The 115,343-nt window shown below is 43.2% G+C and carries 95 protein-coding genes, 4 tRNA genes, 1 pseudogene and 4 riboswitches (2 of these 104 cut by a window edge); of the genes and pseudogenes, 51 read left to right on the forward strand and 49 right to left on the reverse strand.

Annotated elements, in window-relative coordinates; genetic code table 11:
- Both AB5062_RS02825 and AB5062_RS02830 read right to left on the reverse strand, forming a co-directional pair.
- Positions 1 to 20 carry the beginning of a hypothetical protein gene (locus tag AB5062_RS02825; protein ID WP_005847734.1) on the reverse strand. Its footprint begins 1,204 nt before the window's first position, so 20 of the gene's 1,224 nt are visible here — the first part of the coding sequence; its start codon is at positions 18 to 20; its stop codon lies off the left edge, out of view.
- Positions 21 to 320: 300 nt separating this feature from the next.
- Entirely contained in the window at positions 321 to 1,496 is a 1,176-nt protein-coding gene (locus tag AB5062_RS02830; RefSeq protein WP_057279371.1) for an iron-containing alcohol dehydrogenase, read from the reverse strand.
- An 88-nt stretch (positions 1,497 to 1,584) separates the two neighbouring features.
- Between AB5062_RS02830 and AB5062_RS02835 the strand changes: the two genes are divergently transcribed.
- Entirely contained in the window at positions 1,585 to 3,252 is a 1,668-nt protein-coding gene (locus AB5062_RS02835) for a formate--tetrahydrofolate ligase (RefSeq protein WP_008667197.1), read from the forward strand.
- Between the two features lie 31 nt (positions 3,253 to 3,283).
- Here the strand turns inward: AB5062_RS02835 and AB5062_RS02840 are convergent, their stop codons facing one another.
- Positions 3,284 to 3,511, reverse strand: a complete 228-nt coding sequence (locus AB5062_RS02840; protein ID WP_005847732.1) for a hypothetical protein — start codon at positions 3,509 to 3,511, stop codon at positions 3,284 to 3,286.
- A gap of 123 nt (positions 3,512 to 3,634) precedes the next feature.
- Here AB5062_RS02840 and AB5062_RS02845 point away from each other — a divergent pair, with 123 nt between their 5' ends.
- Entirely contained in the window at positions 3,635 to 3,871 is a 237-nt protein-coding gene (locus AB5062_RS02845) for a hypothetical protein (RefSeq protein WP_005847731.1), read from the forward strand.
- Positions 3,872 to 3,903: 32 nt separating this feature from the next.
- Entirely contained in the window at positions 3,904 to 6,618 is a 2,715-nt protein-coding gene (locus AB5062_RS02850; protein ID WP_005847730.1) for a S9 family peptidase, read from the forward strand.
- 280 nt (positions 6,619 to 6,898) lie between these two features.
- Here AB5062_RS02850 and gcvP read toward each other — a convergent pair whose 3' ends face one another.
- From gcvP to AB5062_RS02870, 4 genes are read right to left on the reverse strand one after another with little or no spacing between them, the layout of a single operon-like run.
- On the reverse strand, positions 6,899 to 9,748 hold the full coding sequence (gene gcvP / locus AB5062_RS02855) for an aminomethyl-transferring glycine dehydrogenase (RefSeq protein ID WP_032952865.1): 2,850 nt from the start codon (positions 9,746 to 9,748) through the stop codon (positions 6,899 to 6,901).
- 35 nt (positions 9,749 to 9,783) lie between these two features.
- On the reverse strand, positions 9,784 to 10,422 hold the full coding sequence (locus tag AB5062_RS02860) for an MBL fold metallo-hydrolase (protein WP_005846881.1): 639 nt from the start codon (positions 10,420 to 10,422) through the stop codon (positions 9,784 to 9,786).
- A gap of 17 nt (positions 10,423 to 10,439) precedes the next feature.
- The gene (gene rsmG / locus AB5062_RS02865; protein ID WP_005846883.1) at positions 10,440 to 11,069 is read right to left on the reverse strand and encodes a 16S rRNA (guanine(527)-N(7))-methyltransferase RsmG; all 630 of its coding nucleotides are present in this window, start codon (positions 11,067 to 11,069) and stop codon (positions 10,440 to 10,442) included.
- A 20-nt stretch (positions 11,070 to 11,089) separates the two neighbouring features.
- The gene (locus AB5062_RS02870; RefSeq protein WP_032952864.1) at positions 11,090 to 11,938 is read right to left on the reverse strand and encodes a DUF3298 and DUF4163 domain-containing protein; all 849 of its coding nucleotides are present in this window, start codon (positions 11,936 to 11,938) and stop codon (positions 11,090 to 11,092) included.
- 178 nt (positions 11,939 to 12,116) lie between these two features.
- On the opposite strand from AB5062_RS02870, the gene AB5062_RS02875 reads away from it, so the two are divergent.
- On the forward strand, positions 12,117 to 14,330 hold the full coding sequence (locus AB5062_RS02875; protein WP_368326831.1) for a heavy metal translocating P-type ATPase: 2,214 nt from the start codon (positions 12,117 to 12,119) through the stop codon (positions 14,328 to 14,330).
- Positions 14,331 to 14,417: 87 nt separating this feature from the next.
- Here AB5062_RS02875 and AB5062_RS02880 read toward each other — a convergent pair whose 3' ends face one another.
- A complete protein-coding gene (locus AB5062_RS02880; protein ID WP_005847724.1) occupies positions 14,418 to 14,966 on the reverse strand; it encodes a hypothetical protein in 549 nt (182 codons plus the stop codon).
- Positions 14,963 to 15,664: a phosphohydrolase gene (locus tag AB5062_RS02885; RefSeq protein WP_005846890.1), complete on the reverse strand. Its 702-nt coding sequence runs from the start codon at positions 15,662 to 15,664 to the stop codon at positions 14,963 to 14,965. Before AB5062_RS02885 ends, AB5062_RS02880 begins: the two co-directional genes overlap by 4 nt.
- Positions 15,665 to 15,876: 212 nt before the next feature.
- Between AB5062_RS02885 and AB5062_RS02890 the strand changes: the two are divergent.
- Positions 15,877 to 16,101: pseudogene (locus tag AB5062_RS02890) on the forward strand (GNAT family N-acetyltransferase); the annotation flags it as partial.
- Between the two features lie 66 nt (positions 16,102 to 16,167).
- On the forward strand, positions 16,168 to 16,818 hold the full coding sequence (lipB, locus tag AB5062_RS02895) for a lipoyl(octanoyl) transferase LipB (RefSeq protein WP_032934762.1): 651 nt from the start codon (positions 16,168 to 16,170) through the stop codon (positions 16,816 to 16,818).
- 209 nt (positions 16,819 to 17,027) lie between these two features.
- Here lipB and AB5062_RS02900 read toward each other — a convergent pair whose 3' ends face one another.
- A complete protein-coding gene (locus AB5062_RS02900) occupies positions 17,028 to 18,692 on the reverse strand; it encodes a long-chain fatty acid--CoA ligase (protein WP_005846895.1) in 1,665 nt (554 codons plus the stop codon).
- A gap of 211 nt (positions 18,693 to 18,903) precedes the next feature.
- Positions 18,904 to 19,386 carry a PepSY-like domain-containing protein gene (locus AB5062_RS02905; protein ID WP_005846896.1) on the reverse strand — a complete coding sequence of 161 codons (483 nt, stop codon included), beginning with the start codon at positions 19,384 to 19,386 and terminating at the stop codon, positions 18,904 to 18,906.
- Between the two features lie 246 nt (positions 19,387 to 19,632).
- On the opposite strand from AB5062_RS02905, the gene AB5062_RS02910 reads away from it, so the two are divergent.
- The 7 genes from AB5062_RS02910 to uxuA all read left to right on the forward strand — a co-directional run bounded on the left by AB5062_RS02910 (position 19,633) and on the right by uxuA (position 25,220).
- The gene (locus AB5062_RS02910; RefSeq protein WP_005846898.1) at positions 19,633 to 19,947 is read left to right on the forward strand and encodes a hypothetical protein; all 315 of its coding nucleotides are present in this window, start codon (positions 19,633 to 19,635) and stop codon (positions 19,945 to 19,947) included.
- A 168-nt stretch (positions 19,948 to 20,115) separates the two neighbouring features.
- Entirely contained in the window at positions 20,116 to 20,325 is a 210-nt protein-coding gene (locus AB5062_RS02915) for a hypothetical protein (protein WP_005846900.1), read from the forward strand.
- A 652-nt stretch (positions 20,326 to 20,977) separates the two neighbouring features.
- Positions 20,978 to 21,051: transfer RNA gene (locus AB5062_RS02920), tRNA-Ala, on the forward strand.
- A 62-nt stretch (positions 21,052 to 21,113) separates the two neighbouring features.
- On the forward strand, positions 21,114 to 21,419 hold the full coding sequence (locus AB5062_RS02925; RefSeq protein WP_005846656.1) for a DUF4286 family protein: 306 nt from the start codon (positions 21,114 to 21,116) through the stop codon (positions 21,417 to 21,419).
- Positions 21,416 to 21,985 (forward strand): crossover junction endodeoxyribonuclease RuvC, encoded by a 570-nt coding sequence (ruvC, locus tag AB5062_RS02930; RefSeq protein WP_005846654.1) that lies wholly within the window; start codon positions 21,416 to 21,418, stop codon positions 21,983 to 21,985. The genes AB5062_RS02925 and ruvC overlap by 4 nt, the downstream gene beginning before the upstream one ends.
- 4 nt (positions 21,986 to 21,989) lie before the next feature.
- On the forward strand, positions 21,990 to 23,984 hold the full coding sequence (gene pulA / locus AB5062_RS02935) for a type I pullulanase (RefSeq protein ID WP_005846652.1): 1,995 nt from the start codon (positions 21,990 to 21,992) through the stop codon (positions 23,982 to 23,984).
- A gap of 57 nt (positions 23,985 to 24,041) precedes the next feature.
- Positions 24,042 to 25,220: a mannonate dehydratase gene (uxuA, locus tag AB5062_RS02940; RefSeq protein ID WP_117616069.1), complete on the forward strand. Its 1,179-nt coding sequence runs from the start codon at positions 24,042 to 24,044 to the stop codon at positions 25,218 to 25,220.
- On the opposite strand, the gene AB5062_RS02945 is transcribed toward uxuA, so the two are convergent.
- The gene (locus AB5062_RS02945; RefSeq protein ID WP_012055519.1) at positions 25,203 to 27,422 is read right to left on the reverse strand and encodes a patatin-like phospholipase family protein; all 2,220 of its coding nucleotides are present in this window, start codon (positions 27,420 to 27,422) and stop codon (positions 25,203 to 25,205) included. The two genes, uxuA and AB5062_RS02945, sit on opposite strands and share 18 nt — an antisense overlap.
- 198 nt (positions 27,423 to 27,620) lie before the next feature.
- On the opposite strand from AB5062_RS02945, the gene AB5062_RS02950 reads away from it, so the two are divergent.
- The 3 genes from AB5062_RS02950 to AB5062_RS02960 all read left to right on the forward strand — a co-directional run bounded on the left by AB5062_RS02950 (position 27,621) and on the right by AB5062_RS02960 (position 29,949).
- Positions 27,621 to 28,109 (forward strand): 3'-5' exonuclease, encoded by a 489-nt coding sequence (locus tag AB5062_RS02950; RefSeq protein ID WP_368326832.1) that lies wholly within the window; start codon positions 27,621 to 27,623, stop codon positions 28,107 to 28,109.
- A 33-nt stretch (positions 28,110 to 28,142) separates the two neighbouring features.
- Positions 28,143 to 28,745 carry a YigZ family protein gene (locus tag AB5062_RS02955; protein WP_005846644.1) on the forward strand — a complete coding sequence of 201 codons (603 nt, stop codon included), beginning with the start codon at positions 28,143 to 28,145 and terminating at the stop codon, positions 28,743 to 28,745.
- 190 nt (positions 28,746 to 28,935) lie between these two features.
- A complete protein-coding gene (locus AB5062_RS02960) occupies positions 28,936 to 29,949 on the forward strand; it encodes a porin (protein WP_117616068.1) in 1,014 nt (337 codons plus the stop codon).
- Between the two features lie 166 nt (positions 29,950 to 30,115).
- On the opposite strand, the gene uvrB is transcribed toward AB5062_RS02960, so the two are convergent.
- Entirely contained in the window at positions 30,116 to 32,149 is a 2,034-nt protein-coding gene (gene uvrB / locus AB5062_RS02965) for an excinuclease ABC subunit UvrB (protein ID WP_022509062.1), read from the reverse strand.
- A gap of 165 nt (positions 32,150 to 32,314) precedes the next feature.
- Here uvrB and AB5062_RS02970 point away from each other — a divergent pair, with 165 nt between their 5' ends.
- The 3 genes from AB5062_RS02970 (at position 32,315) to AB5062_RS02980 (ending at position 34,205) form a co-directional block, all read left to right on the forward strand.
- The gene (locus tag AB5062_RS02970) at positions 32,315 to 33,151 is read left to right on the forward strand and encodes an outer membrane protein assembly factor BamD (protein ID WP_005853238.1); all 837 of its coding nucleotides are present in this window, start codon (positions 32,315 to 32,317) and stop codon (positions 33,149 to 33,151) included.
- 16 nt (positions 33,152 to 33,167) lie between these two features.
- Positions 33,168 to 33,503, forward strand: a complete 336-nt coding sequence (locus AB5062_RS02975) for a DNA-directed RNA polymerase subunit omega (protein ID WP_005846636.1) — start codon at positions 33,168 to 33,170, stop codon at positions 33,501 to 33,503.
- A 249-nt stretch (positions 33,504 to 33,752) separates the two neighbouring features.
- Positions 33,753 to 34,205, forward strand: coding sequence for a DUF4293 domain-containing protein (locus AB5062_RS02980; RefSeq protein ID WP_005846634.1), 453 nt, complete (start codon positions 33,753 to 33,755; stop codon positions 34,203 to 34,205).
- A gap of 83 nt (positions 34,206 to 34,288) precedes the next feature.
- Here AB5062_RS02980 and AB5062_RS02985 read toward each other — a convergent pair whose 3' ends face one another.
- Together AB5062_RS02985 and AB5062_RS02990 are read right to left on the reverse strand one after the other, a co-directional pair.
- The gene (locus tag AB5062_RS02985; protein WP_005846633.1) at positions 34,289 to 34,972 is read right to left on the reverse strand and encodes a porin family protein; all 684 of its coding nucleotides are present in this window, start codon (positions 34,970 to 34,972) and stop codon (positions 34,289 to 34,291) included.
- Positions 34,972 to 36,780 (reverse strand): LysM peptidoglycan-binding domain-containing protein, encoded by a 1,809-nt coding sequence (locus tag AB5062_RS02990; protein ID WP_005846631.1) that lies wholly within the window; start codon positions 36,778 to 36,780, stop codon positions 34,972 to 34,974. The genes AB5062_RS02985 and AB5062_RS02990 overlap by 1 nt, the downstream gene beginning before the upstream one ends.
- A 154-nt stretch (positions 36,781 to 36,934) precedes the next feature.
- On the opposite strand from AB5062_RS02990, the gene uvrA reads away from it, so the two are divergent.
- The 3 genes from uvrA (at position 36,935) to AB5062_RS03005 (ending at position 42,031) form a co-directional block, all read left to right on the forward strand.
- The gene (gene uvrA, locus AB5062_RS02995; RefSeq protein ID WP_349201470.1) at positions 36,935 to 39,763 is read left to right on the forward strand and encodes an excinuclease ABC subunit UvrA; all 2,829 of its coding nucleotides are present in this window, start codon (positions 36,935 to 36,937) and stop codon (positions 39,761 to 39,763) included.
- 14 nt (positions 39,764 to 39,777) lie between these two features.
- Complete coding sequence (gene ybaK, locus AB5062_RS03000; RefSeq protein ID WP_005846627.1) at positions 39,778 to 40,263, forward strand: Cys-tRNA(Pro) deacylase; 486 nt, start codon at positions 39,778 to 39,780, stop codon at positions 40,261 to 40,263.
- Between the two features lie 106 nt (positions 40,264 to 40,369).
- On the forward strand, positions 40,370 to 42,031 hold the full coding sequence (locus AB5062_RS03005; RefSeq protein ID WP_012055523.1) for a peptide MFS transporter: 1,662 nt from the start codon (positions 40,370 to 40,372) through the stop codon (positions 42,029 to 42,031).
- A 62-nt stretch (positions 42,032 to 42,093) separates the two neighbouring features.
- Here AB5062_RS03005 and AB5062_RS03010 read toward each other — a convergent pair whose 3' ends face one another.
- Positions 42,094 to 42,714, reverse strand: a complete 621-nt coding sequence (locus AB5062_RS03010; RefSeq protein WP_005846620.1) for a lysine exporter LysO family protein — start codon at positions 42,712 to 42,714, stop codon at positions 42,094 to 42,096.
- A complete protein-coding gene (locus tag AB5062_RS03015) occupies positions 42,711 to 42,989 on the reverse strand; it encodes a LysO family transporter (RefSeq protein WP_005846617.1) in 279 nt (92 codons plus the stop codon). The genes AB5062_RS03010 and AB5062_RS03015 overlap by 4 nt, the downstream gene beginning before the upstream one ends.
- Positions 42,990 to 43,607: 618 nt before the next feature.
- Here AB5062_RS03015 and AB5062_RS03020 point away from each other — a divergent pair.
- Positions 43,608 to 44,444, forward strand: coding sequence for a DUF4373 domain-containing protein (locus AB5062_RS03020; protein ID WP_032952862.1), 837 nt, complete (start codon positions 43,608 to 43,610; stop codon positions 44,442 to 44,444).
- 177 nt (positions 44,445 to 44,621) lie between these two features.
- Here the strand turns inward: AB5062_RS03020 and AB5062_RS03025 are convergent, their stop codons facing one another.
- From AB5062_RS03025 to AB5062_RS03035, 3 genes are all read right to left on the reverse strand, one after another.
- Positions 44,622 to 45,926: a Na+/H+ antiporter NhaC family protein gene (locus AB5062_RS03025; RefSeq protein WP_005846612.1), complete on the reverse strand. Its 1,305-nt coding sequence runs from the start codon at positions 45,924 to 45,926 to the stop codon at positions 44,622 to 44,624.
- 145 nt (positions 45,927 to 46,071) lie between these two features.
- Positions 46,072 to 47,562 carry a UxaA family hydrolase gene (locus AB5062_RS03030; protein WP_012055525.1) on the reverse strand — a complete coding sequence of 497 codons (1,491 nt, stop codon included), beginning with the start codon at positions 47,560 to 47,562 and terminating at the stop codon, positions 46,072 to 46,074.
- A gap of 21 nt (positions 47,563 to 47,583) precedes the next feature.
- Positions 47,584 to 48,657 (reverse strand): LacI family DNA-binding transcriptional regulator, encoded by a 1,074-nt coding sequence (locus AB5062_RS03035; RefSeq protein WP_016270476.1) that lies wholly within the window; start codon positions 48,655 to 48,657, stop codon positions 47,584 to 47,586.
- A gap of 243 nt (positions 48,658 to 48,900) precedes the next feature.
- Here AB5062_RS03035 and AB5062_RS03040 point away from each other — a divergent pair, with 243 nt between their 5' ends.
- From AB5062_RS03040 to AB5062_RS03080, 9 genes are all read left to right on the forward strand, one after another.
- Entirely contained in the window at positions 48,901 to 49,923 is a 1,023-nt protein-coding gene (locus AB5062_RS03040; RefSeq protein WP_005846604.1) for a sugar kinase, read from the forward strand.
- A 109-nt stretch (positions 49,924 to 50,032) separates the two neighbouring features.
- Positions 50,033 to 50,707 carry a bifunctional 4-hydroxy-2-oxoglutarate aldolase/2-dehydro-3-deoxy-phosphogluconate aldolase gene (locus AB5062_RS03045; RefSeq protein ID WP_117597217.1) on the forward strand — a complete coding sequence of 225 codons (675 nt, stop codon included), beginning with the start codon at positions 50,033 to 50,035 and terminating at the stop codon, positions 50,705 to 50,707.
- Positions 50,708 to 50,960: 253 nt separating this feature from the next.
- Positions 50,961 to 51,779 carry a M48 family metallopeptidase gene (locus AB5062_RS03050; RefSeq protein WP_117616067.1) on the forward strand — a complete coding sequence of 273 codons (819 nt, stop codon included), beginning with the start codon at positions 50,961 to 50,963 and terminating at the stop codon, positions 51,777 to 51,779.
- A gap of 499 nt (positions 51,780 to 52,278) precedes the next feature.
- Positions 52,279 to 53,112, forward strand: a complete 834-nt coding sequence (locus tag AB5062_RS03055; protein WP_005846596.1) for a helix-turn-helix domain-containing protein — start codon at positions 52,279 to 52,281, stop codon at positions 53,110 to 53,112.
- A 208-nt stretch (positions 53,113 to 53,320) separates the two neighbouring features.
- Entirely contained in the window at positions 53,321 to 56,809 is a 3,489-nt protein-coding gene (ileS, locus tag AB5062_RS03060) for an isoleucine--tRNA ligase (RefSeq protein ID WP_032952861.1), read from the forward strand.
- Positions 56,810 to 56,832: 23 nt separating this feature from the next.
- A complete protein-coding gene (locus AB5062_RS03065) occupies positions 56,833 to 57,213 on the forward strand; it encodes a TraR/DksA C4-type zinc finger protein (RefSeq protein WP_005846592.1) in 381 nt (126 codons plus the stop codon).
- 109 nt (positions 57,214 to 57,322) lie between these two features.
- Positions 57,323 to 57,961, forward strand: a complete 639-nt coding sequence (locus tag AB5062_RS03070) for a lipoprotein signal peptidase (RefSeq protein WP_005853257.1) — start codon at positions 57,323 to 57,325, stop codon at positions 57,959 to 57,961.
- A gap of 3 nt (positions 57,962 to 57,964) precedes the next feature.
- Positions 57,965 to 58,939, forward strand: a complete 975-nt coding sequence (locus AB5062_RS03075; RefSeq protein ID WP_016270477.1) for a DUF4296 domain-containing protein — start codon at positions 57,965 to 57,967, stop codon at positions 58,937 to 58,939.
- 15 nt (positions 58,940 to 58,954) lie between these two features.
- Positions 58,955 to 59,278, forward strand: coding sequence for a hypothetical protein (locus AB5062_RS03080; protein WP_005846585.1), 324 nt, complete (start codon positions 58,955 to 58,957; stop codon positions 59,276 to 59,278).
- 71 nt (positions 59,279 to 59,349) lie between these two features.
- Here AB5062_RS03080 and AB5062_RS03085 read toward each other — a convergent pair whose 3' ends face one another.
- Complete coding sequence (locus AB5062_RS03085) at positions 59,350 to 60,105, reverse strand: RNA methyltransferase (protein WP_012055530.1); 756 nt, start codon at positions 60,103 to 60,105, stop codon at positions 59,350 to 59,352.
- A 101-nt stretch (positions 60,106 to 60,206) separates the two neighbouring features.
- On the opposite strand from AB5062_RS03085, the gene AB5062_RS03090 reads away from it, so the two are divergent.
- The 4 genes from AB5062_RS03090 (at position 60,207) to AB5062_RS03105 (ending at position 64,113) form a co-directional block, all read left to right on the forward strand.
- On the forward strand, positions 60,207 to 62,531 hold the full coding sequence (locus AB5062_RS03090; RefSeq protein WP_117616104.1) for a BamA/TamA family outer membrane protein: 2,325 nt from the start codon (positions 60,207 to 60,209) through the stop codon (positions 62,529 to 62,531).
- A 16-nt stretch (positions 62,532 to 62,547) separates the two neighbouring features.
- On the forward strand, positions 62,548 to 62,796 hold the full coding sequence (locus AB5062_RS03095; RefSeq protein ID WP_005846577.1) for a hypothetical protein: 249 nt from the start codon (positions 62,548 to 62,550) through the stop codon (positions 62,794 to 62,796).
- 52 nt (positions 62,797 to 62,848) lie between these two features.
- Complete coding sequence (locus tag AB5062_RS03100) at positions 62,849 to 63,433, forward strand: hypothetical protein (RefSeq protein WP_005846575.1); 585 nt, start codon at positions 62,849 to 62,851, stop codon at positions 63,431 to 63,433.
- A gap of 461 nt (positions 63,434 to 63,894) precedes the next feature.
- The gene (locus AB5062_RS03105; RefSeq protein WP_005846573.1) at positions 63,895 to 64,113 is read left to right on the forward strand and encodes a hypothetical protein; all 219 of its coding nucleotides are present in this window, start codon (positions 63,895 to 63,897) and stop codon (positions 64,111 to 64,113) included.
- Between the two features lie 133 nt (positions 64,114 to 64,246).
- On the opposite strand, the gene AB5062_RS03110 is transcribed toward AB5062_RS03105, so the two are convergent.
- The 5 genes from AB5062_RS03110 to AB5062_RS03130 form a co-directional block, all read right to left on the reverse strand.
- Positions 64,247 to 64,319: transfer RNA gene (locus AB5062_RS03110), tRNA-Lys, on the reverse strand.
- Between the two features lie 20 nt (positions 64,320 to 64,339).
- A tRNA-Lys gene (locus AB5062_RS03115) sits at positions 64,340 to 64,412 on the reverse strand.
- 24 nt (positions 64,413 to 64,436) lie between these two features.
- Positions 64,437 to 64,509, reverse strand: a tRNA-Lys gene (locus AB5062_RS03120).
- A gap of 88 nt (positions 64,510 to 64,597) precedes the next feature.
- Positions 64,598 to 65,401: an MBL fold metallo-hydrolase gene (locus AB5062_RS03125; RefSeq protein ID WP_008668668.1), complete on the reverse strand. Its 804-nt coding sequence runs from the start codon at positions 65,399 to 65,401 to the stop codon at positions 64,598 to 64,600.
- A 153-nt stretch (positions 65,402 to 65,554) separates the two neighbouring features.
- On the reverse strand, positions 65,555 to 66,517 hold the full coding sequence (locus tag AB5062_RS03130) for a winged helix-turn-helix domain-containing protein (RefSeq protein WP_005846569.1): 963 nt from the start codon (positions 66,515 to 66,517) through the stop codon (positions 65,555 to 65,557).
- Positions 66,518 to 66,698: 181 nt separating this feature from the next.
- Here AB5062_RS03130 and AB5062_RS03135 point away from each other — a divergent pair, with 181 nt between their 5' ends.
- Positions 66,699 to 67,898: a peroxiredoxin gene (locus tag AB5062_RS03135; RefSeq protein ID WP_012055532.1), complete on the forward strand. Its 1,200-nt coding sequence runs from the start codon at positions 66,699 to 66,701 to the stop codon at positions 67,896 to 67,898.
- An 88-nt stretch (positions 67,899 to 67,986) separates the two neighbouring features.
- Here AB5062_RS03135 and uxaC read toward each other — a convergent pair whose 3' ends face one another.
- A complete protein-coding gene (gene uxaC, locus AB5062_RS03140; protein ID WP_005846562.1) occupies positions 67,987 to 69,393 on the reverse strand; it encodes a glucuronate isomerase in 1,407 nt (468 codons plus the stop codon).
- 325 nt (positions 69,394 to 69,718) lie between these two features.
- On the opposite strand from uxaC, the gene AB5062_RS03145 reads away from it, so the two are divergent.
- Both AB5062_RS03145 and AB5062_RS03150 read left to right on the forward strand, forming a co-directional pair.
- Positions 69,719 to 71,158 (forward strand): tagaturonate reductase, encoded by a 1,440-nt coding sequence (locus AB5062_RS03145; RefSeq protein ID WP_005846561.1) that lies wholly within the window; start codon positions 69,719 to 69,721, stop codon positions 71,156 to 71,158.
- A 101-nt stretch (positions 71,159 to 71,259) separates the two neighbouring features.
- Positions 71,260 to 71,673 (forward strand): hypothetical protein, encoded by a 414-nt coding sequence (locus AB5062_RS03150; RefSeq protein ID WP_041174566.1) that lies wholly within the window; start codon positions 71,260 to 71,262, stop codon positions 71,671 to 71,673.
- On the opposite strand, the gene AB5062_RS03155 is transcribed toward AB5062_RS03150, so the two are convergent.
- Positions 71,636 to 72,364 (reverse strand): precorrin-2 C(20)-methyltransferase, encoded by a 729-nt coding sequence (locus tag AB5062_RS03155; protein WP_012055533.1) that lies wholly within the window; start codon positions 72,362 to 72,364, stop codon positions 71,636 to 71,638. The two genes, AB5062_RS03150 and AB5062_RS03155, sit on opposite strands and share 38 nt — an antisense overlap.
- A 103-nt stretch (positions 72,365 to 72,467) precedes the next feature.
- Here AB5062_RS03155 and AB5062_RS03160 point away from each other — a divergent pair, with 103 nt between their 5' ends.
- From AB5062_RS03160 to AB5062_RS03170, 3 genes are read left to right on the forward strand one after another with little or no spacing between them, the layout of a single operon-like run.
- Positions 72,468 to 73,619: an ABC transporter substrate-binding protein gene (locus AB5062_RS03160; protein WP_012055534.1), complete on the forward strand. Its 1,152-nt coding sequence runs from the start codon at positions 72,468 to 72,470 to the stop codon at positions 73,617 to 73,619.
- An 11-nt stretch (positions 73,620 to 73,630) separates the two neighbouring features.
- The gene (locus tag AB5062_RS03165; RefSeq protein ID WP_008668681.1) at positions 73,631 to 74,668 is read left to right on the forward strand and encodes an iron ABC transporter permease; all 1,038 of its coding nucleotides are present in this window, start codon (positions 73,631 to 73,633) and stop codon (positions 74,666 to 74,668) included.
- Positions 74,669 to 74,670: 2 nt separating this feature from the next.
- A complete protein-coding gene (locus AB5062_RS03170) occupies positions 74,671 to 75,690 on the forward strand; it encodes an ABC transporter ATP-binding protein (protein ID WP_012055535.1) in 1,020 nt (339 codons plus the stop codon).
- A 21-nt stretch (positions 75,691 to 75,711) separates the two neighbouring features.
- Here AB5062_RS03170 and cbiD read toward each other — a convergent pair whose 3' ends face one another.
- From cbiD to AB5062_RS03200, 6 genes are all read right to left on the reverse strand, one after another.
- Positions 75,712 to 77,508, reverse strand: coding sequence for a cobalt-precorrin-5B (C(1))-methyltransferase CbiD (gene cbiD / locus AB5062_RS03175; protein WP_012055536.1), 1,797 nt, complete (start codon positions 77,506 to 77,508; stop codon positions 75,712 to 75,714).
- A 25-nt stretch (positions 77,509 to 77,533) separates the two neighbouring features.
- Complete coding sequence (gene cobM / locus AB5062_RS03180; RefSeq protein ID WP_005853285.1) at positions 77,534 to 79,345, reverse strand: precorrin-4 C(11)-methyltransferase; 1,812 nt, start codon at positions 79,343 to 79,345, stop codon at positions 77,534 to 77,536.
- Positions 79,346 to 79,366: 21 nt separating this feature from the next.
- A complete protein-coding gene (locus tag AB5062_RS03185) occupies positions 79,367 to 80,548 on the reverse strand; it encodes a bifunctional cobalt-precorrin-7 (C(5))-methyltransferase/cobalt-precorrin-6B (C(15))-methyltransferase (protein WP_032939128.1) in 1,182 nt (393 codons plus the stop codon).
- A 4-nt stretch (positions 80,549 to 80,552) separates the two neighbouring features.
- On the reverse strand, positions 80,553 to 81,959 hold the full coding sequence (gene cobJ, locus AB5062_RS03190; RefSeq protein WP_012055538.1) for a precorrin-3B C(17)-methyltransferase: 1,407 nt from the start codon (positions 81,957 to 81,959) through the stop codon (positions 80,553 to 80,555).
- Between the two features lie 679 nt (positions 81,960 to 82,638).
- On the reverse strand, positions 82,639 to 83,199 hold the full coding sequence (locus AB5062_RS03195; RefSeq protein WP_005853288.1) for a flavin reductase family protein: 561 nt from the start codon (positions 83,197 to 83,199) through the stop codon (positions 82,639 to 82,641).
- A 5-nt stretch (positions 83,200 to 83,204) separates the two neighbouring features.
- Complete coding sequence (locus tag AB5062_RS03200; protein ID WP_005853289.1) at positions 83,205 to 83,741, reverse strand: flavodoxin; 537 nt, start codon at positions 83,739 to 83,741, stop codon at positions 83,205 to 83,207.
- A 136-nt stretch (positions 83,742 to 83,877) separates the two neighbouring features.
- On the opposite strand from AB5062_RS03200, the gene AB5062_RS03205 reads away from it, so the two are divergent.
- Positions 83,878 to 84,051: a hypothetical protein gene (locus tag AB5062_RS03205; RefSeq protein WP_016270485.1), complete on the forward strand. Its 174-nt coding sequence runs from the start codon at positions 83,878 to 83,880 to the stop codon at positions 84,049 to 84,051.
- Here the strand turns inward: AB5062_RS03205 and AB5062_RS03210 are convergent.
- Positions 84,043 to 85,146 (reverse strand): YhcG family protein, encoded by a 1,104-nt coding sequence (locus AB5062_RS03210; protein ID WP_008668694.1) that lies wholly within the window; start codon positions 85,144 to 85,146, stop codon positions 84,043 to 84,045. The genes AB5062_RS03205 and AB5062_RS03210 overlap by 9 nt on opposite strands.
- Before the next feature lie 146 nt (positions 85,147 to 85,292).
- Entirely contained in the window at positions 85,293 to 86,093 is an 801-nt protein-coding gene (locus AB5062_RS03215) for a GNAT family N-acetyltransferase (RefSeq protein WP_008668696.1), read from the reverse strand.
- A 670-nt stretch (positions 86,094 to 86,763) separates the two neighbouring features.
- On the opposite strand from AB5062_RS03215, the gene AB5062_RS03220 reads away from it, so the two are divergent.
- The 3 genes from AB5062_RS03220 to AB5062_RS03230 all read left to right on the forward strand — a co-directional run bounded on the left by AB5062_RS03220 (position 86,764) and on the right by AB5062_RS03230 (position 90,538).
- Positions 86,764 to 87,672 carry an AraC family transcriptional regulator gene (locus AB5062_RS03220; protein ID WP_005853290.1) on the forward strand — a complete coding sequence of 303 codons (909 nt, stop codon included), beginning with the start codon at positions 86,764 to 86,766 and terminating at the stop codon, positions 87,670 to 87,672.
- Between the two features lie 31 nt (positions 87,673 to 87,703).
- On the forward strand, positions 87,704 to 88,591 hold the full coding sequence (locus tag AB5062_RS03225) for an AraC family transcriptional regulator (protein ID WP_005853293.1): 888 nt from the start codon (positions 87,704 to 87,706) through the stop codon (positions 88,589 to 88,591).
- A 186-nt stretch (positions 88,592 to 88,777) separates the two neighbouring features.
- Entirely contained in the window at positions 88,778 to 90,538 is a 1,761-nt protein-coding gene (locus tag AB5062_RS03230; protein ID WP_032944258.1) for a 1-deoxy-D-xylulose-5-phosphate synthase, read from the forward strand.
- Between the two features lie 107 nt (positions 90,539 to 90,645).
- On the opposite strand, the gene AB5062_RS03235 is transcribed toward AB5062_RS03230, so the two are convergent.
- Both AB5062_RS03235 and AB5062_RS03240 read right to left on the reverse strand, forming a co-directional pair.
- Positions 90,646 to 91,803 (reverse strand): ABC transporter substrate-binding protein, encoded by a 1,158-nt coding sequence (locus AB5062_RS03235; protein WP_115648731.1) that lies wholly within the window; start codon positions 91,801 to 91,803, stop codon positions 90,646 to 90,648.
- Between the two features lie 13 nt (positions 91,804 to 91,816).
- Positions 91,817 to 93,994: a TonB-dependent receptor gene (locus tag AB5062_RS03240; protein ID WP_012055542.1), complete on the reverse strand. Its 2,178-nt coding sequence runs from the start codon at positions 93,992 to 93,994 to the stop codon at positions 91,817 to 91,819.
- Between the two features lie 53 nt (positions 93,995 to 94,047).
- Positions 94,048 to 94,251: riboswitch (cobalamin riboswitch) on the reverse strand.
- Positions 94,252 to 94,432: 181 nt separating this feature from the next.
- Here AB5062_RS03240 and AB5062_RS03245 point away from each other — a divergent pair.
- The 3 genes from AB5062_RS03245 to metF all read left to right on the forward strand — a co-directional run bounded on the left by AB5062_RS03245 (position 94,433) and on the right by metF (position 98,475).
- The gene (locus tag AB5062_RS03245) at positions 94,433 to 94,813 is read left to right on the forward strand and encodes a hypothetical protein (protein WP_005853300.1); all 381 of its coding nucleotides are present in this window, start codon (positions 94,433 to 94,435) and stop codon (positions 94,811 to 94,813) included.
- Positions 94,814 to 94,921: 108 nt separating this feature from the next.
- Positions 94,922 to 97,225 carry a TonB-dependent receptor gene (locus tag AB5062_RS03250; protein ID WP_005846516.1) on the forward strand — a complete coding sequence of 768 codons (2,304 nt, stop codon included), beginning with the start codon at positions 94,922 to 94,924 and terminating at the stop codon, positions 97,223 to 97,225.
- Positions 97,226 to 97,521: 296 nt separating this feature from the next.
- Positions 97,522 to 98,475, forward strand: coding sequence for a methylenetetrahydrofolate reductase [NAD(P)H] (gene metF / locus AB5062_RS03255; RefSeq protein ID WP_005846514.1), 954 nt, complete (start codon positions 97,522 to 97,524; stop codon positions 98,473 to 98,475).
- 90 nt (positions 98,476 to 98,565) lie between these two features.
- On the opposite strand, the gene AB5062_RS03260 is transcribed toward metF, so the two are convergent.
- From AB5062_RS03260 to AB5062_RS03300, 9 genes are all read right to left on the reverse strand, one after another.
- Positions 98,566 to 99,615 carry a ribonucleotide-diphosphate reductase subunit beta gene (locus tag AB5062_RS03260; RefSeq protein WP_016271293.1) on the reverse strand — a complete coding sequence of 350 codons (1,050 nt, stop codon included), beginning with the start codon at positions 99,613 to 99,615 and terminating at the stop codon, positions 98,566 to 98,568.
- A 162-nt stretch (positions 99,616 to 99,777) separates the two neighbouring features.
- Positions 99,778 to 102,297: a ribonucleoside-diphosphate reductase subunit alpha gene (locus tag AB5062_RS03265; RefSeq protein ID WP_117616101.1), complete on the reverse strand. Its 2,520-nt coding sequence runs from the start codon at positions 102,295 to 102,297 to the stop codon at positions 99,778 to 99,780.
- A gap of 61 nt (positions 102,298 to 102,358) precedes the next feature.
- A riboswitch (cobalamin riboswitch) is annotated at positions 102,359 to 102,572 on the reverse strand.
- A gap of 127 nt (positions 102,573 to 102,699) precedes the next feature.
- Entirely contained in the window at positions 102,700 to 102,909 is a 210-nt protein-coding gene (locus AB5062_RS03270) for a hypothetical protein (RefSeq protein ID WP_005846507.1), read from the reverse strand.
- 26 nt (positions 102,910 to 102,935) lie between these two features.
- Positions 102,936 to 103,493: a hypothetical protein gene (locus AB5062_RS03275; RefSeq protein WP_005846505.1), complete on the reverse strand. Its 558-nt coding sequence runs from the start codon at positions 103,491 to 103,493 to the stop codon at positions 102,936 to 102,938.
- Between the two features lie 19 nt (positions 103,494 to 103,512).
- Positions 103,513 to 105,201, reverse strand: coding sequence for a putative transporter (locus tag AB5062_RS03280; RefSeq protein WP_005846503.1), 1,689 nt, complete (start codon positions 105,199 to 105,201; stop codon positions 103,513 to 103,515).
- A gap of 125 nt (positions 105,202 to 105,326) precedes the next feature.
- Complete coding sequence (locus AB5062_RS03285; RefSeq protein WP_005846500.1) at positions 105,327 to 106,859, reverse strand: acyl-CoA carboxylase subunit beta; 1,533 nt, start codon at positions 106,857 to 106,859, stop codon at positions 105,327 to 105,329.
- 2 nt (positions 106,860 to 106,861) lie between these two features.
- Complete coding sequence (locus AB5062_RS03290; protein WP_005846497.1) at positions 106,862 to 107,377, reverse strand: acetyl-CoA carboxylase biotin carboxyl carrier protein subunit; 516 nt, start codon at positions 107,375 to 107,377, stop codon at positions 106,862 to 106,864.
- Positions 107,378 to 107,401: 24 nt separating this feature from the next.
- A complete protein-coding gene (gene accC, locus AB5062_RS03295) occupies positions 107,402 to 108,913 on the reverse strand; it encodes an acetyl-CoA carboxylase biotin carboxylase subunit (protein ID WP_005846494.1) in 1,512 nt (503 codons plus the stop codon).
- Positions 108,879 to 109,130 (reverse strand): cysteine-rich CWC family protein, encoded by a 252-nt coding sequence (locus AB5062_RS03300; protein ID WP_005846492.1) that lies wholly within the window; start codon positions 109,128 to 109,130, stop codon positions 108,879 to 108,881. The genes accC and AB5062_RS03300 overlap by 35 nt, the downstream gene beginning before the upstream one ends.
- A gap of 63 nt (positions 109,131 to 109,193) precedes the next feature.
- Positions 109,194 to 109,400: riboswitch (cobalamin riboswitch) on the reverse strand.
- Between the two features lie 92 nt (positions 109,401 to 109,492).
- Positions 109,493 to 109,712: riboswitch (cobalamin riboswitch) on the forward strand.
- A 129-nt stretch (positions 109,713 to 109,841) separates the two neighbouring features.
- Between AB5062_RS03300 and nrdD the strand changes: the two genes are divergently transcribed.
- Both nrdD and nrdG read left to right on the forward strand, forming a co-directional pair.
- Positions 109,842 to 111,935, forward strand: a complete 2,094-nt coding sequence (gene nrdD, locus AB5062_RS03305) for an anaerobic ribonucleoside-triphosphate reductase (protein ID WP_005846490.1) — start codon at positions 109,842 to 109,844, stop codon at positions 111,933 to 111,935.
- Positions 111,919 to 112,386: an anaerobic ribonucleoside-triphosphate reductase activating protein gene (gene nrdG / locus AB5062_RS03310; protein WP_005846488.1), complete on the forward strand. Its 468-nt coding sequence runs from the start codon at positions 111,919 to 111,921 to the stop codon at positions 112,384 to 112,386. The genes nrdD and nrdG overlap by 17 nt, the downstream gene beginning before the upstream one ends.
- Positions 112,387 to 112,435: 49 nt before the next feature.
- Here the strand turns inward: nrdG and AB5062_RS03315 are convergent, their stop codons facing one another.
- Together AB5062_RS03315 and AB5062_RS03320 are read right to left on the reverse strand one after the other, a co-directional pair.
- On the reverse strand, positions 112,436 to 113,632 hold the full coding sequence (locus AB5062_RS03315; RefSeq protein ID WP_005846486.1) for a sirohydrochlorin cobaltochelatase: 1,197 nt from the start codon (positions 113,630 to 113,632) through the stop codon (positions 112,436 to 112,438).
- A 33-nt stretch (positions 113,633 to 113,665) separates the two neighbouring features.
- Positions 113,666 to 115,343 carry the 3' portion of a TonB-dependent siderophore receptor gene (locus tag AB5062_RS03320; RefSeq protein WP_005846484.1) on the reverse strand. It continues 383 nt past the right edge of the window, so 1,678 of the gene's 2,061 nt are visible here — the last part of the coding sequence; its start codon lies off the right edge, out of view — the gene reads right to left on this strand; the stop codon is at positions 113,666 to 113,668.

Consider the following 115,343-nt stretch of genomic DNA (forward strand, 5'->3'; position numbering starts at 1 on the left):
ATTGATCGGAATATATACATTGTTTTTTCTCCAAAAAAGTCCGGCGAAGTTACTTTAAATGGTTGGAAAAACCTAGCGTTTTATGCTAAAAAGCATATAAATAGTGAAGTAAAAGGTGGAAAATGTTGGAGTATAAATGGGCAAGAGGGAAGTCGTTGCATGAAGTGTCTGTCGCTTAATGGTGCTATATTTCTCAGATGCGGCTGGCACGAATAACGTAGTTCGTGCCGGCGCGTCTGGAAAATAGAATACTTTAGGAACTTTACGGTAAAGACTGATAAACCGGGTGCCTATGTTTTAGAACTGTTTAGTTGTGTGGGTTATTTGCAGGCTAGTTCGAATATCTCTTTACTATATTCTTTGTTCAGCTTCACATAATTGCCTACCCATTCTCCCTTGTTTTCATGCAGTTTTTTCACTAGCAGTTCAATATCAGGATGTTCTATACCCAATTCTTTGAAATTGACCGGCAGGCCCATGTATCTGAAAAAATGCTTCAATCGTGATATGCCGGCAAGTGCCATTTCTTCCAAATCCTCATTCTCGGGAACTCCGAAAACGCGGTTTGCAAACCGGGCAATCTTTTTCGGGTTGTGTTCTGCCATGAATGTCATCCATGCAGGTACGATTACTGCTAGTCCTGCTCCATGTGTCACATTATATGCAGCACTGATTTCATGTTCCAGAAAATGTGATGCCCAGTCTTCCTCACAACCTACTCCGCAAGTACCGTTATGGGCAATTGTCCCACACCACATGATATTGGCGCGTGCTTCGTAATCGTTCGGGTTCTGCTTCACTTTATATGCTTCTTTGATGATAGCCATCAAAGTCCCTTCACACAGCCGGTCACTGATTTCTACATCGGGAGTGTTGGTAAAATAACGTTCCATAATGTGTACCATCATATCGGCAATGCCACAAGCTGTCTGGTAGGGGGGGAGAGTATAGGTCAGTTCCGGATTCATCACAGCAAAAACAGGCCGTAGTAATTCCGGTACACGCAAACTTAGTTTTTGCAGACCTTCCAGTTTGGTAATCACCGTATTGCCCGAACCTTCGCTGCCGGCAGCGGGAATAGTAAGTACCACACCCACTTTTAAGGCCTTCTTCACTTTGGCTTTTCCTATATAGAAATCCCAAAAATCACCTTCGTAGGGCACTCCTGCCGCAATGGCTTTTGCAGTGTCAATGACAGAGCCTCCCCCTACGGGAAGCATAAAGTCCACGCCTTCTTTGCGCGCCAGTTCAATGCCTTCGTAAACTTTCGGGTCAGTAGGATTAGGTTGTACGCCTCCTAATTTTACATAATCCACTCCTGCCTGTTGCAGAGAATCTTCTATGCGTTGCAGTAATCCGCTGCGAATAATAGAGCCTCCACCGTAAACAATCATTGCCTTCCGGGCGTTATACTTTTTAGCAAGAGTACCGGTTTGGATATCTGTATCCTTGCCAAATACAAACTCGGTAGGGCTGTAAAATACAAAATTGTTCATTTGCTTACTCCTTATATTATTTTGTTGTTTGAAACCAAAACAAAGTTAAGGAAATATATTACCTTTGCCGCCTAAATTTAGTAAAAAGATGAAAACGGACATTGAAATAGCACGCAGCATTGAGCTGGTCAAGATTAAACAAGTGGCTAGGGAAACCGGTATTCCTGTAGAGCACATCAGTAATTACGGGCGCTATATTGCCAAAGTGGATGAAAGTCAGATAAACGAAGAAAAGGTGCAGCAGAGTAACCTTATTCTAGTTACTGCCATCACTCCTACCAAAGCCGGTATTGGTAAGACCACTGTTTCCATCGGATTGGCTTTGGGACTGAATAAAATAGGAAAGAAAACAATTGTTGCCTTGCGCGAGCCGTCGCTAGGTCCTTGTTTCGGAATGAAAGGGGGAGCTGCCGGAGGAGGATATGCCCAAGTTTTGCCGATGGATAAGATTAATCTTCATTTTACAGGTGATTTTCATGCCATCACTTCCGCTCACAATATGATTTCGGCCTTGTTGGACAATTACCTTTATCAGAATCGTGATAATGGTTTCGGATTGAAGGAAGTGCTGTGGCGTCGTGTGTTGGATGTGAATGACCGTTCCCTCCGTTATATTGTTACAGGACTAGGACCGAAGACCAACGGAATTACCCAGGAGTCAGGTTTTGATATTACTCCTGCATCTGAAATTATGGCTATTCTGTGTCTGGCCAAGGATGAAAAGGACCTGCGTCGTCGCATTGAAAATATTTTATTAGGTTTTACGTATGACAACAAGCCTTTTACTGTAAAAGATTTAGGAGTTGCCGGAGCCATTACAGTTCTTTTGAAAGATGCTCTTTCTCCTAATCTGGTACAAACTACGGAACATACTGCTGCCTTTGTTCATGGGGGGCCGTTTGCCAATATCGCTCACGGTTGCAACTCTATTCTGGCAACCAAGATGGCAATGACTTTTAGTGATTATACTATTACCGAAGCCGGATTCGGGGCTGACCTGGGAGCGGAGAAGTTCTATGATATCAAGTGCCGTAAAGCAGGTATCACACCTAAACTGACCGTCTTGGTGGTTACTGCCCGTGCATTGAAAATGCATGGCGGCGTATCACAGGATAAGATAAAGGAACCCAATCTGGAAGCTTTGAAGCAGGGTGTGGCCAATATGGATAAGCATTTGCGTAATTTGAGATATTTCGGTCAGACAGTTGTCGTTGCGTTTAACCGTTATGGGGATGATTCGGAGGAAGAAGTGGATTATATCCGTACCCATTGCGAGAAGAAAGGTGTGGGCTTTGCAGTGAACAACGCCTTTACTGATGGTGGCGAAGGGGCAGTAGAATTGGCGGAACTGGTTGTGAAAACCATTGAGGAACAACCTTCCGAGCCTTTGCAATATGCCTATGATGATGAGGATAGTGTAGAAACTAAAATATCGAAGGTGGCTTGTAATTTATACGGTGCCAGCATTATTACGTATAGTGCCGCTGCCCGTAAGAAACTGAAGCATATTGTAGAATTGGGATATGGAAATTTCCCTATCTGCATTGCCAAGACGCAGTATTCATTCTCTACCGACCCCAAAATTTACGGTGCGGTAGACAATTTTGAATTCCATGTACAAGATATTGTGATGAATGCCGGAGCTGAGATGCTGGTAGTCATTGCCGGAGAAATAATGCGTATGCCGGGATTGCCGAAGGAACCGCAGGCATTGCATATTGATATCGTGAATGGTGAAATAGAGGGGTTGTCGTAACCCCTCTTTTTTTTACTGAACTTATGCTGTTTTACATTGACGAGATTAAACACCAGGTGTAAATGGAAAGTCCGATACCTGTTACCAATCCTACAGATGACCATCTGATAAACAACTTGTCTTTATATTTGCAGCCATAGCATAAGCCTGTAATGGCGCACATGGAAATTCCGATTGGAAATACAAAGAATCCTATTGAGATAATCCCGATAAGTATAATGATACCCATGATGGTTAGAACTTTGTTTCTTGCTGTCATGGCTTTTATTGTTTGGTGTTGAATGTATATGGATTATATGCGACAGTAAAAGTACAAAATTATTGTTTAGAATCAGACTTTTATCCGTTTTTTATATATTTGCATTATTTAAAAAGTGGATGGATGGCGGGTGTCTTGACTCCCGGACAGCATCGTAAATGCATGTCTCGGATTCGTAGTAGGAATACAAAACCTTCTGTCAGAAATGAGCACTTGAATGGGGCATTGTTTACGCTGAACCATTTGTTCTTGGAAAATTTTGCAGTACGTCATGCGGTTTCGTATGGAGAGAGCGGCAGGGAATTAAATCTGGTTGCGGCCGAAGATAAAACGGAATATGAGAAAGATAAGCTTTTATAAAAATCGAACTAATCAGTAACGATAAAATGGATATGAAACATGTAAAGTATCTGGCTCTTGTCCTATGCATAGGGAATCTGTCGCCTGTGATGGCGCAGACAGCCTCGAAAAGTCTCACAGTAGACAATTTAGTTGCCTGGCAGCGTATCAGCGGGCAAGCTATTTCTGATAATGGAAAGTGGGTGGCATGCAAGATGGAACCTTGGGAAGGAGATGCTGTGGTGAATTTGTATGATGCACAAGGGAAGGAACTTGCCACTTTTCCGCGGGCGGACCGTTTTCTTTTCTCGGCTTCTTCCGACTATTTGGTTGTGTCGCAGAAACCCGGCAAGATGATAGTGGATTCTCTGAAAATAAAGAAAACGAAGAAAGAAAAGATGCCGATGGATGCATTGGTCATTTATTCGCTTTCGGGCGGCAGGGAAGTGATTGATTCACTGAAAACATTCAGGCTGGCAGAGAAGGCGGACTGGGTTGCTTTTCAGAAGGGAAGGAAAGACTCGACTTTGTATGTCCAACCGTTGAATGCAAACCTCAGTACCCGGTATGAGGCTCCTGCTGTGAAAGCTTTCAACTTTGCGGAGAAAAGCGGAATGCTTTATTATATTACCGCAGGTGATAAAGCAGAGGAAAAGCCGGGATTGTATCTTCTGAATACGGAAACAGGTGTGAAGACGCTGATAAAAGAAGGTGACGGGGTGTTTAAACAGGTAACTTTTGATGAAGATGGAGCAAACTTGGCTTTCTTATATTGTGCACAGAAAGATTCTTGTTATAAAGCCATGAGCTTGTGGCTGTCACAGCAGGGAGCACCGGCAACAGAAGTTGCGGCACGTGGCAATCGGGCTTTTCCGAAAGGATGGGTAATCAGCGAGCATGGGAAATTACAATTTTCGAAGAGTGCTTCCCGGTTGTTTTTTGGCACATCGCCTGAGCCTAGACAAAAGGATACGTTGCAATTGGCGGAGAACCGTCCCAATGTGCAGGTGTGGAGTTGGGACGAGCCGGTGCAATATACTGTACAGGATTATAATAAGGAGAAAGAGCTGAAAAGAAGCTATCAAGCGGTTTATCATATAAATGGTGGTCGTATTTGTCAGCTGGCAGATGAGGAGCTGTCTCAGATTTTGCTGGGAGATGAAGGAGATGCCCCGTTGGCATTGCTTTCCACTTCGCGTCCTTATTCATTGTCCTCCATGTGGGAAGGGCGGACACGCAGTGATTATTACACAGTGTCTTTGGAAGATGGCAGCCGTAAATTACTGGCATCGGCGGATTATGGCAGATACCGTCTTTCACCACAAGGCAAGTATGCGTATTGGTATGCTGAAACAGACAGTTGTTGGTATACTCTTTCTATGGCAGACGGGAAAAAAAATCAGTTGACTACCCCCGCTTCTTTCCTCGCATGGGATGAAGAGAATGATGTACCTGACTATCCGAACGCACATGGAACTGCCGGATGGACGGAACGGGATGAGTCCCTTTTAATTTATGACCGTTATGATATTTGGAAATTCGATCCGGATGCCATGAAGGAACCTGTCAATCTGACGATGAATGGACGTAAGAACCGGATTTCATATCGTTTGGTAAAACTGGATAAGGAGGAGCGTGTGATTGACCTGAACAAGCCACAGTTGTTGAAAGGCTTTAACGAAGTGACCAAAGGGAACGGGTATTACAAGGCTCGTCTTTCCACCGCTGCTTCTCCCAAAGAATTGATGGCGGGTAACTATATGTTACGCAGTATTTCTAAGGCGAAAAATACAGACCATGTAATCTATACGATGGAAAGTTTTGAGCAATATCCTGACCTTCATTATGCTACACTCGATTTCAAGAAATCTATTCGGCTGACTCATGGCATTGACCAACAGAAAGACTATTTGTGGGGAACTGCCGAACTGGTTTCGTGGATATCTTTAGATGGCCGTAAGTTGGAAGGGGTGGTGTACAAGCCTGCCGATTTTGATCCGGCCAAGAAATACCCGATGATTGTGAGTTTCTATGAGCGAAATTCGGAAACTCTGTTTAATTACCGGATGCCGGAACCCCATCGGTCTACCATTGATTATCATCTTTATAACAGTAACGGGTATATTGTGTTCAATCCGGACATACGTTATGTAGACGGTTATCCGGGTGAGAGTTGCTATAACTGTCTGATGCCGGGGGTTGCCATGTTGATAGGCAAAGGTTATATTGACGAGAAAGCCATAGGGGCGCAGGGACATAGTTGGGGCGGTTATCAAGTGGCTTATCTGGCTACACGTACTGATTTGTTTGCGGCTATTGAGTCAGGTGCTCCGGTGGTCAATATGTTCAGTGCCTACGGAGGTATCCGTTGGGGATCGGGGCTGGCACGCTCGTTCCAGTATGAACATACTCAGAGTCGTCTGGGCGGTACGCCTTGGAGTACTCCGTTGCGTTACTTGGAAAACTCTGCTCTGTTCACGATGGACAAGGTACAAACACCTGTTTTAATCATGCATAATGACGCTGACGGACATGTGCCCTGGTATCAGGGAATAGAATATTTTGTGGCAATGAAACGTCTTGGAAAGCCTTGCTGGATGCTGAACTATACAGGCGAACCGCATTGGCCGACAAAGATTGCCAACAAAATAGATTTTCAAAAACGTATGTTCCAGTTCTTTAATCATTATCTGAAAAAAGAAGCAATGCCTGGATGGATGTCCGATGGGGTTCCGGCTGTAGAACAGCCTTATGAATTAGGATACTGATATTATGTGTTCGGACTGCTATGGAACTCAAGTTGCTCCTACTGTGGATAAAGTAAAAGGATAGTTCCTGAAAAGAGGGAGGAGGTGTGTTAAAACTAAAATGACAGTTCCGAAAAGTTACAGATAGTAATTATAAACTTAAAAGGGTCGTATCAAGCTCTGTCTTGAGTAATGATACGACCCTTTCTTTAGTTTTTTAGGATGTTCAAATTTCAAATTATAAATTCATATTTTCAAAAACTGAATTTTGATCCTCTCTTCTTCTTAGTACAATGCTTTTTTATTCAAACTTACCATAACGGGTAGGCAACAGTTTGCGGTCACCTAATGTATTATCTACCCGGGCTACATTGATCCAGAATTTGTTATCACGTACCGATTCGATAGGATAAGCGGCTTTCTCTCGGCTGTAGCTGTGATTCCATTCATTGGCCACCACTTCATATTCAGGATGCGGGGCGTTGACCAATACATTATCTTCTTTATCGGCACTGCCATTCTTCACTTCTTGAATTTCCTGCCAGATGGTTTGCATCACAGTGACGAAATTATCCAGTTCCCATAAACTTTCACTTTCAGTCGGTTCAATCATCAATGTTCCATGAACCGGGAAGGAAAGGGTGGGCGCATGATAGCCATAATCCATCAGACGCTTGGCGATGTCATTTTCGCTGATACCGGTTTCGTCATGCAGATAGCGGCAATCTAAAATCATTTCATGGCCCACAAAGCCCGTAGCGCCGGTATATACAATGCCGTAGGTATCCTTGAAGCAGGCTGCCAGATAATTGGCGCTCAGAATAGCAGTCTTGGTGGCATTGGTCAGACCTTCGGCGCCCATCATGCAAATATAACCGTAAGTAATAGGCAGGATTCCTGCGCTACCGTATGGAGCTGAAGAAACCTGATTGGCACTGTTACCCCAAACTTGATGTCCCGGAAGGAACGGAACCAGATGTTCGGCTACACAAACGGGACCTACACCGGGACCGCCACCACCGTGAGGGCTGGCAAAAGTCTTATGCAGATTCAAATGGCATACATCAGCCCCGATGGTACCCGGATTGGTCAGACCTACCTGTGCATTCATATTTGCACCATCCATGTAAACCTGTGCTCCGCATTTATGAATAATTTTACAAATTTCTGCAATTTCCGGTTCAAAGATACCATGAGTGGACGGATAGGTAATCATTAATGCAGCCAGATCATCCTTGTTGGCTTCTGCTTTTGCACGTAAATCTTCTACGTCTACATTACCTTTATCGTCACAGGCGCAAGTCACCGTGGTATATCCGCATTGAATGGCTGAAGCCGGATTCGTACCGTGGGCTGATGCCGGAATTAATATCTTGTTGCGGTGTCCCTGTCCGATACTTTCCAGATAAGCGCGGATGATACGCAGTCCTGTATACTCTCCTGCTGCACCTGAATTAGGTTGCAAAGTGACTCCTGCAAATCCGGTAATAACCTTCAACTGCTCGCTTAAGTTATTAATTAATGTCTGATAGCCTTTTGTTTGATCCTCAGGTGCTAACGGGTGTATAGCCATCCAGCCTAAGTTGCTGAGTGGGAGCATTTCCGAAGCGGCATTCAGTTTCATGGTACAAGAACCCAATGAAATCATGGAATGTGCCAATGAGATATCTTTACGTTCCAAACGTTTGATATAACGCATCATTTCGGTTTCAGTATGATACTTGTTGAATACCTCATGGGTGAGGAAGGAAGTACGGCGGCGTAGTTCACGATTCAGTGAGGATGCTTCGGGAATGTCTGTCACTTCTTGAACGGTTTCTTCGGCAGCAATGGAGAAGATGGAAAGTAACAGGTTTACATCTTTCAGGTCGGTGGTTTCATCAATGCTGAAACCTACATCGCCATTATCATAGTAACGGAGGTTTACTTCTTTACTCAATGCGATGGTACGCAGCTTCTGAGCCGAAACATGGTCGGGCAGACTGAAACGCAGGGTGTCAAAGAATAATTCATTATGCTGTACATATCCCAAGCGGGTTAGGGCTTTGTTCAACCAGGTGGTAATGCTATGAATGCGTTTTGCTATATTTTTGATACCTTCCTGCCCATGATAAACGGCATAGAAGCCGGCCATTGTAGCCAGTAATGCCTGTGCGGTGCAGATGTTGGAAGTTGCTTTTTCGCGTTTAATATGTTGCTCACGGGTCTGTAAAGCCATACGGTAGGCCAGTTTGCCATATTTGTCTTTAGACCAGCCGATGATACGTCCCGGCATATTGCGTTTATATTCGTCACGTGTAGCGAAGTAGGCTGCGGACGGACCTCCGTAGAACAAGGGGATACCCAGGCGCTGGGTACTTCCGAATACGATGTCTGCTCCCCATTCGCCGGGAGGAACTAACAATGCCAAACTCATGATGTCAGCATCCACGGCTACTTTACAATGGGCGGCATGTGCCTTTTCCACAAACTCACGATAGTCTTCCACGCTACCGCTGGCATTGGGGTATTGAAGGATGCAGGCAAAGATTTCCGGAGTAAATGCCAATTCCTTGTAATTTCCTACTTGGATCTTCATGCCTTGAGGAAGGGCGCGGGTCTGGATGACTGACAGGTTCTGTGGGAAAATCTCTTCATCCACAAACAATACGTTGGCTCCGCTTTTTTGTTGGTCGCGGGTGCGAAGTCCATACATCATGGTGGCGGCTTCGGCAGCGGCGGTAGATTCATCCAGCAATGAGCAGTTTGCCAATGGCATGGCTGTGAGGTCGGATATGACAGTCTGGAAGTTCATCAGTGCTTCCAAACGTCCTTGTGAAACTTCGGTTTGATAAGGAGTGTACGAGGTGTACCACACAGGATTCTCGAATACATTGCGTTGAATGACCGCCGGAGTAATACTGTCATACCAACCCATACCTATATAAGAGGTATAAATCTTGTTTTGTGAAGCTAGTTCGGTAATATGCTCTGCAAACTCCCGTTCCGTCATGGGAGCAGCCAGTGGCAGAGGTTCTTTCAAACGGATTTTGGACGGAATTGTTTTGTTAATCAGTTCATCAAGGCTCTTTACGCCAATCTTTTCCAACATAACGGGAAGGTCTTCTTCCTGTATACCGATATGTCGGTCTGCTAATAAATCTGTTTTCATGGTAGTAGTATATAAGTTGAATTTTAAGTTTTATCTTATCGGAAAAAAGGGTTGTTCGCTTTTTCTGCTCCCACAGTGGTCGGGTCTCCATGACCGGGATAGACTACCGTGTCGGGGGGGAGTACAAACAAACGACTGCATATATGCTCGCGAAGTTCGTCGAAGTTACCTCCTGTAAGGTCTGCACGTCCTATACTTCCTTGGAACAATACATCACCGCTGAAGATACAGTGGGCTTCTTTGCAGTAAAAAACAATGCTTCCCGGCGAATGACCCGGTACATGGATAGCTTCCAGTTGGGTATTGCCGAAAGTAATGATATCTCCATCAAAGATATATTTTCCTAATGGCACGGGTGCTTCGGGCAATTGGAAACCAAACATACGTGATTGTGCCGGTGCTTGTTCCAGCCAAAATTCATCCGCTTGATTTGCTTCGGCTTTTAGCCCGTATTCTTGCAACAGGAATGGGTTGCCGAAAATATGGTCCAGATGGAGGTGCGTATTCAACAAATGTTTCACTGTCAGGCTATTGCTGTCAATATATCTTTTTAAGGCTTGCTTTTCTTCTTCATAAAAGCAACCGGCATCAATAATGACGGCTTCCTTTGTTTCGTCCGATAGCACGTAGCAGTTTACCGGAAACATATTGAATTCAAATTTCTTTATTTTCATGTTTTTTTTATCTATAATTATAAACCGCTGATGGTTACATAAACCACTTTCTTGGTTTTAAAAAAATCTTCCGTGAATTCATTTTTCAGATCATAAAGCATTGTTTTGTGCTTCACGGGCATTGTTTCTTGTTCCAACTCTCCGCCTTTCAGACAAATCAGCCCGTTGGGCAGGGCGTTATGCTGTTCTTGTCTGATGTTTTTACGGATAATTTTTATTAGATCGCCCAAAGGCATGACAGCACGACTTACCACGAAGTCGAATTTCCTTTTTTCTTCTTCGGCGCGGCAATGACGGAAAGTGACATTCTTCAGTCCGATAGCATTGGCTATTTCTGTAGCTACTTTCACTTTCTTTCCGATACTGTCCACCAGATGGAATTGGACTTCAGGGAATAAGATGGCCAAAGGGATACCCGGGAAACCGCCCCCTGTGCCCAAGTCCATAATTTGGGTATCAGGGGTGAAGTTTATCACTTTGGCTATGCCTAGCGAGTGCAATACATGATGTTCGTACAGATTAGTGATATCCTTGCGTGAGATTACATTGATTTTGCTATTCCAATCCGTATATAAATCATACAATGCGGCAAACTGTGTTTTCTGCTGTTCGCTGAGGTTAGGGAAATATTTCAGTATTAATTCCATTCTATACTTAAAATCGTTATTTAATGTATCATATATTTTTCTACCGATGTGTAGGGCAAAGAAAGGGTGATGACTCCTACAGCATAGGGAGCGATATCGTATTTGTTATACAGGAAAGATACTTTTTCCTTTTCTAACAAGAAATTGTCGGGTACGTACATATTGGTAGAATTCAAGATGCCTGCATTCTGAAGTCCTTCCAGTGAGGTGATGGAGCTGTCTTCCAGACGGGTAGCCATCTCTGTTATCAGTTCTTCCAGCAACATGTCGCTCATCGGTTTTTCCGATCCTGCCATAAATACATCTTTCAAAGCAAGCAGTTTGCCGGTATTCTTTTCGAAGTTCATCCATTTGTTCCATGAGTTGGGATGTGCCCCGCCTGTATATTCAAAAGTTTCTGCAATGAAATTCAGAATGCCTTCTTTGCCTTCGCTGAAATGGGTGGTCAGTCCGTATTCATAATTGTACCATGTGGGAAGTTCGTCTTTGGGAGTTCCATTTTTTATATCTTCCTGATAGAACTCGTTCACATCTTTGCGGTAGTTGTCAATGTAGGTATTTTTAAAAGAATCTACAGCAACTTCCGGATTCATCCGGATATATTCTTTTCCCAAAACGTGGGCTTGTATGGTACGGTTGATGCGTTGTGCTATGCTATCCGCAGCATCAGATTCTGCTAAATAACTATAATCAATAGTAATCTTACAGGCGGGAGAGACTGTGTCATCTTGTAAATGGGCTTGTTCTTCCACTTTTACAGTCTTTACAGTTTCACTATCAATTTGTTTTTGTCCGTTACATCCCGATAATAAAAAGCAGGATACAAGGCAAGTTGTCATAACAGACAATACGAGATTTCTTTTTTTCATAACTTTTTGTTTATTTGCATGGATTACTTATCCTAACTTTCTCCACAAATATAGAATAACTTCGTGAAATGTCCATCTAAAAAGCGAAAATATATTTATCTGTTTGCAACAAGATTGCATGAACTTTTTGCTAAATTTGTCCGTTGATAAGCTATAATAAATAAGTAAAGAAATGAATATGAGCGATATGACAAAAAAACTATATCCCGTTACGGGAATGCATTGTGCGGCATGTGCCGGCAACGTGGAGAAGATTGTAAGGAAGCAAGAAGGCGTGGAAAATGCATCGGTCAATTTGGCGGCGGCTACTTTGGCGGTGACTTATAATCCGGATATTGTGTCTCCGCAACAACTGAAAGAGGCTGTGATGAAAATAGGTTTTGATTTGATAATAGATGAGGATAACTCTGTGCAGGAGCAGGAGGAAGCAGAGCAATCTTATTACGGACAGTTGAAGCGGAAGACTATCGTTGCTTGGATTTTTGCTTTACCGGTAGCTGTTTTGGGGATGTTTCTGATGAATGTTCCGGGGGTAAACTGGTGGATGCTGTTGCTTTCACTTCCTGTTATTTTATATTCGGGGCGTTCTTTCTATATGAATGCCTGGAAACAGACGCTTCAGCGTACCAGTAATATGGATACGTTGGTGGCACTTAGTACCTCCATCGCATTTTTGTTCAGTTTGTTTAATACGTTCTATCCCGAATTTTGGTACAGCCGCGGATTGGAACCTCATGTATATTATGAAGCTGCCACTGTTATAATAGCTTTCGTATTGGTTGGCAAGCTGATGGAAGAGAAAGCAAAAGGAAAAACTTCCACAGCTATTCGTAAACTGATGGGATTACAGCCTCGGACGGCCCGTGTGGTGAAAGACGGCAGGGAAGAGGATATCTTGATAGCCGAACTTCAGGTTGGCGATAAGGTGAGCGTCCGTCCCGGTGAGCAAATTCCGGTGGATGGAGTCATTGTCGGAGGAAACACCTTTATAGATGAGAGCATGATAAGCGGTGAACCTATTCCTGTAGAGAAAAAACAGGGTGATAAGGTGCTGGCCGGCACTATCAATCAGAACGGTGCATTTACTATGACTGCTCAAAAGGTGGGGAAAAATACGGTGTTGGCACAGATTATCCGCATGGTGCAGGAAGCACAGGGGGCTAAAGCTCCGGTCCAGCGTATTGTGGATAAAGTGACGGCGGTTTTTGTTCCTGTTGTCCTTGCTGTGGCTGTTTTTACTTTCCTTGTTTGGATAGTGGCAGGTGGAGCGGATGACTTTTCTTATGCTATGCTTTCAGCAGTGTCTGTTTTGGTTATTGCCTGTCCGTGTGCTTTGGGACTTGCTACTCCCACTGCATTGATGGTAGGAATTGGTAGAGGGGCCGAATCACATATTTTGATAAAGGATGCGGTAGCCTTGGAGCAGATGCGGAAAGTGGATACAGTGGTACTTGATAAAACGGGTACTGTAACTGAGGGGCGCCCTGTGGTGACCGGATGGTTGCATGATGCCGGATGGCAGAACGAGCATAAGGGAATTCTGTATGCTGCTGAATTGAAATCGGAACATCCGTTGGCTTTGGCTATTGTCGAGGCTTTGAAAAAGGAAGGTGAGAAGCCGGCACTCATTGATTCTTTTGAGAGTCGGACAGGACGGGGGATTGTGGTGACCCGTGGAAATAAAACTTTTTGGGCAGGAAGCCATCGGTTACTGAAAGATTTTGGAGCGGGAATTTCCGACTTGTTGAAAGGGATGGTGGAGGATTATGAGAAGAGTGGCAAGAGTCTGGTTTATTTTGGCGAGGGAAATACATTGCTGGCGGTTATAGCCATTAGTGACAAAATAAAAGATACTTCCAGACAAGCGGTCAAACAATTGAAGGAGAGTGGAAAGTACATTGTATTGTTGACTGGTGACGGTCATCTTACTGCACAGAATGTGGCCGGAGAAATTGATGCGAATCGTTTTATTTCGGATGCTTTGCCGGTCGATAAGGAGAATGTTATTAAAGAATTACAAGCTGAAGGAAGAGTCGTAGCTATGGTAGGTGACGGCATTAATGACTCACAGGCGTTGGCACGTGCCGATGTAAGTATTGCAATGGGTAAAGGTACGGATATTGCCATGGATGTAGCGATGGTTACGTTAATGACTTCGGATTTGTTGTTGTTACCCAAAGCTTTTAAACTTTCCCATAAAACTGTACGTTTGATCCATCAGAATCTTTTCTGGGCGTTTATCTATAATTTGATAGGCATTCCGGTGGCGGCAGGTATTCTGTTCCCATTGTATGGTATCTTGCTTAACCCGATGATTGCCAGTGCTGCCATGGCATGTAGTTCTGTCAGTGTAGTGTTGAACAGCTTGAGCCTGAATTGGAGAAAGTTGTGATTGAATTAAAAATAAATAAAAAAGCAGCCGTGCATAGATTTTGTTTTGCATGGCTGCTTTTCATTTTTCTATCTTTTAGTTTATAATTCAAAAAGGATTGTTTCTTCCTCTTTGTACTTCTATTCGTATTCCGAAGTTCCCATTCTCCGATTTCATTTCGAAAGCTCCGTTGAAATTATTTCTTTCCCAAGGCAATGCGCTTGGATTCCGTACTTTGTTCCCGTCGGCATCATATTCACCGTATGTGGTGATGTGTAATCCGTTTTTCAATTTAAAGGTTGCACTTTGTAAGGTGGGAGGCATTGACATTGTTCCGAATCCATAGATTCCCATTCCCGGATACATGGGGGTAAATACATGGTTGTAAGACCCTCTGTCATAAATGATATTCATATTGGGACGGAATATTTCATTGTAATTCGCAATTGCATTATTGTTGTAAGGCTGATAATAAAGTTGCGGGGCTATCAGAGGGGGAGGGGCCATAATCATGGAACCCATATCCAGCATAAATCCGTTAAAATTCTTGTAACCATCCAATGAAATGGGCGGAATACTATCTGTTACCACTTCGGACTGCGCAAAGGTAGTAGCGGCAATCAGAAACATAGAAATGGATAGAACCAGCTTTTTCATATACTGTTATTTTTTTTGTTCCGGACAAATATAGGGATATTTTCTAAATTCTGTATCGTTTCTGTTTCCTGTGAATAGATCTTTTCAAATACTTTATGAAGTTCTTCCTCATCGGCTATCAGTTGCCTCAACTCCTGCAGATGTGCAGCATTGGCTGATTGAGGTATCCATAATCTTAAATAACCACCTTCAGCATATTTTTCTTTCAAATGTGTCAGAAAACGTATGTATTGTTTTTCTTTGTCCAGTTCGGGATAGTTGGAAAGACCATATTGTACCGTCCGTCTCAAGGTGATGTCCGGATCAATAATGCGGTCGGCCTCCGCTACAATTTTGCCATAAATGCTACGGGGAACATGCTTGTTGGATGCACGGTGATCTTCTACAGCCTCTTTCATAATCAAAATATGCTCTTCAGGGAACCATTGCCTTAACTTCTGGTCTGCCCATAGTATTTTTCCTGAAATGAGATGGTGGAACTCCCGTCCCTCACAGAGTCCCAGGTCATGGTAAGAGGCAATAACATACACCATCATGCGGCTCACATCATAATATTGAGACAAATTGAGGCTTTCTGCTATAACTTTCAATACATGATCTACACGATGTGCTTTGTCAAAACCAGCGTATCGTGGGATAATTTCACTTGCGATATAGTCGCGGAATTCTATTGGAAAATCATTGATGTACGGCAACATATTCTTTCTTTTGATTGGGGTTGCAAATATACAATAATTATCCCACCTTTGCAGAAAAAAGTAATATGTATCAAATAATTCAACCTACGCCCGATGACTTTGATGAATTGACCTGTTTATGGGAAGCTTCGGTGCGTGCTACTTATCATTTCATACCTGAAGCATATATTCAGAAGTTAAAGCCACTGGTATGGAGTGTTTATCTTCATAGTATGCCGCTTTACATGATTCGTGACAATGCTGGTATAGAAGGATTCATGGGTATTAATGGGACTATGCTTGAAATGCTTTTTGTTCATCCGCGTGCCATAGGTACGGGAATAGGGAAACAATTGATGCGTTATGCTTTGGAGCATTGCCATGTACGTTATGTCGATGTAAACGAACAAAATAAGAAAGCGTCCGGCTTTTATGGCCATTTTGGATTTCGGGTTATTGGCAGGGATGCAAAAGACGCATCGGGCGAACCCTATCCTATTTTACATTTAAAACTGGGAGGTATCATGAAAATTGAAAATTGGGGATTAGTTCCCTATTCTGAGGCTTGGAAACGGCAGACGGAGTTGTTTAATGCCGTGGTGGAAGCTAAACAAGTGGGAAAAACGTATGAGAATAGAATTATTTTTGTAGAACATCCGCATGTCTATACATTAGGCAAGAGTGGAAAGGAAACGAATATGCTGCTGGGGGAGGCACAATTGAAGATGATTGGTGCCACCCTTTATCATATTGATCGAGGAGGGGATATTACTTATCATGGTCCCGGACAATTGGTTTGTTATCCTATCTTGAATTTGGAGGATTATCATTTGGGGTTGAAGGAATATATTCATGTGTTGGAAGAAGCGGTGATCAGGGTCTGCGCATCTTATGGCATTGAGGCCGGGCGAGTGAAGGGAGCGACCGGAGTATGGCTGGCCGCGGGAACTCCGCAGGAACGGAAAATTTGTGCAATAGGAGTGAGAAGCAGTCATTTTGTGACAATGCATGGATTGGCGCTGAATGTAAATACGGATTTGCGCTATTTCAGTTATATCCATCCTTGCGGATTCATGGATAAAGGGGTTACTTCATTACAGAAAGAATTGGGGTGCGAAGTGCCTATGGAAGAAGTGGCAGGACGTTTGCAGAACGAATTATCTGAACTTTTGTAGTTATACCGTATGTGTGGATTTATACATACGGGGCGGAGGGATTAAAAGTCCGATTGTGTTATCATGTTGTCAACTGTAGGGGCAGGGTTTGCCTGCCCAAATGCATAAGCAAATCATTTTTGGGCGAGCGAACCTTGCCCCTACTGGCAAAATGATACGCCATTTTACTTTTGATACATCTTCATATTATGAAGAGAGCTTTTTTTGATTTATTCTTTTATATCTTGGTACAAGAAGCGCTTGATACTTTTCTTGGCTGTTTTTTCAAATTCCTCAGGATATAGCTTGAAGCGGGCTATTTGGGAAAATGCCGGTAATTGTTTGTTCAGTTCAAGGCGGTTTTCTTCCATTACCCGTACAAGGTCTGATTGGCTCAAGCCGTGAGCAAAAGCATCATCGGAATCCGGATAGATTAGGCCCACCAGTTTGTCTTGTTGCAGAATAATCAGTGACTCTGACACGTATGGCATATTGTTTAGCTTGGACTCTATTTCTTCCGGATAAATGTTTTGTCCGGAAGAAGTGAGTAACAGGTTTTTGCAACGTCCTTTGATAAAAACATTTCCGTCTTCGTCTATTGTCGCCATATCGCCTGTATGCAACCATCCTTCAGTATCAATGACTTGCCGTGTCGCTTCCTCGTTCTTATAATAGCCCAACATCAGGTTGGCTCCACGGCATACCAGTTCACCCGCAATGGCTGATGGGTTAGGAGACAGTACTTTGGCTTCCATACGTGCGGCAACTTTTCCGCAAGATGCCAGTTTCAGTTCTGTCCAATGACTATGGCAGATGATGGGACCACATTCAGTCATTCCGTATGCAATGGTGTATGGGAAATCTATCATTTTTAGAAAGGCTTCCACTTCGGCATTGAAAGGAGCCCCTCCGATGATGATTTCGATGAAATTTCCGCCGAAAACTTCCATCGCCTTCTGCTTGATAAGTTCTTTTATCTTATCGCTGATGATGGGAACATGTAATAGCAGTTTACCTAATTTGTTGTCTACCTTGGGAAGAATATTTTTCTTGAATATTTTTTCCACAATCAGTGGCACGCAGGCTATGACGCGCGGGCGGATTTCCGCAAATGATTCGGCTATGATTTTGGGCGATGGCATGCGGGTAAGAAACCATAGATGGGCGCCTGCTGTGAAACCGTAAAGAAAATCGAAAGTCATGCCGAATACGTGTCCCAAAGGTAACATGGATACGACGCTGTCACCTGCTTTCAGACCTATTTTTTCTTTACAGTAGAGCACGTTGGAGAGTATGCTACGATAAGGCAGCATTACGCCTTTGGAATATCCGGTAGTACCTGAAGTGTAATTAATGATGGCCAGGTCTTCTGATTTTTCTTTTTCATAAGAAATATCATCGGGACGAAATCTGCAAGGGAATTTGTGCCCGAATATCTCATTCAGATGGTCGCGGGCATAAGCCAGTTTTTCCGAACGGGATACGGGTACACCGAAATCTTTCAATTCTATGATACCTTCCAAATGAGGCATGGCTGCTTCATTCAAGTTCTCCCATATCTGATCGCCTACGAACAACAGGCGGGCTTCAGAGTGGTTTACAATATTGTGTACCTGATCGGCTTTGAATTCATGTAGGATAGGTACTACTACGGCACCATAGGTGATGACGGCAAGGTAAGTTACTGTCCAATGAGCGCTATTACGCCCGCAGATGGCTATTTTATCTCCCTTCTCAATGCCGGCATTTTCCAGCAAGATATGTATTTTCTCTATTTTACGGGCCACATCTCTGTATTGTAATGTGATGCCTTTATAGTCTGTAAGAGCGTTTAAATACCAATTTGTTTTTATACTTTGCTCGATAAGAGCAATAAAACTCTGTTCTAGTTCCATGATAACTTTTGCACATTTATAGGCTGAGTGTGCGCAAAAGTAGTAAAATGAGGTAAGGGGGATGGGAAATGAAACAGTTTTTTACATTAATTTAACGCCCTGAAAATGTAGATTCTTTTATTATTTTACTTTAAAATGCTAGTTTATAATCGTTTGCCAATTGTTGATGTGTCCCTTTTCCGGAAATGTTATTTGTTCAGTCATAATAGTATTAGAATTCAAAGATTCCGGGGGATAATGTAGGATTGATATAACTGACGTCACGTGTTTGCAATAGCCTGCCATTCAGTGTGTAGAATAATTGTTTGGTGGCCGACGAATTGTTTAGGTTAACAGTAATTACGTACAGAGTGGTTCGTTTAGGAAATTCTATGAGATTTACATTGGTGGCAGTCCACATGGCGTATGGACTCAATGTAAAATCATTATATACGTTAGGTGTCAGTTGATCTGTAGTTTGTAAATCGGTATTAGTCATTACCCATTGGGCATTACCGTTCATCCATACTTCTTTTTCAAAACCATTTTGGGTAAAAGAGGCCACATAATAATTCCCTTGTTGGCTCCAGCTTACGTTCGTGGCATGTGGATATATCTTTTTCAGTGCTATATGAAATGTAGTGGGAGAGGTAGCAGACAAGGTGGTGATCAGTACCCATAATATTACACATATAGAATAACATCTCTTCTTCATGGTATTTAAATGTTTTGATGAGGTTGATAAAACAGCTTGGCTATACTTTTTGTTCGCCGGTATAAAACCTGATTTTGTGGATTTTTTCCACACTTTTGTGGCGTTGTCAACAGGAATCTACACTCCTGAAATGAAAAAGCGTATATGTATGTGGTTGATTTTTAGTTAGATATTAAAATGAGCAGATTTGTGGCACGCTTCTTGTTTTATTGTTGTCGGTAAAAATGAATAAAAAATAAAGTAATTATGAAAAAGGTATTAGTAACATTGGTATTAGTGATGACTTTAGGCGTGTCTGTTTCTTTTGCTCAAGCGGCTCCGGTAGAGGTTCCGGTAGTGGAAAAGCCTCAACAATCTAAGAAGTTGGTTTTCTCGGAAATCTATATGAATGATGTGCCGGAAGCCGTGATGGACAGGCTTGCACTGGAAGGTGCTATGATAAAGCAGGCTTTTATGGCCTATGGCATTGATGGAAGCCGTATTTATAAAATTAATGTGTTGACAAGTGATGCTCATGAACAGACATTGTTCTTAGGTGAAGATGGTAAAATTTTGCAATAGTTAGTATATTTATAATAGTGCTTTTACATGAATTCCCGGCTTGTGATAAGTCGGGAATTTTTTTAGTTAAATTGTTTCTTGACGATATTCGAAAAATAATTAAGAAATCTCTTGTGCATAATAATTGTAGGTTTTATCTTTGCCACTCAAATTTAAAAAGGTGATACAATGGAAACTTATGATATATATTTTAAAGAAGGTAATGATTTTGCTAATAAAGGATTTTCATTGAAAGATAAGGCTAAGGCCATTAGAATGGCGGAAGATATGTTGGCTGAACGCAAAGGATATGTGAAGGATTTTGTTGGAGGAACTATTTCCGTAATGTGTAAAGAAACGAAAGAGGAAGTTTGGTCCAAGCCGATAGAGGAGGTTTAATGCAATTTTTACATCTTTTTTTGCCTTGCCAATCATAGAGTTGTGAAATACAGTGCTGTAATTGAAATGGTACGTAGCCGTTAATAGCAGCAACCCTTGGTTGTATTTGTGGTGGATTTGTTATTGGCGGACATGAATATTTCTTTCTCTTCTAGGATATTCGGTATATTTCTCCTTTCATGCTTTTGCCGGACTGATATAGATAATGCCGGGTAGCACTTGATAGGACGATGATTGTTCTTTTACTAAGATGCTTCAGTATGACTTTTTTCCGATCCTATCCATTCTTGACATATAGTTGTTATTCATAGCTAAATACACCGTATTCCCAATGAAGCTTTCTGTGGGGATCCCTTTGGTGTTCGTGTAACTATTGTGACTGTTATTATGCCGATGGGGTATAGTATTGATACAACAATGATTTTTCATAATAACTTTTAACTTATGATTTAGATAGCTCCGACTTGTCACAAATCGGGGTTATCCGCTTGTTATGCTATTAAACTTGGTCAGCTATTGGTTAACAATTTCACGCAACAGTAACTCTTTGGAGTAAAAGTGGCAAATAAATTTTTTGTTCACATGAAAAAAACTTTCCCAAAAGCTTTGTATTATTGATTTTCTATGTATCTTTGCATCGTTATTATTTCTCGGGGTATTAGCTCATCTGGCTAGAGCGTTAGACTGGCAGTCTAAAGGTGGCGAGTTCGAGTCTCGCATGCTCCACTTTTTTAATGATAAAATGAAGGTCTGCGAAGCAGGCCTTTTTTAATTTAAAGACTATAGATATGTTAATTTATAATACAACTTATCAAACAGGCATTGACGATGCGCGTAATTTTGTCATTTGGCTTAGTGAAAGCTATATTCCCGAAGTGGAAAAGACGGGAATATTGCAAAATCCCCGTCTTACGCACATCCTTAGTCACAAAGAACAGGATTCAGAATGCTTTTCATTGCAATGGGAGGTGGAAGATACAGCGGCCTTGCATCGTTGGCATACTCAGCAAGGGATGCATCTGAATGAGGAAATGATGAAGATATTTAAAGATAAGGTGGTTGGCTTTCCCACTTTGATGGAGGTGATTAAGTGATTCAGCCGGTAAAAGAGAAAATCATTCTGGGTATAGATCCTGGAACAACCATAATGGGGTATGGCCTGCTGAAAGTAGTAGGTACTAAACCGCAGGTAATGACTATGGGGGTCATTGATCTTCGTAAATATGGTGACCATTATTTAAAACTGCGCCGTATTTTTGAACGGGTGGTTGGTATAATAGAAGCTTATTTACCTGATGAGTTAGCTATTGAGGCGCCTTTTTTTGGAAAAAATGTGCAGTCGATGTTAAAATTAGGGAGGGCACAGGGAGTGGCTATGGCTGCTGCTTTGAGCCGTGATATTCCTATAACAGAATATGCGCCGTTGAAGATAAAGATGGCGATAACCGGTAATGGGCAAGCCAGCAAGGAACAGGTCGCTGATATGTTGAAAAGGATGTTACATATACCGGAGAGTGATATGCTGCCTTTTATGGATGCAACAGATGGGTTGGCGGCTGCTTATTGTCATTATTTACAAATGGGCAGACCGACATTGACTAAAGAATATTCCGGCTGGAAAGATTTTATAAATAAGAATCCTGATAAAATAAAAAGATAAGATTATGAATGTGAGACATGTTATTTGGGCATCAATTGTTTCTACTACTATTAGTTGTCAGTCTGTGAAAAAAGAATATAATTCGTTTGATGAATATCCTGTCCGTGAAGATGCGCTGACTGAAATGGAGTACTCGCCTGCCGAAACCAAGTTTTCACTTTGGGCTCCTACAGCGGAAGAGGTGCGTGTCCTTTTATTTGAATCGGGTAATGAAGGTTCAGCTTCTAATACTTTTCCAATGGAGATGGGAGAGAATGGTACTTGGAATATTTCAATAAAAGAGGATCTGAAGGGTAAATTCTATACCTTTAATGTGAAGGTAAACGGGAAATGGTTAGGAGACACTCCGGGAATTATGGCAAAAGCCGTAGGGGTAAATGGTAAGCGGGCAGCTGTGCTTGATCTTCGTTCTACAGATCCGGAAGAATGGGAGAACGATGTGCGTCCTCCTTTGAAGAATTATGCTGATATTACGGTTTATGAGATGCATCATCGCGATTTCTCTTTGGATTCTGTTTCCGGAATTCAAAATAAAGGCAAGTTCCTGGCTTTGACGGAGCAGGGTACTACCAGTTCTTCAGGCGAGAAGACAGGTATTGACCATCTGAAAGAATTGGGAATTACCCACGTGCACTTATTGCCGTCGTATGATTATGCCTCGGTGGATGAAACAAAACTGGACAAGGCCCAATATAATTGGGGGTATGATCCGCAAAATTACAATGTGCCTGACGGTTCTTATTCTACAGATCCTTATAAACCCGATGTCCGTATCAGGGAATTCAAACAAATGGTACAAGCTTTACATAAGGCGGGAATCAGAGTGGTGCTTGATGTGGTGTATAATCACACCTTCAATACAGACGAAAGCAATTTCGAACGTACGGTTCCCGGTTATTTCTATCGCCAGACGAAGGACGGGCAATGGGCAAATGGTTCGGGATGTGGAAATGAAACGGCAAGCGACCGCGCCATGATGCGTAAATATATGATAGAATCTATTTTATATTGGATTAATGAATATCACATAGACGGCTTTCGTTTTGACTTGATGGGGATACATGATATTGAAACCATGAATGAGATACGTGCGGCTATTGATAAAATAGATCCGTCTATTTTTATGTATGGTGAAGGATGGGCTGCCAGTTCTCCTCAATTAGAGGCAGACAGGCTGGCGATGAAAGCCAATGTGGAAAAGATGCCCCGTATCGCCGCTTTCTCAGATGAAATGCGTGATGGATTGCGAGGTGGTTGGGATGATGATACTAAAGGAGCTTTTCTAGTAGGGGAGCCAGGACACGAAATGAGTATCAAATTTGGAATTGTGGGAGCCATCGAACATCCGCAGGTTATAAGTGATTCTGTGAATTATAGTAAGAAACCTTGGGCTTTACAACCTACCCAGATGATAAGTTATGTAAGTTGCCACGATGACATGTGCCTTGCCGACCGTCTGAAAGCTACCATGCCGGATGCTTCGGTAGAGGAACTGGCGGCTTTGCAGAAGTTAGCGGAAACATTTGTCTTTACTTCACAAGGAGTACCGTTTATATTTGCAGGGGATGAGATGATGCGTGACAAGAAAGGAGTTCATAATTCTTATAATAGTCCTGACAGTATTAATACGATAGATTGGAAAAATAAGACCGCACACAAAGATGTGTTCGAATATGTGAAAGGTTTAATAGCTATGCGTAAAGCACATCCCGCTTTTCGTATGGGGGATGCCGATATGGTACGTAGGCAATTGGAGTTTTTACCTGTAGAAAATACGAATGTGGTTGCCTTTATCTTGAAAGACAATGCAAATGGTGACTCATGGAAAAATATCATCGTGGCTTTGAACAGCCGTGCAGAGCCTGTCAAGCTGGACATTCCGTCGGGTAAATACACTGTAATCTGTAAGGATGGTAAAATAAACATGAAAGGCTTGGGACAGGTTTCAGGTGATGAGCTTATGGTACCGGCACGTTCTGCCATGATTATACATCAATAGAAGGCTCAAAGAGGATTAATAAAGACTTTGTCATACAGACTAAAACACATAATACGAATGGAAAAGACATGGAGATGGTTTGGGAAGAAAGATAAGATAACGCTTACCATGCTTAGGCAAATCGGGGTGGAAGGAATCGTGACCGCCCTTCACGATGTACCTAACGGTGAAATCTGGGCTTTGGAAGCTATCCAAAGTTTAAAAGATTATATTGAATCTCATCAATTGCGCTGGTCGGTGGTAGAAAGCCTGCCGGTAAGTGAAGCTATCAAATATGCCGGTCCTGAACGGGATCAATTGATAGAAAACTACAAAGTAAGCCTTGCCAACCTAGGTAAAGCGGGTATCAAGACCGTATGCTATAACTTCATGCCTGTCATTGATTGGATACGTACCGATTTGGAACATCCTTGGGAGGACGGAACCAGTTCTTTGTACTTTGACAAGATCCGGTTCGCCTATTTTGACTGTATGATTCTTCAGCGTGAAGGGGCGGAGAAAGACTATACCGATTTGGAATTACAACAGGTGCGTGAATTGGATAAGACTATAACCGAAGCCGAGAAAAACGAATTGGTCGATACCATTATAGTCAAGACGCAGGGATTTGTAAATGGTAATATAAAGGAGGGAGACCGGCATCCGGTAACCATATTCCGCCGTCTTTTGTCTTTGTATGATGGGATAGACCGTGATGCCCTGCGTGAAAACTTACGTTATTTCTTGCAGGCTGTCATGCCGGTGTGTGATGAGTACGGTATAAATATGTGCATCCATCCGGACGATCCCCCTTTCCAGGTATTGGGCTTGCCGCGTATTGTGACCGGTGAGGAAGATATCAACTGGCTTCTCCATGCGGTTGATAACCCGCATAACGGGCTGACATTCTGTGCCGGTTCGCTCAGCGCCGGATTGCATAACAACGTACCTTTGTTGGCACGTATGTTTGCACACCGCACTCATTTTGTACATTTGCGCAGTACCAATGCGTTTCCCAACGGGAATTTTATAGAAGCATCTCATTTGGGAGGGCGTGCTCATGTGATAGAGTTGATCCGTATTTTTGAGAAAGAACGTCCGGGTGTCCCGATGCGTGTGGATCATGGGCGCATGATGCTGGATGATGCCGGCAAAGGATACAACCCGGGGTATTCGTTTCATGGCCGTATGATGGCCTTGGCTCAGATAGAAGGCATGATGGCGGTTATCAACGAGGAATCAAAACTTAAATCCTAGATTGACGTACATACTCACTTTATTGGCTCGGTTTGCATAGTTTAGTGATGCCTCTAAGGGGCCGAACATACTATCCAAACCGTAGCCTATACCACAGCCGAACATGGTATCCTGTTCCAACAGGTACCTCAGCTTGCTTGCACTCAGCGCATAATTGCCCGTTAACGTCAGATAATGCACACTTCCCATCCGTTGGCGGAATTTCATGCTTCCTATCAGTAACGCATTCTTTGTTAATTCCACATTGTTTATCCCGACAAATGGTAGTTGCTGTTGCAGGAAACGTCCTTGCACATCCCCCCCCATCGCATTGAGTTTGGAGTAAGGAATATCTTTCCCTATCAGAAAACGTCCGTATATGGCAGGCAGTATGGAGAATCTGCGTGTAACGGGAATCACTCCCTGGCAATAGCCTTTTATGGCAGAGAAAGGAGCGTGGTCGTCATATTTGGTGAAATTATCCGTATAAAGTGAATAGGACGCTCGTGCTGATATGCCTTTGGTAGGGAAATATGCCTTGTCGAAAGTTTCGTAATGCATTTGTGCGAAATAGCTGAAGAAGTGTTCTGTTCCTACGTCAAAACCTTGGTTCCCTTCCTGGTATAGGAATTTGTCATAGTCATATAATTCATACCTCAGCCCCACGGCAAAGCGTATGTTTTTGTACCAAACATCCGAAAAGGATAACTCTCCCAAATGATAGCGGTAGGTAGAGTTATGTGATTTATCTCCATGATGGTAAAAGTTTATATCATTGTACTGGAACATATATGCCAGTCCGATGTTCTTCAATGGAGCCGGTTCGAATCCATAATCTATGCGGGCGGCATAACGTTTGCCCAATCGTCCTGTCAGTGACAGCGTAGTGGGTACTTTTCCCCGGAAATTGCTGGTGACATTAATGAGCAGACTGGCTGTTTCTTCCGAATCAAAACGGATTCCTACGTTCAGCTTATTCTCATATTTCTTGCTTAAAAGAAAATGCAGGTTATAACCTCCGCCGGGGGCTTCGGGCAGATTGTAAGTGGCGCTGGAATATTCCAGATTGGAGCATAGTATGGCTGTTGCTTCTTCTATGCGGCGAAGGCTTATTTCGGAGTCTTCTTTCAAATCACAGCGCTTCAACAGCCACCGTTTGTCTTTTTCGTCCAATCCGTCAAAGGTGATTTCTTTTATATACACTTTGCGGTTGGGGGAGTACGGATAGCTGGGAAGGGGTTTCGGCATATAGGTACTGTCCAGCCCCAGTTCCTGCTTCAGCTTTATCAAGGAGTTTTTTTGTGCCAATGCCGCTTCTTCTCCCCGACGAATCAGTGTGTCCACCGCACTGGGGGTGAAACTGGCGGCAGAATACCCCTCCACATCCACCTTTATATATGTATCGGTTTCTTTCAGATTCTTTTTATAAAGTTCCAGTCCCATTAAATTGATGAGTTGCCCCAAGATACTGCCGGTGCTATTCAGTTCGTTGGCGGGTTTCAAGTCATTTTGAACATCCACTCCTATAATAATGTCCGCCCCCATGGCACGCGCTACATTTACAGGGTAGTTGTTTACCACACCTCCATCCACTAGAACCATACTGTCCAGCCGGACCGGAGTGAATACTCCCGGTATGGCCATACTGGCCCGCATGGCCGTAGCCAATACACCTTTGTGAAAATTTACCTCGTTGCCATTTACAATATTTTCGGAAACACAGGCGAAGGGAATAGGTAACTTGTTGAAATCGATGGAATCATGATATCCTACGGTCAGCTCACTGAACAGGTTTGCCAGGTTCTGTCCCTTTATCAATCCTCCTACGGCTTGCGTTTTGGCATTTTTACCGAATGGCAGGGAAAATACATATTTTTCGGAAGCCTCCCGTTCCGCCATATTCTGTTCGCTGCGTGGTATTTTGTCACTCAGCAGAAAGGACCAATCCTGCCGGCGAACCATGCTATCCATCTGTTCGGGAGTATAACCGATGGAATAAAGTCCGCCTATAATGGAGCCCATACTGGTCCCTACCACGTAATCTATAGGGATACCCGCTTCTTCTATAACTTTCAAAGCACCTATATGTGCCATTCCTTTGGCTCCTCCGCCGCTGAGAACAACGCCCACTTTTTTTCGGGGACCAGGTTGGGCCGTTGTGTGAACGGAGATACAAAGTAACCCTGCTGCTATTAACAGGGTCGGGAATTTCATTTTTTTCATTTTACTATAAATCTAGTTTAAGTTAAAAAACAAAAACAGTGCAAAGATGGTCTAATCTTTCAGCTTTCACAAGTGCTGATTGTCATAGATATTGGTCTATTTTGCTGCTGAGGTTTCAAAGATAGGGAATTGTACCGGAAAAAAGAATTTTGTATATCGCTTTTTTGTCGTACCTTTGTCTGTGTAACGAAAAAAAGTATGGATAATTTTGCAGCAATAGACTTCGAGACGGCAAATAATGAACGTACCAGCATATGTAGTGTAGGGGTGGTTATTGTGAGAAATGGTGAGATAGCCGACCGGTTCTACAGCCTCGTTCATCCCGAACCGGATTACTATTTGTATTGGAACACCCGTATTCATGGATTGACACAGGAAGATACTGCCCATGCTCCTGTTTTTTCGGAAGTATGGAAGCAGGTTGCCCCTAAAATAGAGGGGCTTCCGCTGGTTGCGCATAACAAAGCCTTTGATGAGGGGTGTTTGAAAGCCGTGTTCCGTACTTATTGTATGGATTATCCTGATTATGACTTTTATTGTACCTATCAGGCTTCCCGGAAGCTGAAAGGGTTGAGAAACCACCAGTTACATACGGTGGCCGGTTTTTTGGGTTTTGAATTGGAGAATCACCATCATGCGCTGGCTGATGCTGAGGCGTGTGCATGGATTGCCAGACAGATTCTGTGAGTTATAATTAAAGATTTATGATTTCTGAAACCCATGATACAAGAAGATACTTATAAAACCATTACAGACATTGCCGAAGGCATATATACGGAGAAACGGAGTAAATTTATAGCTATTGCCATTCCGGTACGTACCATAGAGGAAATAAAGCAGCATCTTGACACGTATCAGAAGAAATATTACGATGCCCGCCATGTGTGTTACGCTTATATGCTGGGGCATGAAAGGAAGGATTTCAGGGCAAATGATAACGGAGAGCCTTCGGGTACTGCAGGAAAGCCTATTTTGGGGCAAATAAATTCCAATGAGCTGACGGATATCCTTATTATAGTGGTCCGTTACTTTGGAGGTATAAAATTGGGAACCAGCGGACTGATTGTCGCTTACAAGGCCGCCGCTGCCGAAGCAATAGCTGCTGCTGATATAGTGGAAAGAACAGTGGATGAAGAAATCACCGTATCCTTTGAATATCCTTTTATGAATGATATCATGCGCATTGTGAAAGAAGACGAGCCTGCCATCTTGGAGCAATCATATGATATGGATTGCCTGATGAGGCTCCGGATACGTAAATCCATGATGGGAAAACTCCGTGCACGTCTGGAGAAGGTGGAAACTGCCCGTATTATTGAATAACTCTGTCGGTACGTCGATATTTTTGGGGCCATATTCACTGCGTTCACAGCAGATGAGAAGAATACGGAATGTGGCTGTAAAATGTCTTCCCCATATCAAATGAAACATATTTGTAATATGGATGAAATATTACAGATATACCGAACCTATATCTTTGCAGCCGTAAACAAAGAAAGTCACATTAATAAAAATGAGAAATACACTTGTAGCGTCTGCTTTTACAATGCTGAGTATTGCAACTGCTTCCGCACAGCTGACTATTCCTAAAGAATATCTGCCGGAAGTACATGGAACGATCCGCGGTAAATATGAACTTCAAACCACTAACGGAATGCAACGGTTTCAGGTACGTAACGCCCGTGTCAGTCTGGACGGGAAGGTTCTTCCGGTAATTGCTTATAAGGCTGAAATAGACTTGTCCGATGAGGGAAGCATCAAGATGCTGGATGCATATGCCCGCTTTGTTCCCAATGATACATGGAATGTCACACTAGGACAGATGCGTGTGCCTTTCACCATAGACGCTCATCGATCTCCCCACCAACAATATTTTGCCAATCGTTCGTTCATAGCCAAACAGGTGGGGAATGTGCGTGATGTGGGTGCTACCGGAGCTTTCTCTTTAAAGGAGGGACTGCCGTTGAAGCTGGAAGGCGGATTGTTCAACGGCTCCGGACTCACCAATCAGAAAGAGTGGCACAACACGTTGAATTATTCTGTTAAGCTTCAATTGATGCCGTGGAAAAATTATAACTTGACTTTGAGTACCCAGAAAATACATCCCGATAAAATCAGCGTTTATATGTATGATATCGGTACTTACTACGAGTTTGATAATTGGCATATAGAAGCCGAATACCTTTATAAAACTTATGCGAAAAACTCATTTGATGATGTACATGCTTTCAACGCCTTTGTCAATTACGATTTGTTTATCAAGAAAGGCCTGTTCCGGAAAATTTCATTTCTAGGACGTTATGACAGTATGGGAGATCATAGTAACGGTAATGCGGATGAGGATGGTAAGCTTTACATTACCGATTATTCCCGCCAGCGTGTGACTGGAGGTGTGACATTAAGCTTTGGAAAGGCTTTTCAGGCGGATTTGCGTCTTAATTACGAGAAATATTTCTATGATAAACTATCTTTGGCAAAAGAGTCCGAACAAGACAAGTTTGTGATGGAATTAATGGTACGGTTCTGAAAAAAGCAGGGGGACACTCCCTGCTTTTTTGCTGTTTGTCCTTCTTGTCTTTTCCTTTTCCATCCCTGCCTTTATTCCGGAACTCACCGGCATATCCGTGATATTTCTTCGGGTAACAGGCTTTTCCTCGACAGGCAGTGCGCCTTCTTCCGCCAAGGGGGCAAGTCTATCCCCACCTCTCTTTCATCATATCTTCCAGTTTCAGCAGCTCATCCCTGTATTGTGCAGCTTCTATAAATTCCAGCTTCTTGGCAGCTTCCTGCATCAGTTTCCGGGTACGTTCTATCGTTTTCTCCATCTGTGGCTTGGTCATATACTGAACAATCGGGTCGGCAGCCGTTGTATCGGAAGATGGCTCGATGTATGCCTTGGGGCCTTGAGTGGTTCCGGTAACTTCGTTGCTGTTGTTGCCCAACAAGGCAGCATTCCGCGCACGCTGTATCTGTTTGGGGGTGATTCCATGCTCTTCGTTATATGCCAGCTGTTTTTCACGACGGCGGTTGGTTTCGTCTATCGTTTTTTTCATGCTGTCCGTCATGCGGTCTGCATACATGATTACTTTTCCATTGATATTGCGGGCGGCGCGTCCTGCTGTCTGGGTCAGCGAACGGTGGGAGCGGAGGAACCCTTCTTTGTCTGCATCCAGAATGGCGACCAAAGACACTTCGGGCAAGTCCAGACCTTCACGAAGCAAATTCACACCCACCAGTACATCATAAACGCCCTGACGTAATTCATCCATAATCTTGACGCGTTCCAAAGTGTCCACATCGCTGTGGATGTAGTTGCAGCGGATGTCATTGCGCAGCAGATATTCGGTCAATTCTTCTGCCATGCGTTTGGTAAGCGTGGTCACCAGTACACGTTCTTCTTTCTCGATGCGTTGCTGTATCTCTTCCATCAGGTCGTCAATCTGATTCAGACTGGGGCGTACTTCAATTACCGGGTCCAGCAATCCGGTAGGACGGATAACCTGTTCAACGATAATGCCTTCACTTTCCACCAATTCATAATCGGCAGGTGTGGCACTGACATAAATCACTTGTTTGGCCAGTTCCTTGAACTCTTCAAATTTTAGAGGACGGTTGTCAAAAGCCGACTCCATCCGGAAACCATATTCCACCAAATTGGTTTTTCTGGCCCGGTCACCACCATACATGGCACGTATTTGCGGTACGCTGACATGGCTTTCGTCTATTACAATCAGGAAATCATCCGGAAAGAAGTCCAGCAGACAGTAAGGACGGGTACCTGCATTACGCCCGTCAAAGTAGCGGGAATAATTTTCTATGCCCGAACAATGCCCCAGTTCGCGAATCATCTCCATATCGTATGTCACGCGCTCATAGAGTCGTTTCGCCTCATACATTTTTCCTTCCTCCTCGAATTTGGCCACCTCTTTCGTCAAGTCGTCCTCAATCTGATGAATAGCTCTCAACTGGCTCTCTTTGGTGGTCATAAAAAGATTGGCCGGATAAATTTTGTATTCATCAAAAGTTGCCAGACGGATTCCCGAAATAGGGTCTATCTCTTCAATGGCATCAATTTCATCGTCCCAAAACATAACCCGGAGGAGATTGTCGCTATATGCCAGGTAAATGTCTACCGTGTCACCTTTTACGCGGAAGTTTCCGCGGTTCAGTTCTATGTCGTTACGCACATACAGGCTGTCCACCAAGCGGCGTAAAAATACATTCCTGTCCAGCAGTTTGCCTTTTTTTATCTCGATTACGTTATTATAGAAATCCGACGGGTTCCCCATACCGTAGATGCAGGACACGGAAGACACCACCACCACGTCCTTCCGTCCCGACAGCAGGGCAGAGGTGGCAGCCAGCCGCAATTTGTCAATCTCTTCATTAATGGCCAGATCCTTTTCTATATAGGTGTCGCTGGACGGCAAGTATGCTTCCGGCTGGTAATAGTCATAATAAGATACATAGTATTCCACAGCATTATTGGGAAAGAAACTCTTGAACTCTCCGTATAACTGGGCTGCCAATGTTTTGTTATGGCTTAATATCAAGGTGGGCTTATTGATGTTTTTAATTACATTTGCAATCGTGAAAGTCTTGCCGGACCCGGTGACCCCCAATAAAGTTTGTGCGGGGACTCCTTCCAGCACCCCTTCGGTCAGCTGGGCGATAGCTTCCGGTTGGTCGCCGGTGGGTTGGTATTCGGAAATCAATTCAAAATTCATAATAGCATGTTTGGTTTAATGAGATGTAAAAATACAGTTATTTCCTTAGATATTATCTATTCATCTCTAAAAAATAGACTCTTGTCGACTTTTTAGCATTTAAAAACATGGAAATATTGCATTATTCGGTGGAAAGGCGTAAATTTGCGCAATTATTTGAATAAGATGAAAAAATATATCATTATAGCTCTTGTCTCCGGTACGGTTCTAACGTCTTGTGGAGAGTATAACAAAGTTTTAAAAAGCACGGACTACGAATACAAGTACGAAGCGGCCAAAAGTTACTTTGGCAAAGGGCAGAATACTAAGGCGGCCACCATTCTGGAGGAATTGATTACCATCATGAAGGGAACGGATAAGGCTGAGGAATCACTTTATATGTTGGGTATGACCTACTATAATCAGGGTGACTTCATCACAGCTTCGCATTATTTCACCACTTATTATAATACTTATCCGCGTGGGGTCTATACGGAACAGGCCAGATATTTTTCAGGAAAAGCATTGTTCCTGGATACTCCGGAACCTCGTTTGGACCAGTCGAGCACCTATAAGGCTATTCAGGAGTTGCAGATGTTTATGGAATATTTCCCTACCAGTAGCCGTCGGCAGGATGCACAGCAAATGATTTTTGATTTGCAGGACAAGCTGGTGATGAAAGACTATCTGGCTGCGAAATTGTATTATGATTTGGGCTCTTATACAGGAAACAGTACTTATAGCACTACCGGTAACAACTATTTGTCTTGCATCGTTACCGCCCAGAATGCTTTGAAAGACTATCCCTATACCAAGATGCGCGAAGATCTTTCTATCCTGGTCTTGCGTGCCAAATATGATATGGCGAAAGCGAGCGTGGAAGAAAAGAAAGAAGAGCGTATGCGTGAAACGATAGATGAATATTATTCTTTCAAGAACGAGTTTCCCGACAGCAAGTATACTAAAGAAGTGGAGAGCATCTACAAGGATGCCAATAAGTACGTAAAAGAATTTAATGAATAAAACTAAATAAGAAATTATGGATTACAAAAAGACAAACGCTCCAAGTAATACTGTTACCCGTGACATGATGGATTTATGTGCAGACACAGGTAACATTTATGAAACTGTTGCTATCATTGGCAAACGTGCCAACCAGATTAGTGTTGAGATGAAGAATGATCTTTCAAAGAAATTGCAGGAGTTTGCCTCATACAACGATAACCTGGAAGAAGTCTTTGAAAATAGAGAGCAGATCGAAATCTCACGTTATTACGAAAAACTTCCGAAACCGACATTGATCGCTGCTCAGGAATATGAAGAAGGCAAGGTTTATTTCCGTAATCCTGCTAAAGAAAAAGAGAAACTACAGTGATTTTTCATTTGGGGCTGTGCAAAAGGTCTTTACCGCAGGTTACACGGATCGTTCTATTTTGAAACATGAGTCGTTTCGTGTGGAAACTGTATCAATCTGAGTAATCTGTGGTACATTTTGATGCACCTCACATTATATTAGCCCTGTTATGCTGAACGCAGTGAGGAATCTGATAACCATTCACTTTGTGTTTTCAGGTTTTTCACTGCGTTTAGAATGACGGGTTGTATGATTAAAATTAAAGAGACTATGATACAACGCATTCAATCTGTTTATTTACTTGTTGTTACCATTTTGATTATTATTTGCCTGTGTAGTCCCGTAGGCTCATACATAGGAAGTGATTATAGTGTTTCCGCTTTAACAAATCTGTGTCTTACTATGGCGGATGGTACTAAAGATTATGCTCCATGGGCCTTGTTTGTGATTTTGCTGGTTGTTGCGGTTCTTGCTTTCGGCACTATCTTCTTGTTCAAAAAACGCATGTTGCAAATCCGTCTGACTATTTTCAGCACCATTTTGTTGATCGGGTATTATGCCACATTGGTCACTTTTATTTTTATGTTGAAAGAAGAGTCTATGACATTTTCTCCTTCATGGACTGTGTGTCTGCCGTTGGTTGCCATCATTTTGAATTGGCTTGCCATCCGCGCCATTGGTAAGGATGAGGTATTGGTTAAAGCATACGACCGTTTGAGATAAGCTGAGGGAATTATTATGTATGATATAAAAAGCCTGCAAGATTCATCTTGCAGGCTTTTGTATTATGAGAGAGAGTCCTTTTTTTATTTAGTAATATCTATCAGATAACTCAGCCGTATGCCTATGAATGAATGGGCTGATCTTTCGAAGAAATCTCTTTTCGAGTTCTTGTAAAAGTCGCTCAATCCCATATAGTAACGTCCTTCCAGCAGGAAATGTCCGATACCGGTACTTACTTCCAGACCGGCGCCGGCTGTGATACCATAATCAAATTTATTCTCCACCTCTTTACCGTGTTCCGGTCTTGTTGTAGAAGTAGTCCAGTTTATCTTTTCGTTGTCACCCAGGAAAAAGCCGATTTGTGGTCCTGCATTGAAAAAGACCTTCACTCCCCGGTTCAATGCATCCTTGCCGAATGCCAGATGTGCCATGAAAGGGATTTCCAGATAATTCATGGTGCGGCTGTAAGAATTGCCGGAATCATCTTCTATCTTTTCGTCCCATCCGCGTTGTGAATAGTTTATTTCCATTTGCACGCCACACATCATCTTGAAATATTTCTCGGACATATATCTCATGGTAACCCCCATAGACATGGTGTTCAAGGTGTTCAGTTTGATTTTCGGGTTGAAGCTGACGGAACTCATGTTCAGACCACCATTGATGCCGACGGCAAAATTATGACGTTCTTCACCCAACTGTGCAGCTGCCGGCAATGCAAAGAGCAATGCCAGTACAAGCAGCCCGAAGTTCTTATACTTTTTCATTATTCAAAATCAAGTTTAATCAGTTCAAAGTCCTTGGTAAAATGAACGAAGAACACTTTACGATTGATAAATCCACCCCAGTTGTTTACGCGTTCAAATTTAAATCCGGTCTGGATAGGGGTGACAGCCACCTTGTCCAGTTTGTCTTCCAGTTTGTTGCCGTATTGGGACAGGCCCTTCAGGAAGAAATATCCTGTATCGAATCCCAGCATACCATATTTAGGGAATGAGTTGAGCATATCCTTGCTGTACCATTTGCGGTAAGCCGATGAGAACTGAACGGCTTCCGGAAATAAATTGTTTGTGTAAAACGAAGAATAGAAATAGGTGTCCAGTTCATAGAAACTGGCCAGATGGTCGTTGGTATAGGTCTGCCATTCCGGATAGCCGAATAACTGCATACGGTAGTCGGGATTGTCACGGGAGGTCACAATCAGTTGTGGTAACAGTTTTATCAATGCCACGTTGGTGCCGGAAGTCGGGATGAATACATTATCCATACTATGGTTCATCGCGCCTTTCAATGATTCCGGAGTAATATTTTCCCCTTTTAATTCGGTAAAAGGAATGCGTTTGGTTTTTAACTCCTCTTTCAGTCCTTTTATAAAATCCACTTTGTCTTTGTCACCATCTTCTGCATCCAGGAAGATAACATTGGCGGTTGTAAACTTGCGGGTAAAATGCTCGTAAACTTCCGAGTACAGATAAGATTGGGGAGTATTTATCTGATAGATGGCGGGATTGCTGAAAACTTCATTCCCTTTGGAGGTAAAAGGTACTACCAGCCGGATATTGTTTTTCTTGGCGAATTCCGCAACCGGTTTCACCTGGTCGGGATAAGCCGGGCCGAAGATAATATCCATGCTCTTCAATTCACTTCTATCCAGAATGTTCTTGATGGAAGAAGTATTGTTATGGGTATCGTATGAGTACAGGTCGATGGATACTCCTTTTTCCTTCAAGCTGTCTACTGCCATCAGGAAGCCTTCATAGTATTCCACCATACGTGTCTGTTCGTCACGGTTGCCCTTGCCGTCTGTCATGAATGGCAGCATTACGGCAGCTTTGATGGTAGATATTTTGCGTGCCTCCTTCTTGCTTTCATTAAACAGCTGGTCGTCCGTGGGGATTACGGCAGGCGTATTATCCACAGGCGTTTCAGTCTTTGTATCCTTAGGATATGGAATACAAAGGAACCTTCCTTTTTTCAGTTTTTCGGTACGCAGTTCAGGATTGGCGGCAATCAGTTCGGCTTCTGTGATGCCATACAGGCGGCTGATGCTGAATATCGTTTCCTTGCGTTCCACTTTATGCATATCCCTGCAATTGGGTTTCAGTGGGGTGGAAGTGGTGACCGGCTTGGTAGTCTGTGCGGCTTTCACCTCGTTCATGATTATCTCCTCGCTGTCCGTCACCTTGGCGGGAATTACGATAACCTGTCCGATACGGAAATTCTCCGCGCTCAGTCCGGGATTTGCCTGGCAGATGCGTTGTGCGGTTACTCCATAGCGTTGTGTCAGCTTGTACAAGGTTTCACCCGACTGGATGGTATGGAACATCTGCTGTTCCGTTCCGATGTTCTTTTGTGGAATCTTCAATGTTTCACCGGTTTTAATTTTCTGGTCGCTGCCGGGGTTCATTTTAACGATATCACCGGTAGTGACATTATACATGCTGGCTATGGAATAAAGACTTTGCCCTTTGGTGATGGTGTGCAGGAAATAGCCGGAAGACTGTGTTTGAGCCATCATTCCGGTGCTGCTGGCAGACAAGGCTGCGATAAGATATAATGCTCGAATAAATTTCATTTGCAGTGTGTTGATTAAACTGAGTGGCAAAAGTACAAAAAAAACTGTTTTATTCACATTATATAGAAAGAATAGAAAATATTATTAGGCTTTTTAATTAAATATTTCGTCGGGAAGCATTAATTTTGCAAAGATTACGCAGAGTAAGAAGATTATGAGTGAAGAAAAAGAACTGATTAATGTATACGGTGCCCGTGTACATAACTTGAAAGATATAGATGTTGAAATTCCACGGAACAGCCTGACGGTGATAACCGGATTGAGCGGAAGCGGTAAATCGTCTTTGGCATTCGATACCATCTTCGCCGAAGGGCAGCGGAGATACATTGAGACCTTTTCCGCATACGCCCGTAATTTCCTGGGAGGGTTGGAGCGCCCGGATGTGGATAAGATTACAGGACTCAGCCCGGTAATTTCCATCGAACAGAAAACGACAAACAAGAATCCCCGCTCTACCGTGGGAACTACGACAGAGATATACGATTATCTCCGTTTGCTCTATGCCCGTGCAGGAGTTGCTTATTCTTATCTTTCGGGAGAGAAAATGGTGAAATATACCGAGGAACAGATCATCGGTCTGATTCACCGGGATTATCAGGGTAAGAAGATATTCATGCTTGCCCCGTTGGTACGTACCCGCAAGGGGCATTACAAAGAACTTTTCGAACAAGTGCGCAAGAAAGGTTATCTGTATGTCCGCGTGGACGGCGAGGTGCGCGAGATTGTACACGGCATGAAGCTGGACCGTTATAAAAATCATGATATAGAAGTTGTGATAGATAAGTTGGTCGTATCGGAAAAGGATGACAAACGGCTGAAACAGAGCGTTGCCACTGCCATGCAGCAGGGTGAGGGGCTGATTATGATTTATGACGCCGATACCCGGGAGGTGCGCCATTACAGCAAGCGGTTGATGTGTCCTGTTACCGGACTGTCTTATAAAGAACCCGCCCCTCATAATTTTTCGTTTAACTCTCCGCAGGGAGCTTGCCCCCGTTGTAAGGGGCTGGGGTATGTGAATCTGATTGATGTGGACAAAGTGATTCCCGACAGGAATCTTTCCATTTACGAAGGAGCCATCGCTCCTTTGGGCAAATATAAAAATGCCATGATTTTCTGGCAGATAGAGGCCCTGCTTGAAAAATATGATTTTACGATCAAGACACCGGTCAAGGATATGCCGGATGATGCGATAGACGAAATACTCTATGGCTCGGATGAGCGTATCAAGATAAAGAGCACCTTGATTCATACCTCTTCCGATTACTTTGTAACTTATGAAGGGATTGTGAAGTACATCCAGATGATGCAGGAGAAAGATGCATCGGCCACTGCCCAGAAGTGGGCGGAACAGTTTGCCAAGACCGATGTCTGTCCCGAATGCAAGGGCGCGCGCCTGAACAAGGAGGCGTTGCATTTCCGTATCCACGACAAGAACATCTATGAACTGGCAAGCATGGATATCAACGAACTGTATGACTGGTTGCAACAGGTCGATCCTTTTCTGGAAGACAAGCAGCGCATGATTGCCGCCGAGATTTTGAAGGAGATCCGTACCCGTCTTAAGTTTTTGTTGGATGTGGGACTGGATTATCTTTCACTGAATCGCACCTCGGTATCCCTTTCGGGAGGCGAGAGCCAGCGCATCCGTCTGGCAACTCAAATCGGCTCCCAGCTGGTGAACGTGCTTTATATTCTGGATGAACCGAGTATCGGATTACACCAACGGGACAACCTCCGCCTTATCAACTCTTTGAAGAAGTTGCGTGACACAGGTAACTCTGTCATCGTGGTGGAGCATGACAAGGATATGATGCTGGCGGCAGACTATGTGGTTGATATGGGACCGAAGGCGGGCCGCCTGGGAGGCGAGGTAGTGTTTCAGGGGACTCCGAAACAAATGCTTCAGACAGGAACGCTTACCTCTAAGTATTTAAACGGACAGATGAAGATAGAGATACCGGCCGAACGCCGCCCCGGTAACGGGAAATCCTTATGGCTGAGAGGGGCGAAGGGGAACAACCTGAAGAATGTGGATGTGGAATTTCCTTTGGGAAAACTCATTTGCGTCACAGGGGTGTCCGGCAGTGGCAAATCCACGCTGATAAACGATACCTTGCAGCCCATCCTGTCACAGCATTTCTACCGTTCTTTGCAGGAACCTCTGCCCTATGACAGTGTGGAAGGACTGGACTATATAGATAAGGTGGTGAATGTGGACCAGTCGCCGCTGGGCAGGACACCGCGTTCCAATCCGGCCACCTATACAGGAGTATTCTCGGATATCCGGAATCTGTTTGTCGGTCTGCCCGAAGCGAAGATCCGTGGCTATAAGCCGGGGCGTTTCTCGTTCAATGTAACCGGAGGACGCTGCGAGGCTTGCGGCGGTAACGGATACAAGACCATCGAAATGAATTTCCTGCCCGATGTGCTGGTACCTTGCGAGGTTTGTCACGGTAAACGATATAACCGCGAGACGCTGGAAGTGCGCTATAAGGGTAAATCCATAGCCGATGTACTGGACATGACCATCAATCGTGCTGTAGAGTTCTTTGAGAATGTGCCTCAGATTCTGAATAAAATCAAAGTGCTGCAAGAGGTGGGGTTAGGATATATTAAACTGGGACAGCCCTCCACCACCTTGTCGGGCGGAGAGAGCCAGCGTGTGAAACTGGCTACGGAACTGTCCAAGCGTGATACCGGCAAAACGATGTATATTCTGGATGAGCCTACTACCGGGCTTCATTTCGAAGATATCCGTGTGCTGATGAATGTATTGAACAAACTGGTGGAGAAAGGCAATACCGTTCTGGTTATTGAACATAACCTGGACGTGATCAAACTGGCGGATTACATCATCGATATGGGTCCCGAAGGCGGAAGGGGCGGAGGACAGGTGCTTGCTGCCGGAACTCCTGAGGAAGTGGCCGGAAGCAAGAAAGGATATACCCCGAAATTTATAAAAGAAGAATTGGAAAATTAACCGGCATACCAGCAATGAAAGAGAAAATAGCTAAAACCAACGTAGCCCGTCTGCTTGATAAGGCCAAGATAGCATACGAGCTTATTCCATACGAAGTAGACGAGAACGACCTCAGCGCTGTTCACGTTGCCGCCAGTTTGGGCGAGAACATAGAACAAGTCTTCAAGACTTTGGTGCTTCATGGGGATAAATCCGGATATTTTGTCTGTGTCATACCCGGCGAGCACGAGGTGGATTTAAAAATGGCGGCAAAAGTCTCAGGTAACAAGAAATGCGACCTGATTCCCATGAAAGAGCTGCTTCCCCTGACAGGATATATCCGGGGAGGATGTTCTCCCATCGGCATGAAAAAGCATTTCCCCACCTATATACACGAGACTTGCACCGCATTCCCGTACATTTATATCAGTGCCGGTATCCGCGGATTACAGATAAAAATAGCGGCCGATGACCTGATAAAAGAAACGAAAGCAGAGATTTGTTCCCTTTTCACCGAATAAATATGCCAAAAAGAGTCACATTTGTGGCTCTTTTTTTTTCAGATAGACTAAAAGTTATATCTTTGCAAAAAAAGAATACTAACTATTAATTAAATCTTTATCAACTATGTTTGAAGGACAGCCTAAAGGCTTATACGCATTAGCTCTCGCCAATACCGGCGAACGCTTTGGTTATTACACCATGCTTGCTATTTTCACTCTCTTCCTGCAAGCGAAATTCGGCTTTACAGCCGCCACGACGTCAACAATCTTTGCCAGTTTCCTGGCAGGAGTGTATTTCATGCCGCTTATCGGAGGTATCCTGGCCGATAAATTCGGTTATGGCAAGATGGTTACTACCGGTATCGTTATCATGTTTGCCGGTTATGTGCTGCTGGCTATCCCGATGGCAACCAATATCGGATTGTATTCCATGTTCGGCGCTCTTGCCCTGATTGCTTTGGGAACTGGACTTTTCAAGGGAAATCTGCAAGTAATGGTAGGTAATCTGTATGATGCTCCTGAGTATAGCGCGAAACGTGATACCGCTTTCAGTTTGTTCTATATGGCAATCAACATCGGTGCCCTGTTCGCTCCGACTGCCGCTACTGCCATGACCAACTATGTGTTGGGCAAAGCAGGCTTCAGCTATGTGCCCCAGATACCTTCTTTGGCACACCAGTTCCTGGACGGTACGATTACCGCCGAAGGCGAGGCCACACTGACTGCCATGCAGACCGCACAGAATTTCACAGGAAGCATGGCTGATTTCTGTACTACCTATATTGATAAATTGTCAGAAGCCTATAACTATGGTTTCGGTGTAGCTTGTATCTCACTGGTTGCCTCTATGGCTATTTATGTTATTTTCCGTTCTACATTCAAACATGCCGATTACAACTCCAAGCAGGCTAAACCGGCCAATGTACACGAAGAAGAGCTGACTCCCGCACAGACCAAAGAACGCATCGTCGCTTTGTTACTGGTATTCGCTGTGGTTATTTTCTTCTGGATGGCATTCCATCAGAACGGTCTTACCATGACCTTCTTCGCCCGTGACTACACGGCACATGAGGTAACCGGTCTGGATCGCCTTGGCTTCAGCGTATGGAATCTGGCTCTGCTTATTGTAACCGTTTATGCAGGTTTCTCACTGTTCCAGTCCAAGACAGGCAAGGGCAAATTGATTTCAGGCGTTATTGCTACCTTGGCTCTTGTGGTTTTAGGAGTCAATTATGGTACTATGGACCCTACATTGCCTATCCTTCCTCAGATTTTCCAACAGTTTAACCCCTTCTTCGTTGTCGCTCTGACTCCGGTATCACTGGCAGTATTCGGTTCATTGGCAAAGAAAGGAAAAGAACCATCAGCTCCGCGTAAAATCGGTATCGGTATGGTGATTGCCGCAGTAGGTTTCATGTTGCTGGCATTCGGCTCATTCGGTCTGCCTACTCCTGCTGAAGTAGAAGCCAATGGTATTGCCGAGAGCGCGTTGGTTTCACCCAACTGGCTGATCTCGACTTATCTGGTATTGACTTTTGCCGAATTGTTCCTGTCACCGATGGGTATCTCATTTGTTTCCAAGGTAGCTCCTCCCAAGTATAAAGGCGCTATGATGGGACTTTGGTTTGTGGCTACTGCTATTGGTAACTATCTGGTAGCTATCATCGGTTATTTGTGGGGTGATATGCAGTTGTGGATGGTATGGAGTGTATTGATTGTGTGCTGCTTGCTTTCCGCATTGTTCATCTTCTCTATCATGAAGAAACTGGAAAAGGTTGCGAAATAATTCCCGCCTATATTATATATGAAAAAGAAGCCCGCTTAACCAATCAGCGGGCTTCTCTTTTTTTATAAATTACAGAAGAAGGATACGAAAACAGGAACACTCATATCAATCAGTATTCCGTGGAATATGGCCAGGGGAATCATGTCTTTTCCCGAATAACGTGTGATGGATGGCAGCAATACATCCATCGAGTTCACTCCGGCAGCCGAGATAGGAGCCAGCTGTCCGAAATATTTCCGTATGAGCGGAGCACCGAGCAATGCCATCATCTCCCGGAAAATATTGGCCAGTAACGCAATGGTTCCCAATTCGGTGGCCAGTTGTAATCCGATAGACGGTTCTTTGAACTGTGTGATCAGAATGGAGGACAGTGAATAATAGGCAAAGCCGCTGCCCACCGCCATACAGTCGAATACACTCCATTGGCTTAATAGCAGACTGGCCAGTGCCGAGAAAAGCAAGGTTCCCGCAATGGTAGCCATCGGTACCAGGAGCATTTTCAGCCGTAAGCTTTTAATCAGTTCTTTCAATTTCTTATTGCTGCCTATGCTGATTCCTACTTGGAGCATCAGTGCATAAAGCACATACATGGAAACAGAGTGCATGTCATACTGGAAATTATTGACAGCTCCAATCATACATCCTGCACAAAAAAATGCGACAACAACCAAACTGCCTTTCATTGTTTGCCTCCTTTCTTAAAAAACAGATGAAATACCAGGAAAGAAGCTAGCATACTGCCCAAAATGCTTAATGTAGCCAATATAGCCGCCTGCCATCCGAATCTGCCTAAATTGTTAATGATTAAGCTGTTGGAGCCGATAGAGATTCCCAAAACAAACAACAGCAGGAAGATAGTGAGTGATGTACTCTTTTCTATTTTCTGTAAAAACTGCAAGTTGCGCAATACATATCCTATACCGATACCAACAAACATAATAGATATAATAGTAAACATAGCAATCAATTTTTATAGTAAAACATATACAACCCGACGGTTTCACCGAATGAGAACCATCATGCAATATATCTTTCATCGGGCACGTGTGTGGGTAGGATGAAAGTTGGGTAATAAATTACGTGTGAGTGGAAATCTAAACAAATCCGCTGAACCAATGTACATGCACAATGAAGTGATTACACAGGGGGGTATTTCCCGATGTAAGGTGATGTATGCTGTATGTAGTCTGTAATTGGTTCATATCATTGATTCATTTGCGGTGCAAAGATAATCCTTTTATGTATATTTTCAAAATAAATATTCATAAATCTTCTTCTGTTACCTTTGGACGGATATAGCGTGTGTTTTAACATAGGATCATTTATTGGGAATTTATCTCCGAATTCTGACGATAAAAAATATTCATTAATTGCAGGGGATAAGAACTTTATCTTTTCTGGAGAATTATACTTTTTTCTTGAATTGAATGTGCTGTGTAAGTGTTTGTGTACTAGTTGTTTATATTTGTTTGAGATAAAAATGAAGATAATGTCATAATTGGTGGCAATTATCTATACACCCTATTGATATTTTTTGTTTCTTTGTAATCTATTTATATACTAACACACCAAAGGAATGGATTACACCGAACAGTTTATCCGGCTGAATTGCAGCTTGATGTCGGATTACAAAATGATGAAGCTGAATGCCGAAATGAAATGCATGGGAATAGGATTATATATTCAAATGATATTGTTCCTGCGAAGGCAACAGGAATACAAACACGATTTTAACGAACTGGATTTGTTGGCTGAACAATGGGGGGCTACAGTGGAAGATCTGCAGCATCTCATTAAAGACTTTAACTTGTTTGTCATAACGGAGGACGGATATTTCCGATGCCTGTATCTGGATGAGGTGATGGGTTATCAGAATAAGCTTTCGGAGCAACGTGCCGCCGCCGGTAGCAAAGGAGGAAGAAGCAGCAAGAAAAAGACTGTGCAGACAGCTGAAAAAGTAATCACTTCTACTGTCCTCACGGCAGCGGATAAAGAAGCGAATGACGATGCAGACAATAAGGAAAACAACACGGAAAACAATGCGGAAAACAGTGTAAAATGCATGAAAAACACGATTGAAAAAAGTGATGATGAAAATGTAACCGAAAATACACTGCAATGTATTGATAATGAATGCGTTAATAGGAGTTTGCAAGCAAGCTTTAAGCAAAACTTTATAAGAGAAGAAAAGAATAGAGAAGAGAAGAAAAACAACAGTAACAAAGAAAAAGAAATAACTGTTGTTGCTGTTGTTGAACTCTTCAAAAACATAGGATTTGCACCTCGACAGAAACGCTATATCAATGAGATTTTCCCTATCCGGGTTCGGGTGGATACACCACGCACGATTCCGGATTTGGAAGAAAGAGGAGTTGGACCGCCCATGGATAAATGCATATCGTATCTTTGTTGAATGCTATTTGCCCCCCCAGGTACGCGCCGTTAATCACGGAAGATATGGATCTTTCACGTGTAAGATGCTATATCTTACAGCTGTAAGATTATAAATCTTTCACCTTCATCGTCTGGACATTGCGAAAGAATTCAGCCGGTCTGTGCGTGGTGGAATATAACCGTCTGCCGCTTGTTTTCACGAATACCGTCTGGGGTATCTCAAGAAGATGCTCAGCAGGGCAAATATCCCGATGGCTACCGGATAGTACAAGTATTCGATAATGCTCAAAGGAGACAGGGAAGCCAGTTTGGCAGCAATCAGCATTTGTGCTCCGTAAGGGATGATTCCCTGGATGACACACGAGAAAGTATCCAGAATACTTGCACTCTTGCGTTTGTCCACCCTGTAGCGGGTAGCGATATCGTTGGCAAGCGGTCCCACTGTGATGATGGCTATCGTATTGTTGGCTGTGCAGAAATTGGCGATACTCACCAAAGCCGCGATGCAAAGTTCGGCTCCGCGTTTGCTGTTGACGTGTTTGGTCAGTTTTTGGATGATATAGTCCACTCCGCCATTAAAACGGATCAGTTCCAGCATACCGCCTGCCATCAAGGTGATGATGATGAGCTCACCCATCCCGGTGATCCCTGTGCCCATGGAGCCGAGCCAGTCGAACAGGCCGATGCTCCCCGTGAACAGGCCGATCACTCCCGTTGTGGCGATGCCCAGTATCAGTACGAGTGCCACATTCATACCTGCTATGGCGGTTCCCAACACAACCAGGTAGGGGAGGATTTTGATCCATTCCACCGACTGGATGTCGTGGGTGGTCATCACGTCCATCCCTCTGAAAATATAGTAGCCGAAAACCATCAGAGCGGCCGGAAGGGCTATCATGAAGTTTACCCGGAACTTGTCACGCATGGCGCATCCCTGGGTACGGGTGGCGGCGATGGTGGTATCCGAGATGAATGAAAGGTTGTCGCCGAAGAAGGCTCCTCCCACCACGATACCTGTCATGAAGGCCAGGTTCATGTCGGTTTTCTCTGCGATGCCTGCTGCCACGGGGACTAGTGCCACGATGGTTCCTACCGAGGTTCCGATGGAGAGTGAGATGAAACAGGCAGCCAGGAAGATGCCTGCCAGCAGCAGATTGTCCGGCAGCAGGAGAAGCGTAAGGTTGACGGTCGCGTCAATGGCCCCGATATCTTTGGCACTTTGGGCGAATGCGCCTGCCAGGATGAAAATCCAGATCATCAGCATGATGTTCTTGTTGGCTGCGCCGATGGAATATTGCAGCATTCGCTCATTCAGGCTCAGGCCTTTGGTGATGCATACCGCATAGACCGAGGATACCATGAAAGCAATCGTGATGGGGACTTTATAGAAGTCGTTTACAATGATGGAAGTCACCAGATACAGGCATAGAAATACCAGCAGTGGACTGAGTGCCCATAGACTGGGCTTATTGGTTATTGGAGTTAATTTTTCACCGTTCATGAATTTGTATTTTATAAAATGAGATGCAAAGTTACAAAAAGACTTGCTGTATAACAATATATGGGGGAAAAAGGTCACAGCCCCACCTTCGTAACAGGGAAGGCAGGGCTGTAAGGGTATTGGGAAAGTTGGGGATAAAATTGGATTATAGTGTCACGCCTGTCTTGAAGATGGCGATTTCACGATAATTCTTCTTTTCATTGTTTACCGGTTCTCCGCTGGCAACACGGATGATATAGTCTATAAAGCGTTCGCAGGTCTTTTCCATCGGTTCGTTTTCTACGATGACTCCGGCATTGAAGTCAATCCATCCCGGTTTGTTTTTAGCCAGAGTGGAGTTGGTGGAAATCTTCATGGTAGGAACAAACGTACCGAACGGAGTACCGCGGCCGGTAGTGAAGAGCACCATGTGACAGCCGCAGGAGGCGAGGGCGGTGGCAGCTACCAAATCGTTGCCCGGTGCGGAAAGCAAGTTCAAACCTTTCACTTTCAGGCGGTCGCCATAGCCCATAACTCCGTCAACGTATGCTTTGCCGCATTTTTGGGTACATCCCAACGCTTTGTCTTCCAGGGTGGAGATACCACCTGCCTTGTTGCCCGGTGACGGATTTTCGCCCACTGGCTCGCCGTGTGACAGGAAATATTCCTTAAAGTCATTAATCAGGTGTACGGTCTGCTCGAACAGTTCCTTGGTGCGGCAACGGTTCATCAGGATGGTTTCCGCACCGAACATTTCGGGAACCTCCGTCAGTACGGAAGTACCGCCCTGTGCAATCAGGAAGTCGGAGAACATACCCAGCAACGGATTGGCGGTGATACCTGAGAAGCCATCCGAACCGCCGCATTTCAAGCCTACACGCAGCTCGGACAAAGGAACATCCTCGCGTACATCGGTCTTGGCTTTGGTGTACAGTTCACGCAGAATCTTCATACCCTCTTCAAATTCATCCCCCACTTTCTGGGTTACCATGAACTTTACGCGGTCTGTGTCGTAATCGCCCAGAAACTCGCGGAAAACATCCGGCTGGTTGTTCTCGCAGCCCAGACTGACAATCAGTACGGCTCCTGCATTAGGATGCAGAATCATGTCGCGGAGAATTTTCTTGGTATTCTCGTGGTCATCGCCCAGCTGTGAACAGCCATAGTTGTGAGGGAATGCCACGATAGCGTCCACACCTTCGCAGTTGGTTTCGCGGCGTAACGCTTCGGCCAGTTGTCCGATGATACCGTTTACACAACCCACGGTGGGGATAATCCATACCTCGTTACGGATACCTACATCACCGTTTTTGCGGCGGTATCCTTTGAACGTCAGGTCTTTCTTCGGGATATTGAGGTCTACGCTGACCGGATTGTAGGTGTAATCCAACAGTCCGGCAAGGTTTGTCTTTATCTGGGTTTCATTGATCCAGCGTCCTTGTTCCACGGCAGTCACGGCATGGCCGATGGGGTAACCATACTTGATGATATTCTCGCCTTGGGCGAAATCTTTCAGTGTCACCTTATGGCCGGCAGGCACGTCTTCCTTCAACGTGATGGCATGACCGTCTACCGTGATGGCCTCGCCTGCTTTTAAATCCGAGATAGCCACCACTACGTTATCAGCCGGATTGATTTTCAAATACTTTGTTTCCATTTCTATTTTTAGTTATCAGATTTACTTTTTATGCGCATCCAGATAGAAATCCACGTTCTCCACCGAAAGCAGGGTGATGGGCATGTAATTGCATTGTTTCACCTCTTTCTTGAAGATCAGGTGATTGCACAGGCTCTCTACGCCGCTGTATCCTTGTGCGGTAGGTTGCTGAGCAATCAGGAAATCCACTGCGCCCTCTTTCAGACAAGAGACGTTCCGGTGTAATAAATCGTACCCAATCAGTTTGAAATTTTTCATGTTGTGTCCGATGAGATATTCTCCTATAATGTACACTTTCGAGTTGAAAGTGATGCCGCACGTAACCTGTGGGTTCTCTTGGAAAAAGCGGTTCATCAGCGCCTCGTCCTCGTCCGGACGCTTGGCGTAGAGGTTCAGTTCCACTATCTTGCAGTCGGGAAAATGCTCCTGCATATATTTTCTGAATCCTTTTTCACGGTTTTCCTGCTGGTTTGATCCCAGGCGGCCTTCGTTGATTTGTCTGAAGATAACGATTTCTTTGGGACATTCTCCCAACATCATGGCCATGCGGGCGGCAAAGTATCCGCTTTGGTCGGATTTCTGCCCGAAGAATGCCAGCGGATTCAGACTGGCCACGTTGGAGTCTATAAATATATAAGGTATTTCCCGTTCTTGTAACTTGTCGGTGAATCTGGCCGTCATCTCAGGAATAGTGGGGGCGAGCAATACGCCGTCCGGCTCTTGTTTCAGTATTTCCTCACCGGCATTGATGAAGGAGGAATATTCATATTGGTCATAGTACATCACGGACAGGGTGATGTGGAAATCCGAAAAGGTTTCTACGGCTCTTTTCATCCCCAGTTCCACATCGGTCCAGTAATCGCCTTCCTTGTGCTGTGGCAGCAGGCAGACAAACAGATACTTTTTGTTGGATGCCAATGCGCTGGCATACATATTGGGCTGGTAATCCAGTTGCTTCAATATTTCTTCCACCCGTTTCCGGCTGGCTTCGGATACCCCTGTGCGGCCATGCAATACACGGTCTACTGTGCCGACTGACACATCTGCCAGGCGCGCGATATCCTTGATTCTGATTCTTTCGGGCAGTTTATTCATACCTTAATTATATATATTGTGCTCGTGCACACTGATAATTTATTTTTTTTCGATACAAATATATAACAATTTTTGGTTTTAAAAAAATAAATAGTACCTTTGTGCACGCACACGGATGAATTATTTGAGTGGTCTGTTGAGTACAAGGTTACGATGTGATTCGTCTATGGATATGTAAACCAGTATTTTAATTGGGTTGAAAGTTAAACGAATAAATATATAACAATTTAAAATCACGAAATTATGGGAAAAGTAGTAACCTTAGGTGAAATTATGTTGAGATTGTCAACTCCGGGAAACACACGTTTTGTACAGTCGGATTCATTTGATGTTGTTTATGGCGGTGGTGAAGCGAACGTAGCGGTGAGTTGCGCGAACTACGGTCACGAAGCTTATTTCGTAACTAAATTGCCGAAACACGAAATTGGACAGTCTGCTGTGAATGCATTGCGTAAATATGGTGTGAAGACCGATTTCATCTGTCGTGGTGGCGACCGCGTAGGTATCTATTATCTGGAAACAGGAGCTTCCATGCGTCCTAGCAAAGTAATTTATGACCGTGCCCACTCGGCTATCGCCGAAGCCGATCCTTGCGATTTCGACTTTGACGCTATCATGGAAGGTGCGGACTGGTTCCACTGGTCGGGTATCACTCCGGCTATTTCTGACAAGGCTGCCGAACTGACCAAACTGGCTTGTGAAGCTGCAAAACGTCATGGCGTTACGGTATCTGTAGACTTGAATTTCCGCAAGAAACTGTGGACAAAAGAAAAAGCACAGTCTATCATGAAACCGTTGATGCAGTATGTAGATGTATGTATAGGCAACGAAGAAGATGCCGAACTTTGTCTGGGCTTCAAACCGGAAGCGAATGTGGAAGCCGGTGAAACCAATGCGGAAGGTTACAAAGGAATCTTCAAGGCTATGGCAAAAGAATTCGGCTTTAAATATGTGGTTTCTACCTTGCGCGAATCATTCTCGGCTACTCACAACGGCTGGAAGGCTATGATTTACAACGGAGAAGAATTTTATGAATCAAAACGCTATGACATCAACCCGATTATTGACCGGGTAGGTGGTGGCGACTCATTCTCCGGAGGTATCATTCACGGTCTGCTGACCAAACCGAATCAGGGTGCCGCCCTTGAATTTGCTGTTGCCGCTTCTGCTTTGAAGCATACTATCAACGGTGACTTCAACCTGGTATCTGTAGATGAAGTGGAAGCATTGGCCGGTGGCGATGCCAGCGGACGTGTACAACGCTAAATTTGTTTTTTATAGGAACACGAATGACGCAAATAACGCAAATTTTTGATACATGTTTTATTTGTATCATTTGTGTTCCTATCTTTCATTTAAACTAAAATATAACATTATGGCTCGTTTTGATAAAATAGCAGTGTTGGACAAGATTGGTTCAACCGGTATGGTTCCTGTATTCTACCATAAAGATGCAGAAGTGGCAAAGAAAGTAGTGAAAGCTTGTTATGACGGCGGAGTTCGTGCATTCGAATTTACAAACCGTGGTGACTTTGCTCATGAAGTATTTGCGGAAGTTGTGAAATACGCGGCAAAGGAGTGTCCTGAAATGGCTATGGGAGTAGGTTCTATCGTTGATCCTGCTACTGCCGCTCTTTACTTGCAATTGGGTGCTTGCTTTGTGGTAGGTCCGTTGTTCAATCCTGAAATCGCTAAAGTGTGCAACCGTCGTTTGGTGGCTTATACTCCGGGATGCGGAAGCGTGTCCGAGGTGGGTTTCGCTCAGGAAGTAGGTTGCGATCTTTGCAAAATATTCCCGGGTGATGTATTGGGAGCAAAATTGGTTAAAGGTCTGCTGGCTCCGATGCCTTGGTCTAAACTGATGGTAACCGGTGGTGTGGAACCGACTCAGGAAAATCTGACTTCTTGGATTAAGGCAGGTGTGTTCTGTGTGGGTATGGGTTCTAAATTGTTCCCTGGCGACAAGGTAGCCGCGGAAGACTGGGCGTATGTAACGGCAAAATGTAAAGAAGCATTGGACTACATTGCGGAAGCCCGTGCAAATAAATAAGAAAAAGATCAGCTCATGCCCGCAAGGGGTTAGTGAATTAGGGCGTGGGTATCATTTTGTTTAAAGGTGTATATAAAATGGGTAAGGGCCATCGCGAAGTGGATTCGCGATGGCTTTTCACTTTCCGGCGGGTGCTTGAGGCGGGGCGTTGGCAAAAATATTCTTGTAAAGATTGGTAGATAGAATAAAAATGTGTTCTTTTGTACCGTTTCTTAAGAAATAAAATGAAGCGTTTAATCTAAAACACACAAAAATGAAAAAAGCATTATTAAAGGTGGCCGTCATGCTGTTATGCTTGGCGGGGGTAACTCCTGCAATGGCCCAGTTTAATTTGAAGAAGGCAGTGGGGGGAGCCGTGAAGGCTGCAAAAGCGGTGACTTTGACCGATGAGCAGATGACAGAGTATGTAAAGGAGTACATTGACTGGATGGATAAGCATAATCAGGTTTGTGCAGACGATGATCCGTATACTGTCCGTTTGAAAAAACTGACTGAAGGGTTGACCGAAGTGGAAGGGATGCCGCTGAATTTCAAAGTATATTATGTGATTGATGTAAATGCGTTCGCCTGTGCAGACGGTAGTGTGCGGGTATTCTCTTCATTGATGGATATCATGACAGACGAAGAACTGTTGGGGGTAATAGGCCATGAGGTAGGCCATGTGGCACACAAGGACTCAAAGAACGGCTTCCGTACCGCATTGCTGACATCGGCATTGAAAGATGGTATTTCATCACAAGGAGGAAAAGCGGCTGCTCTGACAGATTCCCAGTTGGGTGATTTGGGAGAGGCATTGGTCAATGCTACTTATTCACAAAAACAGGAACGCGCCGCCGATGATTACGGTTACGAATTTCTGAAGAAAGCAGGTAAGAATCCTTGGGCGATGGCATTGTCATTCCAGAAATTGAAAAAATTGCAAGAAGAGGCAGGAGCAAAGAAAAGCAGCAAGCTGAATCAGTTGTTCTCTACTCATCCCGATCTTGACGCACGTATCCAGCGTATGGAAGAACGTGCTACAAGCGAAGGTATTGAAAAACCTGAAAACACGATGGGGGAAACAGGGAAATAAATGGTTTCAGGCAATGTGGATTATACACATAATAGAGGGTGTCCGTTTCAATGGCGGACACCCTCTTCTTTTTTTGGGAGATTTTTTTGCATGACCTTATCTTGCCTCCCGGCGGGATAAAATCTGAATTTATTATGAGAGAAATCCTTATTGGGAGAAAATCAAAGTCCAAAGTTCAGGTTAAAAGAATCAAGTGTTCTTTTTCGTCTAGATTATAGAAGGAAATCTCTTGGCACAAAGATACGCTTATTTTAATGGTTGACGAATTCCCTGTAGGGTTATATCATAGCTAGATTTCCTAAAATGATGGCAAAAATTCCTTTTTTCTTTCTGATACTTTGCCTCCTCTTTACATTGTGATATGTGCTATGCGTTGTAAATCAGATTGTTAATTATGTGTATTGCTTCTGGACTGTGCAATAACAGGGTGGTTTAATATAAGTGAAAATCACTATCTTTGTATAAACCAACAGAAAGAAATGCACAAAACAGTTTAGCCATGATGAATTACGCATACGATACATCTTTGCAGGAAACGATGATACTGACTGAAGCGTTTCACACAGACAGGGTCATCTGTGACAATGGTAGTCTGTATAAGTTTATATGGGTCCAGGAAGGCAAACTGACATTGATAGTAGACCATGTGGAAATAGAGATGGAGCAGGATGAAATCATCTCTGTGAGTAATCTTCACCGCACGGAGTTCAAGAATGTATCGGGCAGGTATCTTGCTCTTCTTTTCAACGAGAATTTTTACGGCATTTACAAGCACGAGAAAGAAGTATCGTGCAGCGGAGTGCTGTTTAACGGAACTTCCGGTATAGTGCATCTGCGGCTCCCGATAGCCGATTCCGAACTGTTGCACGAGGTGGTGGACAGAATGGTTACCGAATACATCCTGCGGGATAACCTGCAGGGAGAAATGCTCCGCCTGCTGTTGAAACGTTTCATCATTCTGTGTACCCGGCTGGCCCGTAAGCAGTTGTCCGGCTTTCCGGTTAATGAAAAAGGTTTTGACATCATCCAGCGTTATTATGTGTTGGTGGACAATCACTTCAAGGAGAAAAAACAGGTACAGGCATATGCTGCTTTGTTGCATCGTTCTCCCAAGACGCTTTCCAATTTATTTGCCGCCTACGGTATGCCTTCCCCTTTGAAGATTATACAAGAACGAGTGGTGACCGAAGCGAAACGGCTGTTGCTGCATACCTCGCACAGCATCAAAGAGATATCGGTGATTTTGGGCTTTGAAAGTGTGGGTACTTTCAGCCGCTTCTTTAAGAATATGACGGGGGAAAATACCTCGGCATACCGGAAAAGACTGCAATAACAAGAACCGGTCCTTGTTGCTGTTGATTTTGATAAGAACAGGGGCTTTTCCCATGCCTTATGCAGTTATTCTGAAACAGTATCCGTTATCTGATTAAAAAAACAAGCGTCAAAACTTTCTATCTATCTAATTTTCTTGTAAATTTGCACCTTAATTTTTGGAAGGCATTGCCTTTTAGTTAGAGAATACAAGAAAACGATATAAAATTATGAGTAAGAAATTTGCTGAACACTCGCAACTCAACCTATCACAGGTCAATAAAGATGTGCTGAAGAAGTGGGATGAAAACGATGTTTTCGCCAAGAGTATGACAGAACGTGAAGGATGTCCTTCTTTCGTGTTTTATGAAGGACCTCCCTCGGCCAATGGTATGCCGGGTATTCACCACGTGATGGCGCGTACCATTAAAGATACTTTCTGCCGCTATAAAACCATGAAAGGGTTCCAGGTAAAGCGTAAGGCCGGATGGGATACTCACGGACTGCCTGTGGAACTGGGTGTGGAAAAGGCATTGCATATCACCAAAGAGGATATCGGAAAGACCATTTCTGTTGCCGAGTACAACGCAGCTTGCCGTAAGGACGTGATGAAGTTTACCAAAGAGTGGACAGACCTTACTCATAAGATGGGTTACTGGGTGGATTTGGAGAATCCCTATATCACTTATGACAACCGCTATATTGAAACGCTGTGGTGGCTCTTGAAGCAGCTTTATAACAAAGGTCTGTTATATAAAGGCTACACCATCCAGCCTTACTCTCCGGCTGCCGGAACAGGATTGAGCTCGCACGAGCTGAACCAGCCGGGCTGTTACCGTGATGTGAAAGACACCACTGTGGTAGGACAGTTCAAGATGAAGAATCCGAAACCCGAAATGGCGGAATGGGGAACGCCTTATTTCCTGGCATGGACCACTACTCCGTGGACATTGCCTTCGAATACGGCATTGTGCGTAGGACCGAAAATAGACTATGTGGCTGTGCAGACTTACAACGGATATACTGGGGAAAAGATGACCGTAGTGTTGGCGAAAGCTTTGCTTTATACTCACTTTAACAAGAAAGCGGAAGAATTGGCGCTGGAAGACTATAAGCCGGGTGACAAACTGATTCCGTTCAAAGTAGTGGGTGAATATAAAGGACCGGATCTGGTAGGCATGGAATACGAACAGCTTATTCCTTGGGTGAAACCGGTGACAGTGGATGAAAACGGGAAATGGCAAGAAGCGGCCGGTGAGGCATTCCGCGTTATTCCCGGTGACTATGTAACTACCGAAGATGGTACGGGTATCGTACATATCGCTCCGACATTCGGTGCAGACGATGCTTTTGTGGCACGTGCGGCAGGTATTCCTTCTCTGTTCATGATAAACAAGAAGGGGGAAACCCGTCCTATGGTGGATCTGACTGGTAAATTCTATCTGTTGGACGAACTGGACGAGGCTTTCGTAAAGGAATGTGTGGACGTAGAGAAATATAAGGAATATCAGGGCCGGTGGGTGAAGAATGCTTATGATCCTCAGTTTACTGTAGATGGCAAGTATGATGAAAAAGCTGCCGCTGCCGCCGAATCACTCGATATCTATATCTGTATGATGATGAAAGCCGCCAACAAGGCGTTCAAGATAGAAAAGCATGTACACAATTATCCGCACTGCTGGCGTACTGACAAACCGGTGCTCTACTATCCGCTGGACAGTTGGTTCATCCGGTCTACCGCAGCCAAAGAGCGCATGATGGAACTGAACAAGACTATCAACTGGAAGCCGGAATCTACCGGAACAGGCCGTTTCGGCAAGTGGCTGGAAAACTTGAATGACTGGAACTTGAGCCGTTCTCGTTATTGGGGAACTCCGCTGCCTATCTGGCGCAGTGAAGAAGGAGAGGAGCTTTGTATCGGTTCCGTAGAGGAATTGTATAATGAAATAGAAAAGTCAATAGCTGCCGGATTTATGACCGTCAATCCTTATAAGGAAAAAGGTTTTGTTCCGGGCGAATATAACGGGGGGAACTATGACAAGATAGACCTTCACCGTCCGTATGTGGATGATATCATCTTGGTATCTGAAAGCGGCAAGCCGATGAAACGTGAGGCGGACTTGATTGATGTGTGGTTCGACTCCGGTGCGATGCCTTACGCGCAGTTGCACTATCCGTTTGAAAATAAGGAAATTGTGGATAACCGCACTTATTATCCTGCGGACTTCATTGCAGAAGGGGTGGACCAGACCCGTGGCTGGTTCTTTACGCTACATGCTATCGCTACGATGGTATTCGACAGTGTGGCTTACAAGAACGTAATCTCTAACGGCTTGGTTCTGGACAAGAACGGAAACAAAATGTCAAAACGTCTGGGCAATGCGGTAGATCCGTTCGGCGCTATCGAACAGTATGGCTCCGATCCTTTGCGTTGGTACATGATTACCAATTCTTCTCCGTGGGATAACTTGAAATTTGATACCGACGGGGTGGATGAGGTTCGTCGTAAATTCTTCGGTACTTTGTATAATACCTATTCGTTCTTCGCACTTTATGCCAATGTGGATGGTTTCGCTTATCAGGAAGCGGAAGTGCCGGTAAATGAACGTCCGGAGATAGACCGTTGGATTCTGTCTGTTCTGAATTCATTGGTGAAGAACGTGGACGCTTGCTACAACGATTACGAACCGACCAAGGCGGGACGTTTGATTACAGACTTCGTAAATGATAATTTGAGTAACTGGTACGTGCGCTTGAACCGTAAACGTTTCTGGGGTAATGCCATGTCACAGGATAAGCTGTCCGCTTATCAGACATTGTACACTTGTCTTGAAACAGTGGCCAGGCTGATGGCGCCTATCGCTCCGTTCTATGCCGACCGGTTGTATACGGATTTGATTGCGGCTACAGGTCGTGACACCGTGGTTTCTGTACACTTGGCCAAGTTCCCGGAATGTAATGAGGCATTGATAGACGGAGAACTGGAAGCGCGTATGCAGATGGCTCAGGATGTTACTTCTATGGTATTGGCATTGCGCCGCAAAGTCAATATCAAAGTGCGCCAGCCTTTGCAGTGTATCATGGTTCCGGTGGTGGACGAAGAGCAGAAAATGCACATCGAAGCCGTAAAAGACTTGATTATGAGCGAAGTGAACGTGAAAGAAATCAAGTTTGTAGACGGAGCCGCAGGCGTATTGGTGAAAAAGGTGAAATGTGACTTTAAAAAACTCGGCCCGAAATTCGGCAAACAGATGAAAGCTGTCGCCGCAGCCGTAGCCGGAATGTCGCAGGAAGCTATTGCCGAATTGGAGAAAAATGGTAAATATACCTTTGTGCTTGATGGTGCGGAAGCGGTTATCGAAACAACGGATGTGGAGATTTTCAGTGAGGATATTCCGGGATGGCTGGTTGCCAATGAAGGTAAACTGACTGTGGCATTGGAGGTTACCGTAACCGAAGAACTGCGTCGTGAGGGGGTTGCCCGTGAATTGGTAAACCGTATACAGAATATCCGTAAGAGCAGTGGTTTTGAGATAACGGACAAAATAAAAGTGGCATTATCTAAAAATCCTCAAACCGATGATGCGGTAAATGAATATAATACTTATATTTGTAACCAGGTTCTTGCTAACTCCCTGGAATTAGTGGATGAAGTGAAGAACGGTACAGAATTAAATTTTGATGATTTCTCACTTTATGTGAGTGTCGTAAAAGAATAATTAACCTTTTAAAACTAAGTTATATGGCTGAAAAAACTAGATATTCAGATGCGGAACTGGAGGAATTCCGTGCCATTATCATGGAAAAACTGGAATTGGCTCAGCGTGACTATGATAGACTGAAAAGTAGTATCATGAATAAGGACGGTAATGATACGGACGATACTTCTCCTACTTATAAAGTTTTGGAAGAAGGTGCTAATACATTGTCTAAAGAAGAAACGACCCGGTTGGCGGCACGTCAGCTGAAGTTTATTCAGGGGTTGCAGGCGGCATTGGTACGTATCGAGAACAAAACTTATGGTATTTGCCGTGAAACCGGCAAGTTGATTCCGAAGGAAAGGCTTCGTGCAGTACCTCATGCAACACTGAGCATTGAGGCAAAGAACGAAGGAAAGAAATAAAATAGTGGTTAATGGTTAGTGATTAATAGTTAATGAGTTTCACTGTCATGTTACAGTATTAACCGCTAACGGCTAATCATTAACCATTAATTAATTTTCAATTTAATAAATGAAGAAACTACTCACCAAAGGGCAGCTCTCTGTTCTTATCGTCTTTGCAGTTCTGATTATCGACCAGATAATAAAGATATTGGTAAAGACCAATATGTACTGGCATGAGAGTATCCGCATAACAGATTGGTTTTATATCTATTTTACAGAAAATAACGGCATGGCTTTCGGTATGGAAATATTCGGAAAGTTATTCCTTACTACCTTCCGTATTGTAGCTGTGGGATTGATTATCTGGTATCTGGCAAAAATAGTGAAACAGAATTATAAGACTGGTTATATTGTATGTATCTCTTTAATTTTGGCAGGGGCTATCGGTAATATTATAGACAGTGTGTTCTATGGCGTTGTTTTTAATGAAAGTACTCATAGTACCATCGCTTCTTTTGTTCCGGTAGGTGAAGGGTATTCGGAATGGTTGCATGGTAAGGTGGTGGATATGTTCTATTTTCCCATTATTGAAACCAACTGGCCCGAATGGATACCGGGAATAGGAGGGGAACATTTCATATTTTTCAGTCCGATATTTAATTTTGCCGATGCTGCCATCAGTTGCGGTATTGTGGCGTTGTTGTTATTTTACGGTAAGTATCTGAATAAGAATATTCACCCGTCAGCAGAAGAAATTAAAGAATAAATGATGCGTCGCAGGAATATTACTTGGGTGTGGCTGCTGGGTGCGGCTTTTATGGTGGGGTGTGGCAAGCAAGTGCCTGAAGATATTATCCAGCCGGACAGGATGGAGAATATCTTGTACGATTATCATTTAAGTATCTCCATGGGCAATAATCTGAGTTATTCTGATAATTATCAAAAGGAGGCGTATAAGAATTATGTCTTCGAGAAGTATCATATTACTGAAGCTGATTTCGATTCGTCCATGGTGTGGTACACACGTCACACGGAGGAACTTGCCGGTCTTTATAAAAAGGTGGGGGAACGCTTCCGCAGTGAGAAAAAACGCATGCAGGAGTTGCTGGCGTTGCGTGAGGATAAACCGGCTGCATCGTTGCCGGGAGATACTGTGGATGTATGGTATGACCGTAAGCTTTATTGGCTGACAGATGTTCCGTTGGCGAATAAGGTGACTTTTGAGATTCCCGCCGATAGTAATTTCAAAGCAAAGGATGCTTTCCTGTGGTCTGCTGATTATATATTCCTTTCGGAAGGGGAACGGAGAGCCACTATGGGGTTCAATATTTTGTTTGATAATGATTCTGTGGTGGGGCGTGTGAAGGATATCACGTGTTCCGGTGTGCAGACTTTGTATATAAAGCCTGATTCTGCTTTTGCCATCAAGAGTGTGAGCGGATTTATTTACTATATGGATAGTGATTCGTCAACGAATAAGCCGGGACTGATTATCAATAATATTGCTTTGACCCGTTATCATGAACCGGTAGATACAATGACAGTTGCCGGAAAAGATAGTTTGGCTGTGGAACAGCGTGTTGGAACTGATTCGGTGGTAACAGAGAAGAAAGCAGATTCGATTCAATCGGTGGATATCAGGAAAAATGTTCCCGTCCGTATGAATCCACGTGAAATGAAGGAGAATAATGCGGCAGATCATTCTCACTCAGATCGTCCTCAGAGAATCAAGCGCAGAAATTAATTATCTTTTGTGGGTATGAGACGTTTTGCTTGTCATTATCTTTATGTTTCGGCGGATGGCTGTTATTCTAAATATGTAGTGGAGTTGGAAGACAGCGGTAGAGTGCGTGCATATTTTCCATTGAAGGAGGAGCTTAGTGCGACACAATGGATAGGCGGAGTGATTATTATTTCTCCGATGTATGGGCTGGAGATTTGTTCCGGAGAGAAGTTTGCTGATTTCCTGCACCGTGCCATGCTGGAAACAGGATGTGAACAGCCTGTATATGCATGGCATATAGCTGATTTTGATTTGCCGGGAAAGGAGTTTACAACGGGAAGCAGACTGGTACGTTTATAATATATGCTTAGGGTAGCGTTATAGTATTTCCCATTCAGAAATTGTTACATATACCGATGGAAATATGAATTTTAAGGCAATAAACGTCTTCTGAACTCCGAGCAAACCACTGCTGTGGCAATTGCCACATTCAATGATTCGGAGGTTTCCCGTTCTTGAGGATAATTGGGAATATATAACTTCTTGTTTATCAGTTTCTCTACTTCAGGGCTTACTCCTTTTCCTTCATTTCCCATGACAATCAATCCATGGGCCGACAGGGATTCTGTATAAATAATGTTCCCGTTTAAAAAGGTGCCGTATACAGGAATATCGGTCAGGCTTTCAATAAGCTGTGGTAAAGAACAGTAATGAACTTTTACTCTTGCCAATGCCCCCATGGTTGCCTGTACGGTTTTGGGATTATACACATCTGCTGTTCCTGTCGAGCAGAAGATATGTTCAATGCCAAACCAGTCTGCCAAGCGGATAATGGTTCCCAGATTCCCTGGGTCTTGTACATCGTCCAGCGCCAGGCATAGAGAACTTTTAATAACTTCCGGATTTAAATCATAAGAAGGTTGTACAAAAACGGCCAATACCTCTTGGGGCGTCTTTTGAAGACTGGCACGTGACAACTCTTCTTGTGTTACTTCAATAATTTCGTTGGCCGTGGCAGAGTGGTTCATTTTCAGCCAATTGGAAGTGGCAATCAGTAACTTGCAAGGGAAGTGTCCCAATAAATCGCCTACCAATTTATGCCCTTCGGCCACAAAAACTTGTTCTTCTTTGCGTTTTTTTTTCAGTTCCAACGAACGGATATATTTTATTTTGTTTTTGCTCAGCATGATAATTTCTATTTAATAACAAATATTTGGAGCAAAGCTAAGAAGATATTTTCAATTAATATCTATCTTTGTAGATAAATTTGCGAAGGTTACGGATTTGTATGAAGAAAAGCGCACGCCCATATATATGCACATTTATTATAGCACTATGCACCTCGTGTTCGGTCAGTAAATTTATTCCTGAGGATAAATATTTATTGGATGAGGTCAGGATTGTATCTGAAACGAAGGAGGTGAAGCCGTCACTATTCAATTCATATATTCGTCAGAATCCTAATGCCAAATGGTTCAATTTGGTTAAGATACCTATGCGTACTTATTGCGTCTCAGGCGTGGACTCCACTAAATGGATTAATCGTTTTTTTAGGAAGATTGGTGATGCTCCGGTAATCTATGATGAATCTGTTGCCCTGAAATCCCAGGAGGAAATAGAGAAAGCGGTACGTAATATGGGGTATATGGGGGCTACTGTGCACCTGGATAAAAAAACGAGGAAGAACAAATTGAAATTGGCTTACCGTATTCATGCCGGGCATCCTTATAAGGTACGTCATGTGGTGTATGATATAGATGATTTGGTTATCAGTGACTACATGCGGCAGGATTCTGCCCAAAGTTTGTTGGCGCCCGGTATGCTGTTTGATGTGAATGTGCTGGATGCTGAACGGCAGCGGATTACCAAATTATTGCAGAATAAGGGTTATTATAAGTTCAACAAGGATTTTTTGGTCTATCAGGCGGATACGGCTAGAAATACCTATTTGGTGGACTTGACTTTAAGATTACTTCCTTATCAGCGTAGAAAAGAAGATTTGCCGCAGAAGCATAGACAATACAAGGTGGGAGGAGTGAATTTTCTGGCGGATGATGAAATCATGTCGGTACAGGAAGGTACTTTGGAAGAATTTGATTCTTTGCGATACAAAGGATATAGTATGTATTACAAGGGAAAGGCTTTTCTCCGTCCGCAAGTGTTGGTTGATTTCAATCGTATCCGTCCGGGAGAACTGTATAGTGAACAGGATGTGCAAAACACCTATTCCAATCTGGGGCGTTTGCGTGCCTTGAAATACTCTAATATTCGTTTTCGTGAAGTGAATGGAGAAAATGGTACGCAACTGGACGCATACGTATTTTTGGCGAAGAACAAAAATAAATCCATGGCGTTTGAAGTAGAAGGAACTAATTCGGCTGGTGACTTGGGAGCGGCTGCCTCGGTTTCTTTTCAGCACCGCAATGTATTCAAAGGTTCCGAAACCTTTATGATGAAAGTGCGTGGCGCTTATGAGGCCATTACGGGATTGGGGGTGGCTTCACAGGATTATGTGAATGATAATTACATGGAGTATGGGGTAGAAAGCAGCTTGAATTTCCCTCAGTTCATGTTTCCTTTTCTATCATCGAATTTTAAAAAGAAAATTAGAGCGACTTCAGAGGTCGGCTTAAAGTTCACATCGCAAGTTCGTCCGGAATTTTCGCGTACACTGGCTTCTGCTTCATGGAGTTATAAATGGACTGACAGGAAACGTATGCAACACCGTTTGGATTTGGTAGATGTCAATTATGTATATATGCCTAGAAAGTCATCGGCTTTTCAGGAATATTTGGACAGCATGAGTCTGAGGAATTCAGCTTTGAAAGCCAGTTATGAAAATCAGCTTGTTGTGCGTACAGGGTACAGCTTTACCTATAACAGTGCAGGAAACGCCATGATGCGTACACCTACTAAAAATTCCTATTCTATTCGTGCCAATATTGAAGAGGCTGGTAATTTACTGTATGCTGCTTCCAAATTGGTTCACCCTAATCCGAAAGATGGAGAAGATTATGTGCTGGCGAATATTCCTTTTGCTCAATATGTGAAAGCAGATTTTGATTTTGCAAAGAATTTCATGATAGATCCGCGTAACTCATTTGTGTTTCATATAGGAGTGGGGGTGGCTTATCCGTATGGTAACTCTAAAATGCTTCCTTTTGAAAAGAGGTATTTTTCCGGTGGCGCGAACAGTGTACGTGGGTGGTCTGTACGTTCTTTAGGACCTGGTGTTTATAAAGGTAGTGAGGATGGGAGAATGGACTTTATCAACCAGGCTGGTGATATTAAATTGGACTTGAATATAGAATATCGTACTCATTTGTTTTGGAAATTGAATGGAGCGGCTTTTGTGGATGCCGGTAATATCTGGACTATTCGTGATGACTCCGGACAGGAAGGTGGTTTGTTCAAATTTAACGAGTTTTATAAACAGATAGCTGTAGCATACGGTTTGGGAATCCGCCTTGATCTGGATTATTTGATTTTGCGTTTTGACGGTGGCATGAAGGCCATAAATCCTGTGGAAACAGGTAAAAAGCGATATCCTGTTATCCGACCACGCTTTAGCCGTGATTTTGCTTTTCACTTTGCAGTAGGTTATCCATTTTAAAGAAAATATATATAATATGATAAAAGAAAGAAAGAGAACATATACTCAAGAAGAGGTTAATGAGTTGAAAAAATGGTTTGATTCTCAGGAACTTCCCCCAACAATGCAGATAGATAAGGCTGCTTTTACTCCTAATTTAAAGGATACGGTAGATATGCTGTTTGAACAGGCCTATGTATGCTACGAAAATCCCAAAATGCAGGGATGCCTTTATTTGTTAGAGAAAATTAAGAGCAATTTGGAAAAAAACGGGACAGGAGCGTGAGCAATTATCATTTCATATTGTTATCAAGGTATTATAATTTAATACTGGCAGTATGAAGAAGAATTTATTATTGTATGGTGTGTTTCTTTGCGCCCTCTCCATATCCTCTTGTTCCGGTGGCTCCAAGAGTAGTCACGTTATGGATAGCAGTAGCATGAGTGTGGAAAATGCGAATGAAGTGATGAAGTATTATGATACCTCATTGAAAATCTTGAAAGACTTAGTTAATGAGAATGAGATAAAAGCGGTGCTGGGCTATTTGGATCAGAAGATGCCGGTAGATTCTCTGCCTGTGGTATCACAGCCTGTGGTTTCTGTTCAAGATACAGTGTTTGTTTCTAATCCGGGAAATTACTTCAGTGAGAATGATCGTCAGAATCTGAAGGAAAATTATGGCCGCTTGTTCCGGTCTATTTCCGCATTTTATGAGAACTATAAGACTTACCGGCTGTATATGCAGGATCAATCATATAAAAAGGATAATAATGCTTTGGCGGATAAGATAAGAAAAGAGGAGCTATTATTGAGTATTGCTTTATCTGAATACAAACAGGTTATTTTTGATATATTAACTCCGATAGTTGAAGGGGCTAAAATAACCCTGACCCCTATAAAGGGAAATGTTAAAGATAAATAGAAGTATAACAGGCAGCCGGAAGGCTGCCTGTCTGGATTGTATTATGTAAATTAAATCCTTGTTGTTCTCTGCTTTGTTGTTGAGGAAGCTATTTCATTTCCAATCTTCTTGATTTTTCTCTCTTAACTATTTTCAGCCTGTTCAGGAACTATTTTTAGATACATCTTTTATACGTTTCCCCTTTGGAGAAACTTGACATTCCGGTAGGAGATGCTTGCTTGTGGATTTTATTGTTTAAGCTTGTGCTATAATGATGGAAAAAAACAGAAGGTAGGTATATGGGATAAATAGAACTCGGATGGATCACTGATATTGTTTTAATTGTTCATTTAATAGCTTGAATATAATAAAATTGTTAATAACTTTCACATAACTTTTCTATAAATAATGTGAAGTTTAATAAGGGGTTTTTTATCTTTGTAGCAGATTAATTGTAAAAAAGTACTGTAATATTATTTGTTATGGAAAAATCGTATGTTATAAATAGAATTAAAGAATTATGCAATAAAAAGAATGATAGGGAGATAGCTTTGGATTTCTTTTATAATAATAGGATATTTCATGCAAAATATTTATTTTTAGGCAATGACCTTTATGTTACAGATACACTAAATGTTATTGAGTTAAAGGATTTGGATATGGGAGTTTTGAGCAGAATTAGCGAATTATTAAAAATATAAGATAACTGATTTTCCTTGTGCAGTCATTAATGGCTGTACGCTCATTTGTATTTTAAAGCGGCGGCCCGGGAGGGGTAGCCGCTTTTATTTGACGGGCTTATAAAAAAAGGAATAACCGAAGTTACTCCTTTTGTACACCCTCAGGGATTCGAACCCTGGACCCACTGATTAAGAGTCAGTTGCTCTACCAACTGAGCTAAGAGTGCAAAATGCAAACCATTTTTTGTACACCCTCAGGGACTCGAACCCTGGACCCATTGATTAAGAGTCAATTGCTCTACCAGCTGAGCTAAGAGTGCAAATTACAAACTGTTTTTCTTTCGTACACCCTCAGGGATTCGAACCCTGGACCCACTGATTAAGAGTCAGTTGCTCTACCAACTGAGCTAAGAGTGCATTCATTTCTGATTTGCGGTTGCAAAGGTAGGTGTTTTCTTTTAAACATCCAACATTTTGCACCATTTTTTTACCTTTTCATCGAAATTTATTCAAACTCATAAACATCTGAAGGTGTATTCCGCTTTAAAGCAATGACTTGCACATCTTTGCCGACGATAATCCCTTTGTTTCGTAGTGAGAGTTCTACTGTCTTGTATGCCAGTTCGGGGTGGTTGTTGTCTTTGCTAAGATGACAAAGCCAAATGTATTTAAGACTTTCATTGATATTTTCTGCCAAAAAATCGGCGGTTTCGCGGTTACTCATATGTCCATTAGGCCCGGCAATACGTTCTTTTAAATATTGGGGATAAGGTCCCATTTTCAACATCTCTTCATCGTAATTCGCTTCCAATACCAAATAGTTTGCTTTACATATATATTCGGCGGCAGTGGGGGTGATGTGCCCCAAGTCAGTAAGGAAAGAAAATATTTTACCGTCTATATTCATGCAATAGCCTACATTGTCAGTTCCGTCGTGAGGCACTTCAAAAGCTGTAATCGTGAAATCTTCCAATTCCATTGTCTCACCTTTGTGCAGATAGTGTACGCAGGTCGATAATTTCTCGGTCATGCAATAACTTTTGTTGATTCCTGCATGTACTTCCGGAGTGGAGTAAACAGGAATTCCAAATTTCTCTCCTAAATGCCCTACTGCTTTGATGTGGTCGGCATGATCGTGTGTTATGAATACTGCCCGGATGATATCCAGTCCGATTCCAAGTTCTTTTAATGTTTTTTTTATTGTACGGATGCCAATGCCTGCATCCACCAATATGCCATATCTGTCTGTTCCGAGAAAATAGCAGTTGCCGCTACTTCCGCTTGCGAGACTTATAAATTTGATTTTCATTTTGTTGCTCTCCCAATTCTAGTGAATCCCCACGTTTTTTGTGTTAAAAGAGCCGCAAATATACATAAAAAAAGGAGGAAATAAAATAGAAACAGGCTTTTTCGGAAAGATGATTTAGCGGATATTGTTTTAAAAGAATGCCTGGAATCTGGATTATGGAATACGTAGATAATAACCCTTTCCTCTGACTGTTATTAATTTATATTCTTGGAATTCTTTTAAAACTTTCCGGATTGATTTGATGTGTGCATCTATTTTTTCATTGGCATTATCATCCGTAGGCCAGAAACTCTTTTTTATTTCTTCACGGCTTACGCAAGTTCCTGCTCTTTCATAAAGCATATTTAGTAAAGTGAGGTCTAATTTCTGAATGTTGCACTTTTTGTTTCCTATATACAACTCTTGTTTCTCCATGTCTATGTTCATACGGGTAAGGAGTGTTTGAGTATCCTTTTCCTTTTTAAGAAAAATGAGTATGAAAATAAGAATCATCAATTGTCCGATGAGCCAAAAGAGTGTGTTGTCTATGTGTCGTAAAATAGTTTTGAAGTCATAATTTACCCATGCTTGTACCTTGATGTTCTGGGTGATATCTACTATGTATCGGGGAGTATTGTATGCCGTTCGGGGAATTGCAGAACTTTGGTCGCTGTGTTGGGAAATGGATTTGTTATAATAAATAGTTCCGGTCCTGCCGGTTATGCCATGATCGGATAATATTTTTCTAAAGGTTGCATTTAACTCATCGGGCTTTATGGGTTTTAGTTGGGATAGAATGTATTGGTTCAGCATACGTTTGGCGGTCTGCTCGTCCAGACTGTCTTTAAAGGTATAGATTGTTTTTCCTTGTCTGGTTCTTATGGTGTAGCTTTTTACTTTTTGGTGTAGGCTGGGAGCGATAGTATACATTTTTATATCCCAGTTTGTAGGTTCGGGATGATAATAGCTGATGTAGGCAAGTCTTTCATTGTAATCTTCCGTAATGGCGGATTTGAAAGCGTGGTCTATTTGGGTATTCACTCGTTCGGCACTATTATGAAAAGCGATATAAACAGTATATAGAACGGTGATGGTGACTGCCATAAATAAGATAATGTGTGTTTTTGCCCTTTTCATCGTATGAATTTTGAATGCAAAAGTAAATAACGTTAAGGAAAAAACAGGTGTTTTATCTGATCTTTTTCTGAAAAAGGAGAAAATTCAGAAAGAGTTCAGATAAATATTTTGCAGAGATACAGGCTTTTCTTCTTCTTTGCGTCAGCAAAATATTTTGCGAATCAATAAAAGCAAGAAACGTATGAGAACAAAAGCTGTTTTATTTTTTCTCTTGTTATTGCCGGTATATGTGGTGAATGGCCAAGATGACAAGAGAGAGTATTTGAAAAAGGTGTTGGATAATTTAGAGCAGATTAAGTCAGCAACGTATAAAGTAGAGGGCGAAGTCTGGAATCCTGGTGATACAATTCCTTCCAGTATTAGAAAATATATGGTGAAAGAGTTCGATAATCCGGCTGATTCTACGATAGGGGCAAGTTTTGTGAATTTGGGAACAGATGATGGTAAAGAGTTCCAATTCGGTTATAATGGTGAAGTACGTGTGTTGGTGAATCATGCTGTCAAGGAAATAAAAATCGATAATTTTACCACCAGACCGTTACCTTTCAGACCGTTGACCCCACCTTTCTTTAATTATTGCAAGAATATTGTCAGGTATACTTTGGAAACAGAAGACAGCATAGTTACCACATTGGAAGATTGTGGGGATTATTTTCATTTTAAACTTGTCATAAACGAAGATACACAAGTGGAGTTCTTTGGTAAAGCTTATCACATGCCTCCACCTCCTTTTTATGTAGAGCCGACCTCTATTTATGAACTGTGGATTCACAAGTCGAATGGTTTGCCTTATAAGAAACGGAGAGCGATGTCCCATAATATATCGGTGGAAACTTGCTGTAATGTGGAAATAAACAAAGAAACAATTGACAGGTTTGATGTTTTCGATTATGTTCCGCAAGGTTATGAAACAAAAAAATATGATTATGGCGCTCCTTCCAGGAATATGGCCGCTAATCTGACGGGTAAGAAAGCACCAGAATGGACATTGAATGATATAAAGGAGCGTCCCGTGTCATTGAGTGATTTGAAAAGTAAGGTCATCTTGGTAAATATAACAGGAATAGGCTGTGGAGCTTGCCAGGCTTCTATCCCTTTTCTGAAAGAACTGAAAAGAAAGTACCAAGAAGAAGATTTTGAATTGGTAGCCATTGAAAGTTGGAGCCGGATGCATTCACTTCAGAATTATGCAAAGAGAAAGGAATTGAATTATATGTTTTTGGATGGAGATGATAAAGTGATAGAAGATTACCGGACGGGTGGGGCAGCTCCGTACTTTTTTATTTTGGATAAAGAACGGATTATACGGAAAGTCATCCGAGGATATGGCATGGGAAAAACCGACAAGGAAATAACGGAGACTATAGAAGAATTGCTATGACTGGAATGAGGATGGAACAAAAAGTGAAAACTTTTGCAGACACATTTGTTCCATCCTCATTTATTTATATTCAGCATTCTGACGGTTGTCAGAATTGGAAGAACTTCTTGGCATTATTATAGCAGATATCTTCCACCATCTGATTGACGCGTTCTATTTCGCAAGCAGGGATTTCGCCGTTTTCCACATCATTACCCAGCAAGTTGCACAAAGTACGGCGGAAATATTCGTGACGCGGATAAGACAGGAATGAACGAGAGTCTGTCAGCATACCTACGAAGCGGCTCAACAAGCCTAACAATGACAGTGCATTCATCTGCTTTTCCATACCGTCTTTCTGATCGAGGAACCACCATCCGGAACCGAATTGAATCTTGCCTGGAATTGTGCCATCCTGGAAGTTGCCTAACATGGTGGCAATTACTTCATTGGCGCAAGGATTCAAGTTGTAAAGGATAGTTTTGGTCAGTTTTCCTTCTGTATTCAGGCGGTCAAGGAATTTAGCCATCGCTTTGGCGGTGGTAAACTCACCGATTGAATCGAAACCGGTATCAGGTCCCAGAAGTTTGAACATCTTGGTGTTGTTGTTGCGGATTGCTCCATAGTGGAACTGCTGGGTCCATCCTTTTTCCCAATCCATTTCCCCAAATACGATCAGCATGGCTGATTTGAATTTCAGAATTTCTTCCTTGGTCAGTTCTGTACCACCATATACCTTATTAAATATAGCATTGATTTCAGCATCAGTATAGTCTTCAGCATAAAACTCTTCAATTCCGTGGTCAGACAATTTACAACCTTGTTCAGCAAAGAAGTCATGACGTTTCCGCAAAGCAGCCACCATGTCATCGAAAGAAGATATCGTGACACCGCTTACAGCAGACAATTTTTCCATATAAGCACGGAAATCAGCGGGAACTTCTACTGCCATCGCCTTGTCCGGACGCCAAGTGGGAAGCATTTTAATTTCGAATCCGCTTTCACGGGTTTTGATGTGATATTCCAATGAATCTACCGGATCATCGGTTGTACAAACGGTTTCCACATGATAACGACGCATCATGCCTCGTGCGGAGTATTCCGGTTTGGCAAGCTTTTCATTACATTCATCAAAAATCTCGCGGGCAGTTTTCGGATTCAATACTTTATTGATTCCAAATGCGGTTTTCAATTCCAAATGAGTCCAATGGTATAATGGGTTGCGGAAGGTATAAGGAACTGTTTCCGCCCATTTTTCAAATTTTTCCCAGTCCGTGGTGTCTTTACCGGTACAATAACGTTCGTCCACACCGTTGGTACGCATGGCACGCCATTTATAGTGGTCTCCACCCAACCAGATTTCTGTCAGTGACTTAAACTGATAGTCATCAGCAACCATCTGGGGAATCAGGTGGCAGTGGTAATCGATAATAGGCATTTTAGCCGCATGTTCATGATACAACTTCTGCGCAGTTTCTGTCTGAAGCAGGAAGTTTTCATCCATAAAGTTTTTCATAAGTAGTCTTTTTATATCTATATAATTGTTGTTTATTTTGACTTTCAGTAAAAACTCATTCTAAAAAAGATGTCAAAGAGCATCTCTTTAGATTTATTAACCGTTATCGAACACGAAAGTAGAAATTTTATTTGGAATAACAAAATTATTTGTATCTTTGCGGCGAAGATTTAAAGATTTTAAATGCTTGGTTCAATGATGATATATAAAAACTTAAATATATATTACCATTTAAAAGAAAGCATGAATACTATGAGTACACAATAAAATCTGATTCGTCTTCAATAAGTACAGGTATGGATAAACACATAATATAATTAAAAATATGAAAGCATTAAACAAGGAGACAGCAGCAAAGACTCAACGTCCCGAAAGAATCATTCAATTTGGTGAGGGTAACTTCCTGCGTGCGTTTGTGGATTGGATTATCTACAACATGAACGAAAAAACTGATTTCAACAGCAGTGTGGTGGTGGTTCAACCTATTGAAAAAGGTATGGTTGACATGTTGAACGCACAAGATTGTCTGTATCATGTAAACTTGCAGGGTTTGGATAAAGGACAGGTGGTAAACAGCCTGACAAAAATTGATGTGATCAGTCGTGCCTTGAATCCTTATTCTCAGAATGATGAATTTATGAAATTGGCGGAACAGCCGGAAATGCGTTTCGTTATCTCTAATACGACAGAGGCCGGTATCGCTTTTGATCCTGCCTGCAAGCTGGATGATGCCCCTGCTTCATCTTATCCGGGCAAACTGACCCAGTTGCTGTATCACCGTTATAAAACGTTCAATGGTGACAAGAGCAAAGGTTTGATAATTTTCCCTTGCGAATTGATTTTCCTGAACGGCCATAAACTGAAAGAAACCATCTATCAATATATTGATTTGTGGAACTTGGGTGAAGACTTCAAGCAATGGTTTGAGGAAGCTTGTGGTGTCTATGCTACTTTGGTAGACCGTATTGTGCCGGGATTCCCCCGCAAAGATATCGCTGCTATTAAAGAAAAATTGCAGTATGATGACAATCTGGTGGTACAGGCAGAAATCTTCCATTTGTGGGTAATTGAAGCTCCGCAGGAGGTCGCCAAGGAATTCCCTGCCGACAAAGCCGGTTTGAATGTATTGTTCGTTCCGTCTGAAGCTCCTTATCACGAAAGAAAAGTTACTTTGCTGAACGGTCCTCACACAGTGCTGTCTCCGGTAGCTTATCTGTCTGGAATCAACATTGTGCGCGAGGCTTGCGAGCATGAAGTGGTAGGTAAATACATTCATAAAGTTATGTTCGATGAGTTGATGGAAACCCTGAACCTGCCGAAAGAAGAATTGAAGAAGTTTGCGGAAGATGTTTTGGAGCGTTTCAACAATCCGTTTGTTGATCACCAGGTGACTTCTATCATGCTGAATTCATTCCCTAAATATGAAACTCGCGACCTCCCGGGCTTGAAAGTTTATCTGGAGCGTAAGGGTGAGTTGCCTAAAGGCTTGGTATTGGGACTGGCGGCTATCATCACTTATTATAAAGGTGGTGTTCGTGCTGACGGTGCTGAGATTGTTCCGAACGATGCTCCTGAAATCATGAATCTGCTGAAAGAACTTTGGGCTACAGGCTGCACTCAGAAAGTGGCGGAAGGCGTGTTGGCAGCAGAATCTATTTGGGGTGAGAACTTGAACAACATTCCGGGTTTGACCGCCGCAGTAAAAGCTGATCTTGACTCTATTCAAGAAAAGGGTATGCTGGAAACAGTAAAGGGTATTCTCTAATCAGATTAATTGTTAGAAATAGTTTATAAATTCCTTGAGGGAGATTTGGTTATAAAACTGAATCTCCCTATTTTTGTATCTATACAAGATAGATGTGGCATATGGAAAAACAAGAATTCAGACCCGGCTATCCTTTATGGATTTGGGCAGTTATTGCTATTATGTTGGTGGCGTGTACATGCCTTTTTATAGCGCATGGAAGATATGCATCTTTGCTGGTCCTGACTCCTCCTCTGTTGATAACGGGGGTAAGGTTATTGTCTGTTTATACTATTACTCCTGATTCTTTTATCTTAGCTATAAGAGGGATGAAGCCTCGGCATGTTTTTCCTTTGCAAAACATCACAGAGATAGAAAAGGAGTACACAAAGTCTGGTAAACTCAAGTCGATTGTGATCCGTTACCGGAAAGAAGGAATGTACCACAATTTTTTAGTTATCAAGAAAGATGATGTAAATATTGAAGGTATTCTGAACGCTATTTTGCACTATCGTCCTTCCGTGTCTGTTCGTTAAAGATGATCATTAAGGAAAAATAAGGAAATACTCTTCTTTTCAGTTCCGCCTGATGGGAAGAATGATATTCTTCGGCTGTCGATATATTTTCAAAATAATGATAACTGTATTGGGGGTGGGACTCCATGTAATCCTTTACTATGTCTGCACATTGAGATAATTTCATGATAACCGGCACATGATGATGGCTTAGATACATGTCCAGTTCGTCCGAAGTAATATTGCCCGGAATAATGACCAGTCTTTCTTTTTGGCTGATGAGATGTAGTTTTGCGGCCGCTTCCGCAGCGATGAATGAAGGAATACCGGGAAGTTGCTCTACGGGGATTCCATTTTCTTCGAGGAGATCCAGTACATAGTGAACGGAGGCGTAAATTCCCGCATCGCCTTCTACTGCTACCGCCAACCGTTTTCCTGCTTTTTGTTCCAGCCTCATTTCTTCGAAAAGTTGCCGATAGACTTTGATTGCTTTTGTTCTGTCTTTGCTCATCGGGAGCGAGAATAGGTGTATATCTCCTTTGATGCCTAGCTTATGTAACAGGGTGGCGGCACGTGACAAGATTTTGTCTGGTTCCCGAACCGTTGATGGACAATATATTATGTCTGCTTGCTGTAAAGCATGCAATGATTTCAATGTAATCAGTTCGGCATCACCGGGTCCTAAAGAAACAAAATAGATCGGATGACTCATCTTTTGTAGGTATTTACAGTTTTTAAGCACGCAAAAGTGCTGAAAAATTCCGTATAAAGCAAGAGAATTGATTACCTTTGTTGGCTGAAAAACAGAAAAGAACATGAAAAAACTAATATGGGCTTCGGGCCTTTTGTTATTATTGACTGTTACAGCCTGCCAAAATAAGCACAAACAGGGCTCCGGGAATCTGGAGCATAAGACATTGACAGATTCTTCTATTGTGAAGATTATTCCGGAATATGCCCAAGGGTTTAAAATAACCTATACGGATCAGGCTTGTCTGCTTGACATTCAGGACCCTCAGAATAAAGAAAGTCAGTCTTTTCATTATGCTTTGGTGCCAAGAGGTGTGGAAGCGGAAAACATACCTGCGGATTATACGGTTATTGAAACTCCCATACGAAGCGTTATCTGCATGACTTCCCTGCAACTTTCCAATTTTATCAAGTTGGAAGAGCTGGATGCGGTGGTGGGTATCACTAGTACACGTCATTTGTTTAACAAGAAAATAAATGATCGTTTGAAAGATGGAAGCATTCATAAGATAGGTATTGAAGGGAATTTCGATAATGAGGTGATTATGAGTGTAAACCCGGATTTGATTTTGATCTCTCCTTTTAAACGAGGGGGGTACGATGCTTTGAAAGAGGTAGGCATTCCTTTGATGCCGCATTTGGGATATAAGGAAATGACTCCTTTGGGACAGGCTGAATGGATAAAGTTTGTGGGCTTGTTATTGGGAAGAGAAGATAAAGCTAATAAGCAGTTTGCCGCTATTAAGAAAAGATATAACGAACTGAAGGAACTGACCGGTCGGGTGACAAAACGCCCGGTGGTATTCAGTGGAGAATTGCGGGGCGGCAATTGGTATGCTGTAGGAGGGAGGAGTTTTCTCGCACAATTGTTTAAAGATGCCGGTGCCGATTATTTTTTGAAAGACGATGAACAGTCTGGAGGAGTCACCCTCGATTTTGAAACAGTTTACAGCCAAGCGGCAGGTGCCGATTATTGGCGTATTGTGAATAGCTATCAAGGAGAATTTTCTTATAACACGTTGAAAGAGGAAGATGCCCGTTATGTTGATTTTAAAGCATACAAAGAGAAAGGGGTGATTTATTGTAACATGCGTGAAAAACCTTTTTATGAGAGTATGCCTACAGAACCGGAAGTTGTTCTGGCAGATTTGATTCAAATCTTTCATCCGCAGCTTTTGTCCGGTCACCAACCGGGATATTATGAATTGCTTAAATAGGAAAATAGTATATGAAACGACCTGTTGCATTTTATATGCTGTTAATTATGGCTTCTATTTTTCTGTTTTTCTTCCTGAATCTGGTATTAGGTTCTGTTTCCATACCGCTTCGTGCTGTGTGGAATATCCTTTGGGGAACAGGGAATGAGTCTGTTATATGGCAAAATATTATTTGGAAATCACGGGTACCACAGGCGCTTACCGCATTGGCGGCGGGGGCGGGGCTCTCTGTCAGCGGTTTACAGATGCAGACTGTTTTCCGCAATCCTTTGGCCGGTCCGTCGGTACTGGGCATCAGTTCGGGAGCCAGTATGGGAGTTGCTTTTGTGGTGCTTCTTTCGGGCAGTTTGGGTGGTGTTGCTTTGAGCAAGCTAGGCTTTATGGGGGAAATAGCCCTTACCATAGCAGCTATTGCAGGTTCACTTTCCATTATGGCACTTATTGTTTTCGTTTCCCAAAAAGTAAGGGGCAATGTTACTTTGCTGATTATCGGTGTGATGATTGGTTACATAGCCAATGCGGTGATCGGTGTGCTGAAATTTTTCAGTGTGGAGGAGGATATTCGTGCATATGTCATTTGGGGGTTGGGAAGTTTTGCCCGTGTATCGGGAGATCAGATGACTTTATTTATATGTATCATGGTGGTATTGTTGCCACTTTCCTTCCTGCTTGTCAAAACATTGAATCTTTTGCTGCTGGGAGATGCATACGCACGGAATCTCGGATTGAATATAAAACGTGCCCGTCTGCTTGTCATTACTTGTTCGGGAGTATTGGTAGCTATTGTTACCGCATATTGCGGCCCGATTATTTTTCTGGGGCTGGCCGTTCCGCATCTTTGCAGGGGAATGTTCCGCACATCCGATCATCGTATTCTGATGCCTGCTTCTTTACTGGCAGGTGCGTCATTGGCATTGGTATGTAATCTGATTGCCCGTATGCCCGGTTTCGAAGGTGCATTGCCGGTAAATTCGGTGACGGCTTTGGTAGGTGCTCCGGTAGTGATGTCGGTTTTATTCAATAAACGTCGCAATGAAATGAATGAGTAATGATGAATCAAGAAACTATACATATTCGGAAACTGACTACCGGTTATCCCGGTAAGGGGGGAACCAAGATTGTAGCGAAGGACATTGATGCTACTATCCGCAGTGGGGAACTGACTTGTCTTTTGGGGGCGAATGGAGTAGGGAAATCTACTTTATTGCGTACTTTGTCTGCCTTTCAGCCGCCTGTAGGAGGAGAGATAGAAATAATGGGAAAGAAACTGACGGATTACACCGATAAACAGTTGGCGACAGTTATCGGAGTGGTATTGACCGAAAAATGCAGTCTGCGGAACATGACCGTAGAAGAACTGGTGGGTATGGGGCGCAGTCCTTATACCGGTTTCTGGGGAAATTTAAGCAAGGAGGACAAGAATACAGTAAACGATACCATTGAGCTGGTAAGGATTGAGGATTTGAAATACCGGATGGTACATACTTTGAGTGACGGTGAGCGTCAGAAAGTAATGATAGCAAAGGCGTTGGCACAGGAAACCCCGGTGATTTTTCTGGATGAGCCGACTGCTTTTCTTGATTTCCCCAGTAAAGTGGAGATTATGCAATTGCTTCATCATTTGTCACGTTCTACCAACAAGACGATTTTTCTTTCCACCCATGATTTAGAGTTAGCTTTGCAGATTGCTGATAAGATTTGGCTGATGGATAAAGCCAATGGAGTGACTATAGGAACTCCTGAAGATCTTTCCATAGACGGATGCCTGAGTAATTTTTTCTCCCGTAAGGGTATTGTTTTTGATATGGAAACCGGACTGTTCCGCATTGACAATGAGTTTGAAAAAGAAGTCCGTCTGGTGGGACATGGAAATAAGTATGCGATGGTACGGAAAGCCTTGCAGCGGAATGGTATTCTGGCAAGCCGGCGTGTTGAGTCCGATTTTTATATTGAAACGGGAGATATGACTACCAGTGGATATATTATCCACCCGGTAGCCGGGAGGACGATAAAGGTAGATACCATAGAGGAATTGTTAGAACAGGTCACTGCTATATTGGCTTCCGTTTAGCAGCAGCGTCTAAATAATCAGTTATTGTATCCTGAAAGGAATATTTCCTTCTTCATCAATCAAGAGGATTGTCAATTTTCCTTCGGGCAATAAGGGGACGCAATGCGCAAAACAATGTTCCAACAAACACGGAAAGAACTTTCCGCCGTCTTCTTCAGACAGCAAGGTCCATAATTCACGGGCTAATGTCAACCTTTCTATCATGCTTTCAACATCCGGAGAGCATCCGGCTTCCATTGCCACCTGCCTTAGGAATTCTTTATTCATCACCACTTTCTTACTGTGTGTGTCCAGATTTCCTTCGGCCAGTTTCACCGCCTTGCCTATCATAATGCCTAAAGTAACCAATGGAACCTTAAGCTTGGCAGCTATCTTGAGTGTCTCCCCTATAAAATTTCCATAATGTACAAAAGCCTGAGCAGGTAATCCCGGATACTCCTTCTTCACAAAACGTTCGCTTTTTGCTCCCGAATTAATGATGAGTCTGGATGAGCCCACAGCCACACAAACCTCCACTTCCCTGCGGATAGCCTCGACAAAAGCTTCTGAAGAAAAAGGACGGACTATGCCCGAAGTTCCAATGATGGAAATGCCGTCCACAATTCCTAGTTTAGGATTGAAAGTACGTTGTGCCAACTCTTTTCCTCCGGGAACGGAAATGGTAACATCCAGCCCTTTGTCATAAAGCGCCGATAATTCTTTCATTATCATTTGTCGGGGGATGCGATTGATGGCGGGTTCCCCGATTTCCAATCCCAGCCCCGGAAGGGTGACTCGTCCCACTCCTTCACCTTGCAGGAAACGGATGTCCGGGTGATTGCTAAAACTTACCGTTACCACAATGGATGCGCCGTGAGTGACATCCGGATCATCTCCCGCATCTTTAACAACGGTGCAGGTGGCACTGTTCTTTTCTATTTCTGTATGGGCTACCGGTAAGGTCATTTCCTCGTCATCGGGAAGGCGGAAGGATATCATTTTCTGTTCTTCCCCTAAAATCAGAGCCGTCAATGCTGCTTTTGCAGCTGCAGTAGCGCAGGCCCCTGTGGTGTAGCCGCTTCTCAACGGGTAAAAAGCAGGGATGTTCTTTTCTATCTGTTTTCTCAATCCATATTCACCGGTAACGATCATGAAATGCCTGGGAAGGGGAGGGCGTTTTATAGCAAAGACCGGGATTTTTGCAGCCTGTGCCGCTTTCACTTTCTCCGAAAATCCTCCGGATTCTCCGCTTTCCTTGGTCAGAATGGCCTGTGGATGTAGTGTCTCTAATAAAAGAGTTTCGGATTCTCCGGCATGATAGAATACCAGATTTCCTTTCGGGAAGCCTTGTTCTTGGGCTAATGTGATGGAAGTTTCCCGTTCCAGTACGCGGAACCAACAGGTATGTTTCTCCCAATAAGGGCGTAACTTCCCGATGGTCTGTACTCCGGTCAGTGCCAGCAGGTGATCGGTTCCTGCTTTCTCTAACCGGTAAATGGCATCTGCATAGTCTTCACACCAGATGATGTTTTCGGTGCGTGGAGGATACTTCCTTTCAAAACGTATGACAGGAAGATGTAGCGTCCGGCTTGTTTCATCCACAGTCCGGTGGAGTTGGGAGGCAAACGGGTGGGCAGCATCCACCAACAAACGGATGTTGTTTTGGCGGCAGAAACTTTCCATTTTCTCCGTGTCCATTCCTCCGGTGATACGGATGCCGTGCTTGCATTGTATCTCCTGCCATTCTCCTTTGGTAGAGTAGAAGTAGGGCTTTCCGGCTTCATCGGCAACTTTCACGGCGGTGCGTCCTTCGGTGGTTCCTCCTAAAATCAGTATCATAGGCTGGATGTGAATGATTCTTTTTTTACTTTCTGAACAAGTGTTTGAACTCGTGCGCATAGAGCCGGGACAGACCTTTCCGGTTGTCTATCGCTTCGCCTACTACCAATAAGGTAGTCAGCGTCAGGTTATTGTCACGTACTATCTTAGCCAAATCCTTCAACTCTCCGCGATAAATCTTTTCTTCTTTCCAAGTCAGCTTATAACAGGCGGCAACCGGAGTCTCGGGAGGATATGCCTGCATCAGCTCTTCCTGTACCTGTTCCACAATGCCCGCACTTAAATAAATGCACATTGTACTTTGTGATTGCGCCAATTTATGTAATTGTTCTTTTTCGGGCATCGGAGTACGGCCTTCCCCACGGGTGAGGATTATGCTTTGTACTTTTTCGGGGATGGTGAACTGTGACCTCAATGCTGCCGCAGCCGCCTGGAACGAGGAGATCCCCGGAGTGATATGATAACTCATCTTGTAGCGGTCGAAGAAAGCCATTTGTTCCTGGATGGCTCCATAAATGCAAGGGTCTCCCGTGTGCAAGCGTACAATAAACAATCCTTTATCATAAAACTCTTTCATCAAGGCGAACTGTTCCTCCAAATCCATACCGGCGGAACTGCGTACGGTCGCTCCTTCTTTAGCATAAAAGGTCAGTTCGCGGGGAACAAGACTTCCGGCATACAGAACAAGATCCGCTTTCTCCAACATTCGTTTTCCGCGTACCGAAATCAGTTCGGGATCACCGGGACCTGCACCCACTATCTCTATATGTCCGCCACGCATGGCTGTCGCACTGACGGCTATGGCAAAAGTGAAGTGGTTTCCTTCTGTCAGCATGCCCTTTTGCTTTTCCAATACAAGTGTTCCTTCACCGCTGCTTTTCAAGGCTGTGCTTTCGGCCACTCCATAGACGCCTGTCACTTCGAATGCCTTTTCAGACGGATGGGGAACTGTGATATCTTTCAGTTCTTCCGCAGGATAAATATGGGTTTCCGTATCGGCCCATCGCCGGTGGAGGATTTCCAGCAGAGGCTCGTCTTTTTTCAGTTCGATGGTATTGAGGGAGGCGAGAGAGAACGGGCACAAACCATGTCTGTGCATCACGGCTTCTATGTATTCCGCAATGCCCGAAGGATCGCATTGTTTCCGGCAACCTATTCCCAAGTGGAGGACGGCGGGATGGAAGCAGAGCATGGGAATCTCCGCACTATATATATAAGGTGTAACAGCAATAATCAACTTGAATTCCGATTGGGGCATGTCTTCGAAATGATAGAACACTTTTACGTGTGCGGGAAGCGTGCGTTCCAGATACTCCGTACCTTTATCCTTTATATCGAGCAGCAGCGCCGTTGGTTCCCGGTTGACAAAAAGTGTGACCAGTCTGTTCATTTCTGCATGAGGAACAGTTATTTTCCAGCCATATTTTCCAGCCAGCGTGTCCAGCGCCCATAACCCGGCATTGTCACTTTGGGTGGTAATCACAGCTTCTCCTCCTGTAATGGCGGCAATATGGCGGGTCAGTTCATTGGCTCCCCCCACATGCCCGGAAAGTACTGAAATGACAAAGCGCCCCGTACTGTCCACACAGACCACTGCCGGATCTTTATATTTGTTTTTTATGCATCCTGCAATGCTGCGTACACAGATTCCCATGGCACCGATAAAGATGATGCTGTCGAAGTCATTGAAATGCTCCTCTATGAACCGATGGCAGGATGTGATGGAAATACAGCCTTCGCATTCGTTTTTGGTATAAATAAGGGTATCCGGCAACTCTCTTTGTAGTGTTTTTGCCAACGGCAGGCTGGCTTCTGATATCAGTATGATTGCTTTCATTTGTTATCTGTTTTAAATCATTTATTCCGCTCTCATTATCTCTATCGGATTAAAGGCATCCACAGCAATACGGGTACACTGTGTTACCTTCTTGTTGATTTGCGTTATACCTTTTGTGAACAGGGCCTTGCTCTCTTCCGAAACCGAATTGAATACAATGACTCCGTCAGGCAACAGCACTTCTTTGATTTTTTGTAGAATCTCTATCATTTTTCCTCCATGACCACCTATAAATACGGCATCGGGGGCGGGAAGCCCGCCGAGTTCCGTTTCCAGAAAATCACCCATGACGGTTGTAATGCCGGGCGTGCCGAATTTACGACTGTTGCGTGCCATTAACTCTTTACCTTCCGGACGCTGTTCGAATGCTGTCACTTTCAGTTCCGGAAATTGGAGCTTGGCTTCTATGGAAACAGAGCCGGTGCAGAAACCGATGTCCCAGAATGATTTCTTTTCCCTTAATGTCAGCATACTGAGAGTAAGCAAGCGGACAGGCATTTTGGTAATCATTCTGTTGCGTCCGTTCAACAGATGAAACTCACTTTCGGGAATTCCGAACGGACGGGGATGCACCTTGTTTCTTTGCAGTATCAGGCAATTGGGAAAGCGGAAAGCAGATTGGGAGGCTTCCTCTAAAGAGAATGTACGTACAGATTCTTCCTCGCCATTGCCTAATGCTTCCCCCACGGTCATGCGGTAGTTGTCATATCCATACTCCAGCATCCGGGCGGCAATGGTGGCAGGTGTCTTTTCCCGGTCGGTCAACACGCCTATCAGTTTATCTCCTCTGATTAAAGCAGAGTCGAATGCATCCCAAGGACGTCCGGTCAGCGACAAGGTCTGCATCTCCTGATAGGGGAGCAATATACGGTGTGCCAGCATTTGCAGCGAGTTGAAGGTGGGGAATAAGATAATCTTTGCCGACGGGAGTTTTCTCATGACGGTATTGGCGAAGCCGAAAAACAACGGGTCGCCCGAAGCGAAAACGATTATTTCGGAATGTTCCTCGTAACGGCAGAATACCGCATCCAGCGGGACGGTGATGTCTATCCATACGGCATCTTCCGGCAAATAAGCGTGTACCAGTTCGTGATGACGTTTTCCTCCCGAGAAGACTTTCCCTTGAGAAACCAAGTTCCGGATTTCAGGAGAAAGAAATTGATTCCGGTCATCGCTTATACCTATTATATAGAATGTTTGCATGGACTTATACATCTCTTCCCGGTTTCAGTTGTTCCGCATCATCAAAAGTAAGGATGGCATTTACCAGAGTCGCTGCCAGATTGCTTCCCCCTTTGCGTCCTTCTACTATCAGTTTGGGGATATGGCTGAAAGGTTTCACCATGTGTTTGCTTTCGCAAACGTGCACAAAGCCCACCGGAGCAGCGATGATGCCGCATGGATGCGCTTTTTCTTTCCGTATCAGGTCACACAGTTCCATCAATGCTGTAGGGGCATTACCGAATACATATAAAGCTTCCGGATGTTCCTCTGCTGCCATACGTATACCGGCCTGTGTACGGGTGATTCCTTTTTCTTTTGCCAATGCTGCCGCGCGTTCGTCACCCAGATAGCATTTCACCCCGATGCCCATCCGTTCCAAAGCACCTTTACGGATGCCCGCGGCAGCCATCGTCACATCCGTAATAATTGTACGTACTTTTCCTTCATTCAATATTTTATACAGACATTCTACGGCAAGAGGATCTATATGCAATATGTTTTCCATTTCGAAATCGGCTGTGGTATGGATGGCATGCAGTAATGCCCATTTGTGATCCGAAGGAATATTTTTATTTTTCAATTCTTTCTCAATAGTACGGAAACTGTTTATCATAATCTCCTGACCGATTCCTGTCGCATCGGTGGTCTTTTCCCGGTAATAACCACGTGGAGTGATTAATTTCCCTTCCTGATGATAAGACTGGGAGTTGCCAATCAATACCACTGTAAACATATCCACCTGTTCGGGATCGAACTCTTGCAAGGTGGTGATTGTCACGGTTTCTTCCTTACGTCCGGCCTGACGCACAAAGCCTACCGGGGTTTCGGGGTCACGCTCTTTCAGAAAAATTTCTTTTAATCTGTAGAGTTGCCAATACCGCCCTTCGCTTTTGGGATTATAGACCGCCGTTACAAAATCTGCCGTTGCGGCTGCATGGATGCGTTTTTCAATCCGGTCCCATGGTGTCATGAGGTCGGAGAGGGAAATCACGCAGAAATCGTGACCGATGGGTGCTCCCAACAGGGAAGCCGCTTTCTGAAAAGCACTGATACCCGGCAATACTTCTATTTCCACCCGGCTGCCACGCTCGCGTTTCATTTCGTAAACCAGCGGAGCCATGCCATAAATTCCGGCATCTCCCGAGCTGATAACGCATACAGTCTTTCCCTGTTCCGCCAGCTCGAAAGCCTGTTCGGCACGTGCTTTTTCACGTTTCATTCCGGTGTCTATACATTCGGTGCCCGGTTCCAGATAGGGTTCGATAAACTGGAAATAGTATTTATAGCCGATTACTACATCGCTGTTCTTGACTGCTTGTATTACAGCGGGGGTTATATCTTCGGGTGAGCCGGGACCAATGCCGGCTACGATTAATTGGGCCTTTTTCATTTTTTATTATATAATTATTCCTTTCCGGAATCTGATTTAAAAGTTTCCTTCAGTGCTTTCAGCCAATATAATCCTCTGAATGACAATGCGCTGTCCTGACAGTAGTTCCTTCATCTTGCTTTCAGGCTTTTACATCGACGGACTGAAAGTGGTGGCTGGCATGAGGAGCCAAACTTAACCGTACAAAGTTACTTATTTGAGCGGGAGAAACAAGTCTTTTCTTTCTATAAATTATGGAAATCTTTTTTTTATCAGGCTTAACAATGAATAAGGCATCATTCAGAATGTGCCGTAGTCGGGAAGTCGGCAAAGCAGAGGATATTGCCGGTGAGAATTAAAAAAGGAACTAAGAATTATAGAGATTTGCTGATAGATAAGTTTGAAGAAAAAATGTTGGCGGAATCATTGGGGGGCACTATGGGGATGGTTAAGCCTTTTTATTCCTGCACTTAACCCTTTTTAAACGGATGATTTCTATCTCCATAGCCTTTGGAGTTAACTCCCAAGCTTATGGAGATAACTCCAAAGGCTATGGATTTAACTCCGCAAGCTTGGGAGATAGAAATCATTCGTTCAAAAAGGCTTAGTCACAAGGATGTGAGAGCTTAGGAATCGGCTTGCCGGAGTTTGTTCTGTATGGAAGAAGCTGCCTCCGCTGTTTGTATCATATCGGATTCCGTTATTTTAAGGCCTTGCCATCCGAGAAAGCATTACCCACTTTTTCTCCTACTTTCAGATAATCATTATTGAACGGGTCGAAGATGACGGGAATAACTTTGGAGGCATCCACTTTTCCATTCTGATCCAGTACACGTTCATCTACACTTACATTGACTATTTCGCCGCGCAGGATACAGGTTTCGGGATTGTAATCCTTCAGCTTGCATTCCACAGCTACGGATAATTCATCAATCAGCGGGGCATCCACAAATTCCGACCGGGTGGCATGGAATCCCGCACGGGCGAATTTGTCCGGAACCTTGTTGCCCGAAACAATGCCTACATAATCGCAAGCGATGATTTGCCCGGCTTCTGCCATGCTCACTGTGAATGCTTTGCGTTTCAGGATGTTGGCCGTTGTCTTGTGACCTTCGCTGATACAAATACTGATTTCATTCATTTCACTGATACCGCCCCAAGCCGCATTCATGGCATTGGGAAGACCGTTTTCATCGTATGCGGCGATGATAAATACCGGTTGCGGATAGGTAAAAGGTTTTGCTCCTAAATTCTTTCTCATACTATTTATTTTTTAGTCCATTGTTTAATCTCTTCTTTGGTAGCACCGTTCATCAGCCTGCCTTTCTGCCAGTTCAGGCTGGGGTAGGCTTTCTTTAATTCTTGTTCGGCGTTAGAAATGCGGCTTCCACCCGAGGTAGCGAATGGAATGAGGATCTTGCCTGTGAAATCACCTTTTTCTATAAAACTGTTGATGATTCTTGGAGCCAGGTTCCACCAAATGGGGAAACCGATATAGATGGTATCATAGGCTGCCAAGTTTTGGGGCTGGGAACGCAATGCGGGACGTGACGAGGCATCTGCCATTTCCACACTGCTGCGCGAGGATTTGTCGTGCCAGTCCAGGTCGGCGGAGGTATATTTCTTTGCAGGTTGTATTTCGTAGAGGGCTCCGCCTGTCACCTCCGCTATCTGTTTGGCGGCTTTCTCTGTTGTACCTGTCGCCGAGAAGTAAGCTACTAATGTTCTGTTGCTCTGTTTCTGTGCGTTTACGGTAATACACAGTATCATGATTACCGTCATAAATAATCCGAGTCTTTTCATACGATTTATGTTATTTGGTTCAAATATACGTTTTAATATTTTATGATGTTGCAAATTTAGGTATATTTGCTTGAGTTCTTTGTAGATAAATTACGGGTATCCTGACCTTAATTACTGATTCTGCCATATATAATATATGGATCAGGATATCAAGCTGATTATCAAAGAAGAAATCAGTCTATTACTAACGGCAGGTGACAAAATCGTAACAAAAAACGAAGAAATTAGCTTGGTGGCGGGTTTCTTATGTAAAGGTAATAAAAGGCGATTACCTGTCCGAAAAAGAAATAAGGCTTTTGCTTTACAATAGCTTTCTCAAATCCTCAATGTCCGGCAAAGCGTTACGAAGCCGTTCCGGCATGTCTTTAGATGCATGGTAAGTAGCAACCCCCATCGGCTTGTTATAATCACGAACGGCAAACTCTACAAAGGTTTGATTCATTTCCCTGCAAAGGATTATTCCGATAGAAGGGTTTTCATGCGGCTTCCGGATATATGTGTCTAAAGCAGATAGATAAGTATTCAGTTGTCCCAAATAAGATGTGCGGAATTTTCCGGATTTCAGTTCGACTGCGACCAAGGAATTAAGCTCCCGATTGAAAAAGAGCAAATCAATAAACATTTCTTCTCCTGCAACCTCCATACGATACTGATTGCCTATAAAACTGAAATCTTGTCCGAAGGTCATGATAAACTTCTTCACATTGGCAACAATCGCCTTTTCTACTATCTTTTCGTCTAAATCCTCCTCCTGTTCATTCAGTTCCTCCACATTAATGAAATCAAGCAAGTATTCATCTTTGAATGAGCAAACAGCTTTTAGAGCTTGCTTGGTATCAGGCAATGCTTGTGCGAAATTGTTAGGAAAAGTGCCCCGATGGCTGTACAGGTCTGTTTTTAAGTAATCCCTTAAAGTGTATTTACTCCAATAGCGAGTGGCGCACTCATGTATATAGAACAGCCTTGCTTCCAAAGTCTTAGCTTTGGATATTATTTCAGTATGATGACTAAAGCCGATTGAAAGGAAGTCTGACCAGTTAAATTCATCAGCCAGTGGCTGGCGAATTTCTACAAGAAGTAATTTTTCATCCAATACTAAATCGTCAGCCAGTGGCTGGCGATTTAAAACAGATTCCCATGCTTCATAAAATATTCGCATGTTCTTTATATTCGAAGCTGAAAATCCCCTTAGCCCCGGCAATTCTTTTTGCAATAGGGAAGATATCTGTTCAATTGCACCTTTTCCCCAAAAGCCAGTACGGGAATTTTCCGACACATAACGTCCGATGCCGTAATAAAGAGATAGCTGTTCCTTGTTCACCGATGCGGCTGCACGGTACTGGCTGCGTAGGATAGCTTCTTTTATGCTCTTTACAGCTTCTCTATAATTCTGATTTATATCCATTTGTATTTTGTTATATGTGACAAAAGTACAAAAATAATGCTGGCGAAACGACAAAACTTTGTTTTCTTTTCGCCAGCACATATTTTGCTGTCAGTATAAATAAGTTTAGTTTGTTCCTTTGTCTATATATCCAAAACGAACTTGACTTAATCTGTAACCTTTTTATTATAATACTCCAAAAACGCCACTTCACCTATCTCACTTAACAGTTTTTGATTTTCAATAAAATCCTGTCCATGCTTTTGCCAACGTTTGGCAAATCCTTTAAATCTGGTACATGGGAAGTTGCTGCATTGGAAACAATGTGTTATCTTTTTCCCAAAACAACATAAATGAAATGTTTTGCATTTTTCACAACGAGAATGATTTAACTCGGCTCCTCTGCAAGCTCTTTTTTCTCTCGTATATATGGGGCATCCCCCACAAAAGACACCACAAGCAGGAATACGACCATTATAAGGCTTGATTTTAGCCATTTCCCTTGCCATCCAAAAGTTAGTGAGAGAAAGCTGATTCGCTTTGCGCTTTTGTTCTTCCTTTACTATATAACCTTTTTTTTCAAAGAAAGGGCGAGCAGTCAAGCTCACTTCGGATGTAATCCGCATAATTCCGGCTGTAATTGCATATCGTTCTATTTCTTCCAAAAGCATCGTAGCAATACCTTTACCTTGAAAGTCCTTGTGAACAAACATAGAATGTAAATAGCCTTGAGACGTAATAGATGAAAAACCAACGATTTGTGACTGTTGATTAACAGCTACAATAAAATAGTGGGTCTTTATCATCTCTTCAATGTTAGAAAGGTCATCTCCGCAGGATGCCCAATCCTCAACTTCTGCCTGCGAATAATCCTTGCTATTTACCGCAAGAACAGTGTTTTGAAATAATTCTTTTAGCGCAATAGTATCCGTCTGTTGAGCTTCCCTGATTGTAAAGTCTGTTTTCATATCTATTATATTTATGGTAAATTCTTTTCAGTCTTTCTTATTTTGTAGCTATTATGGAATAGACCATCAGAATATGATTACTTTAATGTTTTATCCTATATTTAAAAGTCAGATTTCAGATGGATATCTACCCTGTTGTTCCCCGGTTTATTTCTAAATAATCAAAATCCGCATTCATTCTTTTAATATTAAATGGATTATATGCAAATATAGCAAAAGGTACAGTATATCATTCATTGTGAATTGCACTTTTTACTGTATTTCAGCAAAATACCTTTCTTTACAGGCTAAAACCTTTGCTCCTTTTCTGCACCTCTTTCAGTTGTATCCTTTGATAGAGTTTGCTAAACAGCTCCCTGAACCAATCGGATACATTTTTTTGATTGATGATTAGCATCAATTTGTTCCTGCCACATCGTCATCGAAAAAGCAATGTCCTTTTAGCTCAACAAGTGTATGAATGTGCTGCCATATATATGGAGTGGGTAGCCCGGCAGGAACATTCCGGCTCTTCTTTTTATTCCCGGATGGGATAAGATTCGGTAACTAAGGTAAGATAATCCGTAATTGAGGTTATAACCTTGTCCGGATAACTTCTTATTTTTGTGACCGGAATATTTCAAATAACTGAAAAAGCTGTATTTTAGCAGACATTAAACAAGTTAGAATGATGGATAAGATATTAAATTTAGACAGTGTGGACCAATATAACAGTCTATACGGACTTGAAACACTGAATCCGTTGGTCAGTGTCATTGATTTGAACAAGGCTACCCGGCAGATGGACTATGTGCACTGGAACTATGGCGTTTATGCACTTTATCTGAAATTGGAGAAAGCTTGTGATATCAAATACGGGCGTCGGAGTTATGACTATCAGGAGGGAACCGTGGTATGTTTTGCTCCGGGACAAACAACGGAAACCACATTGACCACCGACCGTGTGCAGTTGAATGTGCTTGGCATTCTTTTTCATCCGGATTTGTTACGGGGGACCACGCTTGGAAAAACAATAAAGAAATATACCTTCTTTTCGTATGAAGTGAGCGAGGCGCTGCACCTTTCGGAAGATGAGCGCAATATTATGACAGATTGCCTGAAGATTATCCGTATGGAACTGGAACGGGGGGTGGACAAGCACAGTAAGACCTTGCTGGTAAACTATATAGAACTGCTTCTTAATTACTGTATGCGTTTTTATGAACGTCAGTTCGCCACCCGCAGTCATTCGAACCGTGATGTGTTGACACGCTTTGAAGGGTTGCTTGACGATTATTTTGAGGGCGAACTTGCCGAGCGTGACGGATTACCTACCGTGAAATACTTTGCTGACAAACTGTGCCTTTCATCCAACTACTTCGGGGATATGTTCAAGAAGGAAACCGGCAAGACTCCACAGGAATATATTCAGGAAAAAGTGATAGAACTGGCAAAGGAACGGATGTCCGACAGGAGAGAAACCGTCAGCAGGGTAGCCTATTCACTGGGATTTCAATATCCGCAGCATTTCTGCCGGTTGTTCAAGAAGCGTGTGGGCTGTACACCGAATGAATATCGGGCACAAAACCTTCTTTTATAGTATTCTGTCGTAACAAGCAATGCAAGAGACTATGTTGGACTTGAGGACTGTATATGAATGTAACCGCTGTCTGGGTTGCAAGACATTGCATCCGCAGGTGGGCATCATCAATCTGGAGAATCCTTCATTGGAAGAGGATGCGGTGAAGTTTGAATTCTATGCTGTCTTGCTGATTGAGGATTGTCCGGGCGGTTGTTGCTGCTGCGGACGGAAATACTATGATTACTCCAATGCTACCATGGTGTTTCTCACTCCCGGCGAGATCTTTCGTATGAGTAAGGAGAATACGTTGCCGGATAAAGGATATCTTTTGGCATTTCATCCTGACCTGTTGTTCCGCACCTCACTGAAGAATCATATTAAAAATTATACCTTTTTCCATTATCGCAAGGAAGAAGCGCTGCATCTTTCGCGGCGTGAAACAGAGAAAGTGACGTGTTGCCTCTCGAATATAGAGGATGAGTTGCATCATCCCATTGATACTCATAGCAGTATTATTCTTTCCCGGCATATAGAACTTCTGTTGGATTATTGCACCCGGTATTACGAACGCCAGTTTATTACCCGTGAGAATAAGAACAAGGCTCTTTTGGAAAACATGGAACGTTTGTTTGTGGAATATATCGCATCCGGAAGATTGCAAGGCGGCAAGTTGCCCACATCCGGCTATATGGCGGGAGAGCTTGATTTGTCTGTCGCTTACTTCGATGATCTGCTGAAGTTTGAAACCGGCAAGACTTTGGAGGAATATTTGCAACTGAAGCGGCTGGATATAGCCAGGCACATGTTGTTGCAGGACGGTCATACGCCTGCTGCTGTGGCACGGAAGTTAGGCTATCCTAATGTGCAGTGCTTCAGTGTGCTTTTCAAGAAAATAACAGGTGTCGCCCCCAGTGATTACCGGCTCTCGCAGAATTGATAACCGGGTTGCAGTACCATGTTTTTGTGATACAGTTCCCTTCTGTAAAAATGGTAATTCTATCTGTAATTTATCTACAAAGAATGAATGGGGTCTGGCTTATCTTTGCATTGTGAAATGAAAGCGGCTTTGTCCGCATCGGAATGAAGCAAGACAACAGATGAAATCATTTAAACAGGTAGAACGATGTATATTGAACAAGTAAATTCTCCGCAAGACATAAAACAGTTTTCTGCGGAACAGTTAAGACAGTTGGCAGGTGAAATCCGCAATGCATTATTGACCAAGTTAAGTGCTCACGGAGGACATGTGGGACCTAATCTGGGAATGGTGGAGGCTACAATAGCATTGCACTATGTATTCAATTCACCGACGGATAAGATGGTATATGATGTATCCCATCAAAGTTATACACATAAGATGCTGACCGGGCGTAAGGGTGCTTTCCTGAATCCGGAGGATTATGATGTGGTGTCCGGATACACCAATCCCCGGGAAAGCGGGCACGATTTTTTCACTATCGGCCATACTTCCACCTCTGTCAGTCTGGCTTGCGGTCTTGCCAAAGCCAGAGATCTGAAAGGCGGACACGAGAATATCATAGCCGTGATAGGGGATGGATCGCTCAGCGGCGGAGAAGCTTATGAAGGTCTGAGCAATGCGGGAGAAATGGGAACCAACCTTATTATAGTGGTTAATGATAATGAAATGTCCATTGCCGAAAACCACGGCGGGCTCTATCAGAACCTGAAAGAACTGCGCGACACGGAGGGACGGTCGTCCTGTAATTTCTTCCGTTCTCTGGGGTTGGATTATCTTTATGTGGGAGAGGGGAATGATATTCCGTCTTTGGTTGCGGCTTTTGCCAAGGTGAAAGATACATCACGTCCCACAGTGGTTCATATTCACACACAGAAAGGAAAGGGATACGCTCCGGCAGAAGCCGACCGGGAGGAATTTCATTGGGAGATGCCTTTCGATCTGGAAACGGGTAAGCCGAAGGTGGATTGCAGCGGTATGGAGGATTACCATAGCCTGACCGGGAAGTTTTTGTTGGAGAAGATGAAGGAGGACCACACGGTTGTTGCCATCAGTTCGGGTACTCCTACTGTGATAGGTTTTACTCCTGAACGCCGGAAACAGGCAGGGCGTCAGTTTGTGGATGTAGGTATTGCCGAGGAACATGCCGTGGCATTGGCATCGGGTATCGCTGCCGGTGGCGGACGTCCGGTGTACGGGGTTTACAGTACTTTTATCCAGCGTTGCTATGACCAGTTGTCTCAGGATTTGTGTATCAATGGAAATCCGGCGGTGATCACTGTGTTTATGGGGACAGTAGCCGGAATGAACGATGTGACTCATCTGGGTTTCTTCGATATTCCGCTTATCAGCAATATCCCGAATATGGTTTATCTGGCTCCTACGTGTTCCGAAGAGTATTTTGCTATGTTGGAATGGGCTGTCCGCCAGACGGAATATCCCGTTGCCATCCGTGTGCCGGGAGTGGCAGTGGTGCATCGTAAGGAAGAGTTTGACACGGATTATAGCGAGTTAAACCGCTACAAAATGACAGCCAGGGGAGAAACTGTCGCTATTCTTGCATTGGGTTCTTTCTATGATTTGGGACAGGCTTTGAAGAATAAGCTTCGGGAAGAGTCGGGTGTTGAGGCTACTTTGATTAATCCCCGTTACATAACAGGGCTTGACGAACCGATGCTGGAAGAGTTGAAAGTGGGGCATCGTATTGTCGTAACGTTGGAAGACGGGGTGCTGGATGGAGGATTCGGCGAGAAGATAGCGCGTTATTATGGTAATTCTGAAATGCGGGTGCTGAATTACGGACTTCGTAAAGAATTTGCAGACCGCTATAATCTGGATGAGCTGATGAAAACCAACCGGTTGACTGACAAGCAGATGGCGGAGGATATTGCCGGTATATTGGAATAACCTTTTACGGAATGGCTGAAGTCCGAGACTTCAGCCATTTTTGTAATAGTGAAATAGATAAGCCGGATTAAAACTGTTTGTTATCATAAGCATGAGAACTGGAATACTTATTCTTTTTCCAGAAGCGAATAAAACACAGGATGATAATCGGGAAGTAGTTCCGGGTGAAAAGCTTTTATCATGTCACTCAGAAGAACATCGGGTGAGAGGGGAAGATTCTCATACAAAGGTATCCATTCCAGATTGCAATAAATAACCTTCTTTTCTTTAAAAGCCCGGAAATCAGCATATTGTGGATTGGAAGCTTTTAATGCTTCATAAGAGAATTCTCCTTTATAACCATTCATCACTCTCCAGTAGCCGGCATTATATCCTTTGGCGTATACGGTTTCAAAATCCATGAGTACACCTCCTGTTTCACTATTATCCTTCATAAAGTAATCGGCCCCTGCGTCGGCGAACAAGCGGGCATAGAAACTTTGTCCTCCGGGTACATACCAGGTATCTCTTCTCATTTCTCCACTGAATACACTGGGACGCTGTTTTACATTGGAAACTTTGGCTTTCAACAGGTTATAGCGTTGTTCCATTTGTGCAAATAATTGGCATGCCTCTTCCTCTTTACCGATAAACATACCTGCTACCTTGATCCATTCGGACAGCCCCAATGGTGATGTTTCCTTGAAAGCCCAATAGGGGACCAGAGGGATGTTCAGCTCTTTCATCACTTCATACCCTCCCCGGCGGTTGGGAGATACGAAAATGATATCGGGTTGGGATGCAATGATGATTTCCGTATCAAAGTTTCCTTCCATTCCTATCTTTTTCACCCGTCCGTCTTTTAATCGGGCAAGCCATTCCTTATTCTGCATCCGGCGGGTGGTACTTGTCGCTACCACTTTGTCATAAGCGTTCAGACCGGTAAAACCTGCCAGTTGCGGCGTGGTCATGCAGATCACTCTGTCTGTCGGAGTCGGAATAACGGTATAGCCATCGGGTATCTCGGCTTTTGTTCCTTTAGGAACTAAGGCGAAAAGTTCGGGTATTGCATGGTTATTGTTCGGCTCCGAGATGGACAGAAGCTTTACTCCATCCGGACGAACAGTTATCTTGAAGCCTTTGGCATAACGGGGGGCCAGGGCTGTTTGTATGGTATCTGCGGAAGGTAGCCCGTTTTTACTCACCGGGTTGCGGCTTTTATAGCCGCAACCTGCCAGGCAGAAAGTTGTTATGAGCAGATAGACAAGTCTGGTTTTAGAGGTCATGCTAAAAATAGTTTTATTGCTTGAAACGAACCAGCAGACTGACATAGAACGAGCGTCCCGGTGTCAGAGTTGCATAATTACTGTTATAAGGACGGTCATCTGTGTAATTGAAAATGTTTTCAACTCCGACGGCGGGTTCCAGAGCAACAGATTTTAAATTGAATGAATGGCGTGTGTTGATATCCCAAAGCTGGTGGGCGGGGGCGTTGCCGTAAGTTTTAGACCAGCGTGTACCTTGATAGCGTCCGTTGATTGCAATATTGAATGTATAATCGTTCCATGTTTTTCGCCAGCTGGCATTGAAATTACCCGAGTGACGTACTGTTCTTTCCAAACGGATGTCTTCCGTACGGTTGCGCCCGTCCGTGTAAATATAGTTTGCTCCGAACATGAAGCCTGTGAAGGGACGGACTGAAAAACCTATGTCAAAGCCTTTCACACGTGCCTTTTCTATATTGCGGTACTGGCGTCTGCGAGTGATGCCGTTTTCAATATCTTCGGGCGTTGTTCCTATATCTTCCGCTTCAATCTTGTCTTTCAGGTCATTCTGATAAATGGACGCGGCAATGGAGAACAAACGATGATTGTATTCTATATTCAAATTATAGAAATTGCTCTTTTCCGGGTCCAGGCCAGGGTCTCCGACCGTGATTTGTCCACGGCTTTCAGAAACGGCATACATTTGTTGCAAGGTAGGTGAACGGAATCCGGCAGCGTAGGATGCACGTACATTCAGTTCTGAATATTGGTACATCAAGGATAGTTTGGGCGTGAACTGGCTTTTAAACTTTTCATTATAGGCATACCGTATACCTGCCACTACGCTGATTGCATCCAGTAGTTTTACTTCGTCCTGTACGTATGCTGCCAGTGTATAAACACTTTGGTATTCATTATTCAGCATCTTGCTGGTTTCAGTCGGCTCCAAGCCTTCGAATACATAGTCCAGTCCGGTAAAAAGTGTATTGTTCTTGTGGGTTTTGAATACACCTTTTAGATTGGCATTGGTGTAAGTCTGGTCTTTACTGAGGACTTCGTCACCGGTTTTATGCGTTTTTGCATCATTTATATAGTCATAAAAAGAACGGAAATTGGTGGTGCTTATATTCCCTTCTATATATGAAGCCCGCTTAGCCAACAGATATTTGGCTGTTCCACCCACTGTATAGGACTGATGCCGGTTGTTGTAATCGTAGGCTCCGGTACGGTCGTTCTCGCTGATAAAAAGATTACCGTTCAAATGAAGGCTTAAACGCTCTGTGGCTGCGTAGCTCAAGGTTTGGCTCACATTATGCGAATGATTCTTATAGACCGGTTTCTTTGTGGTTTCCACCAGTTCTCCCTTGCTTTCCTCATACGGATTCAGTTGCCATCCATCCGAAGTGCGGTAATTATAGTTCAAGTGTGCGGATAATTTTCCATCATTGGCGTCTGCGTTGACTGATTCTGAAATTCGTCCGTGAGAACTTACACGGGTATTGGAAGATACATTCAATGCAGATTTAGGATCATCGGTAATGATATTGATTACTCCTGCGATGGCGTCACTGCCATAAAGGGCGGAAGATGCTCCTTTTAATACTTCAATACGTTTTACGGCATCCATATTGATCCGGTCGTAATCTATAGATCCCGAAATATCTCCGGCTACTTTTTTACCGTTAATTAATACGAGGAGGTATTTATCAGGCAGTCCGTTTACGTATAGGGTTGTTCCCATAGCGGTGGTTTGCACCGAGATAGAGGGAACCAGTTTCACCAAGGCATCCTGGAAACTGGATGGATTGGCATTTTGCAGATCACGTTGGGAAATGACCTCTACGGGTACAGGGCTGTCTTTCAGCTTGTGGTGAGTTCCGGTTCCGGTTACCACTACCTGATCCATGTTGAAAGTGGTACTTTTCAGCCTTATCACCATTTCTTTTTGACTTTGACTGACTTTCTGAGTGACAGGAGCATAATTCAGGCAACTGGTACGCAGGGTATACGTTCCCTCTTTGATGTCTTTCAACAAAAATTCTCCTTTAGGATTGGTAGCACATCCTATTGTAGTTTGTTCCAAACGTACGTTAGCGCCTTCCACCGGCTTTCCTGTACGGGCATCCACTACTTTTCCACTTAACGATATCTGGGCGGACGCACACACCACCATGCAGCCGAATAAGGCTGTCAGTAAACATTTCTTTTTCATCGAAATAATTTAAGAATTAATAATTAGCTTTCCTGGCCCCGGGAAAGCGTGAATTATCTATGTTCAGACCTGGCAGGTTTCCTGGCTTCACCCTGAAAAGCGCCTTCCCATTTCTTACAAAGGAAACAGTGGCATGGCGAGAGTTGCTTTTCATTGACGGGTTTCACAGTAGCGGGCACTGCTTCGGATTCTATGACCGAATTCCCTTTTATGCAAATACGGAAAGTACTTACATCACCAAATCTGATGCAAAGGTAGGGTTTTATTTTAAAATCTTTTGGGATTCTGAAAATAAAAGAAACATTTTGTGATGTTTGATACTGATTTATAGGCTTCTTAATATATAAGGAAGGGACAACTAAGGACGAATGGGCATTTTCTTTGGCATGATAAGAGGCTTGTTTTCGGTTTTAAATCCATAACTACTATTAATAGGTATTGACTGCTATTGGAAATAGTTCTATCTTTGCCCCCGTTACGATGAAGAAGCATTTGATTCATATTCTAAAGCTTTTCCTTCCACTGATATTTATTGCCTATTTGGGAGGTATTACCCTTTTTACTCACTCGCATGTGGTAAATGGGGTGATTATCGTACACTCGCATCCGTTTAAAGGGGAGCATCAACATACAGAAGTGGAATTGGAAACTATCTTTTTCCTTTCTTCTTTTGCTGCTTCCGGTAGTTTGTTCACTCCGTCTTCCACAACGGTCTTTTGGGTATTGCTGTGTTTGCTGGCTGTGCCGGCTGTAGAACGCATCAAACTGATACGAACCGGTTGTGGCATTTATTTGCGCGCGCCTCCCGCTGTTTGTTAAATAGTATATTTTTATGTTGGTGGAGTGATTTTCCGTTACATTATCTGTTCGCGGATTCATTCTTCTGACTGCTATCCTTTTATTTATTAATAAACAGAATAACAACACATGAAGAAATATATATTTTTCTTGATGGGAGCAGTGTGTTTTCTACTCTCATCATCGGCTGTGCACGCCAATGAATTGAATAAGTCCGATGCCAATATCATAGGTCATGTATTGGATAAGAATACGGAAGAGCATCTTTCTTTTATCAGCGTATCGCTGAAAGGAACTACCATAGGGACTATGACTGACGCCAGTGGACACTATTTTCTTAAAAATCTGCCTGAAGGAGAATTTACCATGGAGGTAAGTGCTGTCGGTTACAAGACGGTCAGCCGGAAAGTAACTTTAAGAAAAGGGAAAACTTTGGAGGAGAACTTCGAGATAGAAGAGGATTTGATAGCATTGGACGGAGTGGTGGTGTCTGCCAATCGTAGTGAGACCACCCGCCGCATGGCACCTACGTTGGTTAATGTGATGGATGTGAAAGTGTTTGAGAACACTAATTCCTCCACATTGTCGCAAGGACTGAATTTTCAGCCCGGAGTGCGGGTCGAGAATAATTGTCAGAACTGTGGTTTCCAGCAAGTACGTATCAATGGGTTGGATGGCCCTTATACGCAGATATTGATTGACTCGCGTCCTATATTCAGTGCCTTGGCCGGTGTATATGGATTGGAACAGATACCTGCCAATATGATTGAGCGTGTAGAGGTGATGCGCGGAGGAGGTTCGGCTTTGTTCGGTTCTTCAGCCATTGCGGGAACCATTAATATAATCACCAAGGAGCCTGTACGGAACTCAGGGCAGTTGACACATACTCTGACAGGCATAGGCGGTACTTCTTCTTGGGATAATAATACGACACTGAATGCTTCGTTAGTGACTGATAATCATAAGGCAGGATTGTATATTTTTGGACAGAACAGAGAAAGAAGCGGTTATGACAATGATGGCGATGGCTACACCGAATTGCCAAAACTGAAAAATCAGACAGTCGGTTTTCGTTCTTTTATCAAAACAAGTACATATTCAAAACTGACTTTTGAATATCATCATCTCAGTGAGTTCCGTCGTGGCGGGAATAAACTGAACCGACCTCCCCATGAAGCGGATATAGCCGAACAATTGCAGCATACTATCAATAGCGGGGGAGCAAAATTTGATTATTTCTCTCCGGATGAGAAACAGCGGCTGAGTGTATATGCTTCTGCACAGCATACAGGACGCGACAGTTATTATGGTGGAGGACAAGATGTGAATGCGTATGGCGCGACCACGGATTTTACCTGGGTCACAGGATCGCAGTATATCTATAGTTTTGATAAATGTTTCTTTATGCCTGCCGATTTTACCGGAGGACTGGAATATAATCAGGATAACTTGACGGATGATATGTGGGGGTATAACCGTTATACCAAACAAGAAGTCCGTATAGCCAGTGCATTTTTCCAGAATGAATGGAAGAACAAGCAGTGGAGCTTTTTACTTGGAGGGCGTTTGGATAAACATAATATGGTGGATCATGTAATCTTCAGTCCGCGTGCTAATCTTCGTTACAATCCGACCGAAAATATGAACCTGCGTGCCAGCTATTCTTTCGGATTCCGCGCACCTCAGGCCTTTGATGAAGATTTGCATATAGAAAATGTAGGTGGAACTGTGTCTATGATTGAACTGGCAAAAGACTTGACAGAAGAAAAATCACAAAGTCTGAGTATATCGGGAGATTTGTATCATCGTTGGGGAGATTTTCAGGGAAACTTGCTTATAGAAGGTTTTTATACTTCGCTTTCAGACGTATTTGCCTTACGTCAGAAAGGAGAGCGTGACGGTATTATTATCAATGAACGGTATAACGAGAAAGGAGCTAAGGTATATGGTTTGACTTTGGAAGGAAAGATTGCTTACCGTTCCTTACTTCAATTGCAGGCCGGCGTTACCATGCAGAAGGCCGAATACAAGCAGGCACGTGCATGGAGTGATGATGAAACGGTTCCGATGGAGAAAAAAATGTTCCGTACTCCGAATACTTATGGATATTTCACTTTGTCATACAACCCTTTCGTACCGATGACTATTGCATTATCCGGTACTTATACCGGTAGTATGATGGTAGAACATAAAGCAGGTTTTATTGATAAGGACATTGCTGTGAATACACCTGATTTCTTTGAATTGAATCTGAAAGCCGGTTATGATTTCAATTTGTATAAAGGCATAACCATGCAGGTCAATGCTGGAGTACATAATATCTTTAATGCGTATCAAAGTGACTTTGACCGGGGGGCAAAACGTGATTCCGGTTACATTTATGGACCGGGTATGCCGCGTTCTTACTTTGCCGGAGTGAAATTGAGTTTTTAATTTGTATATATTATTGCCGGGAGAGGAGCGCTGTCCGCCCTCTCCCGGCAATTTGCGTCATAGAATAAATAACCTGTTATAGGACTTTCGAACAGGTTATTTTAGATAATAATTCTTTTGATACTCTTTATTTAGAATAATTATCTAAAATAAAATGATTTATTGGATGTAAAATCTGCTATTCCTATCTTTGTGAAGAAATAAATCTGAAATGTGATTAATATAAAGATAAATCTTCTATATAGCTGTCTGTTATATGGATTTATCGGAATTAATAAGTAAAAAGGTCAAAAAAGATGGGTATTGCTGAGTTGATAAATAAGGAAAAGAAAACAGCATTTTCTTTCGAGGTTCTTCCACCGTTGAAAGGTACTGGAATTGAAAAACTATATGCTACAATAGATACATTACGGGAGTTTGATCCTCTTTATGTCAATATTACCACTCATCGCAGCGAATATGTGTATCGCGAGTTGGGGGGTGGTTTATATGAACGTAATCGTTATCGGCGGCGTCCGGGTACGGTAGCGGTGGCTGCGGCTATACATAATAAATATGATATTACTGTTGTACCGCATATTTTGTGCAGTGGTTTCTCGCGTGAAGATACGGAATATATATTGCTTGATTTGCAATTCTTAGGTATTACTAATCTGTTGGTACTCCGGGGTGACAAGGCAAAAGATGAATCTTCTTTTGTTCCCGAGAAAGATGGTTATGCCCATGCTTTGGAGTTGGAAGAGCAGATCAATGCTTTTAATGAAGGCAAATTTATTGATGGAACGCCGATTCAGGCTCCTTTAACTCCTTTTCGTTATGGGGTGGCAGGCTATCCGGAGAAGCATGAGGAATCTCCCAACATGGAACAAGATTTATATTGGTTAAAAAAGAAAGTGGAAGCCGGAGCCGATTATGTAGTGACACAAATGTTTTATGATAACCGAAAATACGTTGACTTTGTGGAGCGTGCAAGAAAAGAGGGGATTAATGTTCCTATCGTACCGGGCATCAAACCTTTTTCCAAGCTATCACAACTCAGTGTTATTCCTAAAACATTCAATGTGGATTTACCACAGGAATTGGTTGTGGAAGCAATGAAATGCAAGGATGATAAAGAAGCGCGTGCATTAGGCATAGAGTGGTGTATCAATCAATGCCGGGAGCTGATAGCATATGGGGTTCCGGGGATACATTTTTATACAGTGGGTGCGGTGGATAATGTGAAAGAGGTGGCGACAGCTGTTTATTGATAGTCTTTAATGGAAATGTTTCTGTCAGGTCATTTATTGCTCCGTATCTTAACGGTTTAAGATGCGGAGCAAAATTATTTTGTAAATGGGTTATAAGTCATCTTCCAAAGCTGTGCTTTTGGCATAAGCCGTACTCTTTGCTTCAAAAAAATCAGTCTTTACCATATTGGCATTGGAATATTGAGATACCCAGTGCATGCTTTCCGGCTCTTTATGGTTTTCTTCGTACAGAGGGCCAAAACCTAAACTACTCCAACGGAGATTGCCTAAATATTGAATATAATCTTCTATCATTTTCCGGTTGAGTCCCTGTATATTGTCTCCTATTACATATTGTCCCCATTCTATTTCCTGCTTGACCCCCTCACGCATCATGTATTCATATATTTTTACTTTATCGGGAGTGAATAAATCCGGTTTCTCTTTCTTTAATTCCAGAATAATGTTGCGGAATAACCACAGATGCGTGTTTTCATCTCGATTGATATATCGGATTTCTTGTGCGGAACCTGACATTTTTCCATTACGGCTCAAGTTATAGAAAAACATGAATCCGCTATAGAAATAGATTCCTTCCAATATATAGTTGGCGATAAGGGTTTTCATCAATGTGAATCCATCCTGACTTTCCTGGAATTCGTTATAGCAATTGCCTATAAAGGTATTTCTTTTCAGCAGGTGTCCGTCTGTCTTCCATTGGTAAAGGATCTCGTTACGCTTTTCGGGGCTACAGATAGAATCCAGCATGTAACTGTAGCTTTGGCTGTGTACACATTCCTGAAAGGCTTGGATATGGAGGCATAGATTAACTTCATTGGCTGTGATGTATTCGCTGATGGTGGGCAGATTATTGCTTTGTAAAGAATCAAGGAACACTAAAAAACTCAGGATTTTATCATAGGCGGTGCGTTCTGCCTGGTCCAGGTGAGGATAATCCTTGGTGTCTTGGGTGAGATTGATTTCTTCGGGAATCCAAAAATTATTCATGGCCTGACGATACCAGTCACTAACCCATTTGTAGCGCATATTATTGAAATCATTCAAATTGGTGGTGTTTCCTCCAATCATTCTTCTGTGACGGAGGTCGGTATCTCCCTCAGGATTGAAAAGGGCATTCTTTTTTAATTTTATTGTATTCATGATTTATTGTTGTTTTATATTCTGTCTTCTTGTTTTACTGCTAACTCAAGGCTGTATATTAAAAATAAATTTGTTATTCATTTCTTGTAGGGGCGCAAGCATGGTGCCCCTACAAGAAATGTTTTAGCATGACAATTCAGTACTGGAGTGTTTACGAAAAGATCAGGAAGCACAGCTTTCACATTCTTCTACTTCCAATGATTTGCTGCGGACATAATATACTGTTTTTACGCCACATTCCCATGCCAGCAAATACAGGTTTAATACTTGTCTCAGGGTAAATTCATTGGTAATGTATAGATTCAGACTTTGCGCCTGGTCTATATGTAACTGCCGGATCCCTGCGGCACGGATACTCCATGTCTGATCTGTCAGATAAGCACTTTTATATATCCAATAGGTCTTATCGGACAATGCCGGTGCAACACGTGGCAGCATGGCTCCTTTCTTTTCTTCCAAGAAGAAACGTTTCATTACCGGATCTGTTCCGGCAGTGGTTCCGGCAATGATACTGGTGCTGCTGGTGGGGGCAATGGCAAGAAGATAGGCATTTCTCATTCCTTGTGTGGAAACCTTTACAGCCAATGCTTTCCATTCTGGCGAATTGTAACCCCGTTTTATAAAATAAGCTCCGGTCTGCCAGTCGCTGCCTTCAAAATAATGATAGGCCCCTTTTTCTTTTGCCAGTTCGCTACTTGCTGCTATGGCAGCATAGTTGATACGTTCGAAAACTTTATCCATAAAACTGAGATGTTCCTCGCTTTCCCAACGAATGCCGCGAACAGCAAGAGCATGATGATAGCCGCTGACTCCCAAGCCGATACTGCGGTAGCGATGATTGGTAATCTGAGCAAAAGGAATCGGATAAAAGTTCAGTTCAATCACATTATCCAATGCCCGTACTACAGTTGCCACCTTTTCTTTCATTTGTTTTTCATCCTCCAAGGGCAAATGTCCTAATGAAAGGCTGGCAAGATTACATACCACAAAGTCTCCGGGCCGGATTGTTTTGACTACCACTGTATCACCATCTTCCGTACATATCTCTGTAGAAACTGTTTCAATGGAGGACATGTTTTGTGCTATTTCCGTGCAAAGATTGGAGCAATAAATGATTCCCCGGTGCGCATTGGGATTGGCACGGTTCACGGTGTCACGATTGAATGTAAAGGGAGTACCTGTTTCTACAGCCGAACGCAGTATCAGTCTGACGATATCTTTGATGCTCATGCTGCGCTTGGAGAGTCGGGAGTCATTTACGCAATCCATGTATCTTTGTTCCCATTCCTCTCCGTAGTAGTCTTCCAGACAGTATCCTTTGACGGTTATTATTTCATTGGGGCAGAATAAATGCCATTGCTGGTTTAAATCCCGTTTCGCCATACGCCAGAATAAGTCCGGATAGCATACGGCGGGGAAGATGTCGTGCGCTTTCATCCGGTCATCTCCATTATTGGTCCGGAGTTGCAGAAACTCAGGCAAGTCTTTGTGCCATACATCCAGATAGACGGCTACGGCTCCCTGACGCATACCTAACTGGTCAACGGCTACAGCAGTGTCATTCACCAGTTTCATCCATCGGATTACACCTCCGGCCACACCTTTGAATCCGCGTATGTTTCCACCTGCGGCACGAACTTTGCCAAAGTACATTCCCATTCCTCCTCCAAATTTGCTTACCATCGCAAAATTGTCTAAGCTGCGGTAAATGCCTTCCAGACTATCGGGCACTGTATCAATGAAGCAACTGGATAACTGGTGATAAGGTTTTCGGGCATTTGCCAGGGTAGGAGTGGCCATTGTGACTTCCAGACGACTTAATATATCATAGAACTTTTTTACCCATTGCAGTCTGTTCTGTTTTTCGGGCATAGCGAGATGAAGGGCAATCCCTAAATACATTTCCTGCACAGACTCTATAGGTTCGTGTGAACGGGTACGGATCAGATAACGTTTGGCAAGCAGATCCAGTCCTGAATAATTGAAAAGCTTGTCACGTTCGGGACACATGAAGCCGGCTGCCGTTTCTATCTCCTGTGGAGTATAGGAGGCCAAGATATAATTACCATACAAGCCCTCGTCGGTGAGGTAGCGTAATTTATCATAAAATGAAAAGATGCCGGCAGCTTCCGCCTGTTCGGTCAGTTTCTTTGTCAATCGGAAATTCAGCAGACGCGCTGCAATGAATTCCCAGTCGGGAGTTTCTTGTGTTGTCAGTTCTACAGCCGCTTTGACAAGTGCCGCCAACCGTTCCCCGGATGTCATATCCGGTTTACAGAAACTTGTGAATTTCTCTGCGAGAAAGGTTAGACTATATTCCTTCCCGGAGAAGTCTTTTTGTATCTCTTTCAGTATATTTGCTATAGTATCATCACCGGTTCCGGTAATGATTTGACTGAGGACTTTTCTTCTTTCTGTGCGCTGCCAACGGTAAAGTATATAGTTTTTGGCTTCTGCGTAAAAGCCATGTTCCATCAAGCTACGTTCCACTTCGTCCTGAATGCGTTCTACACTACGATTTGCTTCGTTTTGATGCAGAAATTGTTCCACTTCATCTACTATGGTGTAGACAGCTTCATCTGTTATTTCTTTTTGGGTACTGATAAAACTTTTCCGTATGGCAACGGCTATTTTTTCCCTGTCGTAGGATTCTGTTGTCCCATTCCTTTTAATTATTTGCATGAGATGCTGTTGGTATGAATTATTGTATATTTTCGTACCGCTTCCCTAACCCCACGAGTAGAAACGGCCTTTGATGAATGGCAGGTCTTCTGACTGGCTCCTCATTTCCGATGCCTTCCCGCGTTCTCGTTATGTGGAGTCAGGCAGTGGCAATAGGTACGTATCGGAAATTTTATCGGAGTTTCACAGCAGCGGGACTGTCCGGGATTTACACCCGATTCCCTTTTAATCCGGATAGAGGACATCTATTCGGAACCGATTCGGGAACAAAGATAATGGAAATTGGAATTATTACAGCATTGAGTTAGTTTAAAAATCAGAAATGATTTATAAAAGTTGGATGGTATTAAACATTTTGGACAAGTTCTACTACCATGCTTCCAAGCAGCACAGCTACTATTGTTATGAGTAACCAATTGATATACTTGCTTTTCGATCTCGTCTTTTCTTTTTCTGAATGACACTGATTTTTACCATATAACCGAATGATTCCCCAATGCGATTGGCACTGCGTATCACTCGTGAAGTATGTACACCACATCCCATCATGTGAGCGGAATATTCAGAAATAAATCCACTGACATCTATCAAAGTTTCGGCTGTCTTATCCATTTAAATGAAGTTATGTTTTTCTTTTTTTAGAATCCATAGACACGACATGGCTTTCCAGTGGAAGGCATTTCCTTGTCAATTTCAATCTTTAATTTTTTTATATTCAATATTTCTTCTCCTTCAAGCATCAGGCACATAATAAGAAAACAACCGTTTTTCTCACATTCCATATCGAATAACCGGTGTTGTGAAAACATGCCTAACCCATGTGAGTCAATAAGAATAAACTTTGGATGGTTATAAAGTAATGCAGCCAGAGAGTCCCAATTAAGCTTCATGTCAAACATAAAGAAGTCTTTGGTTGCATAGTCGTTGGTTGCCATATTGCCGGTATATAAAACCAATGCTTTACCTTCTATGTCCAAGTTATTAAAGTATTCGTCGGCTGGTAGTCCGTTCCGACAATCTACCACGACGGCATCTGTTACATATTCTTTATAGCGGGGAGCTTCCATATAGCAATCCATGTGGGTGCCGATGTGTCCGAGACGTTCCGTTTCTTTGGCATCAAGTTCGAACTGTGCCAAATCTTCATCACTTAACTGTAAATGTAGTTCTTTGGTAATCGTTTCTTGTTGGTACATATTTAAAGAATTTTAAAGTTTAACCTAATGAGAGTATCAATAATTGAGCCGTAAGTACGCGTAGGAACATAGCAAGCGGATATACGGTGGCATATCCCACGGCCGGAGCGTCACATGAAGTCAGATCATTGGAATAGGCGAGGGCAGGCGGATTAGTATTTGCTCCTGATAATACACCAATAAGGGTATAATAGTTTAATTTACAGGCATAACGCCCAATGAGCCCCGTTATGATTAATGGTACGGTCGTAATAATAGCTCCATACATAATCCAAATATATCCACCTTCATTTACAATTGTCTCTATAAAATCTTTCCCGGCTCCCAACCCTACACAAGCTAGGAATAAGGAAATCCCGATTTCTCTTATCATCAAGTTAGCACTCATCGTGGTGTATGTAATCATTTTATATTGAGGACCGAAACGACTGATAAGAATGGATACAATAAGCGGTCCACCTGCTAGACCAAGTTTTACTGGTTGTGGAATACCTGGAAACATAAATGGAATACTTCCCAAGATACATCCTAATGCGATGCCGAAAAAAATGGGGATAAGATTGGGATGATTCAGTCTCTTCATGGAGTTTCCCAAAACCTTTTCGGCATGAGTGACAGCAAGTTCACTACCAACTATAGTTACACGGTCGCCCATTTGCAACTGTAAATGTGGGGAGGCTACCAAGTCTACTCCTGAACGGTTGATACGGGTGATGCTCGCACCGAAGTTATTTCGTATCTTAAGTTGTGAGAGCATTTTTCCATTTAACTCAGGCTTTGTTATCAAAATGCGGCGTGAGATAAGTTTCTTGTTTAACTGTTCCCATTCCATTTCTACCTGTTTGCCAAAAAATACTGTAATCGCTTCAATGTCAATAGGGTTCGAGATAACCAGAATCTTGTCATCAATATGTAATATCGTTTCTGAATTTACTAGTTCCACTTCCTGCTGTCCGTCATGATGGCGTATGCGCGAAATGACGAAGTTGCGGTTTACCAAAGGACGTATTTCCTTAATGGTCTTCCCATGTATTGCTTCATTTTTTATCTCTAATGTAACGGGGCGTACGGTCAGTTCCTGTAAATGTCCCAATCCTTTTTCGGCATCGGCTTCTTCTTGTGATGTTTTGATATTAAGAATGTATTTCAGTGCAAGCAATGAGAGAATGGCACCAACCACCCCCAAGGGATAGGCAACAGCATATCCCATCGCAATCTCCGGTGCATCTATGCCATTTAAATCACTATTTGCCTGTTGGGCGGCACCAAGGCCGGGAGTATTGGTAACAGCACCAGAGAGAATGCCGACCATGGTGGTTATGGGAGTTCCGGTAGTAAAATGTAAAATGATAGTAATGACTACACTGATAAAAATAGCCCCCATAGCCAACATGTTCAGCGTAAATCCTCCTTTCTTAAAGGCTGAGAAGAAACCGGGACCCACCTGCAAACCAATGGAATAGACGAACAAAATAAGACCGAATTCTTTTAGAAAATGTAGCAGGTGTTCATTCAGATTCAGATTGAAATGGCCGAATACGATACCGACAAAAAGAATCCATGTGACACCAAGTGAGATGCCGGATATTTTTATTTTACCCAGCATAATTCCAAAGGCGATAACTAGTGACAGAATGAGTACGGAGTGTGCTACACCTCCGCCCCAAAGATTGGGATATCCTTCAAAGAGGTTTTTAAGAAGTTCCATAGTATTAAGAAATATATTTATTTTTAACTAAGTCATCATTTTATATTTAAAATTTCCCATCATGTGGGTTGGTAAAAGTATCCCCGGAAAAATCACTTCTGCGGGGATACACACACATTGAACAATTACAACGGCATATTGCCGTGCTTTTTAGGCGGATTGCTTTGGTTTTTGTTGTGACACATTTCCAAAGCCTGAATGAGTTTATAGCGGGTGTCACGGGGCATAATCACTTCATCAATCAAGCCGCGTTCTGCCGCACAATAAGGGTTAGAGAATTTATCTTCGTAATCTTTGATTATTTCTTGTTTTTCTTCAGGAGTGGATTTCCGATAGAGGATATTTACAGCTCCCGCAGCTCCCATAACGGCTATTTCCGCCTGTGGATAAGCCAGGTTCACATCGGCTCCCGTCGGTTTGCTGGACATGACAATGTAGGCACCTCCGTAAGCTTTACGGGTAATTAAAGTTACCTTGGGCACTGTAGCTTCGGCGTATGCATAAACTATCTTCGCACCGTGGCGGATGATGCCGTTGTGTTCCTGTATTGTTCCGGGCAGGAAGCCGGGAACATCCTCGAAAGTGATCAGAGGAATGTTAAAGCAGTCGCAGAAACGGATAAAACGGGCAGCCTTGTCACTGGCGTCAATGTCAAGGACGCCGGCCAGCCAGGCGGGCTGATTGGCAACAATACCTACGGAACGACCTCCCAGGCGACCGAACCCCACCACCACATTTTTAGCAAAGTGAGGCATCACCTCGAAGAAATACTGGTTATCCAGCACCGGTTCGATGATATCCTTTATATCATAAGGCATATTCGGATCTTCGGGAATGACAGTCTGCAACGCCTCCACCTGACGATGGATGTCATCGTTGCAGGGAACCAACGGCGCATCCTCCATATTGTTGGAAGGCAGGAAACTCAGCAATTCGCGGATACTCATCAGCGTTTCCTCCTCATTGTCGCACATAAAATGGGTCACACCGCTTTTGCTGCTGTGGGTATAGGCACCGCCCAGTTCCTCCTTGCCCACCTCCTCGTTAGTCACAGTCTTCACCACATCCGGGCCGGTGATGAACATGTGGCTCTTCTCTTTTACCATAAAGATAAAATCGGTTAGTGCTGGTGAGTAGCAGGCTCCTCCGGCACAAGGACCCAAGATGGCGGAAATCTGCGGGATAACACCTGAGGCGATAGTGTTCTGATAGAAAATAGAGGCATATCCGGCAAGGCTGTTCACCCCTTCTTGGATGCGTGCGCCTCCCGAGTCGTTCAGGGCGATAACGGGAGCTCCCGTCTTCAAAGCCAGTTGCTGAACCTTTACAATCTTGGCAGCATTGGTCTCGCTCAGCGAGCCGCCATGTGCGGTAAAATCATATGCATAGACAAACACTGGACGGCCGTCTATCTTTCCGTAACCGGTGACCATACCATCTCCGGCAATCTGCTTCTTCTCCATGCCGAAGTTGGTACAACGGTGGTTCACCAGCTTGTCCAGTTCATTGAACGTACCTTTGTCCAGCAACATTCCGATACGCTCGCGAGCGGTCATCTTCCCTTGGGCGTGTTGTTTCTCGATCTTGTCCACACCGCCGCCCAGCGACGCGCGTTTGTCCAGCTCTTCAAACCGGCTGTATATTTCTTCTCTTGTCATGATCAATCTTCTTTTATTATATCCAATACTATTAATACCTGGTTAGCATTGACGGAATCCCCTTCATTGACCAGGATATCCCTTACCGTGCAGTCCGAGGTCACTTTGTAGTTGCTCTGCATCTTCATGGCCTCCAGCACTACCACAATATCCCCGGATGACAGACGGTCTCCTTTCCGGACGGGAATTTTTATAACCTTTCCGGGCATGGGAGCTACAATCTTGTCATCCTGTCTCTCCTCGCCGCCCTTTTTCATACGCAGATACTTGGTCTGGGTGTCCACTATGTCCACATGATAGGAACGGTAGAACATATTCACATCATAACTCTTTCCACCCTCCCCACGGATCAGTTCGGCATTGAAGGAATTGCCATCGTGCAGGATGGAACAGCTTCCGTTCTCGGCCATAACGATATCCACATCATACGGTTTTCCGTCAATCATAAACTGTACCTTGTTTCCTTCCTTGCTCACCAACGTCACATCGGCTACGCGGTCTCCAATATGTATTTCCATACTTTTGCTTAATTAAATGAAGAATCAGATTCTCAATACTCCTTTCTGCAAGCCGAACTCACGCCAGCGGCTGATGGGACGGGCATCAGACAGCTGGGGACTCTTGTTCTCTTCCAGATTCATCAGATAGTCAATATAAGAGGCGATCATGGTGATATTCTCAATCTCCTCATTATTACCGTTGCCACGGAGCAGCATACGCGAGTTCTTCTCTATGAACAAGGTATTATACTCACCCTTTACAAAGTCGGGGGTATGCATGATGCGTTTCAGATAACTGAGGTTGGTCTTCAGGCCCGTAATCTTGTACTCGTAAAGTACCCGGCGCATACGTTCTATGGCATATTGGCGGGTCGTAGCCCATACAATCAGCTTGCCTATCATCGGGTCGTAATAGATGGGAATCTCGTAACCTTCGTAAACGTAGCTGTCAATGCGTACGCCGATGCCGTTAGGCTCCGTCAGCTGTTTGATGATACCCGGCGAAGGCATGAAGTTGTTCTCCGTGTCTTCCGCACAGATACGACATTCGATGGCATGACCGCGCTGGAAAAGTTCTTCTTGCTTCAGGTGCAGCACCTCGTTATTGGCTATACGGATTTGTTCTTTTACCAGATCCACGCCCACCACTTCTTCGGTGATGGGATGCTCCACCTGCAAACGGGTGTTCATCTCCAGAAAATAGAAATCGCGGTTCTTGTCCACCAGAAACTCGATAGTTCCGGCTCCCGAATAGTTCACCGCCCTGGCGGCAGCCACTGCCTTTTCCCCCATCTCCTGGCGGAGTTCCGGAGTAAGGAACGGAGACGGGCTCTCCTCTACAATCTTCTGGTTGCGACGCTGGACAGAACACTCGCGGTCAAACAGATGGATTACATTGCCATGATTGTCACCCAGAATTTGAAATTCTATATGATGGGGTTCCTCCACAAATTTTTCCAGATAAACCGTATCATCCCCGAAAGAAGACATGGACTCGGAACGGGCGGTGTTATATGCCTCCACCACTTCGTCTTCACTGTGTATCAGCCTCATCCCTTTACCGCCGCCTCCCATAGAAGCCTTCAGCATGACAGGATAGCCTATTTCATTACAGATACGTACCGCCTCTTCGGCACTTTGCAACGGCTGTTCCGTACCGGGGACCACGGGAACGCCTGCGGCAATCATACGCTTACGGGCGGCAATCTTGTCACCCATCGCTTCCATCGTCTCGGCGGAAGGGCCGATAAAGATGATCCCCTCCTCTTTGCACCGGCGGGCAAAATCAGCATTCTCGGACAAAAAACCATAACCGGGATGAATGGCATCGGCTTTGCATCGTTTGGCAGTCTCTATTACTTTTTCTATATTTAAATAGCTTTCCCTGGCTATAGCAGGACCTATAAGATAGGCCTCGTCAGCATACATCACATGATGAGAAGTGCGGTCGGCTTCTGAAAAGACAGCAACGGTCCGTATGCCCTTTTCTCGGCAGGAACGCATTACACGTAAGGCTATTTCACCTCTGTTTGCAATCAATACTTTCTTTATCATTTTTCTTCTTATTATAACGGGGGTTAATTTCGCAGGCATAGAAACTGTCCTTGACGGCTTTCAGGCAGTCATGGCACAGGCAATCGGAATAATTCTCCATTAAATAGGTGCGTTGCAGAGCATCCAGTCGGACAGTTGCGCAATGACACGATAAAATATCATTGTGCATACAATCAAATGTTGCACCACAACGTGGACATACCTTTTTCATAGGCATTCCTCCCGTAATTTTTTTATTTTCTTATTTTCTTTCGTACTGCTTTCCTAATCCCACGAGTAAAAACAGCCTTTAATGAATGGCAGGTCTTCTGACTGACTCCTTATCTTGAAGCCTTCCCGATGTGAGGATTGTCACATCAGTGGCAAAGGTATTTTTCAAGATTCCAGCAGAGTTTCACAGCAGCGGGACTGTCCGGGATTTGCACCCGATTCCCTTTTAATCCGAATAGCAGATAGACTATCCGAAACCAATTCGGGGCAAAGATAATGGATTTTATAATTAAACGAAGCGGAAAAGATGAAAAAAGTGTTGCTTGAAGTTTTTTTTCTTTTTCCAGTTGTTTTATTGATTTAATTCCTAACTTTGTCAGTAATATCGGTTTCCGGATTAGCCGTTGGCGCGAAACGGAATTAAAAGGGAATCCTGTGCAAATCAGGAACTATCCCCGTAGCTGTAAGTTTTATCCTCCCATAGTGTGGGGAAGTGTTGTGACATTCTTAGCCACTGGTTATTGTGAAAACCGGGAAGGCGCTACAACGGAAACAAGTCAGAAGACCTGCCGTTATTGTTTATATCATTCATGGCTTTCGGGTGAAAGGCGATAGAACGAATCATACTGATCCTTTTTATTACTGGTTTCCATGAATTGTCGTGTGTGAAAGACTTATATTGAATAATGTGTGTTTTGTATAACCTTAATTTATAAGTATGATTAATTCAGAGGTATTTATTATTAAGAGAGATGGTAAAAAAGAAACTTTCTCTCTTGATAAAATTAAAAATGCAATAGCCAAAGCATTTTTGTCAGTAGGAAGTTTTGCTACCCAGGATGTGATTACTACTGTATTGAGTCGCGTTAGTGTCAGTGATGGAATGAATGTGGAAGAAATCCAGAATCAGGTGGAGGTGGCCCTGATGGCTGAACATTATTACAGTGTTGCCAAGGCGTATATGCTGTATCGTCAGAAACATTTGGAGGATCGTGAGGTGAGAGATAAACTGAAGTTTTTGCTTGACTATTGTGACGCTTCCAATCCGGCAACCGGCAGTAAATATGATGCGAATGCCAATGTGGAGAATAAGAATATTGCTACGCTGATAGGAGAGTTACCCAAATCAAATTTTATTCGTCTCAACCGTCGTCTGTTGACTGACCGTTTGAAAGACATGTATGGAAAGGAATTGTCCGATCGTTATTTGGAACTTCTGAATCATCATTTTATTTATAAAAATGATGAAACTAATCTGGCTAATTATTGTGCCAGCATTACTATGTATCCTTGGTTGAATAATGGTACGATAGCAGTGGGAGGGAACTCTACGGCTCCTACTAACTTGAAATCTTTTTGTGGTGGATTTGTCAATATGGTTTTTATTGTATCCAGTATGTTAAGTGGTGCCTGTGCTACTCCAGAGTTTTTGATGTATATGAATTATTTCATTGGTTTGGAATATGGGCAGGAATATTATAAGTATCCCGATAAGATTGTTGATTTATCTACCAAACAAAGAACAATAGACAAAATCATTACAGACTGTTTCGAGCAAATAGTATATTCTATTAACCAGCCTACAGGGGCGCGTAATTTTCAAGCCGTCTTTTGGAATGTAGCTTACTATGACAAATATTATTTTGAAAGTCTTTTTGGTAACTTCTTTTTTCCCGATGGAAGCCAACCTGACTGGAATTCACTAAGTTGGTTGCAGAAACGTTTCATGAAATGGTTTAATAAAGAGCGTACACGTACTGTTTTAACATTTCCTGTAGAAACAATGGCGCTTTTGACTAAAGATGGTGATGTATTAGATAAGGAATATGGTGACTTTACGGCTGAAATGTATTCCGAAGGTCATTCTTTCTTTACTTATATGAGTGATAATGCAGATTCTTTAAGTAGTTGCTGCCGTCTTCGCAATGAGATACAGGACAATGGTTTCAGCTATACTTTGGGAGCAGGTGGGGTTTCTACAGGCTCAAAAAGTGTGCTGACTATTAATTTGAACCGTTGCATCCAGCATGCGGTGAAATCCGGTATACTTTATCCGTTTTTTTTGGAAGAAGTGGTTGATTTGGTACACAAAGTCCAGTTGGCTTATAATGAGAATCTGAAATTGTTGCAGTCGAAAGGTATGCTGCCTTTGTTTGATGCTGGTTACATCAATATGAACCGTCAGTATCTAACTATCGGTGTTAATGGTTTGGTGGAAGCAGCGCAATTTATGGGTATTGAAATCAATGATAACCCTAAGTATGAAGCATTTGTTCAGGAGATTTTAGGAATGATTGAACGATATAATAGGAAGTACCGTACAAAGGATGTTTTGTTTAATTGCGAAATGATTCCTGCTGAGAATGTAGGAGTGAAGCACGCTAAATGGGATAAAGAAGCAGGCTTCCAAACATTCCGAGAATGTTATAACAGTTATTTCTATATTGTAGAAGACAAATCGTTGAATGTTGTCGATAAATTCCGTCTGCATGGACGCCGCTATATAAAGCATTTAACGGGAGGCTCGGCCTTGCACATGAATTTGGAAGAACATCTTAGTAAGGAGCAGTACAGACAACTACTTCGGGTAGCTGCTATAGAAGGCTGTAATTACTTTACATTTAATATACCGAATACCATTTGCAATGAATGTAAGCATATTGATAAGAGATACTTGCATGAATGTCCTGAATGTCATAGTCGGAATGTGGATTATCTGACACGTGTTATCGGGTACATGAAGCGGATCAGTAATTTTTCTCAGGCAAGGCAGAAGGAGGCTGCACAAAGATATTATGCTCCGTTACGTTGATTATGACATCGTTTTTCAAGAAATTCCGGATGAAGTCACTCTGGCGATCAATCTCTCTAACTGTCCCAATAGGTGCAAGGGCTGTCATAGCCCTCATTTGTTGGAAAATGTAGGAGAATCTTTAACGGAAGAAAGTCTTGGGCATCTTTTACAGAAGTATGGAAAGGCGGTGACTTGCGTCTGTTTTATGGGAGGCGATGCCGAACCCTTTGAAGTGGAAAGGTTGGCAGGATTTCTTCACCGACAGTCTATCGCTTTGGTAAAGGTGGGTTGGTATTCGGGGAAGAATGAATTGCCGGAAGGTCTTTCCGTTCAGAACTTTGAATATATAAAGTTGGGACCGTATATTGAAAAATTGGGTGGCTTGAAATCTCCTGATACCAATCAGCATTTCTATCGGATATACGGGGATGAGATGAAAGATATTACCTATCGGTTTTGGCGTATCTGAAAAAGGCGGAAATAAATTCCGCCTTTTTCAGATAAATATATTAAGTTGGTTATGCTTCCGGTTGATAGTCTTCACCATTCTCCCATGCACTGTCATCATTCCAGTTTTCATATAAATGGTTTACCCAAATTTGGCGAATCTCAGGATAACTGCCAAGGGCTTTCATATTACATCCGTCTTTAATACCATGATCGGCTCCGGCTTGATCTGTCGGGTGGCTTTCGAATGTTCTGTCCACTTTGAATCCTAATTTCTCCAAACGTTCACGCCAGCTATATTCATTTGTATTGATTTCCACATTGCTTACATCGTCATCTTCGGCCATAGCTTCCAATCCCCAAAGGTCGTTGTGGGCATGGTCACCGGCAATTGACATGAAAGGTGCAAGATAAACATTTACTTCTGATGGGTTCAGACCGTTCTTTTCGCAATAGCTCATCACCTTAGAGTACATACAGTCGGGATATTGGGTTTTGTCAAATCCTTCTACAGGAATTCTATTAGCCGGTTCTTCCTCTATTTCTTTCGGGAAGAAAAGCATGTCACCATAATCCACAGTACCTACAAAGATATTGTTGTTGGCAGCAAGTTCCTGCAATGCTTTTTCCATGTCAGAGTACTTTTTGTTAGCATTGTAATTCTCATCCGGATTACCGTGTCCCATTAGAAGCACGATGTTGTTCTTGCCTGCTAATTTAGACTCATAGTGTTTGTAAAGTATCTCTGCTACATCTTTAGTATCTTCTGCACTGGAAAGAAGGTTGGTACCTTTCAATACATCAATATGCGGATACCATTGAATCATAAAGTATTTTTTTACATCAGTATTCATTAATGAAAGATATTCTTCGCCTGGAATTACATGCAATGATTGTACAGCCACACGTTTGTATCCTGCATCGCCTATTGCTTTCAACCATTGGTCCAATTCATAACGTGCTATGCCGGTAGATGCTTCTACACGTCCGATACATGTACGTGAAGTAAATGACATATAAATATCCGTATTGGGGAATTTAGCTTTAAAATCCTCAATCACATCATCATAAACAGAAAGGGACTCATTATAGGTACTGCCAAAAGTACAGAGCAAAATGGCTGTGTCGTGTTGCTTGGTTCTGGTTACTACATCCACAGCAGGATTAACAGTACTTTCTTCATCATCATTGTCACTACAGGAACTGAATCCTGTGCAAGTTGCGGCAGCAACAAAAGCCGCCATCAGATAATACTTGAATTGTTTCATACTAATAAAAATTAATTTATAAATTGTTGGTTATTAATTGTTTTTGAATTTAATGAGGGCGGAGACATAAAAAGTTCTTCCGGGAGTTGATGTGGCACGATTCCGTCCGAAAGGAGTACGGTCTACATAGTCAAATACATTATCTACCCCGGCATTCATCGTTAATGACCACCGTTTCATTTTTAATAATGAGTGGGCTGTGTTGATACGCCAAGTTTGGAATCCGTCGGCATTATTATCATTTATATAACGGCGTGTAGACTGATATCTGCCATAGATGCCGATACCCAAACGATACAGTTTCCATGAATGTTGCCATAAGATATTTAAATTTGCATTATGGCTGGAAGTAGCATCAATAGGAAGATATTTCATATAATCTATACCTTTGTTAGGATATTGCGCTTTTGGATCAGCATAACTATATCCGCCGGCAAGGCTGAGAGATTTTGCAGGACGATAGTTGAAGGTGAAATCCATACCATAAATACGTGCCTTTGTCAGATTCTTATATTGTTTGCTCTTTTCTACTTCAAGAAACTTTTCATCGGGAGTTACGGAAATTTCAACCAGCTCAATCATGTTGTGAAGATAATTCATGTATCCGGTTAAACTGGCTTGGAATTTTTGCCCTACGTACTCGATACCGATTGAAGCATATTGTGAGGTTTGTGCTTTTAGATCTGTGTTGCCATGATATGCAGTCAAAGCACCGCCTCCGATAACGCCGGTATAATTATAATAAAGTTCTTTAATAGTGGGTGCTTTGTAGCCTAAAGCATAAGACGCACGCAAATTAATATGTTCTCCGGGTTTATAAAGTCCTGATATTTTCGGACTGAAATTCAATCCTGTTTCCTTGTGTTGTGTTCCTCGTACCCCGGCAGTCAGAACCAGATTTTCTCTGGCTGTCCATTCCTCCTGTATATAAGCTGCCAACGTATAAACGGAAGCGCGGTCACCGTCAATGTGATGAGGTGATTCCAAATGATTGTACTGATATTCGATTCCTGCATTTAAAATATGGTCCTCTCCAAGATAAAATACACTTTTTACCTGGCCTAATATTTGTTTCTGAATACTTTGTTTGATACGTTGACCGGCAAAGTAGGTGATACGTTCATGGCGGTCATTGTCTAGAAAATAATCAGTATGCTCGTTTAGCTTATAGTCATAGAAGTAACCGTATCTGCCATAAGATAGGTCTGCTGTCAGATAATTCCGTTTTCCTAATTTATATTTACTTCCTACTGCAAATGTATAGTTGCGATAATAAAAATCGTTGGCTTGATATTTCCAAGGACCGTGTGTACGCATTACCCAACGCTCATAATAAGTGCCTTCTGCAGTGAGGTCTAGTTTGCGATTGACTTGCCATTCAATGTTCTCGGACAGGGTATAGTTTGAAGAACGGTTTACGGTCAACATAGTAGAGCCGGATTTCAATTGATTCTGATCCCACTGTAGGTCTGTATTCCGCCAGCCATCGGTATGCCGGAAGTTGATTCCGGTTACAGATTTTATCTTTCTATAGTTAAAGCCGAAACTGGTACTTTGACGTATATCGCCATATTCACCTATGCGGGATGTGTTGGTGAGCTCCATTTTTTCACGGTTACGTTTGGTTATGATATTGATAACTCCGGCTATTGCGTCACTGCCATAAAGTGAAGAAGCGGCCCCTTTTACAATCTCTATGCGTTCTATATTA

The sequence above is a fragment of the Phocaeicola sp. RTP21359st1_B8_RTP21360_211022 genome (assembly GCF_040911965.1).
GTDB classification, from domain to species: domain Bacteria; phylum Bacteroidota; class Bacteroidia; order Bacteroidales; family Bacteroidaceae; genus Phocaeicola; species Phocaeicola vulgatus.

Bases quoted from the DNA above. Each gene is read 5' to 3' on its own strand.
- AB5062_RS03145 (WP_005846561.1), top strand. From the start codon at position 69,719: ATGAAAGCATTAAACAAGGAGACAGCAGCAAAGACTCAACGTCCCGAA.
- AB5062_RS03240 (WP_012055542.1), bottom strand. From the start codon at position 93,994: ATGAAAAAGAAATGTTTACTGACAGCCTTATTCGGCTGCATGGTGGTG.
- AB5062_RS03085 (WP_012055530.1), bottom strand. From the start codon at position 60,105: ATGCTGAGCAAAAACAAAATAAAATATATCCGTTCGTTGGAACTGAAA.
- AB5062_RS03300 (WP_005846492.1), bottom strand. From the start codon at position 109,130: ATGCCTATGAAAAAGGTATGTCCACGTTGTGGTGCAACATTTGATTGT.
- AB5062_RS03290 (WP_005846497.1), bottom strand. From the start codon at position 107,377: ATGGAAATACATATTGGAGACCGCGTAGCCGATGTGACGTTGGTGAGC.
- AB5062_RS03250 (WP_005846516.1), top strand. From the start codon at position 94,922: ATGAAGAAATATATATTTTTCTTGATGGGAGCAGTGTGTTTTCTACTC.
- AB5062_RS03185 (WP_032939128.1), bottom strand. From the start codon at position 80,548: ATGCAAACATTCTATATAATAGGTATAAGCGATGACCGGAATCAATTT.
- AB5062_RS02960 (WP_117616068.1), top strand. From the start codon at position 28,936: ATGAGAAATACACTTGTAGCGTCTGCTTTTACAATGCTGAGTATTGCA.
- AB5062_RS03225 (WP_005853293.1), top strand. From the start codon at position 87,704: ATGTTGGACTTGAGGACTGTATATGAATGTAACCGCTGTCTGGGTTGC.
- AB5062_RS03210 (WP_008668694.1), bottom strand. From the start codon at position 85,146: ATGGATATAAATCAGAATTATAGAGAAGCTGTAAAGAGCATAAAAGAA.
- AB5062_RS03205 (WP_016270485.1), top strand. From the start codon at position 83,878: ATGGATCAGGATATCAAGCTGATTATCAAAGAAGAAATCAGTCTATTA.
- uvrB (WP_022509062.1), bottom strand. From the start codon at position 32,149: ATGAATTTTGAATTGATTTCCGAATACCAACCCACCGGCGACCAACCG.
- AB5062_RS03275 (WP_005846505.1), bottom strand. From the start codon at position 103,493: ATGTACCAACAAGAAACGATTACCAAAGAACTACATTTACAGTTAAGT.
- AB5062_RS02945 (WP_012055519.1), bottom strand. From the start codon at position 27,422: ATGAAAAAAATGAAATTCCCGACCCTGTTAATAGCAGCAGGGTTACTT.
- AB5062_RS03010 (WP_005846620.1), bottom strand. From the start codon at position 42,714: ATGAAAGGCAGTTTGGTTGTTGTCGCATTTTTTTGTGCAGGATGTATG.
- AB5062_RS03105 (WP_005846573.1), top strand. From the start codon at position 63,895: ATGGAAAAATCGTATGTTATAAATAGAATTAAAGAATTATGCAATAAA.
- AB5062_RS03235 (WP_115648731.1), bottom strand. From the start codon at position 91,803: ATGACCTCTAAAACCAGACTTGTCTATCTGCTCATAACAACTTTCTGC.
- uxuA (WP_117616069.1), top strand. From the start codon at position 24,042: ATGGAAAAGACATGGAGATGGTTTGGGAAGAAAGATAAGATAACGCTT.
- AB5062_RS03230 (WP_032944258.1), top strand. From the start codon at position 88,778: ATGTATATTGAACAAGTAAATTCTCCGCAAGACATAAAACAGTTTTCT.
- ileS (WP_032952861.1), top strand. From the start codon at position 53,321: ATGAGTAAGAAATTTGCTGAACACTCGCAACTCAACCTATCACAGGTC.
- AB5062_RS02970 (WP_005853238.1), top strand. From the start codon at position 32,315: ATGAAAAAATATATCATTATAGCTCTTGTCTCCGGTACGGTTCTAACG.
- AB5062_RS02955 (WP_005846644.1), top strand. From the start codon at position 28,143: ATGATACAAGAAGATACTTATAAAACCATTACAGACATTGCCGAAGGC.
- AB5062_RS03215 (WP_008668696.1), bottom strand. From the start codon at position 86,093: ATGAAAACAGACTTTACAATCAGGGAAGCTCAACAGACGGATACTATT.
- AB5062_RS03195 (WP_005853288.1), bottom strand. From the start codon at position 83,199: ATGAGAAAGAATTTAGGAGCAAAACCTTTTACCTATCCGCAACCGGTA.
- AB5062_RS02835 (WP_008667197.1), top strand. From the start codon at position 1,585: ATGAAAACGGACATTGAAATAGCACGCAGCATTGAGCTGGTCAAGATT.
- AB5062_RS02900 (WP_005846895.1), bottom strand. From the start codon at position 18,692: ATGGAACTAGAACAGAGTTTTATTGCTCTTATCGAGCAAAGTATAAAA.
- AB5062_RS02985 (WP_005846633.1), bottom strand. From the start codon at position 34,972: ATGAAAAAGTATAAGAACTTCGGGCTGCTTGTACTGGCATTGCTCTTT.
- gcvP (WP_032952865.1), bottom strand. From the start codon at position 9,748: ATGAAAACAGATTTATTAGCAGACCGACATATCGGTATACAGGAAGAA.
- AB5062_RS02990 (WP_005846631.1), bottom strand. From the start codon at position 36,780: ATGAAATTTATTCGAGCATTATATCTTATCGCAGCCTTGTCTGCCAGC.
- pulA (WP_005846652.1), top strand. From the start codon at position 21,990: ATGAATGTGAGACATGTTATTTGGGCATCAATTGTTTCTACTACTATT.
- metF (WP_005846514.1), top strand. From the start codon at position 97,522: ATGGGTATTGCTGAGTTGATAAATAAGGAAAAGAAAACAGCATTTTCT.
- AB5062_RS02925 (WP_005846656.1), top strand. From the start codon at position 21,114: ATGTTAATTTATAATACAACTTATCAAACAGGCATTGACGATGCGCGT.
- AB5062_RS02870 (WP_032952864.1), bottom strand. From the start codon at position 11,938: ATGAAAAAAAGAAATCTCGTATTGTCTGTTATGACAACTTGCCTTGTA.
- AB5062_RS02905 (WP_005846896.1), bottom strand. From the start codon at position 19,386: ATGAAGAAGAGATGTTATTCTATATGTGTAATATTATGGGTACTGATC.
- AB5062_RS02850 (WP_005847730.1), top strand. From the start codon at position 3,904: ATGAAACATGTAAAGTATCTGGCTCTTGTCCTATGCATAGGGAATCTG.
- AB5062_RS03100 (WP_005846575.1), top strand. From the start codon at position 62,849: ATGAAGAAGAATTTATTATTGTATGGTGTGTTTCTTTGCGCCCTCTCC.
- AB5062_RS03030 (WP_012055525.1), bottom strand. From the start codon at position 47,562: ATGGAAACAAAGTATTTGAAAATCAATCCGGCTGATAACGTAGTGGTG.
- AB5062_RS02885 (WP_005846890.1), bottom strand. From the start codon at position 15,664: ATGTTGCCGTACATCAATGATTTTCCAATAGAATTCCGCGACTATATC.
- AB5062_RS02880 (WP_005847724.1), bottom strand. From the start codon at position 14,966: ATGAAAAAGCTGGTTCTATCCATTTCTATGTTTCTGATTGCCGCTACT.
- AB5062_RS03160 (WP_012055534.1), top strand. From the start codon at position 72,468: ATGAAAAAACTAATATGGGCTTCGGGCCTTTTGTTATTATTGACTGTT.
- AB5062_RS02980 (WP_005846634.1), top strand. From the start codon at position 33,753: ATGATACAACGCATTCAATCTGTTTATTTACTTGTTGTTACCATTTTG.
- AB5062_RS02950 (WP_368326832.1), top strand. From the start codon at position 27,621: ATGGATAATTTTGCAGCAATAGACTTCGAGACGGCAAATAATGAACGT.
- AB5062_RS03045 (WP_117597217.1), top strand. From the start codon at position 50,033: ATGGCTCGTTTTGATAAAATAGCAGTGTTGGACAAGATTGGTTCAACC.
- AB5062_RS03220 (WP_005853290.1), top strand. From the start codon at position 86,764: ATGGATAAGATATTAAATTTAGACAGTGTGGACCAATATAACAGTCTA.
- AB5062_RS02875 (WP_368326831.1), top strand. From the start codon at position 12,117: ATGAGCGATATGACAAAAAAACTATATCCCGTTACGGGAATGCATTGT.
- AB5062_RS02910 (WP_005846898.1), top strand. From the start codon at position 19,633: ATGAAAAAGGTATTAGTAACATTGGTATTAGTGATGACTTTAGGCGTG.
- AB5062_RS02830 (WP_057279371.1), bottom strand. From the start codon at position 1,496: ATGAACAATTTTGTATTTTACAGCCCTACCGAGTTTGTATTTGGCAAG.
- AB5062_RS03285 (WP_005846500.1), bottom strand. From the start codon at position 106,859: ATGACAAGAGAAGAAATATACAGCCGGTTTGAAGAGCTGGACAAACGC.
- AB5062_RS03170 (WP_012055535.1), top strand. From the start codon at position 74,671: ATGAATCAAGAAACTATACATATTCGGAAACTGACTACCGGTTATCCC.
- AB5062_RS03315 (WP_005846486.1), bottom strand. From the start codon at position 113,632: ATGAAACAATTCAAGTATTATCTGATGGCGGCTTTTGTTGCTGCCGCA.
- AB5062_RS03080 (WP_005846585.1), top strand. From the start codon at position 58,955: ATGAGACGTTTTGCTTGTCATTATCTTTATGTTTCGGCGGATGGCTGT.
- cobM (WP_005853285.1), bottom strand. From the start codon at position 79,345: ATGAAAGCAATCATACTGATATCAGAAGCCAGCCTGCCGTTGGCAAAA.
- ybaK (WP_005846627.1), top strand. From the start codon at position 39,778: ATGAAAGAGAAAATAGCTAAAACCAACGTAGCCCGTCTGCTTGATAAG.
- nrdG (WP_005846488.1), top strand. From the start codon at position 111,919: ATGCTCCGTTACGTTGATTATGACATCGTTTTTCAAGAAATTCCGGAT.
- AB5062_RS03025 (WP_005846612.1), bottom strand. From the start codon at position 45,926: ATGAACGGTGAAAAATTAACTCCAATAACCAATAAGCCCAGTCTATGG.
- AB5062_RS03020 (WP_032952862.1), top strand. From the start codon at position 43,608: ATGGATTACACCGAACAGTTTATCCGGCTGAATTGCAGCTTGATGTCG.
- AB5062_RS03095 (WP_005846577.1), top strand. From the start codon at position 62,548: ATGATAAAAGAAAGAAAGAGAACATATACTCAAGAAGAGGTTAATGAG.
- AB5062_RS02915 (WP_005846900.1), top strand. From the start codon at position 20,116: ATGGAAACTTATGATATATATTTTAAAGAAGGTAATGATTTTGCTAAT.
- AB5062_RS03280 (WP_005846503.1), bottom strand. From the start codon at position 105,201: ATGGAACTTCTTAAAAACCTCTTTGAAGGATATCCCAATCTTTGGGGC.
- AB5062_RS03130 (WP_005846569.1), bottom strand. From the start codon at position 66,517: ATGAAAAGGGCAAAAACACACATTATCTTATTTATGGCAGTCACCATC.
- AB5062_RS03200 (WP_005853289.1), bottom strand. From the start codon at position 83,741: ATGAAAAGACTCGGATTATTTATGACGGTAATCATGATACTGTGTATT.
- AB5062_RS03265 (WP_117616101.1), bottom strand. From the start codon at position 102,297: ATGCAAATAATTAAAAGGAATGGGACAACAGAATCCTACGACAGGGAA.
- AB5062_RS02845 (WP_005847731.1), top strand. From the start codon at position 3,635: ATGGCGGGTGTCTTGACTCCCGGACAGCATCGTAAATGCATGTCTCGG.
- AB5062_RS03155 (WP_012055533.1), bottom strand. From the start codon at position 72,364: ATGAGTCATCCGATCTATTTTGTTTCTTTAGGACCCGGTGATGCCGAA.
- cbiD (WP_012055536.1), bottom strand. From the start codon at position 77,508: ATGATACTGATTTTAGGAGGAACCACCGAAGGACGCACCGCCGTGAAA.
- uvrA (WP_349201470.1), top strand. From the start codon at position 36,935: ATGAGTGAAGAAAAAGAACTGATTAATGTATACGGTGCCCGTGTACAT.
- AB5062_RS03090 (WP_117616104.1), top strand. From the start codon at position 60,207: ATGAAGAAAAGCGCACGCCCATATATATGCACATTTATTATAGCACTA.
- AB5062_RS03035 (WP_016270476.1), bottom strand. From the start codon at position 48,657: ATGAATAAACTGCCCGAAAGAATCAGAATCAAGGATATCGCGCGCCTG.
- AB5062_RS03015 (WP_005846617.1), bottom strand. From the start codon at position 42,989: ATGTTTACTATTATATCTATTATGTTTGTTGGTATCGGTATAGGATAT.
- AB5062_RS03150 (WP_041174566.1), top strand. From the start codon at position 71,260: ATGGAAAAACAAGAATTCAGACCCGGCTATCCTTTATGGATTTGGGCA.
- AB5062_RS03070 (WP_005853257.1), top strand. From the start codon at position 57,323: ATGAAGAAACTACTCACCAAAGGGCAGCTCTCTGTTCTTATCGTCTTT.
- accC (WP_005846494.1), bottom strand. From the start codon at position 108,913: ATGATAAAGAAAGTATTGATTGCAAACAGAGGTGAAATAGCCTTACGT.
- AB5062_RS03125 (WP_008668668.1), bottom strand. From the start codon at position 65,401: ATGAAAATCAAATTTATAAGTCTCGCAAGCGGAAGTAGCGGCAACTGC.
- AB5062_RS03050 (WP_117616067.1), top strand. From the start codon at position 50,961: ATGAAAAAAGCATTATTAAAGGTGGCCGTCATGCTGTTATGCTTGGCG.
- AB5062_RS02860 (WP_005846881.1), bottom strand. From the start codon at position 10,422: ATGAAAATAAAGAAATTTGAATTCAATATGTTTCCGGTAAACTGCTAC.
- AB5062_RS02840 (WP_005847732.1), bottom strand. From the start codon at position 3,511: ATGACAGCAAGAAACAAAGTTCTAACCATCATGGGTATCATTATACTT.
- AB5062_RS02975 (WP_005846636.1), top strand. From the start codon at position 33,168: ATGGATTACAAAAAGACAAACGCTCCAAGTAATACTGTTACCCGTGAC.
- AB5062_RS03270 (WP_005846507.1), bottom strand. From the start codon at position 102,909: ATGGATAAGACAGCCGAAACTTTGATAGATGTCAGTGGATTTATTTCT.
- AB5062_RS03055 (WP_005846596.1), top strand. From the start codon at position 52,279: ATGATGAATTACGCATACGATACATCTTTGCAGGAAACGATGATACTG.
- AB5062_RS03260 (WP_016271293.1), bottom strand. From the start codon at position 99,615: ATGAATACAATAAAATTAAAAAAGAATGCCCTTTTCAATCCTGAGGGA.
- AB5062_RS03135 (WP_012055532.1), top strand. From the start codon at position 66,699: ATGAGAACAAAAGCTGTTTTATTTTTTCTCTTGTTATTGCCGGTATAT.
- cobJ (WP_012055538.1), bottom strand. From the start codon at position 81,959: ATGAAAAAGGCCCAATTAATCGTAGCCGGCATTGGTCCCGGCTCACCC.
- AB5062_RS03075 (WP_016270477.1), top strand. From the start codon at position 57,965: ATGCGTCGCAGGAATATTACTTGGGTGTGGCTGCTGGGTGCGGCTTTT.
- AB5062_RS03165 (WP_008668681.1), top strand. From the start codon at position 73,631: ATGAAACGACCTGTTGCATTTTATATGCTGTTAATTATGGCTTCTATT.
- nrdD (WP_005846490.1), top strand. From the start codon at position 109,842: ATGATTAATTCAGAGGTATTTATTATTAAGAGAGATGGTAAAAAAGAA.
- uxaC (WP_005846562.1), bottom strand. From the start codon at position 69,393: ATGAAAAACTTTATGGATGAAAACTTCCTGCTTCAGACAGAAACTGCG.
- AB5062_RS03040 (WP_005846604.1), top strand. From the start codon at position 48,901: ATGGGAAAAGTAGTAACCTTAGGTGAAATTATGTTGAGATTGTCAACT.
- lipB (WP_032934762.1), top strand. From the start codon at position 16,168: ATGAAAATTGAAAATTGGGGATTAGTTCCCTATTCTGAGGCTTGGAAA.
- rsmG (WP_005846883.1), bottom strand. From the start codon at position 11,069: ATGGAATTAATACTGAAATATTTCCCTAACCTCAGCGAACAGCAGAAA.
- AB5062_RS03005 (WP_012055523.1), top strand. From the start codon at position 40,370: ATGTTTGAAGGACAGCCTAAAGGCTTATACGCATTAGCTCTCGCCAAT.
- AB5062_RS03065 (WP_005846592.1), top strand. From the start codon at position 56,833: ATGGCTGAAAAAACTAGATATTCAGATGCGGAACTGGAGGAATTCCGT.